The sequence below is a fragment of the Pseudomonas sp. Lb2C2 genome, assembly GCF_052112205.1.
GTDB lineage: Bacteria > Pseudomonadota > Gammaproteobacteria > Pseudomonadales > Pseudomonadaceae > Aquipseudomonas > Aquipseudomonas kilonensis.
On sequence record NZ_JAUTYW010000012.1, the window covers coordinates 57,672 to 139,925 of the forward strand.

Sequence of the window (82,254 nt, forward strand, 5' to 3'; positions counted from 1 at the left end):
ATATCGGGCCTTCTCAAATAAAGCCAAAAACAACTGTAACGATCAGTGGTTGTAAGCACGCTCGTTATGTTCAGCCAGGTCCAGCCCCATCTCCTCCACCGACTCATTGGCGCGCAAGCCGATCACCGCGTTGATCACCTTGAGAATGAGCCAACTGATGACAAAGCAGTAGACCGTCGTCAGCAACACGCCTTTGATTTGCGCCACGACCTGGGCACCCATGGTCACACCTTCGACCAATCCTCCCACCGACGGCACGCAGAACACCCCGGTCAACACCGCGCCAATCATTCCGCCAATGCCGTGCAAACCGAACACATCGAGGCTGTCATCATAACCAAAGCGACGCTTGAGCACGGTGACGCTCAAGTAGCAGAACACCCCGCACAGCAAACCGATGGCCAACGCACCACCGACGCCGACATAGGCACACGCTGGGGTGATGCCGACCAGACCGGCCAAGGCACCACTGGCGAGGCCCAGAGCGCTTGGTTTGCCAACCTTGAACCACTCGGTGAACATCCAGCCGAGAATGCCGGCGCAGGCCCCCAACTGGGTGTTGAGCATGACAATGCCAGAAGTGCCATTGAGGCCACCGCCGGAACCGATGTTGAAACCGAACCACCCCACCCAGAGCATCGCCGCACCGGCCATGGTCAGGCTCAGGTTGTGGGCTGGCATCGGCGTGTTCTGATAGCCCTTGCGCTTGCCGAGGATCAGGCACGCAGCCAAAGCGGCGACGCCGGCATTGATGTGCACGGCGGTGCCTCCGGCGAAATCGAGTACCCCCCAGTTATGCATCAACGCGCCCGCACCACCCCAGACCATATGCGCTACCGGGGCATACACCAGGGTGAACCACAACGCCATGAACCACAGCGCCGCCGAAAACTTCATGCGTTCGGCGAATGCACCGGCAATCAGCGCCGGGGTGATGATCGCGAAGGTCATCTGGAAGGTCACGAACACGCCCTCCGGAATATCTCCTACCAGGCTCTCCGGGGTCATGCCCGCCAGAAAGGCCCGGCTCAGGCCGCCGACAAAGCTGTTGAAGGTCACCTGCCCTTCGACCATGCCGGTGCTGTCGACCACCATGCTGTAGCCATAGATCACCCACAACACGCCGACCAGGCCGGCGATGCCGAAGCACTGGGTGAACAGCGAAAGCATGTTTTTTGCGCGCACCAGTCCGCCGTAGAACAAGGCGAGACCTGGTAGGCACATGAACAACACCAACACCGCGGCAGTGACCATCCAGGCAGTGCTGCCTGTGTTCAAAGTCGGCGTCTCGGCCGCCTGCGCCAGCGGCACAAGCACACCGGTAGCCAGTAAGCCAAGAAGGGATTTGCCAAGAAGACGATTGACCATGTTCAAAGCTCCTGCAAAGAAAGGTGGGTGTCGGGCAGCGAGCAGTAAAGAATGAGATACGGGCCTTCTCGGCCTCTCGAATATAAATGCCATGAACTGGACTTGTGGGAGCGAGCCTGCTCGCGATAACGGTGGGTCAGCTTGCATCGGTCTTGACTGTGCCGCCGTCATCGCGAGCAAGCTCGCTCCCACAGGTTTTGGTCAGTAACCGGAACCCGGAACCCAGTTGGTCCCCGCCAACGGCACCCGGGCCATGGCCGCCGACTCCACGGTCAGCGCTACCAGATCCTCGGGATCGAGGTTGTGCAGGTGCGATTTGCCGCAAGCCCGGGCCATGGTCTGGGCTTCCAGTACCAACACACGCAGGTAGTTGGCCAAGCGGCGGCCACCCTCCACCGGATCCAGTCGCTTGGACAGTTCCGGGTCCTGGGTGGTGATCCCGGCCGGGTCGCGACCGTTCTGCCAGTCATCGTAGAAACCGGCGGCCGAGCCGATTTTCTTCAGTTCCTCGTCCAGGCGTGGATGATTATCACCCAAGGCAATCAGCGCTGCCGTCCCGATGGCCACCGCATCCGCCCCCAGCGCCATCGCCTTGGCGACGTCGGCACCGTTGCGAATCCCGCCGGAAACGATCAGTTGCACCTTGCGATGCATGCCCATCTCCTGCAAAGCCTGTACCGCTTGCGGGATGGCCGACAGAATCGGAATCCCCACGTGTTCGATAAACACTTCCTGGGTCGCCGCCGTGCCGCCTTGCATGCCATCGAGCACAATCACATCCGCCCCGGCCTTCACGGCCAACTTGACGTCGTAGTACGGCCGACTGGCGCCGATTTTCACGTAGATCGGTTTTTCCCAATCGGTGATTTCGCGCAGCTCGGCAATCTTGATCGCCAGGTCATCCGGGCCGGTCCAGTCCGGGTGGCGGCAAGCGCTGCGCTGGTCCACGCCGATGGGCAAGGTACGCATGCCGGCCACCCGCTCGGTGACTTTCATCCCCAGCAACATACCGCCGCCACCGGGTTTGGCACCCTGCCCCAGGACGATTTCAATCGCGTCAGCCTTGCGCAAGTCGTCCGGGTTCATGCCGTAGCGCGACGGCAAGTACTGATAGACCAAATGCTGCGACTGGCCGCGCTCCTCCGGGGTCATGCCGCCGTCACCGGTGGTGGTGCTGGTGCCCGCGATGGTCGCGCCACGGCCCAGGGCTTCCTTGGCATTGGCCGACAACGCACCGAAACTCATACCGGCGATGGTCACCGGAATCTTCAGGTGGATCGGCTTCTTGGCAAAGCGGTTGCCGAGGATCACGTCGGTGCCGCATTTCTCCCGATAGCCTTCCAACGGGTAACGCGAAACGCTGGCACCGAGCAGCAGTAAATCATCGAAGTGCGGCAGTTTGCGCTTGGTGCCGCCGCCGCGAATATCGTAGATGCCGGTCTCGGCGGCACGCTGGATTTCCTGGATGGTCAGGCGGTCGAAAGTGGCTGACTCGCGCAGTACCGGAGCCGTTTTTTGGCTGATGGGGTCGCTCATATCTGTTCTCCTCGCGCGGATCAGTACGCGGACGCGTTATCGACTTTGAAGTTGTACAACTGACGGGCCGAACCGTAGCGCTTGAAGTCAGCCGCCTTGTGCACGAAACCGGCACGGTCCAACAGGTCCTGGAGCTCTTGGAGGTGCTCGGCGCGCATCTCTTTCTCGACGCAATCGGAACCCAGGGACTCCACATTGCCCTTCACGTAGATGTGGGTCTCGTACAAGGAATCACCCAGCGCATCGCCAGCATCGCCGCAGACCACCAGACGCCCGGCCTGCCCCATGAAGCAGCTCATGTGGCCGATGCTGCCGCCCACGACAATGTCGATGCCCTTCATGGAAATGCCGCAACGCGCGCCGGCATCCCCTTCAATCACCAACAGCCCGCCATGGGCCGTGGCACCGGCCGCCTGGGAGGCGCTGCCTTTGACGCGGACGTAGCCGGACATCATGTTCTCGGCGCACCCGACACCGACATTGCCGTGAACGGTGATCGAGGCCTTTTGATTCATGCCCGCGCAGTAGTAGCCGGCGTGTCCCTGAATATCGATGGACAGCACTTCGTTCACCCCGACCGCGAGGTTGTGCTTGCCGTCCGAATGAGTCACCACCCATTCGCGCTCTTCAACGCTGTTGACCTGGTCGTGCAACGCCTGATTGAGTTCACGCACGGTGGCAGTGGAAAGATCGATGGTTTTCATGTGTGCGCCCCTTAAGCTGACTCGCGTTCCCAGATGTACATAGTGGCCGGTGCCGGCTCCCAGACCTTGGCGTGCTCGATGCCCGGCAGGCTCGACAGGGCCTGATACTCGGAAGCCATGGCGACGTAATCGTCGGTCTCGGCGAGGATCGCCGGCTTGCAGGCAATCGGGTCGCGGATTACGGCAAAACCGTTGCGGGTGCCGATGGCGAAGGTGAAGAAACCGTCCAGATCCTCCAGCGAGTGATCCAGCGCTTCTTTCAATGAGTCGCCCTGCTGCAGGCGCCAGGTCAGGTAGCCGGCGGCCACTTCGGTGTCGTTGTCGGTCTCGAAGTGGATGCCTTCGCGCTTGAGTTCCTGCCGCAGGCGGAAGTGGTTGGACAGCGAGCCGTTGTGCACCAGGCACAGGTCGGCACCGGTAGAAAACGGGTGGCTGCCTTCCATGGTCACCGCGCTTTCAGTGGCCATGCGGGTGTGGCCGATGATGTGGCTGCCCTTCATGCCGGCCAGGCCGAAACGTTGGGAAATTTCCTGGGGCAAGCCCATGCCCTTGAGGATTTCGATGCTCTGGCCGGCGCTCATGATGCGCACGCTCGGCGCCAGTTCGGCGAGGGCCAGACGTACCGGCGCCTCTTGGGCATTGACTTTGAGCACGGCAGCGCTGGCGTTCTGGAACCAGTCCAGCGAACAGCCGAGGCGCCCTTCCAGTTCGCCCATCAGGGCTTTCCAATCGAAGCCTTCGGTGGTTGCCTGCAGGGTCAGCTTGACCCAGCCGTCCGCCACTTCATCGCCATAGATGGCAAACCCGGCACTGTCCGGCCCACGGTCGGTCATGGCCTGCAACATGGGTTCGAACAGCTTGCCGAGCTGGGACTCCAGCTGCGGGTTTTTCAAGTAAAGACCTACGATCCCACACATAACAAAGTCTCCTTCGAAGGCACTGAACACTCGACGCCGTGCCGGGTGCCCGAATGGTTGTCAAAACACTGAGGGTCAGAAAAATTCGGTGTAGCGCTGGATCTCCCAGTCGGAGACGTGGCGGCTGTACTCCACCCATTCCATGCGCTTGAGCTTGATGAACTCGCCCACGATCTGCGGGCCCAGCACCTCGGCGAACAGCGGGTCGGCCTCCAGGGCGTCACAGGCTTCCTTGAGCGATTGCGGCAGGGTCTTGATGCCCCGCGCGGCGATCTGTTCCAGGCTCAGGCTGTAGAGGTTTTCATTGCAGACATGGTCGATTTCCAACTGGCGATCGATGCCATCGAGGCCGGCGGCGATGATCGCGGCGCTGACCAGATAGGGATTGCAGCCAGCGTCCGGCAGGCGGAACTCCAGGCGGCCGTAAGGCACCCGCACCATGGCCGAACGGTTGTTGGCGCCGAAGGCGATAAAGGCCGGCGCCCAGGTCGCGCCGGACAACGAATTGCCGACCACCAGACGCTTGTAGGAGTTGACCGTCGGCGCGGCGAAGGCACACAGCGCCGGACCATGGGCCAGCAAGCCGGCGGCAAAGTGATAAGCCAGTTTCGACAGGCCCATGCCGCTGGGGTCGCTGGCGTCATGGAACAGGTTCTTGTTTTCGGCGCTGCTGATCGACAGGTGAAAATGCATGCCGTTGCCAGCGCGTTTCGGGTCCGGCTTGGGCATGAACGAGCAGATCATGCCCAGGTCATTGGCGATTTCGCCGGCGGCCATGCGAAAAAACGTGAAGCGATCCGCCGAGGTCATGGCGTCGCTGTAGGTGTAGTTAATTTCGAACTGGCCGTTGGCGTCCTCGTGGTCGATTTGATAGACCTCGAAATCCACGGCCTGCAAGGCTTCGGTCAAGCGTTCAAGGAAAACCCGGGAGCGCGACAGGCCTTTGTAGTCGTAGCAAGGCTTGTCCAGGTTGTCGCTGGGGTCCACCAGTTGCAGCCTGCCCTGCTCGTCACGACGCATCAGGTTGAACTCGGGCTCCAGGCCAGTGTTGAGCGTCCAACCCTTTTCTGCCAGGCGCTGAACTTGTTGCTGCAACACATAACGGCTGTCGTACGGATGCGGCTTGCCGTCGACGTGACCGATGCACACTACGCGCCCGTAACCCGGCTGCCAGGGCACCGGGGTCAGAGTGGACAGATCGCCACGGGCCATGAAGTCCGGTCCGTGGGGCTCCATGCCCATGCCGCTGATCGCGAATCCGGCAAACCCCGCGCCCTCTTCGGCGACGGTCTTGAGCCCACAGATAGGCACCGATTTGGTTTTGGCCGCCCCGTGTATATCCACAAACTGCGCAAGCACGTACTTGATTGCGTGCTTGTCGATGATGCGCTGGGTTTCTGCTGGCAACATTGCTCGTCACTCCTCGCGAAAGGGCAAAACATTGTGGATGGGCCTGGACTGACTTTTTATTCCTAAAAAGAAAGTTAGTTTCCCAATAGGAATGCAAGGCCCTTGCCAGATTCGCGAGTGAAGCGCCGACGCTCCTCAGAAAGCGTTTTTGTGCTGTATATATGGGAAAATTCTTTTCCCCGTGGGAATATCGCTCGACAGACGCGAGCGGAACGCCGCCATTTGCACTTTCTCAGTGCGAAACTAATATTACTGAACGGAAAGTGTGCAGGATTGATGACTATGTCGACCGAAACCGCCCCGCGCCTCAAGCTTGAGCAATACCTGGGATTGCAGATCAAGCGCCAGCGCCAGGCTCAGGATCTGAAACTGTCTGACGTGGCCAAGATTGCCGATATCAGCCAAGGCATGTTGAGCAAGATCGAAAACGCCCAGGTGTCCACCAGCCTCGATACCCTGAGCCGCCTGTGCGACGTGCTCGGCCTGCCACTGTCCAAGTTGTTCAGCGAATACGACCAGCAAGACGGCAGTGCGCTATTGGTCAAGGCTGACCAGGGCATGGAAGTGGTGCGCCGTGGTACCGAGAAAGGCCATACCTACCACCTGCTCAACCATACTCGCGGGCCGAAGAAGAGTTTCGAGGCCTATATGGTCAGCATGGATGACGCGAGTGAGGAGTTTCCGACCTTCTCTCACCCCGGCACCGAATTCCTTCACCTGCTGGAAGGTGAACTGATCTATCGCCACGGCAATCAGCTTTACCGCATGGAAGCGGGCGACAGCCTGACGTTCGAAGGCGAAATCCCCCACGGCCCCGAGCAACTGGTGCAGGTGCCTATCCGCCTTTTGTCGATCATGAACTACGGCAACGACAAAGAGTAACGCCCCCCTGTGGGAGCAAGCCCGCTCCCACATTTTTGACCGCGCTCGATCGACGGAAACGAGTCACCTTCCCTCGCAAAAAATTCCCCTCAGTTAAAAATCTTTCCCAAACCCCTAGACGTCCCGCCTCCACTCCCCTATAAAGCCAGCTCAGGAATATTTTATTCCTAAAAAGAAAACGCGCTCAAGGAATGAGCCTGCTGTCCTCAGACATTTTTCGCTATGCGATGAACTGCCGCCATCATCCCGAGGACGTGTCATGCAACACGAAAAAAACCATTTCATCATCAAGATCACCTGTCCCGCGGTGTCCGGCATCGTCGCAGCCGTCACCACCTATCTGGCGGACAACGGTTGCTACATCGGGGAGATGGCGCAATTCGACGACGACTTCAGCGGCCGCTTTTTCATGCGTGCGGTGTTCCGCTTCAACGACGGCCATCAGGGCAGCATTCAACAGATCAAGGACGGTTTCGCCGACGTCGCCAAGGCGTTCGAGATGACCTGGGAACTGCACGACACCCGCGAGCCGATGCGCGTGTTGCTGATGGTCAGCAAGTTCGACCACTGCCTGACCGACCTGCTCTACCGCTATCACAAGGGCGAGATGGACATGACCATCACCGCCATCGTCTCCAACCACCTCGACCTGCGGCCCATGGCCGAACGCGAAGGCATTCGCTTCATCTACCTGCCGGTGACCCAGGACACCAAGGCCCGGCAAGAAGCCGAACTGATGAAGATCGTCGACGACACCGGCACCGAGCTCGTGGTGTTGGCGCGCTACATGCAAATCCTCTCCGATGACCTGTGCAAGCAGCTCTCGGGCCGGGCGATCAACATTCACCATTCGTTCTTGCCCGGCTTCAAAGGCGCCAAGCCGTATCACCAGGCCTACCAGCGTGGCGTGAAGCTCATTGGCGCCACCGCTCACTACGTCACCAGCGACCTCGATGAAGGACCGATCATTGAGCAGCAAGTGCAGCGCGTCGATCACGTCTACCTGCCCGACGACCTGGTCGCCACCGGCCGTGACACCGAAACCGTGGCCCTGTCCAAGGCGGTCAAGTACCACCTGGAGCACCGGGTTTTCCTCAACCAGGACAGAACGGTGATCTTCCGGTGAACATGCACAAACTGATCGACGGCAAAGCCACTGCCGCCCGCGTGCTGGTACAGGTCCGCGAGGACGTGGAGCGCCTGCGCGAGCAGGCCATTGAACCGGCTCTGGCGGTGATCCTGGTGGGCAGCGACCCGGCCAGCCAGGTCTATGTGCGCAACAAGATCCTGCGCGCCGAAGAGGTGGGTATCCGCTCGCTGGAACATCGGCTGCCTGCAGACACCAGCACTGAACAGTTACTCATTCTGATCGCTCGACTGAATGCCGATCGCTCGATCCACGGCATTCTCCTGCAACTGCCGCTGCCTGCTCATATCGATGAATTACGCGCGCTGGAGGCTATCGCGCCGGACAAGGACGTCGATGGTTTCCACAGTCAGAACGTCGGCGGCCTCAGCCAGGGTCGCACGGTACTCGCGCCTTGCACCCCCAGTGGTTGTCTGTACTTGCTCGAACAAACCTGTGGCGATCTGCGTGGCAAGCACGCGGTGGTGATCGGCCGCTCGAACATCGTTGGCAAACCCATGGCCGCCTTGTTGCTCAAGGCCGACTGCTCAGTGACCGTCCTGCATTCGCGCAGCCCGGATCCCCAGGCGCTGTGCCGCCAGGCCGACATCGTCATCGCCGCCGTGGGTCGCCCGCGGTTGATCGACGCCAGTTGGCTCAAGCCTGGCGCCGTGGTGATCGACGTCGGCATCAACCGCATCGACGACGATGGCCGCAGCCGCCTGGTGGGCGACGTCGACTTCGACAGCGCCCTGGCGCACGTCGCGGCGATCACCCCGGTACCCGGTGGAGTCGGCCCGATGACCATTGCCTTCCTGATGAAAAACACCGTCACCGCAGCCCTTGCACAACACCGGGCCCTACGCAGCCAATCGGAGGCCTTATGCCATTCAATCTATTGAAATACGGGCTGAGTTCGCAGTACCCGGTGGAAGTGGATCTACCACCACCACGGGAACTCAAACCGAGCTATGACGTGGTGATCATCGGTGCCGGCGGCCACGGCCTGGCCACCGCTTATTACCTGGCCAAGTACCACGGCATCACCAACGTCGCGGTGTTGGAGAAGTCCTACCTGGGCGGCGGCAATACCGCGCGCAACACGGCGGTGATCCGCTCCAACTACCTGACCAGCGAAGGCGTGCGCTTTTATGCCGAGTCGGTGCGGCTGTTCCAGTCGCTGTCCAACGAATTCGATTTCAACATCATGTACTCCGAGCGCGGCCAACTGACCCTGGCCCACACCGATGCCACGGTGCGCTCGTTCCGCCAGCGCGCCGAGGTCAACAAGCACTTCGGCGGTCGCACCGAGATGATCGACCGCCAGCAGATCCGCGAACTGGTGCCCAGCCTCAACCTCGATCCCGGCCACTTGCCGGTGCTCGCCGGCCTGTGGCACATCGACGGCGCCACCGCGCGCCACGACGCCGTGGCCTGGGGCTACGCCAAACAGGCCGCCAAGCGTGGCGTGGAAATCCATCAGCTCACCGAAGTCCAGGACCTGATCATCGAGAACGGCGCCATCACCGCCGTCAAGACCAATCGCGGCACCATCAAGTGCGGTTGCGCGGTGCAGGCGATTGCCGGGCACAGTTCGTTGCTGATGGCCAAGGCTGGGATTCGCTCGCCGATCCAGACCTTCCCGCTGCAGGCGATGGTCACCCAGCCGTTCAAGCCGTTCCTCGACCCGCTGGTGAGCTCCTCTGCCCTGCACTGCTATGTGCAGCAAACGAGTCGTGGCGAGGTGGTGTTTGGCGGCGGCTCCGACCCCTATCCGCTGTTCAATACCCGTTCCACGCTCGATTTGAAGGAGAGCCTGCTGGCCCATGCCATCGAGATGTTCCCGTTCCTGGCCAACGCCAAGCTGATGCGCCAATGGGCCGGGATCACCGACATGACCCCGGACTACAGTCCGATCATGGGCCTGTCGCCGGTGAAGCATTACTACCTCGACGCGGGCTGGGGCACCTGGGGGTTCAAGGCCACGCCGATCTGCGGCAAGACCATGGCCGAGTTGGTCGCCAGCGGCGGCAAGGTGCCGGAGCTGATCAAACCCTTCGGCCTGGAACGTTTCTCAACCTTCCAGCAAGTCAACGAGATGGGCGCTACGGCGGCCAGTCACTGACGGAGAGCGGACGATGAAAATCATGACTTGCCCGCTCAACGGGCCACGCAATATCAGCGAGTTCACCTATGGCGGTGAATTCAAACCCATGCCCGACCCGGTGACGTGCAGCGACGGCGAATGGGCGGACTACGTGTTCAACACCGACAACCTCGCCGGCGTGGTGCGCGAATGGTGGATGCACACCCCCTCCAGCTACTGGTTTCTCGCGGAGCGGCACACCGTTACCGACGAGATCCTGCGGACCTTCGATCCCAAGGAACTCTTCAACACCCGTGTCGAATTCAACGCCGCCCCCAAGGAGATCGCAGGATGAATCGCCTACCCGCCCCCATGGGCCTGCTGATCAACCGCGATCAGCCGCTGGATTTCAGTTTCGACGGGCAGCACTACCAAGGCTTGCAAGGCGACAGCATCGCCAGCGCCCTGTTGTCCAACGGGCGTTTCCTGATCTCCCGCTCGTTCAAATACCACCGCCCGCGCGGCCCGCTGACCATGGCCGGCCAGGATGCCAATAGCCTGGTGCAACTGCCCCAGGAACCCAATGTGCTGGCCGATGCCTATGCACTGTCCGCGGGGTTGCAGGTGACGGCGCAGAACGTCAACGGCTCGCTGGATAACGACCGCGACGCCTACCTGGGCAAGTTCTCCAAATTCATGCCAGTGGGCTTCTACTACCGCTCGTTCTACAAGCCCAAGGGCATGTGGAAAGTCTGGGAACCGATCATTCGCAAGAAGGCCGGCCTCGGTGTGCTCGACCTGAAGTTCCAGCCTGAGTATTACGACAAGGCCTACCTGTTTACCGACGTCGCCGTCATCGGTGCCGGTCCCGCCGGGCTGCACGCAGCCCTGGCCGCCGCCAACGCCGGAGCCAAGGTGTTGCTCATCGAGCAACAGCCGATTCTCGGCGGGTCGCTCACCTATGCCCGCTTCGATATCGACGGCAACAAGGCTGGAAACCTGCGCCGCGAACTGCTCGCGGCGGTCGAGCAACACGCCAATATCCAGGTCCTGACCGAAGCCACGTGCAACGCCTGGTTCACCGATAACTACCTGCCGGTGATCCAGGGTAAACGCCTGTACAAGGTCCGCGCTCGCCAGTGTCTGGTGTGCAGCGGCGCCTTCGATCAGCCGGTGATCTTTCGCAACAACGACCTGCCGGGCGTGATGCTGACCAGCGCCGCGCAACGGCTGATGAAGCTGTATGCGGTCAAACCGGGTAATAGCGCCGTGGTGCTGACGGGCAACGATGACGGTTACCTCGCCGCGCTGGATCTGCATGACCAGGGCGTAGAGGTCGTCGCCGTGGTTGACCTGCGCCAAGGGCCTTCGGACGAAGCCCTGCTGCGCGCACTGGCGCAACGCAAGATCTACCACCAGGGCAACAGCACCGTCTATGAGGCCCTGCACGAGAAAGGCATGCGCCATATCAACGGCGTCAACGTGCGCCAGATCACCGCACAAGGCCAGGTCGCCGAGAGCGGACAATATCTGGCGTGCGACTTACTGTGCATGTCCGCCGGTTACATGCCGGTCTATCAACTGCTGTGCCAGGCCGGCGGCAAACTGGCCTACGACGATCAACGTGCCGAGTTCACGCTCAGCGGCCTGCCACGGAATCTGAATATCGCCGGTTCGGTCAACGGTCGTCATCAGCTGGATAACGTGATTGCCGATGGCGTGAATGCCGGTGCCGAAGCCGCCCTCGCGCTGGGCCTGACAGTCGGCACGCAACGCGCATCGTTCAGCGGTGAAGCCCGGGTCAACTTCAATTGGCCGATCTTCCCGCATCCCAAAGGCAAGGACTTCGTCGACTTCGACGAGGACCTGCAAGTGGCCGACATCGTCAACGCAACCAAGATCGGCTATCGCGACGTGCAACTGGTCAAGCGCTACTCAACCGTCGGCATGGGACCGTCTCAGGGTCGTCACTCGGCGCTGCCGACCGCGCGGTTGGTGGCGTGGGCCACGCAACGCAACATCAGCGAAACCGGTGTGACCACGGCACGGCCGCCGTTTGTGGCCGAGAAACTGGCGCATGTCGCCGGGCGCGCGTTCGATCCGTACCGGCAAACGCCGATGCATGCCCGACACCTGCAGGCCGGGGCGAAGATGATGCCTGCGGGCATCTGGCAACGCCCGGCCTACTATGGCAACGCTAAGGATCGCGAAGCCTGCATGCAGGCCGAAGCCCTGCACGTGCGCAACAAGGTCGGCATCATCGATGTCTCGACCCTCGGTGGTTTGGATGTGCGCGGGCCGGACGCCGCCGAGTTGCTCAACCGCATGTACACCTTTGCCTTCCTCAAACAGCCGGTCGGTCGCTCCCGCTATGCGCTGATGACCAACGAGCACGGGGTGGTGATCGATGACGGTGTCTGCGCGCGGTTGGCCGAGAATCACTTCTACGTCACCGCCACCACCAGTGGTGTCGACCGGATCTATCAGCAAATGCTCAAGTGGAACGCGCAATGGCGCCTCGACGTGGACGTCGCCAACGTCACCGCGGCTATTTGCGCGGTCAACGTCGCCGGGCCCGATTCGCGCAAAGTGCTGGAGCAGGTCTGCACCGACCTGGATCTGAGCGCCGAAGCGTTTCCTTATCTCGGTGTGCGACAAGGCACCGTGGCGGGCATCAAGGCCCGTTTGCTGCGCGTGGGTTTTGTCGGCGAACTGGGCTATGAAATCCACGTGCCGGCACGTCACGGGCTCATGCTCTGGGACGCGCTGATGGAGGCCGGCAAGGCCCATGACATCCGCCCCTTCGGCGTCGAAACCCAACGTTTGCTGCGCCTGGAAAAAGGCCACGTGATCATCAGTCAGGACACCGACGGCATGACCCATCCGGCGGAAATCGACATGGGCTGGGCGGTCAGCCGCAACAAACCGTTCTTCGTCGGCCGGCGCTCGGTGGACATCCTCGAAGCCCAGCCGCTGAAACGCAAACTGGTGGGATTCTCCTTGCCCAAGGGCAGCGCACAACCGCTGGAAGGCCACCTGGTACTCGACGGCCCGGACATCAGCGGCAACGTCACCTCCTGCGAATACTCCGCCACGCTGGGCCGAATCATCGGCCTGGCCTACGCCGGTATCGAGCAGAGTGCCCCGGGACAGCACATTCCGATTCGCGTCGAAGGCGGCATCATCGTCCAGGCCGAAGTGGTGCAACTGCCCTTCTTCGACCCCACCAACCAACGCCAGGAGGGTTAAGCCATGACCAGTCTGAAAGACCACGAACCAATCACGCAACCGTACCATCTGGTCGACCAGACCGACCTGCCCCGGGTCGGTTTTCGTGGCAGCCACAGTGCCGAGTACCTCACCGCGCGCGGCTTCACCCTGCCGGACGCCCCCAACCGCGCCACCGCCCAGGCCGACGGCAGCTGGGTGGCGCGCCTGTCACAGACCGAATATGTGTTGCTGGGCAGCCCCCAGGATCAGGGTCAGCGGATTGCCGATGAAGAGGCGCGCTGGGAACTCGACCACCAGGCCAACTACCTGCTGCCCCGCCAGGACAGCCACGCCTGCCTGGTGCTCAGCGGAGGTGCGATTGCCCAGGTGATGGCCAAGCTCTGCGGGGTCGACCTCAGCTTCCCGGCCTTCAAGCCAGGGGCGGTGGCGCAGACATCGGCGGCGCGGATCAATGTGATCGTGATCCATACGGGAAGTGTGGAGGCACCGGCCTTTCATATCCTGTGGGATCGCGCCTCGAAGCAATACTTCAACGACGCGCTGCTGGATGCTCTGGAGGAGTTCGAGGTCAGTCCGTATAGCCCAACCTCATTGCCTTGACCTTCTGGGGGCGTTGACGTGTCACCAGGCAGTCATGCGACAGACACGTCACCCCTATCACTATTGGGCAACGCAGCACGTCACCTGAAACGCGCCGGGTCACGGCCCCACCCGGGCCCAGAACGCTTCGGCAGATTGACTGAGTGGCGCTGTTGGACGGGTCAGATGAATTTCCAGCGGTATATCCCAGCTTTCGTCGAGCGCTCTGACTAAGCGTCCATCCAGCATTTCCTGCTCCGTGAGGCTCTTGGGCAGCCAGGCCACGCCTTTGCTTTCCAGGGCCATGGACATCAGCACCGCAGCAAGGTGGCTGCTGAAAAGTGGCTTGAGGTGCAGGTAATCTTCTTTGCCTCGCAGCCTGTGGGCGACGATACGCCCCAGTCCAGACTCATGGGTGTAAGCCAGGTATGGCAATGCCGCAGGCGAGGTGCCGAAGTTGGCAGAAGCACTCGCCAGAGGAACAAGAACGTCTTCACCCACCTTTTTGCCGATGAACTGATCTGGGGCGAGCAAAGGTGGAACATCGGGATGGCGATGGCAGAGCAGAAACTGAACCTGGCCATGTATCAGCATCTGCTCACAAACAGCCATGCTATCGGAGTGCAGTTGCACAGCCTCGATGGGGGCACCGCTCTCCGAGCTTCGAAGCCACCTGGGAAAAAATGTAAACGACAGGGAATGCGTTGCCGCAAATTGAAGCGACCTGGCAGCCATCCCAGCAACCTCTTGAGCCTCGTTGCGCATTCTGTACAAGCGCCTGGCAGCCTCCTGGGCACTTGGCAAAATTTGCCTCCCGGCTTCAGTCAGCGTCGCGCCCTGAGGCGTTCGAACGAACAATTGCACCCCCATCCAGCTCTCCAGCGAGCGCACTCTGCGACTGAATGCCGGCTGCGTAACGTGCCGCGCCTCAGCTGCCCGAACGAAGCTGCCGTACTCCGCAAGCGCTGAAAAATCCTCAAGCCAAACGAGTTCCACGGGCCATGCCTCCTGTGCATAGGGTGCGGCATTAATAGCATTGGGCGGGTGACATCGCAAAGCCTAACGTGGGGCTACAAACAACAAGAGGACCCCGTCATGCGCATCGTAGACATTCGTGAAAAAACAGTTTCCATTGCCTCCCCAATCGCTAACGCCTACATCGATTTTTCGAAAATGACCTGCTCGGTTGTCGCTGTCATCACAGATGTGATTCGCGACGGAAAGCCTGTCATCGGCTACGGTTTCAATTCCAATGGCCGCTATGGCCAGGGCGCACTGATGCGTGATCGTTTCCTGACGCGTATTACGGAAGCTGATCCAGACACGCTCATCGACCATGCCAACAACAACCTGGATCCGTTCGCCATCTGGAAAACCTTGATGACCAACGAAAAGCCAGGCGGCCATGGTGAGCGCTCGGTTGCCGTTGGCACCCTCGACATGGCCGTATGGGATGCCGTCGCCAAGATTGAAGGCAAACCGCTGTATCGCCTGCTGGCCGACCGTTACCGTAACGGCGTGGCCGATGACAAGGTCTGGGTCTATGCGGCGGGCGGCTACTACTACCCTGGCAAAGACCAGACCAAGCTCAAGGCGGAAATGCAGAGCTATCTGGATCGTGGCTACGACGTCGTCAAGATGAAGATCGGTGCGGTGCCACTGGACGAAGATATCCGTCGCATCGAAGCAGTACTTGAAGTGGTTGGCGACGGTCGTCGGCTAGCCGTCGATGCCAACGGTCGTTTCGATCTGCAGACCGGTATTGCTTACGCGCAAGCCATCAAGAAGTACAACCTCTTCTGGTACGAAGAGGTCGGCGATCCACTGGATTACGCACTCCAGGCCGAGCTCGCCAATCACTATGAACTGCCCATGGCCACCGGGGAAAACCTGTTCTCCCACCAGGACGCCCGCAACCTGCTGCGCCACGGCGGCATGCGCCCTGATCGCGACTACCTCCAGTTCGACTGCGCGCTGTCCTACGGGCTTGTGGAGTACATGCGCACCCTCAAGGTGATGGAGGAAGTGGGTTGGTCTTCCCGCCGCGTAGTTCCGCATGGTGGTCACCAAATGTCCCTGAACATCGCAGCAGGTCTGCATCTTGGCGGTAACGAATCGTACCCCGACGTGTTCCAGCCTTTTGGCGGCTTCGCTGACGGCATCCGTGTCGAAAATGGCTACGTCGGCCTGCCGGATATTCCAGGTGTCGGCTTCGAAGCCAAGTCCGCTTTGTACGCCGTAATGCGTGAGTTGGGCGAAGACTGATCACCCTCGATCTGCGGTCTCTGTCAAAGAGGCCGCAACACCCGGTGTCCCCTCTCGACGCCAAGCCACAGCCCATCACAAAAATAAAATGAGGTGCTCCCGTGGAAATCTCCAAATCCCGCTGGTACAGCCAGCTGTATGTTCAAGTGCTGATCGGCATCGTGCTCGGTGCAGCAATCGGTTACTTCGTGCCTGATATCGGCGCCAAGCTCCAACCCTTTGCCGATGGCTTCATCAAACTGATCAAAATGCTGTTGGCGCCGATTATTTTCGGTACGGTCGTTGTCGGCATCGCCAAGATGGGCAGTATCAAGGAGGTCGGACGGATTGGCGTAAAAGCGCTGATCTACTTCGAGATTCTTTCCACCATCGCCCTGGTCGTCGGCCTTATCGTGGTCAACATCATCAAGCCTGGCGTCGGTATGAACATCAACGCCAGCACGCTGGATGGCGGTGCCATCAGCAAATACAGCCAAGTTGCCAGTGAGCAAGGTGGCGCCATTGAGTTCTTTCTCAATATCATCCCGCAAACCTTCATCGGCGCCTTCTCCAATGGCGTCATGCTCCAGGTCATCCTGCTTTCGGTCTTGATGGGTGTTGCCCTGGTTCAAATGGGCGAAACCAGCAAGCCGCTGATCAACACCCTTGATCTGTTCCTGCAAGGCCTGTTCAAGATCGTTGCAATGGTCATGCGCCTGGCGCCGCTTGGTGCCGGTGCCGGCATGGCGTTCACCATCGGCAAATACGGGATTGGTACCTTGCTGTCGCTCGGCCAGTTGCTGGTCGCGCTCTATCTCACGACCTTGATTTTCATCGTCGTCGTGCTGGGTGCGGTTGCTCGATGGTCGGGCATGCCGCTCATGCAGTTTCTGCGTTATTTCAAAGATGAAATTCTCATCACCCTTGGCACCTGCTCAACCGAAGCCGTGCTGCCGCGAATGATGGTGAAGCTTGAAAAGCTTGGCTGCAAAAAATCCGTCGTGGGCATGGTGTTGCCAACCGGGTACACCTTCAATGCGGACGGCACCTGCATCTATCTCACCATGGCCGCCATCTTTATCGCCCAGGCGACCAATACGCCGCTGACATTTGTGGATCAGATGATTCTGCTGGGCGTATTCCTGCTGACCTCAAAAGGCTCGGCTGGCGTGGCGGGTGCGGGATTCGTAACGCTGGCTGCCACGCTGACAACCATTCACTCCATCCCCCTGGTTGGCCTGGTTTTGCTCTTGGGCATTGACCGGTTCCTGAACGAAGCACGGGCGGTGACCAACTTGATCGGTAACGGCATTGGCACCATCGCCATTGCCAAGTGGGACAACTCGTTCGATGTCGAGGCCTGCGAACGTGAAATCGCCGCCATGAAAAACGAAAAGGCAGCAAGAAAGGCATTGCTGGCGCAAAAGTAATCCGCAAAGCGCACCGGTCATGCAGCTTCGAATACGGCATGACCGGTCGTGATGCAGCGGCAGTAATCTTGCGCTTTCGCTTGAAAGACGATCTTGATAGCCGCTCTACTCCCCTGCGATCACTCAGTGCTGGACGGTTTCTTCTTCAGGCTTTCGGGGCTGCCAGCGCATAACCCATCCATCACCAGGTCCATCAATCTGGCAAGACGTGAGCGCCATTCGCTCTGGGAATCTACTTGCCATATTCCGGCAGTGGCTAGAAAAAAGTCGTCGTGGGTAACCCCGCTACGAATCGTTCCGGCCTTTTCATTAGCCCTCAAAAGCAACTCGGCCGCTGCCTGGACTGGCGCGTATCCCGACTTCCCTGGGAACTCGTAAGTAGAGGCTGCTTGCCGTATCGCGGCCGCAAGTCCCGACTTTGTCATTGCATATTCAACGAGGCAGTCCATCCACTCTCGGAGGGCCTCCTTAGGGGGTTTTGTCGCGAGCAGTTGTTCCGCCAACGAGGCCACTTGCTGCCTATTTGTCGCAATACCTGCTGGTGACCCACGACTCCAAACGCGCGCTGGACATCATGGCCGCCCTGCTCGCCTGCAACGCCATCACCGTAATTGTGCTGCAATACCAGATCGGCCGGTTCCTCGATCGCGAGAAGCTGCGCTACTGGATTGCCGCGGGCACCAGCCTGTTCGTGCTTGGCCTGATCGGCTTCAGCCTGGCAGACGACATGGTGAGCTGGTGCGTGGCGATGTTCATTTTCACCCTCGGTGAAATGATCATTTACCCGGCCGAGTTCCTTTTCGTCGATACCCTGGCCCCGGAAGAGCTGCGCGGCAGCTACTACGGCGCTCAAAACCTGGCAGCGCTCGGCGGCGCCCTGAGCCCGGTGATCTGCGGATACCTGCTGATGCACACCCCGGCACCGACGATGTTCTATGCGTTGAGCGCGCTGACCGCGATGGGCGGCCTGCTGTGCTTCATGAGTGGTCGCAGGATGGGTATTGTGAAAAAGTAACGTGAAGTCCCCGACCGCCATCACCCGACGCGCATTTCGGAGCAAGGCCTGCCCCGCCGAAGCCTCACAGAGCGCCTCTTTTCAGAGACGCTTCGCTTTCGCCAGGTCCGCAATCAGAAAATCCCTGAAGGCACACACCGCTGCCGGTAGATTGCGGCCAGCCATGCTTTGCAGTTCGATGCGTCGTGCCTGCATGCCTTCGTCAAGGATCGGCACGCATTGCAGGACCCCGTCCGCCACCTGCTTTTGCAAGGTCATTTCGCTGGCCAGGCTGATAACGCCTTCTTCGCGGACGAAGCTGTAGAGCGCGGCAACGTAGTTAGTGGTCAACACCGGGTCGAACAGCAGCCCCTGTACACCGCAACAGATGTCGAATAGCTGCCGTATCGTGGTGTCGGCCTTGGGTAACGCAATGGGCCAGGGCTGCAGCTCGGCGAGGCTGACCGCTTCACGCCCGGCCAAGGGATGGGAATTGGCGACCACGGCAAAAATCGCCCCGCTCAGGACATGTTCGACCTTGATCTCCTTTTGCGGCGTCAGGCTGAAGGTCATCGCCAGATCGGCTTCGCCGGAACGCACCTTCTCGGTCGCTTCGGCAGGCGCACAGACCTCCAAGGTGAAATGAATACCCTGGTACTCACGCCGGAACGCGCTGATGCTCCTGGGCATGTATTCCAGTGCAAAGCCTTCCGAGCAGGCAACATGCACATGGCCCCGCTGCAAGCCATGCAGCTCGGTAATCTCCAGCACCACCTGCTCGGCCTCAAGCTGCGACTTGCGCGCATAAGCCGCCAGTCGCGCCCCCGCCTCGCTGAGCACCATGCCTCGAGCGCGACGCTCAAACAGGCTGGCATCCAGGGCCAACTCGAGCTTGGCAATCTGTCGGCTCACCGCTGACGCGGCGACATTCAAGCGCACGGAGGCATCGCTGATCGATCCGCATCGCGCGACTTCCAGAAAATAACGCAGTGCCGTGGACTGCACACCATACAGTTGCATCGGCGCCCCCATGGATTGCCTTTTCGGCAACGCAAGTATCGAAATATTATTCTTGTGGCATTGATAGCCTTTCCCTACATTCGTGTCCAGACCAAAAAAACATGACCTGACCTTCTCTTCCTCCTTTACGCATTTGCGATTCGCTGCCCTTTGATTCAACCACTCTCGCCAACGGAGACGACGGCATGGGCATCAAAGGTTTCGCCTGCAGTTTTGCGCTGATGGGCCTCATCAGCAGTTTTCCGGCGCATGCCGGTAAAGCCAACGACACCCTGGTTTACGCTTCCGACAGCGAGCCTGAAAACATCAGCCCCTATCACAACGATCTACGCGAAGGGGTGATTCTCGGCCGGCTGATCTGGGACAACCTGATCTACCGCGACCCCACCAGCGGCGAATACAAACCCATGTTGGCCACCCGCTGGACACAGGTCGACGACACCACTCTCGACTTTGAGCTGCGCAAAGGCGTCAAATTTCACAACGGCGACGCCTTCACCGCCGACGACGTGGTGTTCACCCTCAACTACGTGGTGTCGCCCGAAGCGAAAGTCGTTACCGTGCAAAACGTCGACTGGATCAAAAGCGCTGAAAAAACCGGTGACTACAGCGTCCGCCTGCATTTGAAAAAAGCTTTTCCCGCGGCACTGGAATACCTGTCCAACGCCGTACCGATGTTCCCCAAAACGTATTTCGAGAAAGTCGGCCTGGCTGAATTCAGTCGTAAACCGATTGGCACCGGTCCCTATAAAGCTGTGTCAGTAGTGGCGGGCGAAGGCGTGACCATGGCGCTCAATAAGGACTACTTCAAGGACAGCCCACAAGGCCAACCGCATATCGGCCACCTCAAGTTCCGAGTGATCCCTGATGCGGAAACCCGTCTGGCCGAGCTGATGACCGGCGGTGTTGACTGGACCTGGCGCGTCGCACCAGACCAGGCAGTCAACCTCAAGAGCATGCCGAACCTGACCGTGACCAGCGGCGAAACCATGCGCATCGGTTTCCTGATCCTCGATGCTCGTGGCACCTCGACTGAAAACTCACCGATGAAAAACCTTAAGGTGCGTCAGGCCATCAACCATGCCATCAACCGCGATGCACTGGCCTCACAACTGGTGGGCGGCGAAGCCAAACCCTTGCAAGTCGCCTGCTATCCGGGGCAGTTCGGTTGCGACACCACGGCAGCCACGGTCTACAACTATGACCCAGCCAAGGCCAAGGCGCTGCTCGCTGAAGCCGGTTATCCGAATGGCTTTGAGACAGAAATCTTCGCTTACCGCGACCGTGATTACGTCGAAGCGATCATCGGCAACCTGCGTGCCGTGGGTATCAATGCCAAGCTGCGCTACTTGAAGTACGCCGCCCTGCGCGACCAACAACGTGGCGGCAAAGTGCCGATATCGTTCCAGGCCTGGGGTTCGTTCTCGATTCTCGACACATCGGCGTCCGCTGGGACCTGGTTCAAAGGCAACCCGGACGACAACATCAAGGATCCGCAGGTCCAGGGCTGGTTGCAGACCGCCGACAACGCCCTCGACCCGCAAGTGCGCAAGGACAACTACCGAAAGGCGTTGCAGCGCATCAGCGAGCAGGCCTATTGGGCGCCGCTGTTCAATTACTCGATGAACTACGCCTATACCTCCGACCTGGCGTTCACGCCCTACCCGGATGAGCTACCGCGTTTCGTTCTGTCCAGCTGGAAGTAATCCGCCACCGAGCGGATTGATCGAGAGGTCCCGTGGCTGCGGACTGACCCGCACCACGGACACGTCCTCACACCTGTCATCCATTGGATATGAGGAAACTTGCCATGCTTGGATTCCTTCTGCGCCGTCTGGGCATCGCCATTTGCGTTGCCATTACCGTGTCGGTGATCAGCTTTTCTCTTTTGCACCTGTCCGGCGACCTGGCCACGGCCATTGGCGGACCGGAAGCCACCAGCGAGCAGATCGAACAGATCCGCGTGCAGTACGGTTTGAACAAACCGCTACCGACCCAGTACTTCAACTGGCTGGGCGATTTGTTGCGGCTGGACCTGGGCAACTCGTTTTTCTTTCAGGAGTCGGTCTACAACCTCGTCGCCAGCCGCTTGCCGATCACCCTCGGGTTAGGCGCCATGGCGCTGGCTATCGCCTTGCTGGTGGCGATTCCACTGGGTGTGCTGGCCGCGGTCAAACGCGACACCTGGGTTGACCGACTGGCCTTGAGCATTGCCGTACTGGGTCAGGCAATGCCAAGTTTCTGGTTTGCGCTGATGCTGATCGTGGTGTTCGCGGTGACGCTCAAGTGGCTGCCGGTGTCCGGCAACTCGACCCTGCTGCACTTCGTCATGCCGGCCATTGCCCTGGGCTACTACGCGACTCCGGCAATCATGCGCCTGACCCGTGCCGGCATGCTCGATGTGCTCAGTTCCGATTACATCCGCACCGCCCGCGCCAAGGGCCTGCGCCCTGCCCGCGTGTTGTTCAAGCATGCACTGCGCAACGCCTTGATTCCGGTCGTCGCCCTGGCGGCGGTGGAGTTTGGCTTCATGCTCGGCGGTTCGGTGGTGATCGAAACCGTGTTCTCCCTGCAAGGTATCGGACAACTCGCCTGGGACGCCATCGCCCGTGATGACTTTCCGGTGGTACAGGCCGTGGTCCTGCTCATCGCAGTGATCTACATCATCCTCACCTTGCTGGCCGATGTGCTCAACGCACTGCTCGACCCACGCATTCGCGTGCGCTAGGAGGCTTACATGAGCACCCCCACTACCCTCGCGATCAATGACTACCTGCCACCCCCCAGCAGCCTGAGCCGAGTCCTTGGCAAGAGCTTTCGTCATCGTGGTTTCGCCATCGGCACGGTGTTGTTGCTGATCATCTTCACGGGGGCACTCTTCGCGCCGTGGCTGGCACCTTATGACCCTTATGCACAAGACGTGATGCTGCGTATGAAGCCGCCGGTATGGATGGCCAACGGCACCTGGGAATACGTGCTGGGAACCGACAAGCTGGGCCGTGACTACCTGTCACGACTGCTCTACGGCGCACGTATTTCATTGTTCATCGGCATTGCGGCGGCGCTTATTTCCGGCTTTATCGGCACCGTCATGGGGCTGTTGGCGGGTTACTACGGCGGCAAGGTCGATGCGTTCATCAGCTACCTGATCACCACCCGGCTGGCGATGCCGGTGGTGATGGTCGCACTGGCCTCGGCCTCGCTGATGGGCGGCTCGCTGAAAGTGGTGATTGTGCTGCTCGGCTGCCTGCTCTGGGATCGCTTCGCCGTGGTGGTCAGGGCTTCGGTGCAACAGATTCGCGATGCTGAATATGTGGCCTCGGCCCAGGCGCTGGGCTGCTCGACCCTGCGCATTCTGCTCAGCGAAATCCTGCCCAACCTGGTCGGCGCGCTGATCGTCGTCGCAACGCTGGAAATGGCCCACGCGATCCTGCTGGAGTCGGCACTGTCGTTCCTCGGGGTAGGTGTGCAGCCGCCAACGCCGTCCTGGGGCTTGATGATCGCCGAAGGCAAACCCTACATGTTCTTTTCCCCGTGGGTCATCGCCATTCCCGGCGTTGCCCTGATGATCCTGGTGCTGGGCATCAACCTGGTCGGCGATGGCCTGCGCGATCTGATCCTGCCCGACGGCCGTAACTGATAGAAGGTACCTAACATGGCACTACTCCATGTAGAAAACCTGCGCGTGGATATCCCCATGGGCAACAGCCCGACGCCGGATGACACGCTGCATGCAGTGCGCGGTCTGAACTTTGAAGTCGAGCGCGGAGAAATGCTGTGCATCGTCGGCGAATCCGGCTGCGGTAAATCCTTGACGTCGCTGGCGCTGATGGACCTGTTGCCACGCAAGGCCAAACGCACGGCGTCCCGACTGACGCTGGACGGTATCGACATGATCGGCCAGAGCGAACGGCACATGTGCGACCTGCGCGGCAATCGCCTGGCCATGATCTTCCAGGAACCGATGACCTCTCTGAACCCGGCCTACAGCATTGGCGACCAACTCAGCGAAGTGCTCACCCGGCATCGCAAGGTGTCGCGCAAGGATGCCCTGGTTCGCGCCGGGCGGATGCTGGAGAAAGTCGGCATCAGCAATGCCACCGAGCGCTTGCGGCAGTATCCGCATCAACTGTCTGGCGGTTTGCGCCAGCGGGTGATCATTGCCATGGCGTTGATGTGCGAACCGGACCTGATCATCGCCGATGAGCCCACCACCGCATTGGACGTGACCATTCAAGCGCAGATCCTGCGCTTGATTCGCGACATTCAGAAAGAACTCGGCCTGGCGGTGATCTTCATCACTCACGACCTTGGGCTGGTGGCACGGATCGCCGATCGGGTCGCGGTGATGTATGCCGGGGAAATCGTCGAAACCGCCCCTGCCCTGCAACTGTTCGAGAACCCGCAGCATCCGTACACCCGTGGTCTGCTGGCCAGCATTCCAATCCCTGGCCAGACCAAACCGGGTGAGGCGCTGGGTTCGATTCCAGGCCTGGTGCCAAGCCTGGTAGGTGAACAGCAAGGTTGTGCGTTCCGCAATCGTTGCGCTCAGGCGATACCGACCTGCGCGCAGAACATCCCCGAAGTCGAACAGGACGGACACATGGCGCGCTGCCTGTTCGCCGCACCGGCCCCGGCACCGATTCGCCTTCAGGAGCGTGCACGGTCATGAAAAAAGACATCGCTTTGGAGCTGTGTGACATCCGTCGCGAGTTTCGGATCAACCAGGGGTTTTTCAAACCCGCCGCCACCCTGAAGGCCGTAGATGGCGTTTCCCTGCGCCTGATGCGGGGCGAGACCCTCGGTCTGGTAGGTGAGTCCGGTTGCGGAAAAAGTACCCTGGCCAAGCTATTGCTCGGTCTGCTGCCGCCTACCAGCGGCGATGTGCTGGTCAACGGCAAACATCTGGCGGCGACTGATCGCAAGGCAATGTCCCGGCACATTCAGCCGATATTCCAGGACCCGTATTCCTCGCTGAACCCACGCAAGACCCTGCGCGAAATCATTACCCTGCCGCTGATCGTGCATGACATCGGCAACCCCGCCGAGCGGCGCAAGAAGACCGAAGCGATGCTTGATGTGGTCGGCCTGCCCAAGCGGGTGATCGACAGCTACCCGAGCCAGCTGTCCGGCGGACAACGCCAGCGAGTCGCGATCGCACGGGCGCTGATCATGCGCCCCGATGTGTTGATCTGCGACGAGCCCACCTCAGCACTGGATGTGTCGGTGCAGGCGCAGATTCTCAACCTGCTGCAAGACCTCAAGCGCGAATTCGGCCTGACCTATCTGCTGATCAGCCACAACCTCGCGGTCATCGAACACCTCGCCGACCGGGTAGCGGTGATGTACCTGGGGCGCATCGTCGAAGAACGTACGCGCGAATCGTTGTTTGCTGAACCCGGCCACCCTTATACCCGCGCCTTGCTGGATTCGGTGCTCACCCCCGATCCGCACCTGGGCATTCCCGATATCGGCCTGCACGGCACCTTTCCCAATCCGATGTCACCGCCGTCCGGTTGCGCTTTCCACCCGCGTTGCCCGAGCTGCTTCGCACCGTGCAAAACGGCCTACCCGGCCAATGATTCCATTATCGGGGGCAACGTGCGTTGCCACCTTCACGACAATCCTGCCCAAACACTGGAGCTTGTCCACTCATGAGTCGTTCATTGGCCATCAGCAACACCACAGAGCAATTCGACAACGGCGCCTTTTTCAATCTGCTCGAACGTAGCGTCGCCTTGCCCACCGAAAGCCAGGCAACGGACAGCCAGCCCGAGTTGTATCGCTACCTCAATGACTTCATCACCCCGCATGTCAAGGCCATGGGCTTCAGCGTCAAGATCTATGACAACCCGGTGGCGGATCGCGGCCCCTTCATGATCGCCACACGCATTGAGCATCCAGAACTGCCGACCGTACTGAGCTACGGCCACGGTGATGTGGTGCGCGGCTATGAAGCGCAATGGCGTGAAGGCCTGTCACCGTGGCAAGTCACCGTCGAAGGCGATCGCTGGTACGGCCGCGGCACGGCGGATAACAAAGGCCAGCACCTGATCAACCTGACCGCGCTGGAACAAACGCTCAAGGCTCGCGACGGCAAGCTGGGTTTTAACGTCAAACTGCTGCTGGAAATGGGCGAAGAAGAAGGCTCGCCGGGCTTGAATGCGTTCTGTGCCGCCCACAGCGAAGAGCTCGCGGCGGATGTTTTCATCGCCTCGGACGGCCCACGCCTGGCGGCATCCCGACCGACGATTTTTCTCGGCTCACGCGGGGTGTTCAACTTCGAGCTGGTGGTCAATTTGCGCGAAGGCGCCCATCACTCTGGCAACTGGGGCGGCTTGCTGGCCAACCCTGGCATCATTCTGGCCAATGCCATCGCAAGCATGATCGATGAACAGGGCCGGGTGAAGGTGGCAGGCCTGCAGCCCGAGACACTGCCGGAGCCGGTTCGCCAGGCACTGGCCGACATTGACGTGGGTGGCGGACCGGGCGATCCGGACATCGACGCCAACTGGGGTAACCCGCAGCTCTCGCTGAGCGAAAAAGTATTCGGCTGGAACACCCTCGACGTCATCGCCTTCAAGACCGGAAACCCGGATGCCCCCGTGCATGCGATCCCTGGTAAAGCCAATGCCCACTGCCATATCCGCTTCGTGGTGAACAGCGACTACACGACCTTTATCCCGGCTGTTCGTGCCCACCTGGATGCCCATGGCTTCAGCAATGTCGAGGTCAAGCAAAGCCGCATCGATGTGATGCATGCCACTCGGCTGGACCCGCAAAGCCCGTGGGTCAATTGGGCCCTCAGCTCCTTGACACAGACCACCGGCAAAAAACCTGCGCTGCTGCCAAACCTCGGGGGCTCGCTGCCCAACGACGTGTTTGCGGACGTGCTCGGCCTGCCAACATTGTGGGTGCCGCACTCGTACCCGGCCTGCTCGCAACATGCGCCGAACGAGCACCTGCTGGCACCGGTGGTCAAGGAAAGCCTGCAAATCATGGCTGGTCTGTTCTGGGACCTGGGCAACGACGCGGCACGCCTGACTCAGGAACATCAGTTGCGGGAGCAGGCGCAATGAGCGACTCGCCACAACAGGCGCTGGACTGGCTTGCCGGCCAGCGCCACGCCATGGAAGCGCTGCTGCAGCGTATCGTCGACACCGACTCCAACAGCTATGACAAGGCGGGCGTCGACGCGGTGGGCGCACTGCTCGCGGCTGAACTGGAAGCCGACGGCATCCTGCTCAAGCGCATGCCGGTCGATGATTTTGGCGACGTGATGCTCGCCGAAGTACCAGGCGCCTCTGGAAAGCCGGTGCTGCTGCTGGGCCATCGCGACACGGTGTTCCCCAAAGGCACCACCTCGACTCGCGGCTACAGCCGCGACGCCAACCTCGCCTATGGCCCCGGCGTCGCCGACATGAAAGGCGGCCTGGTGCTCAATTGCTTCGCGCTCAAGGCTCTCAAGCGCGCCGGTGAGTTGCCCTATCCGGTGCAAGTCCTGTACACCGGAGACGAAGAAATCGGCTCCGGCAGCGCCAGAACCCATATCGAAAAAGCCGCCCGTGGCGCGCGTGCCGTGCTCAATACCGAACCCGGCCGGGCCAGCGGCAACGTGGTCAGCGCACGCAAAGGTGGTGCCACGCTGATCATCGAAGTCAGCGGCCGCGCGGCGCATGCCGGGGTCAACCATGCCGACGGCGCCAGTGCCATCGAAGCCCTGGCACGCAAGATCGTCAAGCTCCATGCCTTGACCGATTACGCGGCAGGCATCACGACCAATGTTGGCCTGATAGCCGGTGGCACCTCCAGCAACACCGTCGCGCCTAGCGCCTCTGCCCGACTGGACGTGCGCTTCATCGAACTTGAGCACTGGGATCAGATTTTTACCGCGATCCTGGGCATCGTCGCGGAAGAAGAGCTGATCGGCACCCGCGCCATCCTCAAGGAAGCGACTACTTTCCTGCCGATGGAAGCCCGTCACAGCGAACGGCTGCTGCGGATCTACCAACAAAAGGCCTTGGCGCTGGGTTTCAGTGTGGAGGGCGAGTTCACCGGTGGTTGTGCTGACTCTGGATTCACTGCCAGCCTGGGCATTCCAACCCTGTGTGGGCTGGGGCCGGTGGGTGGCAAGGTTCATACCGAGCGTGAGTACCTGGAACTGGATACGCTGGTGCCTCGGGCTCTGGCGTTGGTGGCGACTATTCTGGCTGTTGGCTAGGGTAGTTGAGGCTTTTTTTGGGGGGAATCTATTCGCGTTTTTCTGGACGGGGGGTGTGTATATCCGTTTTTTTGGTAACGGCGGCTGGCGGTTCCGCTCTTACAGCGGCTCACTTTTGAAGAGCGCAAAAGTAAGCAAAACGCTTTTGCCCCACCACTTGGTGCCTCGCCTAGGCTCGGCATGCCCTCACTCCGGCATTGCTCCGTGGGCCCGCCGCGAAGGGCCATCCATGGCCCAGCGCGGCTATCCCGGCATCCATGCCGGGATGCCCACTGCGCAATGCCTGCGTTCGGCCAGCGTGGTTTAACGGGGCACCCAGATCAAGATCTAAAGCAAGAGCAAGAGCAAGAGCAAGAGCGGGGTACATTTCGGCACGGATGTGGCTGAACCACCGCTATCGCGAGCAGGCTCGCTCCCACACTGGATCTTCAGCAGACACAAAACTCATGCACACCGCAAAACCTGTGGGAGCAAGCTTGCTCGCGAAGAGGCCAGCAAACCCAACATCCATGTGACTGAACCACCGCTATCGCGAGCAAGCTCGCTCCCACATTGGATCTTTGGCAGACACAAAATCCATGTGCACCGCAAAACCTGTGGGAGCTTGCTCGCGAAGAGGCCAGCAAACCCAACATCCATGTGACTGAACCACCGCTATCGCGAGCAGGCTCGCTCCCACAATGGGCCTGCGGTGAACACAAGACTCATGGACACCCAGAATCACCTGTGGGAGCGAGCTTGCTCGCGATGAGGCCAGCACATCCAACATCACCGCAAACTGACACACCGCCTTCGCGAGCAAGCCCCACAGGAGAAACACGGTCCCATCAAGAACCAGGTCGGCTACTAGGCCGCCTCGCAGTGGACGTTGATCTCGGCGCCCCGTTAACCACGCTGGCTGAACGAAGGTATTGCGCAGTGGGCAACCCGGCATGGATGCCGGGTTAGCCGCGCTGGGCCATGGATGGCCCTTCGCGGCGGCCCACGGAGCAATGCCTTCGTTCAGGCATGCCGAGCCTAAGCGAGGCACCAAGTGGTGGGGCAAAAGCGCTTTGGTTACTTTCGACTGGGCCGGCTTCCGGGCTTTTCGAAAGTGACCCGCTGTAAAAGCGGAACCATAAGCGGCCGTTACCGCAGCAACGGATATACACCCCCCTATTGAAATCAAGCGTCCCAGGGGGCCACCGCGTCCACATCAATGGCGTACCGCTCAATGGCCTCAGCACACACACTGGCATCGAGGCGCCCCATGTGCACCAGGGCAGTCAGCGCACTCAAGACAATCTGGTGGCGGTCCACTTCGAAGAACCTGCGCAACTGGTCGCGGGTATCGCTGCGGCCAAATCCGTCGGTGCCCAGTACGGTGTAGCGGGCATCGAGATAACTGGCGATCAACTGCGGCAAGGCGCGAACATAGTCAGTACAGGCAATGATCGGCGCCGAGTCGTTGAGCGCCCCCTGGACATGACTGCGGCGCGAAGGCTGTCCAGGATGCAGTCGGTTCCAGCGTTCCACTTCACGGGCATCACTTGCCAACTCGGTAAAGCTGGTAACGCTCCAGACCTGACTGTCGATGCCCCAATCGCTGGCCAGCAACTCGGCGGCGGCAATCACTTCGCGCAGGATGGCGCCGGAACCCAACAACTGGACACTTCCACGCGCACCCTCGACTTCATGCCGGGCGAACCGATACATACCCTTGATAATCGCCTGTTCAACGCCTTCAGGAAGGTTGGGCTGCGGGTAGTTCTCGTTCATCAAGGTGACGTAATAAAACTCGTCCACCTGGCGCTCCAGCATCTGGCGCATGCCGTGATCCAGGATCACCGCGAACTCGCCGGCAAATGCCGGATCGTAGGCACGGCAGTTGGGGACCATCGCCGCCATCAGATGACTGTTGCCGTCCTGGTGCTGCAGGCCTTCGCCACCCAATGTCGTGCGGCCGGCGGTGGCCCCAAGCAGAAAGCCGCGGGCCCGTTGATCCGCCGCCGCCCAGATCAGGTCGCCGATGCGCTGGAAGCCGAACATCGAGTAATAGATGTAGAACGGCAGCATCGGCAAGCCATGCACCGAATAGCTGGTCGCCGCTGCAACCCAGGAACTGATCGCCCCGGCCTCGCTGATGCCTTCTTCGAGAATCTGGCCGTCCAGCGCTTCTCGATAGCTCAGGATCGAACCGATGTCTTCCGGCTCATATCGCTGCCCCACGCTGGAATAAATACCGATCTGCTTGAACAGGCTGGCCATGCCGAACGTACGCGCTTCATCCGCCACGATCGGCACGATGCGTGGGCCCAGTTGTTTGTCCCGCAGCAGACCACTGAGCATTCGGACGAACGCCATGGTGGTGGACATTTCCTTGCCTTCGGCAGCAATGGCAAACGCGCCATAGCTGCTGACATCAGGCACCGCCAATGATTCGGCAGTCGAAGGACGCGATGGCATGTAGCCGCCCAATGCACGGCGACGCTCATGCAGATAGCGCATTTCAGCACTGTCTTCATCGGGTTTGAAGAAGCTCAACGAGGCGGCCTGTTCATCGGTCAACGGCAGGTTGAAGCGATTGCGGAACGCGATCAGCGCCTCCCTGTCGAGCTTCTTCTGCTGGTGCACGGTCATCTTGCCCTGCCCGGCATCGCCCATGCCGAAGCCCTTCTTGGTCTGCGCCAGTATCACGGTGGGTTTCTTGCCTTCGAGCAACGCGCGTTGATAGGCGGCGAAGATCTTCACCATGTCGTGACCGCCACGTTTCAGGCGGTCGATCTGTTCATCGGTCAGGCCTTGTGCCAACTGCGCCAATGCCTCGTTCTGGCCAAAGAAATGATCACGGTTAAAGCGCCCGTCTTTTGCCGCGAACGTCTGGAACTGGCCATCGACGGTGCTCGATAGCGCCTTGACCAGCGCGCCATCCGCATCGCGCGCAAACAAGCCGTCCCAGTCGGCGCCCCAAACCAGTTTGATGACGTTCCAGCCTGCACCACCAAACAACGCCTCCAGCTCGTCGATGATGCGACCATTGCCACGCACCGGCCCGTCCAGCCGTTGCAGGTTGCAATTGACCACCCAGACCAGATTATCCAACCCTTCCCGCGCGGCCAGCGTCAGTGCCGACATGCTTTCCGGCTCATCCATTTCCCCGTCGCCAAACACGCCCCAGACGGTTCGCCCGGAGGTGTCTTGCAGGCCTCGATGCTCCAGGTAGCGCATGAAGCGCGCCTGGTAGATCGAGCTGATCGGACCGATGCCCATGGAGCCTGTTGGAAACTGCCAGAAGTCCGGCATCAACCAGGGATGCGGGTAACTCGACAGACCTCGGGCACCCTTGGCGCGCGCGCCGATTTCTTGCCGATAATGCAGCAGATCCTTTTCTTCCAGGCGTCCCTCGAGGAACGCCCGGGCATAGACCCCTGGCGCCGAGTGCGGCTGATAGAACACCAGATCGCCACCGCTCCTTTCGGTTCGCGCTTTGAAAAAATGGTTGAAGCCCACTTCGAACAAATCCGCCGCGCTGGCATAACTGGCGATATGGCCGCCCAATTCGCCATAGGCGTAGTTCGCCCTGGCAACCATGGCCAACGCATTCCAGCGCATGATCGAGGCCAGCCGTTCTTCGATAGCCAGGTCCCCTGGAAACACCGGCTGGCACTCAACACTGATGGTATTGATGTAAGGCGTGCCATGGCTGGGCCGCCAATCGATGTCCGAGGCGCTTGCCACAGCCACCAGCATGTCGAGAATCTGTTTGGCCTGTGCCGTGCCGCTATGGGCGATAACCGACAGCAAGGCGTCCCGCCATTCAGCAACTTCTTGAGCATCTTCAGTGGTCTGGCCCGGCCATTGGGCATGAATATCGGACAGGTTCATGGGCATCTCCTGCAAATGTCGGGCAACGCTTCAAGGTGGCGCGAATAGCTCAATCGGGCGAGTTTTTTGACTTGCTCTACCGCGTCAATGACGGAGCGCTCGGCCCAGCTGTCTTGCCCTATCTGGTAGATGCACGGATTGCCAATGGAAAGATTGTTCAACAGATACTCTTCAAGTTCACCGCAAACGAGAAAGCTGTAATCACACCCCGCTACGTGTACTTCAACGCACCTGTCAGCCCCTGTATCCGAAGGTTCGACCTGTACCAGCGCGATATTGTCAAAACAGCTGAACCCATGATGCATCAGGTCAATATGATCACTGTCAATTGCGGACACTATGACAACGATGCGGGTACAGCTCGAAGGTTCACGCATCCACTTCGTGGTTTTAGAACGACAGTCGGCAGATCGGCTCATGAGTGCGGCCTTTCCATTGGGGTCATAAATTCAGGCGTGTGTGGCGATGACTTTCGCTAGATGAAACAACGCTCTTGCAACCCGCTTTTCACCAGTGTCCGGGTCACCGATAAAATCTCTTCCACCTGTTTATCGATCGCTGCATGGGAGGCTGCGTCTTCCAGTTTGAGGACACGCAGTGGGTGACCGCAGACTGATCCCAGCCAGGTGAGACGGGGTATCGGGCTGACTTCGACATCCAGTAAAAAGCAGCCTTTGGATACGCCGCGCAGCAGTTGGCTGGCCCGGCAAGTGGTCGCCGGCGCCGTATCTATCGGGTTGGACCCAAACTGCAACCAGTCGAGCATGAACGCCCTGGATTGCTGGACCACCAGATAAGCAACCTGGTCCCAGTCGTCGATCTCCATATGCAACTTGTCAATCAGGTACTTGGGCAACGCGGCGCTGGTCACGATGACGACCCCGGTATCCGCCAGCGGTTCTTTCACCCAGATTGCAGACTGCGATATCGCATGCATGGTGGTACTCCCGGCGTGATTCCTGAGCCTAAAGGCTGACACAATTCCCTGTGGGAGCGAGCTTGCTCGCGATAGCGATTTGTCAGTTACCTCTGTAGGCACTGAACCAACTCAATCGCGAGCAAGCTCGCTCCCACAGGGGCTCCCACAGATGACTCCAAAAGCAGTTCTACGCTTAGCCGTTACGAAACAGGAAGCTGTAGGCGTTCAGCGCCGGCGCCCCACCCAAGTGTGCGTAAAGCACTTTGGAACCTTCGGGGAATTCGCCACGACGGACCATTTCAATCATGCCGTGCATCGATTTACCTTCGTACACCGGATCTGTCAGTACCCCTTCAAGGCTGCCGCACAGTCGGATTGCTTCCAATGTGCCTTCGTTGGGCAAGCCATATTCCGGGTACGCGAAACGCGTATCGAGCACCACGTCCTCTTCGGTAATCTCGCGCCCCAACTCCACCAGCTCAGCCGTGTGTCGGGCGATGCGCAGGATCTGTGCCTTGGTCTGTTCCGGCTTGGCCGAAGCATCGATACCAATCACATTCTTCGAACGACCGTCAGCGGCGAAACCGACAACCATGCCCGCCTGCGTACTGCCGGTCACCGAGCAGACCACGATGTAGTCAAACTTGAAGCCCAGTTCTTTTTCCTGCTGCCGCACTTCTTCGGCAAAGCCGACGAAACCGAGGCCGCCATAGGGGTGCTCGGAACAACCCGCCGGAATCGGAAACGGTTTGCCACCCTGCTCCACGACATCGCTCATGGCCTTTTCCCAACTTGGCCGAATGCCAATATCGAAGCCAGCGGCGTCAAGCCGCACGTCAGCGCCCATGATCCGCGACATCTCGATGTTACCGACGCGGTCATACACCGCGTCGGAATAGTTCACCCAGTTTTCCTGCACCAACACGCACTTCATGCCCAAGTGGGCAGCGACGGCAGCGACCTGGCGGGTCTGGTTCGACTGGATGCCGCCGATGGAGACCAGCGTATCGCAGCCTTGCTCGATCGCTTCGGGAATGAGGTATTCGAGCTTGCGCGTCTTGTTCCCACCAAAGGCCAGGCCACTGTTGCAGTCTTCACGTTTGGCATACAGCTCGACCTTGCCGCCCAGATGTTGACTGAGGCGCTTCAAGGGCGTGATGGGCGAAGGACCGAAGGTCAATGGATAACGTTCAAAACGATTCAGGTTCATGACTCTGCTCCTTGATATGGGATATCCAAGCGCCAGACCGAAAGGGAAAAGGCCGCATTCCAGGCTCTTTCCAGAGGGGCTTCGATGAGTTCAATATTAAGAAGAATTCCAAAAATATGTGTTGCAAGTTTCCATCACTTGGAAAAACATAATTTCCATGAAGGCACGTCGAACATACTTTTAATGCGTGGAATTCAATATGAGAGCAACAAACACTCACAAGAAGCCGGGCACTACGGCCCCAGTGCCACAGCCACTGGATCGAACCGACCGCGCGATTCTCAAGGCCCTGCAACGGGATGCCTCCATCTCCAACGTGGCGCTTGCAGAGAAGGTGAAACTGAGTGCCCCGGCCTGCCTCAGGCGCGTCGAGCGGCTCAAGCAGGTCGGCCTGATCAAGAACATCGTCGCCCTGTTGGACAATGAAGCGCTGGATGCGGGGATGGTGGTCTTGATCGGCGTGGTGCTGGACCGCTCCACACCGGAATCCTTCGCCGCATTCGAGGCGGCCGCACAAAAGGTGTCCGGCTGCATGGAGTGCCATGTGGTGACGGGGGAGTTCGACTACTTCATGTTGCTGCGCACCAAGGACAGCAACAGTTTCAACCGGCTCCACGCCGAGCAATTGCTTTACCTGCCGGGGGTTCGCCAGATTCGCTCGTTCATGGGCTTGCGCCAGGTCTTGTCGACAACCCACATCCCCCTTTGAGGCTCCACTCAGAGCGAGCAGGCATCGGGGGGCATGCGCAGAAAACCTGACACGACTGAATGCGTTGGCAATCCAGCTGCTAAGCTCAATTTCGCTCCAGGCCATAACCAATAACAATGTTCAAGAAAGGTAAGGCAGCATGACCACGGCACAGTCTCCGGCAACGTCCGCGAAATGGCGTTTCAAGTTAGGCATCGCCATTCTTTGTCTAATGCTCACGCTGTGGTTGTTGGTGCCACTGGCAGCGGCAGCGGATGTGCCCCGCTCCACCATCGCCGCTATCACCGGCGCCCTGTTCATCATCAACAAGGTGTTGTTGCTGCTGGTGATCGCCGTGATGGGCAAGGCGGGTTTCCAAGAGCTCAAGCAGCATGTGTTCAGCTACGTGTCGGGCCTTGTGCCCAGCGCTGAGCAGGAGGTAAGCGTCACCCGCCACCGTATTGGCCTGGTGATGTTCTGCTTGCCGTTGGTGTGCTCCTTTCTCGAACCCTATGTCGACACCCTCGCGCCCGGTCTGCGCCCCAATAGCTGGGCATTGCAACTGCTGGGCGATGCACTGTTGGTTGGCAGCTTCTTTGTACTGGGTGGCAATTTCTGGGAGAAGTTGCGCGCGCTGTTTATCCGAACCGCACGGGTCACTGCCTCCGACCCGGTCTGAGTCAACGCCCGGATCGCCTCCCCCCCGGCGCGCTGTCAGTTGTTCTTGAAGCGCCATGACTTACAGGTGCCGATATGCCCGAAACACAGAATTCTCCCGTTTCCGTCGAGCCTGAGCGCCAAACTGAACCGCCTCCTGAAAAGCCTGCGCCAGCCAATCCGCTGCGGCGCATTGCACTAGGTGTGGCGGTGTTGATCGCCGTGCTGTTTACCCTCTCCATTTTTATGGAACGACGCACGCCCTCGACGTCGCAAGCCGTGGTGCAAGCCTATGTCGTGCAAATGGCTGCCGAGGTGGGTGGTCGTGTGACAGAAATTGCGGTGCTCGACAATGCCCGGGTGAAGACTGGCCAGGTGCTGTTTCGTATCGACCCGCAACCCTACAAGCTTGTCGTCAGCGAGGCTGAAGCGCGGCTGGAAGAAACCGGCCAGGCGTTGGGTGCCAGCACCGCCTCGGTGGATGCCGCCCAGGCACAGCTGGTGTCGGCGCGCGCGCAGCGTGACAACATACGCGAGCAAGCCCGGCGGGTGAACCAATTGGTCGAGCGCGGTGTGTTCGCCCCGGCGCGCCAGGATGAAGCCAAGGCCTCGCTGAGCTCCGCCGAGGCGGCCGTGAGCAAAGCCCAAGCCGACCTGGAGCGGGCGCGTCAGCAATTAGGGCCCAAAGGCAACGACAACCCGCAATTCAAGCAAGCCCTGGCCGCACTGGAAAAAGCCCGGCTCGACCTGGTGCGTACCGAAGTCATTGCACCCGCCGATGGCGTGATCACCCATCTCCAGCTCGCCGTGGGTCAGGTCGTCAGCGCTGGCCAACCGGCACTGACCTTCATCGACAGAGGCACCGTATGGGTGTCTGCCGCCTTCAAGGAAAACAGCCTGGAGCATGTGCAGGCTGACGACCCGGCGGAACTGGTGTTCGATGTATTGCCAGGCCGCGTGTTCAAGGGCCGCGTTGAAAGCGTCGGCTGGGGTGTCGCGCAACAGGATAGCAGCAACTCCGCCCTGCCCTCGGTGCGCAACGAGAGTGGTTGGGTGCGCGACCCGCAGCGCTTTCCGGTGCGCCTGCTCGTGGAGGAACCGCACCCGATCGGCCCCCGCTACGGCTCGCAAGTGACCGTGGTGATCTACACCGATGACAACCGCGTGACTAACGCGCTGGGGGCATTCATGACACGCCTGGGCGCCTGGCTGAATTATGTCAATTGATGGGCAAGCTGCGCTGGAGCTGCTGCGGATCAAGCGCCAGGGATTGCGCGTCGCCCTGGCAGCGACCGTGGGCTTGTGCACGGGTCTGGTCCTGGGCGACATCCTGCCTTTTCTAGCGCCCTTGTTCGCCATCCAGTTCCTCTTGGCCAGCCGCCGCGCACCAGCGTTGTCTCAGGGATTGATAACGTTGCTGGTGAGTCTGCTGACCGGCGCACTGCTGGTGTGTATGACCGGCATCCTCGGTGATCGACCGTGGGTGCTCCTGCCAGTGCTGTGGCTGTTTTATTTCGCCTGTTTTACCGCGCAAGGCCAACAACGGGGCGGCGCGGGGCCGGCGCTGATGCTGGTCATTGCCATTGTGGTACCGATGCTCGATATCGTGCAGCGCGATCTGGGCGAGTCCATCGTGCTAGTGCTGGTCAAGGCGGTCAGCCTGGGGTTGCTGCTGACTTGGAGCGCCCATGCGCTGCTGCCCGACCCTGCTGGTGAACATACCGACCAGCAAATCCCACAGCCGCGCGAGCTGACCCTGGTGATTCACCAGGCCATGGCCAGCGCGGCGATTCTGCTGGCTATGGTTGCCCTGTGCCTGAGCGACCCGCGGCTGGCCACGGCGATGGTCGTCCCCATCACGGTGGCCTCGTTGCTTAGCCAGTTTTCGCTAGGCATGAGCAGCCGCACCGCCCTTGGCCTGGTGATGGTCAACTTGCTGGGCGGGGTGGTGGCTTCCCTGGCCTTTACGCTGTTCGAACTGCGGCCGACCCTGTGGCTGGTGGCGCTGATCCTGCTGCTGGTAAGCCTGCTGTTTGCCGGCAAGGCCGCCATCGGCAACACCGCTGGCAAAGTATTCGGCGGGGGGCTCATGACTTTCCTTATTCTGTTCGGGCTCGGTGTATCACCGTTGCCGACAGAAACGCCCCAGCTGTTTTCCACCCGGATCGCCTACGTGCTGTTTGCGGTTGTCTATGCCATTGGCCTGGCCGCGCTGCTGTGGCCAAGGGCGGGCGTCAGGCCGGCCGAGACGGCCAACGCCCATCGCAGCCTATCGTCCGTCGACCATTAGCCTCTGCGGTCCAGTGTTCATCGTTTACTCAACGGAGCATCAAGGGGAATATCGAGGATAAAGGTTGCGCCCTGTCCGGCCCCGTCGCTGCGCACGGTCAAGCTGCCACCCATTTCCTGCGCGGCCAGCGCACAGCTGTGCAGGCCGAAACCGTGACCGTCTTTGCGCGTCGTGAAACCATGGGAAAAGATCCGCGCCAGGTGCTCAGGCGCAATCCCATTACCGTTGTCGGCCACCGTGATACGCAATACTGCCCCGTCAGCGAGAGACGCGCCGAACGTGACGCATCGGCTGCGATCGATCACGCCGTCCAACGCCTGCTTGGCATTGTTGATCAGGTTCACCAGAATCAGCAGCATCCGGTGCCGGTCCAGGGGCAGCAGGGGCAAGTCGGCAATGTCCTTGACCACCGTCACTTCCTGGCGCGCCAGTAATCCAGCACTCATGCGCAAGGCATCGTCGATCAACTCTGCGACCGGCACTGTCTCGACAATACTGACAGCAACGGCATAGGACTGCTGGGCAGCGACAATGGTTTTGATGTGGTCAATGCCCTTGGTGAGTTGTTCGAGTTCTTCGATGATGCCCTGTTGCTCTTGCGCCACCACTTTCGCCAGCTTGAGCAGGTAATCAGGCAGCATCTTTCCCTTGTGGTCTTTGGTGAGAAAATCGCTCAGGTCATGGACGTGTTCGTTCATCATTTGCGCCACCTTGCCCAGCCCCTGGGCCTTGGAGGTGCGCATCTGGCTGCTGACCAGTTCTGCCGATACGTTCACGCTGTTGAGGACGTTGCCAACGTTGTGCAACACAGTCGTGGCGATTTCGGCCATGCCCGCCTGACGGGACTTTGCATTCAGTTCGGTTTGCACCTGGCTCATGCGTAGCGCCGCGCGTATGCGAGCCTTGAGCTCCAATGGCGAGAAGGGTTTGGCGATATAGTCATCGGCACCACTCTCCAGCCCGGAGACGCAGGCCTCGCTGCCGCCGCGGGCGGTCACCAGGATCACCGGCAAATGGGCGAAACCGGCGCTGGCCTTGATTCTGGCGGTCAGGCCAAAGCCGTCGAGCTTCGGCATCATCACATCCGAGACGACGACATCAATGGGCCGACGCTGCAGGAGTGCCCAGGCCTGCTCCCCATCAGTTGCGGTGGCTACGCTGTAGTCGTCGCGCAACAGCTCGCTCAGATAGCCAAGCATTTCCGGGCTGTCGTCTACCACCAGCACTTTGGATCGCAAGGCGTGTTCCGAGTGCTGCTCGTCCGCGTCGTCCATCGACGCCCGGTCGTTGCGACTGACATGGCGGCCATCGTCGAAACGCAGGTGGCGCTGCTCGGTTGTGCTTGCTGTGCTCGGTGACGATCGCTCATGCATATCGCTGGCTTCAGTCGGTACAGTGTCTTGCTCAGTCCCCAGCGGAAGTCGAACAAAGAAGCACGAGCCCTGTCCGGGCTCGCTGTTGACGCCGACTTCGCCCCCCATCAGTTCGACCAGATCCTTGACCAGGGCGAGACCGATGCCTGTGCCGCTGTAGTGGCGCGTGGCGGAATTGTCGATCTGGGAAAAACGCTGGAACAGCAACGGCAGTTTGTCAGGCGCAATGCCAATCCCCGAGTCTTGCACTGCAAGTTCAAATTGCTCGCCATCAAGCGCAGTCACTGCCAGGTGCACGGTGCCGCCAGCGGGCGTGAACTTGATGGCATTGCTCACCAGGTTGAGGAGAATCTTTTCGAAGTGTCGGGGGTCCAGGAACACCGTGCCAAGCGCGGGATCGATGCTGCAGGTCAAGGTGCAGCCTTTGCCCTCGGCGACCATGGCGGCATCCTCGGCCAGCACACCCACCGTATTGTTCAAGTCGACTGGCATCGGACACAACTCGAACTTGCCCGCTTCGGCCTTGGAGAAATCGAGGATGTCGTTCACCCGGTTCATCAAGCGCAGCGCGTTGCGTTGGGCGCGATCGACTTGCACATGCCAGTCCGCAGGCGGGGCGGTCGCCGCCGAGAGTTGCTCCAGGGGGGCGAGAATGAGGGTCAGGGGGGTGCGCAGTTCGTGGCTGACCGTGGCCACGAAATCGCTCTTTGCCTGGTTCGCCGTCTCGGCCTGGTTGCGCGCCTGAATGAGTTCGATGGCCTGCGCCTCCAGCACCTCGGTCTGGTGGTGCAGCGCGTCGGTCCGCTCGGCGACCATTCTCTCCAAAGAGGCCTGGACTTGCTGTCGTTCGGCTTCGGCCTCGGCCTCCAGCACCCGGATGCGCAGGGCATTCTCCTGGAACACCCGTACGGCGCGGGTCATGACTCCAATCTCGTCGCCGCGTCCGGCGCTGGCGATCTCGGCGTTCAGGTCGCCGGCCGCAAGCCGGCGCATGACCGAGGCCAGGGCCACGATGGGCTGGGCGACGAATCGCGACGTGCTCCAGGCGATGGCGCCGGCCAGCAGGATCGCGACGCTACCCGCAAGTATCGTCGCAAGCATGCCGCGATCATTGTGGACCAAGGCGTCGGCGCGCGCTTGGCCTGCGAAGCGCGCCACCAACAGACCGGCGCTCCGTGCCTCGTTGCGAACCTGGTCGCGCGCGCCGATCAAGGCGTTGCTCGCCTGATGGAACCTGGCGAATGCCGCCCGGTAGCCGGCAATCTGATCGGTGACAGTCAGGGGTGTAGCCTTGGCTTGCAGCCCCACGGACGAAGGGAGAACGCGAGAGAGACGGCTGAGTTCGTCCAGGATGCCGCCGACCGAGCCGGCGACCTCGGCCGACGGTGACAGGCGAAACGACAGGGTCTGCGCCTCCAGGGTGGCAACACGCTCGGCAAAACGCTTGGACAACGCGGCGGCATTGTGCAGCAAACCGGTTGCCGCCTGAATGTCGCTTGCGTCATGGACAACCTGCCCTTCCACTTCAGCCAACATTGCCTCGAGGCGCTCGACCACATCCCCGACGGCGGCGAGCTGCCGCAAAGCCTCGTCTCCCCGGAGCTTGGGCGCCTCGCCAAGGTGCTCGACCGCCAGGCTGACCGCAGCGACCGCCGTCGCCAACTGGTCCACGTTCTCTCGCTCCTGCGGCGCCGTCATCAACTCGCGCAATTGCTCGACCACGGGCGCGAGTGCCGCGCTGGCGTTGCGCGCCGCGGTGGCGGCCGCCCCATTACCGGTCACCAGCATCTTGGCCACATTGGCGATGATGATCCGTTCGCCGTTGCGCAGGATATCCAGAATGCGATGAGCACTTTCGATGTTGCTCACCCGCGCCTCGTGCTCAGCGGCGCGGGCATCAACCCCCTTCAGCCCATCGGCGATGCCCTGTTCGACGAGGATCGTCGCCTCTCGCATCCGGCTGTAATGGGATGTCATGTTCTCCGTTTCACCATCCATGGTCAGGGTCGCCACCCGCAAGGCAGCGATCGCCGCGGCGAGCCGCTCCAGACTGCCCTTGAGCGATTGCGCTTCTGCCACCGGAATGGCGGTGAGGCCGGCGATAGCCGTCGCCACCATGCCTTCGGCCTGGGACAGGCTTTCCTGGTCGCGGGTGGCGATGAAGTTTTCCACCCGCCCCGTGGCGCCGTTGACCGAGGCCAGAATTTCCGCGGAATGGCTGGCAGAATCTACCGCACCTACCATGCCGCGCAGGCCGTAGAGGTTCACCAGCGATACCACCAGCATCAGGAACACCAGTGCGGCGACCGCCAGGCCAATCCTGACGGCAATGGGCCTGTCCGTGGAGGGCTTGAATGTCAACATGGCGCCTCGCCTCCTCGCTCCACGCCTGCCACTACGGCTTCGTCACCTCCGGCAAAGGCGTCGGCGCCGCCGTATTGCTGATGGCTGCGTCGATCATCGCCGCAACGGAAGCCTGGCTGTAGAGAGGATTGGCAGCGCCGCCCACCGGCATCGTGGCGAGCCAGGTGTCCAGGTCTTTCGCATCGATGCGTACCAGCGGCACCTCGACGAACTTCGGCACCTGCTTGCCCGCCAGAATCTGCTGGGCCACCCAGAAACCCACCTGGGAGACGCTCGGGGAAGCGGAGACAGAGACGGTCTCGTAGCCATTGGCATCGCGCTCCTGTTTCCACAGGGCGAGTTCATCCTGACGGTTCCCCATCACGATGATTGGCAAAGGGCGTCCCGCCGCCTTGAACGCCATGGCGGCGCCATAACCGTCACCGCCCTGAGTCGCAACGGCATCAATGCTGGGCAGCGACGGCAGCGCCAGCGCCACCTCCTTGCGTGCGACAGAAGCCGTCCAGTTCCCGTATACAGTCTTGGCAAACTTCAGGCCCGGATAGTCGCCAGCGGCCTTGCGAATGCCGTCGCTGATGTTTTTATCGGTGGCATCGCCGGCAATGCCGCGAATCTCCAGCAGCGTTCCGTTCCCCTTGAGGCGCCCGGCGATATAGTCCATTTCCACGCGACCCATGGCGGACCAGTTGTAGTCCACGGTATAGACGCAGGGTTCGGTGACCAGGCTGGCCATGACGACCACCACGATGCCGGCGTTGCAGGCATCGCGGATCACCCCGTTGAGGGCCGTGTCGGACGCGGCCAGGATGACGATGGCGTTGACGCCCTTGACGATCATGTCCTGGATATGGGCCGCTTGTTCCGATGCCGAGTTATTGGCACTGACCACCGGAGCCTCGCGGATCAAGCCATCCTTTTGCGCCTGGACCGCAATCTCCTGCCAGTTGCGCACCATCACCTTGCGAAAATCGCTGCCGGCGTAGGAGTTGCTGAAGGCAATGCTATAGCTTGCGGTAGGACCGCTGGCGATGCCGCCGTCGGCAGCTTGGGCTGGATTGACAGCAACCAGCGCCAGCCCGGTCACGCAGCCGGCCAAGCGCCACAAGACTTTGTGGGTGATCGAAATACGCCGATGGACACGCGCTACCAGACTGCGCATTCGACCATTCAGATAATAGAACCGGGCATGAAGAATCAGACACATACAGACTCCTTTCCTTGGTGGGCGACAAGTGAAACCAGTACATTGCCTGCAGTGGCAATGAGCATAGTCTCAACGTGCCCGCTTCGCGCGGCCATGGAGGATTTCAGCCAACTGAGCGCCCCTGGTCGCGCGCAGGCACTGTCACCCGGGGGTGATCAACACTAGCGTGGCCTACGGAATCGACCCGGTACTGACACCACTACACGCCCCTACTTCACCTGCGCTTCCTTCAAAAGCCAATGCGCAAATGCCTGGATGGGCACGCGGCTCAGCTCAAGGGGCTCGGGTAACACGAGGCAAAAGGTCTTGGCGACATTCGTCTCCTGTGGCCAGGGCGCAACCAGCCGGCCTTGCGCCAGCTCTGCTTCCACGTACAAGCGCGGTACAAGTGCCACGCCGAGACCAGCCAGTGCGGCTTCGATCAACATCGCATGCAAATCGTAGCGCGCGCCCATCGCTGCGTTGCTCAGGACAATCCCGGTTTCCTGGGCATAGCGCTGCCAGGCATCCGGGTTCTGCCGGCGGTGCAATCGCGGCAGTGAATCCAGAGCCGTTGCCTGCTTGCCCGGGTTCAGGAGGTCAGGACGACAGACCGGAATCAACACTTCGTTCAACAGGCGGTGCGTATGCATGCCTGTCCAAGCTGGGTGCTCAAAATGGATAGCGGCATCGAAGCCGCTGCCGGCAAGCACGAACGGTTCCATACGTTCCGAGAGGTGCACGCAGATATTCGGGTGTTGCTCGCCAAAGCCGGACAACCGAGGAATTAGCCAACGCAGGGCAAAAGTTGGGCTGACGGCGATATCCAGGCTTGCGCCGTCGTTGGGCTGGCCCATCAAATACTGGCTTTCCCTGTCGAGCCGGTCGAGTAGTTCGCGCACTTGAGCAGCGTAGCGCTCACCGTTAGGCAAAAGCCGCACGCGGTTACCAACGCGCTCGAATAGCGTAACGCCCAGAAAGGCTTCCAGGCGCCCCATCTGTCGACTGATGGCGCCTTCGGTCAAGGCCAATTCGTTTGCGGCACGGGCGAAACTGCCATGACGGGCTGCTGTTTCAAAGGCTATCAAGGCGGCGTTACTAGGGAGTTTTCGACGCATGGGTTTTCCTGAGGCAAGTCTAGGCATCCACCTTGATGTTTAGTCACTGAATGGTGCAGTAAAGTCGTTTTATAAGTCATTACCGTGTCACTAGCATGATTAAACATCAACCCATGAAGTGACATTATGATTTACACAGTCGAATGCAACTACGCTGAACCCGCCAGCGAAGCCGAGTGGAATGCGTTTTACAGCCTGGAAAAACTGCCAGCGCTGATCTCGGTGAGCGGATTTAGCTCCTCACAGCGTTTCAAAGCCTTGAGCGGCAATTGCCCAGCCTACCTGGCCCTGCATTCAGTCGACACGCCAGCCGTATTGCAGAGCGACGAGTACCGCCAAAAAGGGGGTGGCAATTTTTCCCGTTGGCAGTCGCACATCACTGATTGGAGGCGCAACCTCTATGCCGGGCTGGACCGAGCCGTTGCCGTGGGCGCGGACGAACTCCTGTTGATCAGTGAACAAGGCCCTCAAATACTGATTGAATTAGGCCTTACACCTTTAGCGCTACATGCAGTTGCTTTGGACAAGAGACCTGCACACCGTTGGCTGGCCAAACTGGATTGCACTCAGGCAAAGGCCAGCGATCTGCAAGGGCTGGATGTCTATTACGCAATGACCGTGCAGTTACAGTCATGAGTAACGTGGACATAAATCACCGGAGACTCCCCAGCCAGCAAATCGGCGAGTTTTCAATCACAGCCATCAGCGATGGCTACTTGGGTGCGAGCCTGGATTTTCTCGCCAATATCGCGCCAACGGAGGCGGCCCGACTTCAGTTAGCCGCCGGGATCAGCGAGCCAGCGTCGATCCATATCAATTGTTATCTGGTACGTGGGCGTGGCCGCACGATTCTGATCGACGCCGGCGCCGGCGGTTTCAATCAATGGGGCGGCGAGTTGCTGGCCAATCTTGCATTGGCTGGCGTGCAACCCGGCGAAATAGATACGATTCTGCTGACGCACGCGCACCCCGACCACATCGGTGGCTTGTTGAACGCAGCGGGAGAAATGGCCTTCACCAATGCTGAATTGGTTGTGCACCAGCGAGAGCTAGCGTTCTGGGAGGACGACGGCCACCTTGGTCAAGCCAGTGAACGCGCGCGTGGAAACTTTCTGTTTGCACGAAGGGTGTTCGAGCGGTACCGGCAAAATCTGCGCCCGTTCACCGCCAATGACGTACTGCCTGGAATCAGCGCGATGCCGTTGCCTGGGCATACCGTCGGGCATTGCGGCTACCGCTTCGAGTCCGCGGCGAGCAGCCTGCTGGTGTGGGGCGATATCGTTCATTTTCCTCAGATTCAGATCGCGCGCCCCGATGTCACGATTGCCTTCGACCAGGACCCATTGCTATCGGCGGCCACGCGAACGAGGCTGCTGGATGTTGCCAGTTCAGACAACTTGATGGTCGCTGGCATGCACTTGGCCGCGCTCGGCTTTGCTCATATCAAGCGTTCCGGTAACAGCTACACCATTGCTTACGAGACGTAAGCCAGGTGGGCAGCAAGTCGTCTTGCGACAGTTTTTCTTCGCGCCTGAAAACCTGCTTGGGGCGCTAAAGGGGCACATTTATTTTCACTGCTGACGCTGGTCATGAGACCAGCGCCAAAAGGACCTGTGGGTATCACCATTGATGTCAGCACGGCCCGCCATTCCACCCTCTGCGGGAGCTTTTCGCCCCCGCCCGTAAAATATCCCCCCAGCGCCTCACCAGATAGTTGTGCTCATCCATCACCGAGTTCCACACAGCGATGTGCCCCATGCGCTGCTCATAGGAACCGCCATCGCGCACATCACCGATGTCAATCAGCGGCAAGCCATCACTGCCCAGCAACTCCTCTCGCGCAGGTTGACCGGCGTACCAGTAATCCCACTCGGCACTGCTCAGATGGTCGCGGCTGCGCGCCGGGTTGCCGATGTAGTAACCCTGGCGCGCCATCACCGCGCCGGGCCAGCCGGACAACCACCAATTGAGGTATGCGTAGGCCGCATCCAGCACCGGGCCCTGGGCGTGGCGCGACAATGACAAACCACCGAACCAGGCGCGGTAGCCCTCGCGAGGTACCGCCAGACGGTATTTCACCCCAGCGCGATGCAGGCGCATCAACGTCGGCGACCACAGGCTCTGGATATCGATGCTCGGGCTGAGCATCAATTGCGCGGCCTCCTCGTCATCGGACCAGAACGCCGCAAAGTGACCTTCCCTCTGTTTGCGCACCAGAATATCGGCCAGCACATCGATCTCTTCGATGCTCATATTGCCGATGTCCTTGAAGCGCGCCAGCCCCGCGCCCTGCACCGCCAGCGCGGCATCCAGGGCACCGATGGCCGCATCGCTTTGCAGCGCAGTGCGCGCACGCCACGCGGGGTCCAGCAACCACCCCCAACTTTCGTTGTCGTGACGAAAACCTTCGGGCAGGCGCTCGGGGCGGTAGGCGAAACTGTCGGCGTTATGAGTCAAGGGCAGCATGCTGATTCGCTCAGTGACGGTGCTGCCGAGGCTGCCATCGTGCTGCACGAATAAGCGCTCGCTAGGCACGCTGCCGCTGCCCAACCGGTCGTTGGCGGACAGGCGCCCGCGCTTGGGCAGGTCGTTGATCTCATGCCACAACGCAATGCGCCGCGTATCGATGGGTTGGATCGCCCGGGCCGGCCATACGAAGTCGACGTTGTGGAACCACTGGTCGTACAGGTCGTAGCTGTCGGGCTGCATCACCGCGATGCGCTGGGCCTGCTCGACATCGTGCACCTGATACACCAGGCGAATGCCCAACTCCTGTTCCGCACGAACACGCAGGCATTCGAGCAAGGTCACTGAGGTGCCGAGGACGCGGAGTGTGATCATGCGGCGAACCGCTGGGAGAACACGTCAAAGGAACGCCGCAGCAGCGCGGGATCGAGTCCACGCAGGATAAACACCAGCCGCGATTGTCGGTCAGTGCCCGGCCAGGCGGGCAAATGCACCGGGGCATGCAAACAATGCTGCACACCATGAATGACGATGGGGGCGTTACTGGTGTTCACGTTGAGCAGTCCTTTGACACGAAGAATTCGTTCGCCGTGGCATCTTAACAGCATCGACAACCAAACCCCGAAGCCGACCCAATCCAACGGCTGGTCGAAGGTCAGGCTGCACACTTGCGCGGCGCCGTGGGTGGCGCTGGTACTGCGATGCAGCTGCCAGCGACTGACTTCCACTGTCGGTTCGGCACTGCGCAAACCTTCACCGAGCAACAGTTGATCACCGCAGTGGACGTCGCAGGTATTGAGGATCGGCGTACCGGCATTGAGCGCTTGCAGGTGCGCGCGCAGTGGGGCGCAGTCCTCCACCAAATCGGTCTTGCTCAACAGCAAGCGGTCCGCGGCGGCGACCTGGGCCAGCCATTCCGGATGCAGGCGCTCTTGCAGCGCGGCATGGCTGGCGTCGACCAAGGTGACCACCAAGCCGATGTGGAAGCGTCCGCGCAATTGCACATCGTTGTTCAACGTGGCGAGGATTGGCGCCGGGTCGGCCAGGCCGGTGGTCTCCAGGATCACCCGTTTGAACGCCGGGATTTCGCCACGCTCACGGCGTTGCAACAGGCCGAGCAAGGCGTCTTTGAGTTCACCACGAATCGAGCAACACACGCAGCCACTGGGCAGCAGCACAGTATCCGGGGCGACTTCTTCCACCAGCAGATGGTCGATGCCGACGTCACCGAATTCATTGATCAGCAAAGCGGTATCGCCGAGGCTCTCGCCTTGCAGCAGGCGCTTGAGCAAGGTGGTTTTGCCGCTGCCGAGGAAACCGGTGATGACGTTGAGAGCGATGCTCATACGGCTGACTCCAAGTGATCCAACAGGCGCGGGTCCAGGGGGTCCAACGGGCGACCGAGCATGGTTTCGGCCGCTCGCCAGAGTTGATCCAGGCCACTCGCCAGTTCTTGCTTGCCGGTCGCGCCGAGCAGCAGATAAGAGGCACCCTGAAAGTCTTCGACCTTGAGCCGGAACACCGCCAGTACCTGATTGATTGCTGCGATGCGGCGCAGGCGTTCGCGGCGCCTGGGCAGCTCATCGCCCAAGGGGTCGCTCCAGTGCAGGTCTTCGCCGAGCAAACCGCAGAGTCCGCACATGGCTACACCTCGCTCATGGCATGACATCGCCGGAGTTGGGGCCGAGGGTCTGGCCAACGAACAGGTTGCCACCCGGCTCGCTGGCCAGCAGCACGGCGGTAGGCGCCACTTCATCCGCCAGGCCGAACCGGCCGAGGGGCAATTCGGCGGCCTTGGCGCGCTTCCAGTCGTCGCTGATCCCGACGACCAATGGCGTTTCAATCGGCCCGGGAGCGATGGCATTGACCAACACGTTGTCCTTGGCGACTTCCAGCGCCAGGGACTTGGTGAAGCCGATCACCCCGGCCTTGGCCGCGGCATAATGGGTGAGTTCGGCGCCGCCCTTGATGCCCAGTTGCGAGGCCACGTTGATGATCCGCCCCCAACGCTGGGCGAGCATATGCGGCAAGGCACGCTGGCTAGCGACGAACACGCTGGTGAGGTCGACGCGCAGCATCTCGTTCCACATTTCGATAGTGAGGTCGACACAGCGTGCCTGGGTGAGCATGCCGGCGTTATTGACCAAAATGTCGATGCCGCCGAAGTGCTCGACGCAGCGGTCGACACTGGCCTGGGCGCCTTCGACGGTGCCCACATCGGCGAGGCACTCCACCACTTCGGCACCGAGGTTGCGGCAGGTGATAGCGGTTTCGGCGAGGCTGACGGCGTTGCGGTCGGCCAGCAACAGGCACGCGCCTTCTGCCGCATAGGCACGGGCGATGGCGGCACCGATACCGCTGCCGGCGCCGGTGATCACGGCGCGGCGATTAGTCAGTTGGGGCATGTAAACAATCTCCCGAAAAAACACAGTTCCCACATTTTTGATCCAGTACAGTCAGTCAGTCAGGCCAGCGCACGGTCAAGCCACCGTCGATCACGATGCTCTGCCCGGTCAGGTAGCTCGATGCGTCACTGGTCAAGAACTGCACCAATGAAGCCACTTCATCCGCGCGCCCTACCCGCCCCAACGGAATCGCCCTCGCCGCTTTCGCCAAACCTTCCGGTCCGAGGGAGTTCTTCGCATCCAGTGACTGCGGCGTCTCGATCAACCCCGGTATCACCGCATTGCAACGAATGCCCTTGGCCGCCAGCTCCACGGCCAGCGAACGACACAACCCCGGCACACCTGCCTTGGCCGCTGCGTAATGGCTGTGCTCTTGCCAGCCATACACGCCACCGGCAATCGACGAAATCGCCACCAACGCACCGCCCTCGGTCATATGCCGAGTCGCCGCGCGAAAGGTGCGCATCACCCCTGTCAGGTCGACATTGAGCATCTCGTCCCAGAGCGCATCGGTCATTTCCAGCAACGGCGCACGGCGCAGCAAACCGGCGTTGGCAACGGCGTAATCCAGGCGGCCGAAGTGCTGCACGGCTTGTTCGGCCAGTGCATCCACCGACGCGGTATCGCCCACATCCAGCGACAGCATCAGGCATTCGCCACCGGCTTCTTCCACCAAGGCCACCGTGGTCTGCGGGTCATGGGGATCGGCCGGGTAATACCCGCCGACGACCGCCACACCGCTGCCCGCATAGGCCACGGCGAGGGCTTGACCGATGCCGCTGGCGGCACCGGTAATCAAGGCAACTTTACGGCTCATCAAAAACTCCTTACTGAACAGTTTCCGGGCGCACGTGGCGTGCGGCAAACATCAGGGCTCCGGACAAGAAGCACGGCAGCGCACCGAACCACAGTGCGGCGGTCTGCCAGTCGCTGCCGGCGGACAACACCTGGGTGGCGCCAAAACCCGCGACCACCGCGCCAATCGGACCCATGGCATGGATGATCGCGCCACCGGTGGCACGGATGCTGGTAGGGAAACTTTCACTGATAAAGAACAGCGCCGCCGAGTACGGCCCGATCAGAAAGAACAGGCCCAAGCTGTACAGCCCGACCACCATCGGCATGTTGCTCGGGCCGAACAGCATCCCGGCAAACGACAGGCCGCCGAGCATCCAGCCCAGGCCGATCACGTTGCGGCGGCCAATCTTGTCGCCCATCCAGCCGTGACTGAGGTAGCCGCAGTAACCCACCAGGTTCGACAGCACCAGGATGATCAGCGAGTTCTCGAACGAGATGTGGTGCACGCTGACGATTACCGAGGTGCCCAACACGCTGAACACCTGGATCGCCGCCCAGTTGAGCAACAGCGCGGCGCCGATCACCAAGGTGGCACGACGGGCCGGGCCACGGAACGCGGCTTTGAGGCCGGCCTTGCTGTGTTCGTCGTAGTCGACGCCGTAGGTCACGGCGACATTTTGCGCTTCTTTCACCGCACCACTTTTACGCAGTTCGCTGATGCGCTGGTGGATCTGGAACTGCGGGCTCTCCTTGAGCTTGCGCGCCATGATCGCAATCACCACCGCCGGAATCGCAGCGAAGATGAAGCAGCCCTGCCAACCGATGATCGGCAGCAACAGCGCGGTCAAGCCCGCCGCGATCAACGCACCGACCGGCCAGCCACCCTGCACCAGGCTGTAGATAAAGCCGCGACGTTTGGTCAGCCGCGGATCTTCCGAGGCGCCATACAACTCGGTCAAATAGGTGGCGTTGACGGTTTCTTCGGCATAGCCCAGGCCACCCAACGAACGGATCAGAATCAGCGGCGACTTGCCCCACGCCCCGCCAATCGCGGTCAGCGCCGAGCACAATGCGGATCCGGCCACCGTGAAGATAATCCCTTTGCGCCGCCCCAGTTTGTCGACGATCGGCCCGATGGCCAACGCGACAACCGCGGTACCCACTGCCACCCAGGTCGCGATTTCAGCTTGCTCCACTTCGCTCCAACCAAAGTGCCGACCGATCTCGGGCAGCAAGGTGCCGAACAGGATGAAGTCATACACCGCAAACACCCAGGCGAAGAAGGCGATCCAGGTGGCGAAGCGTACTTCCTGGGACGTCAACTGCCGGGGTTTCCAACCAGTCAGGTCAAGCTTGTTGTAGATAGACATGAATCGCGCCTCGGAGAGTGAGTGGGTGTCAGGTACGCGGTTGGCGGCGGATAAAGTCGTCGGCGATTTCGTCGAAAGTGACGAAGCGCACGCCGGCATGGCTCTGGATGTGTTCGATCAGACGCTCAAGCATCAGCAGCACTTGCGGGCGGCCGGACACATCGGGGTGGATGGTCATGGTGAACACCGCGTAGTCGTGTTCGCGGTAGACCCAGTCGAATTGGTCGCGCCACATTTCCTCGAGGTGGCGCGGGTTGACGAATCCGTGACTGTTGGGGGCCTTTTTGATGAACATCATTGGCGGCAAATCGTCGAGGTACCAGTTGGCCGGAATCTCCACCAGATCGGTTTCTTCGCCGCGCACCAAGGGTTTCATCCAGGTGTCGGGATGCTGGCTGTAGTCGATCTTGGTCCAGCTGTCGCCCTTGCGCACGTAGTAGGGGTGGAAGTCGTTGTGCATCAGGCTATGGTCGTATTTGATGCCTTTTTTCAGCAGCAGCTCGTTGGTGACTTTGCTGAATTCCCACCACGGCGCGACGTAGCCAGTGGGGCGTTTGCCGGTGACCTGGGTGATCAGCTCGATGGATTTATCCAGCACGATTTCTTCTTGCTCGGCGGTCATGGCAATCGGGTTTTCGTGGCTGTAGCCGTGCACGCCGATTTCGTGACCGGCGTCGGCCACCGCCTTCATCTGTTCGGGAAAGGTTTCCATCGAGTGCCCAGGGATAAACCAGGTGGTGCGCAGGCCGTAACGCTCGAACAGCTTGAGCAAGCGCGGGGCGCCAATTTCGCCGGCGAACAGACCGCGGGAAATATCGTCGGGCGAATCCTCACCACCATACGAGCCCAGCCAGCCGGCCACGGCGTCCACGTCGACGCCGAAGGCGCACAGAATTTCTTTAGCCATCGTTGTTCTCCTGCAGTTTTATCAGTTCAGTCGTGGGTTTCAGGGCTGGCGCAACGCGGCTTCCACTGCCAGCGCCGCGCGCAACAATCGAAAGTCTTCGCCCGCAGGCGCGCTAATCAACATGCCGGTGGGCAAACCAAGCGCATCGCGGCCGCTCGGCAGTGACACACCCGGCAGATCCAGCAAACTGCCAGGCATGGTCAGGCGCAACGTAGCGAGATTGGTGTGCACGAAAAGCTCGTCATCGGCTTCCAGTGGCGACAGAGGCGGCGCTACATGGGATACGCTTGGTGTAATCAAAAACGCCCCATCCAGCTCATCGGTCATTTGTTGCTGCAGCCGGTTGCGCGCGCTGTGGAGGTTGATCAACTGGCTGGCGGGGAATGCACGTGCGGCTTCCAGGCGGCGTCGCACGCGGGGATCGAGTCGGGTGGCGGCATCGCTGTCGAGCAGAGGCTGATGCAGGGCGAAAGCCTCAGGGGCGCCGAGCCAGCCTTGCAGCTCGATAAGCTGAAGCGTCGCTTGAAAGGCTGGCGAAGGCCGCAGGTCAATCAGCGCACCGTGATCTTTCAATACGCTCAAGCAGTGCAGTAGGTTGTCACGTACCGCAGGTTCTACACGTGCATCATCAAGGACCGCCTGGTCGACCCAAAAACGCCGCCCTGCCAAACTGTGAGGGATGAGTGATGTCGACTTGCTGCGCCCGCAGAGGATGTCATCGATAGCCAAGGCATCACGCACGCTACGTGTCAGAGGCCCGACACTGTCGAGGGTATGCGCGAGCGGGAAGACGCCTTCGCGGCTGTAGCGCCTGCAACTGCTGCGAAACCCCACCAGCCCATTGAAGGCCGCTGGAATTCGGATTGACCCAGCGGTGTCCGTGCCCATGGCAATCGGCACGATTCCCGCCGCGACCGCGACCGCTGAGCCCGAGGACGAACCGCCTGGAATGCGTGGTTGGTCGAGCCCGACTGGATTGTGCGGCGTTCCAAAATGGGGATTGAGTCCAAGTCCTGAGTAAGCGAACTCGCTGAGGTTTGTTTTCCCGACACTGACCATTCCAGCTTTCGCCAGTAGGCCTACGACATTAGCGTCAAGCAGCGCTGGCTTAATGTCGCGGCGCACGGCTGCGCCTGCGGTCGCTGGACTGCCTGCGACGTCGAACATGTCTTTCCAAGCAATGGGTACGCCGTCCAGTGCGCTTGCCGGCTGTCCGGCCTTCCAGCGTGCGGCCGATGAGTGGGCTTCGCGAAAGGCACGCGCCGAACAGAGAGAGATGAACACGTCATCGACTTCCACCACCCTGGCCAGCATTTCTTCCAACGCCTTGACCGGGTCGCTGCAGCCCGAGGCGAATGCATCTGCCATCGCCAATGCATCGGCTTCAAGCGGTAATTGAGGACTGGCGTAGAACATCTGATCCACCGAAAACGTATTTATTAATAAAATATACGTTTTACAAAGCAGATAGCGTGCCAGAATGAGTGTTGAAGGAATGTCAGGGCGGTCACCTGAGCAAGCAGCCTGCGGCTAGCCCACGGGTTAGACACCTTTCCAAGCGGGTGGATACTTCAATTTTGCGAAGCCTTCCCTGCAGGATCACCCAACAACACAAATAATGTATTAATTAGAAAATATCCGTTTTGGTGCAAATCAGTAACAACGGCCCAACGAACGCGCACAAATGACGTGGTCCACGGTGACAACAGACTTGTGCGAGAATCTTCCCCCGCCTTTCGAGAAGCGTATGAGATCGATGACCGCCGAGGATTACCGCACTGCATCGCGCTACGCCATGATCCGCCAGGTCCTGCGTGACGCCATCGTTAACGGAGAGGTGGCTCAAGGACTCGTCCTGCTCGAAGCACCTCTGGCCGAGCTGTTCGGAACCAGCCGCGTACCGGTGCGCAAAGCGTTGGACCTGTTGCACAAGGAAGGCTTGATCAGTCGTTTCGACGGCCGCGGTTATCTGGTCAACCCGAAGGGAGTTGAAGTGGAGCCACTGCGGTTGGCCGTTACCCACAAGCAACTCGGTCTTGATAGCAGCGAAGAACTGGTCGATACCCGGCCGTTGGGCGAGCGGATGTTCGACGAGATTGGCTCGGCTTTATCGACCTGTATTGCTTTCGGGCACTATCGGCTCGACGAGCAAAAGGCCGCCGAGCATTACGGCGTCAGCCGGGCGGTGATACGCGAGGCATTGATGCGTCTGCGTGACCGCGGCCTGGTGGAAAAGGAACCTTACTCCCAGTGGCTGGCCGGCCCGCTCACCGCCAGGGAGGTCACCGAAGACTACGAGTTGCGCGCCTGCCTTGAACCTGAGGCGTTACGCCAGAGCGCACCAGGGCTTAGCCGGGGGTCCCTTGAAGCGATGCTGGCTCGGGTTAAAGAGGCACAGAGCAACCCACATTGCAGCCTGGCATGCATCGAGCAGCTTGAGGAAGATCTGCATTACCACTGCCTCGCCGGAATAAACAATCGCAAGATCGCAACACTGATCCGGCAAGCCCAGAGCCCGAGGATCATCAGTCGGATTTTTTACAGTCAGTTGGGCCTCGGCCCCGACGAAGCCATGCTGGCCGAGCACCGTCTGATTTTAGAGCTGCTATTGCATGGCGCATTCGACGCCGCTGCACTGAACCTCAAGGAACACCTCCACCGCGCCCGCCAACGCATGTTGCAGCGGTTGAAAGTTCTGTCAGTGCTACCTGAGCAACAAGTGCCGGCGTATCTGACCAGACTGAGCTGAAAGCAGGTTCGGCGTGGACCGCTTCATTTCCATGGCCTTTGCCACCTGCCACACCATCGGGTAGGACTCGCTACGGCTATGAAAGGGCCAACCGCAGAATCGCAGGCAACGTAGTCAGTATCAAAATGATGGACATAGAGACGTTGAAGGCTAACGAATAGCTGGGGCGCGTTAGCACCTGGCGTAATGCAGCCCCACCCACTGCCCAGATTCCCACGCATAGCATCGACAGAGCCGCCAATAGAGCACCTGCTATGCATAGGTTCAGGACATGGTTTTCGACGGGTATATACGTTGCAGATGCGCTAATTGAAAGCGCCCACGCTTTCGGATTTATCCACTGAAATGCCGCACCCGCTAATAGCCCCATTGGAGGCCGGCTGTCTTGACCGATTTCCAGCGGGCCGCTGGTTGCAATTTTCCAGGCCAGCCAAAGGATATAGCCTGCGCCGACAACGCCTAGCGCTGTATGAAAACCTGGCGCCGCGTCAAATAGGGTACCTAGCCCCAGTCCAAGCAGCACGAACTGCAAGCTGACTCCAAGGGCGATACCACCGACCAAGGGCATCGTTCGCATCACGCCAACCTTCGCACCTGAGACCAACACCATGGCGTTATTAGGGCCCGGTGTAGCGGTCATCACGATGGCGAAAATCATGAATGGAATGAGGAGCGTGGGATCGGTCATGACAAGGATAAGCCTGGTTGAGAAGTGCGGAAATTTTATAGCTCAGCACACGCACAATGGTTGCATAATCACGAATAAATCCAGGACAAACACAACTAATGACCGAACTTGATCAAATTGACAGGAGAATATTGCGTGAGCTTTCACGGGACGCCCGCCAGACCAATTTGAAGCTGGCCGAACGAGTCGGGCTGTCTGCCTCCGCCTGCCTGAGAAGGGTTCAAGAGCTAGAGCGATCTGGGGTCATCACAGGCTATAGGGCAGTCATCGATAGATCTCGCCTGGGAGCAGGGTTTGTGGCCTACGTGACCGTAGGACTCTCCAACCACACCAAGGACACGCTTCGGGCTTTTGAAAAAGCGATCTGCGCCTGTCCGGATGTGGTTGAGTTTCACACTGTCACCGGGACGTTTGAGTATCTTCTGCGTGTCGAACTGGCGGACATGAAGGCTTACAAGACATTCCACAGTGAGGTCTTGGGTACGCAGCCGCATGTTTCTTCGATTACGAGCTACATCGTAATGGACACGCCAAAGAACGACCGTGCCTAAGCTTGGAGAACCGCGGGCGGCCATACATGGAGCTTCGGCTCAAGCCGGATTGGAAACAGCCAGTTTGAGCCCAAACGCGACAAAAACACCGCCCGTGAGCCGGTCAAGTGCCTTCAGAGCCGCTGGGCGCTTCAGGAAATTGCTCAGCGGCACCGTCGCCGCTATCAGAATGCCGAACCAGGCCAGCGTCAACAGCACGTGTAACGCCGCAAGGAAGAAGGAGTAACTGGCCACGCTCGCGCCACTCGGGACAAACTGGGGGAGGAACGTGATGTAGAAGACACCTATCTTGGGGTTCAGCAGGTTCGTTAATAAACCGCGAATAAAGGCGTCACGCGAAGAGCCAGCCATGTTCTCGATCCCCTGCCCTTGCAGCGTTGTCCTGGGTCGCAGCAGCAGTTTTACACCCAGCCAGACGAGATAAGCGGCACCCACGATTTTCAGCGCAAGGTAAGCCCACTCCGAAGCTTGCAACAAGGCACCGAGCCCCAGTGACACCGCGGCTCCCCACACCAGGCACCCGAGCACGATACCGATAGAGGCCATCGCCGCCGAACGTCGACCGCCGGTCGCTGTAGCGCGAAGCACCATGGCTGTGTCCACGCCGGGGGTAACCGTGAGCACTGACGCAGCAGCGATGAAGGCAAGCAGCAGGGATAAGTCGCTCATTTGGATTTCCATGGCAGTCGGCAGCCGTACGGCTATCCACTCTAACTAGCTACTTCGGAACATGCTTGCAAAGTGATCCCGGTTTTCAGCGCCCTGTTTAAATTCAATGGCCTACGGCGGGAGGTGATGCCAACCTGCCTGTACATTTTTTGAGCGCCCGTTAAAACGCCCTGCCTACCTGGCATCGGCGTGGTTATCCACAGACATACTCACGGATTTCTTGGATAACTAAGCGGGGGCGTAGAGCTGCTCCTGCCGTAGCGAACCTATGAATTCGAATGCCCCGACATTTTCAATGAGTCAAAGAATGGCGAATGAGCAACGAACTGGCAGTGTTCATACGGTCTACCAGAGCCGACATACCCCCATTAAGAAACTCGGTAAGCGTCTCGGCATCACATCTTGATATGCCAGATATGGACCTAACCTCAAATCAACCCTAGTGTCAGGGCTTTGAGGGTCGCAGCCGCACGGGTGGTACATTGAAGTTTACGGAACACGTTTTCCACATGGGTGCGGACTGTGCTCGGACTGATGCCTAGCTGACGCGCCACTTCCTTGTTGCTTCCTCCTGTGCTGATGCGCCGTAGAATTTCGGTTTCACGCTCGGAAAGCAGGCCACCGCTTGGCCTGCAGGCCGTCATCATCGTGTCCCCGCGCGCCGCCGCGATGACCGCCTGACAGGCTCGTCGGTCAAAGCGTCCCTGCTCCGCCTCGTCCAGCAACAAGCGGGCGGCATCGTCCTGACTGCAGGCCGAGCGCCACGGCCGCTCGCTCAGCAATGCTTGCCAAGCCAGGGCCGCGGCAAGCAAGCGATGTTCGCTTTGCAGCGCCTCACCGTTGAGACTGCGGAAGTAACCACTGCCATCCAGTCGCTCGTAGGCGTGGGCCGCAATCTGGCCCGACACTGCCAGCGCCGGTATCTGGCTACAGGCCCGCGACGTCCAGTAAGGCACCAACCGCACTTGCTCAAGATCGCCTTCCAATAACGCACCCGGGGTATTCCAGACTCGATTGGGCACCGCTGCGCGGCCAAGGCCATGGATCAGCGTCGCTTGGCCGAGATTGTCTACTGATGCCTCTGGCAGCCCCGAAAGCCTGGCGGCCTCCTGGACCAGCTCCGAAGAACGTCGCGAATACCCCGACAGCCACGGCAGCTTGAGATCGATCACATCGCCGACAAGGGTCAATGGCACTGATGGTGCGGTTTTCCGCGAAGCAGCAACATGGGCCGTACGCAGTTGAGCGAGCCAATCCTCGGCGTGTTGCAGCATTTCGGCGGCGAGCGCTGCTGGATAGCGTCGATCACTCTTGCTGGCGATCCACTGCAATGCCACCTCCAGACCGTGCCTGCGAGACAGGATCTCCAGATCACCGGCGAGCAACACTTGATAAACCACCTCCGGCACCAGCGGATGACGCAGGCCGGACGGCCTTCCCTCGCCGTCGTATTGCTCAAACACATGACGCAGCCCGTGTTCGACTTCGGGTCTCAAGCCCAATGTATGAGCGATATCACCGGACACCTCGCAATGAATCTGCGCCAGCGGCGTGGACCTGCGCATCGCTCGCTGGCCCGCCGCACTGAGTGTTTGCGTCAGCATCGCGTTGCGGCCCTCGACGTCATCGCCCAGCAGTCGGGTGAAGCCCTCCGCATTGGCAGTGCACCCTGACCAGCGCAGCAAGGCCACCTGGCGTCCGATCTCGGTGTGCTCGCCAGCGCCATTGCACACCTGCGCGAGCATCTGCACCAATCGGGCGGTGCGGCGCGACTGATCGAACGGCTGGCCCATGCTCAGGTCGCCCACCATGGACAACGCCAGGATGGCGTCTTCCAATTCGATACAGTCACCTGCTGACATGTCGTTTCCTCCGGGCAGCCGATTGAACATTGTTGATGGCCTCGGATAAATGACCGATACCTCAGCCGCCGAGTATCGCTGAAACTGCGCTCACCCCATACAGGAGATCGCATCATGTTCAAACCCAAGGCACTTGCCCTCACACTCGCCATGACCTGTTCACTGTTCGGCGGCGCGGTCCATGCCGCGGCGCAGCAACCTTCAGTCGTCATTGTCCATGGCGCTTTCGCCGACGGCTCCGACTGGGGCAAGGTCGTCCCGCTGCTGCAGGCGGAAGGCATCAAGGTCACCGTGGTACAAAATCCGTTGACCTCGCTGGCGGACGATGTCGCCGCCACGCAGCGAGTGCTGAACAACCAGGAGAACGACGTCGTATTGGTCGGCCACTCCTGGGGCGGTACCGTCATCAGCGAGGCTGGCACCGACAAGAAAGTGCGCAGCCTGGTGTACGTCGCCGCGTTCGCTCCGGATGCCGGTCAAGCCAGTAAAGACCTGGGCAAGGACTACCCTGCCCCGTCCGGCGTAAAAGACATCGCCGCCGACAAAAACGGTTTCCTGTACATGACCGCCGAGGGCATGGCCACCGGTTTTGCCCAGGATCTTTCCCCAGAGCAAACCGCGGTAATGGCGGCGACGCAAGGGCCGATCCGGGCCTCGGCCTTCGATGACAGAACCAGCGCCGCCGCCTGGAAAGGCAAGCCAACCTGGTACGTTGTGGCCAAGGAGGACCGGATGATCCAGCCTGATCTGCAACGCGCTTTTGCCAAGAAGATCGGTGCCAAGGTCACCGAAATCGAAGCCAGCCACGTGCCACAACAATCTCGCCCGGCAGATGTCGCAAAAGTCATCATCCAGGCGGTTCAGAAGAGCCAGTAACTCCAGGCCCCTTCTGCGCTGAGATCGAGGGAAGTGCTGCTGCGTCTGAATGGATTGCCACCGGTTTCAGGACAGGGTGGCCAGAAGCTCGGATGCAACGCACTTCCCTCGCAGCAGCCATCGCATCAGGCGAGCAATACCCCACCGTCCAAGGAAACCCGCTCATGCCTATGAATTCCGAGCTGAAAAAGCGCCATTTCGATTTTATCGTCTGTGGGGCGGGGACCGCCGGTTCCGTCGTGGCCGGACGGCTGGCCGAGAATCCCGAGGTCGAGGTATTGCTCATCGAGGCCGGAGGCAGCGATGACCACCCCCACGTGCTGGAGCCGGGGAACTGGCCCCTGAACCTTGGCACCGAGCGCGATTGGAATTTTTTGGGTGCCGCAAACCCTCATCTCAACGACAGGAAAATCCCGCTGAACATGGGCCGCGGATTGGGCGGCGGGTCCAGCGTCAATGTCATGTTGTGGGCCCGCGGCCATAAAAACGACTGGGAAGATTTCGCGGCGCAAAGTGGTGAGCCTGCATGGAACTACGCGTCGGTCCTGAAGATTTATCAACGCGTGGAAGACTATCAGGGCACCTGCGATTCCGTTCGTCGCGGCAAGGGCGGGCCGGTTCATGTCGCACCTGTACAAAACGCCCAACCGATTGCGAACGCCATGATCAGTGCGGCTGCCGGAATGGGTATACCTGTTTTTGACAACCCGAACGGCGCCATGATGGAAGGCCGCGGAGGTGCGGCGCTGAACGACCTCATCGTCAAGGATGGCCGGCGTAATTCCATCTACCGCGCCTACGTCGCTCCGCGCTGTGGCCAGCCCAACCTCACGGTCCTGACTGATACGCTTGTCAGTCGCATGGTATTCATGGACCAACGCGTCATCGGCGTGCAAACCATAAACAATGGGCAGACCGAGTGTTTTTACGCCAATCACGAAGTCATTCTTTCGCTGGGGGCGGTCAACACGCCCAAGGTCCTGATGCAATCGGGAGTGGGGCCGGAGGAAGAACTGCAGCGCCACGGCATTCCGGTCGTCCGGCATCTCCCCGGCGTTGGCGCCAATCATCAAGATCACGTGTCCTTTGCGGTTATTTTCGAATACGCGACCCCACAACCGGTGGGGTATGGCGGCTCGGAGGCGACGCTCTACTGGAGCAGCGAAAGTGCTTTGCATCTCCCGGACATGTTCCACTGCCAGGTCGAATTTCCAGTGCCCAGCGCAGAGACCGCGTCACTCGGCGTTCCTGCACATGGCTGGACAATGTTCGCTGGCCTTGCCCACCCGGAAAGTCGCGGACAGATCAAGCTCAGCGGCCCGAATGTGACTGATGGCCCCATCATTCAACCCAACACGCTGTCGCATCCCACCGATCGGCGCAACGCGCTGGAAAACATCCGTTTTGTCCAGGAACTGGGCGCGCAGGCCCCCTTCAAGGGCTTGGTAAAAAGTGAAAGCCTGCCTGGAAAACTGAACACCCAATCGCTCGAACACTACGCGCGCAACGCTGCCGTTACCTACTGGCACCAGTGCGGTACGGCAAAAATGGGCCAGGACGCGATGTCCGTGGTCGATGGTCAACTGCGCGTCTACGGAATCCAGGGCCTGCGCATTGCCGATGCGTCCATCATGCCGCATGTCACGAGCGGCAATACGATGGCCCCGTGCGTCGTGATCGGCGAGCGGGCCGTGGAGGCTATACGGGCCACTTACAATCTGTGAGCTTCATACAGGCGCCCGAAGTCTCTCGTTGCCAATCAGGTTGGCACGGGCCAAGTCGGTAAATGCCTTGAGCGCTGCCGAAGGGTTGCGTCGGTTCGGGTAATACAAGCACAAGTTGTCTCGCGCTGGCGTCCAATCCTCCAACACTCGCTCAAACTCTCCGTTGTCGATTTCGGCTTGAACGTCCTGTTCCATGAAAAAACCGAGGGCCACGGCTGCCCCGACTACCGCCTTGGCAAGGCCAGGCTCGTCCAGCGTGAATTGCCCGTTCACATCCAGCCTGATGACCTCCCCGTCGCGTTCCAGATGCCACGGATAAATGGCACCGTTGGGTAGGCGGATCCGTAAGCAGTGATGAGTGAGTAGATCGGCTGGAGTCCGAGGCTGGCCGTGCACCTCGAAGTACGCTGGCGAGCCCACGATGGCGTAACGTTGCGGTCGACCCAGCGGGACGACAATCATGTCGCTGGGTACCAGATTGGCAGACCGCACGCCGAGGTCGAAGCCGTCCGCAACGATATCCACCAGACGCCCTTCGGTCACCAGATCGATGTGCACCTTTGGGTAACGCCGCGAAAACTCCAGGATCAGCGGCATCAGGGTCGTACGCGCAGCGCTTGCAAACGCATTGATGCGCAAGACTCCCGAAGGTCCGACATTGTGCGAGCGCACCGCCTCGAGCGCCGCGCGAACATCCTGCAGTGCCGGCCCGACTTGCTCCATGTACATCCTGCCGGCCTCGGTGAGCGACACGCTGCGTGTGGTGCGATTGAACAGCCGCGTTTCAAGGTTCGACTCCACCTTGGCGATGGTATTGCTCAACGCAGTCGTCGAAACACTCAAGTCGATAGCGGCTTGTCGAAACGAGGCCCGCCGCGCCACCGCCGTCACCGCCTCCAACTCGTTGAGCCCTACACGAAGATCCGGCATTTGATTGTCCTGCTTATCGGGATTGGCCATTACGTTTATACCAGTTGAGCAAACTATCCCGTGGGCGGCAAGATCGCTGGGTGTCATCAATTCACCGTCAGAGATGGAGATTACGCCATGAATCTTGATTTGAAAGGCAAGCGCATTCTGGTTACCGGCGGCACCAAGGGCGTCGGCAAAGCGGTTGTTGAGCTGCTGCTCGACGAAGGCGCAAAAGTGCTGACCTCGGCTCGCCAGGCAAACATCGAGATGCCGCCAGACGTGTGCGTTCCGGCTGACTTATCGACCCGGGAAGGTTGTGAGACGTTGGTGGCCGCGACCAAGCGAATATTGGGAGACGTCGACATCATCATCCACGTACTGGGTGGCTCATCGGCACCGGGTGGCGGCTTTGCTGCACTGGACGAGGAACACTGGCAACGCGAGCTCGATCTGAACCTGTTTCCAGCCGTACGTATCGATCGTGCCTTGCTGCCGAGCATGCTCGAACGAAACGAGGGCGTCATCATTCACGTGACTTCCATTCAGAGTCGGCTGCCGCTGCCTGAAGCAACGACCGCTTACGCGGCTGCCAAGGCTGCGCTTTCGACTTACAGCAAAAGCCTGTCGAAGGAGGTCTCGCCAGAAGGCGTACGTGTTGTCCGAGTATCGCCAGGGTGGGTTGAAACCGAGGCGTCGGTCGCCTTGGCCGAGCGCCTGGCGAAAGAAGCAGGGACCGACTACGAAGGCGGCAAGCAGATGATCATGAATGCGTTAGGCGGTATTCCACTCGGCCGGCCCTCGAAACCTGCAGAAGTGGCAAACCTCATCGCCTTTCTGGCTTCGCCTCGCGCGGCATCCATCACGGGCAGCGAGTTTGTCATTGATGGCGGCACCATTCCAACGGCTTCATAAGAGGTGTGGGACGTTAACGCTCCTTGAACACTCCAGCACTGAGTTTTAGGCCGTGCTTGAGGACGTCGTAAACCGAACTTGACGCCTGACATGTTCCTGTCAGCCTCCGGTCACTCTGACGTCAGATCCTTCCCCCTAAAGTACCCCAATGACTGCCCCTACGGTGCCAGCGCTACAGGCACCAAGGACACATCGCTTTAGCTGGACCTCTTGCCATCAGCCGGAAGGAGAAACGCAATGAGCCATTCTGATGCGCACGTCAGTGCTCTTGATCCATTCACTTGGCAATCGACGCTCGACAGCAATCTGGACAGAAAAGGCCTGTTGCTCCGTCTGTTCGCCGAACAGCGATTCATGGCCGCGCAGGTGCGAGCCTGCAAGCTGGATTACAGGGACTATCTGCTTTCGCTGATTGATCCGGCATCGACGGTGAACGATGGCACTCGGCACTCATCAAGCGTCGATGGCCATCGAATGCGGAGCGTCATCACCGAAGCGGCAAAGAAAGCTCATTGGGGCAAGCCCCCAAGACATGGTCGGGCGCAAGGCATCGCTGCCCACTATGACGCGCAGACCTGCATGGCGGTCGTTCTCGATATCGAGGTGAGCGACGAAGGCCGCTTGATCATTCATGACGCGGTCGTTGTCGCGGACTTGGGCTTCTTGAAAAATCCTGGCCGCGTGCGCTCGCAGCTCGAAGGCGCTTGCCTGATAGGGATAGCGTTTGTGACATCCTGCGATTTTGATCCGACCATCGGAGATACCCGGCCTAAACCTGCCTATCGCACCCGTTGGCCACTCGTCTCATGGCTGCCAGGACAGATCGCCGTGCACCTGATCAATCCCACCGGGGCTCCCGAAGCCGGCCAGCCCAGCCAGACCAGTTACGCACCTGTCGCCCGGGCCTTGTGCAATGCGATTGCCGCACGACAGTCGCCACAGCAAGCCAGCTAAATCAAAGCTTCCAGATCAGATGAGGTTCTGCGCCATGCCTTTAAGATCCAATGTTTCTTTCAACAGCCGCGGGCAACGCGGCGCGGACCTGTTCGTAGAAGTGCTTCGCAGCGAAGTTGTACGCTACGTCTTCGGCAATCCGGGAACAACCGAACTGGCTTTGCTCGACGCCCTCTCAGGCGCCTCAGACATCCAATACATCCTCGGCCTCCAAGAGGCCTCAGTCGTAGCGATGGCCGACGGTTATGCGCAGGCATCCGGTCGCCCCGGCTTCGTCAACCTCCATACGGCCGGTGGACTCGGCAATGCAATGGGCGCCATTCTCAACGCAAAGATGGCGAATACACCGCTTGTCGTCACGGCGGGTCAACAAGACACGCGACATGGCGTGACCGACCCGCTGCTCCACGGAGACCTCGTCGCGCTCGCCAGACCGAGCGTCAAATGGGCGGAGGAAATTCATCATCCCGAACACATCCCTATGCTGCTGCGTCGTGCGTTTCAGGACTGTCGCACGGGGCCGGCCGGCCCGGTTTTCCTTTCCCTGCCGATTAACGTGATGGAGCAACACACGGATGTAACGGCCGGCCTGCCATCGCGAATCGAGCGCGGTGCCGTGACCGGGGCGATTGAGGAATTGGCCGTTGCCTTAGCGACAATTACCCCCGGTCGTCTGGCGATTATCGTTGGAGAAGAAGTGATCCAGTCGAGCGCGGAAGTTGAAGCCGTGATGCTCGCCGAAGCACTCGGCGCGCCGGTCTACGGGCCATCCTGGCCCGGGCATATTCCGTTCCCGACGGCTCATCCGCAGTGGCGGGGAACGCTGTCTGCAAAGGCTTGCGATACCAGGGAGACGTTCTCTGACTTCGACGCGGTCTTCCTGCTCGGCGGCCATTCGTTGATCAGCTATCAATATTCCCAGGGCCCTGCTATTCCGCCTCACTGTCGCCTTATCCAATTGACCGGCGATGGACACCAACTAGGCAGAGTCCACGAGACAGCGCTAGGGCTGATCGGGGATTTAAGACTCTCCTTGCAAACGCTGTTGCCGATACTGGACAAGAAATTGACCCCACACAGCGAGGCAATCGCGACGCTGCGAAACATCGCTGGCCAAGAACGCGATACACGTCGTGCCGACGTCGCCGCTCGCGTCAGTCGCGAATTCAACACGCCGGTGACAACGCCTTTCGTGGCTGCCCACGAGGCTATCCGGGCAATCGGGCCGGACGTCTGGATCGTCGACGAAGCACCTGCCACGATTCCTCATGTCCGTGCCTGCCTGGATTCCCATTCGGCCCGCCAGTATCTTTTTACCCGCAGCGCCATCCTGGGCTGGGGCATGCCGGCGGCTGTCGGTACATCGCTTGGCCTGGACCGCAGCCCGGTAGTCTGTCTGGTCGGTGATGGTTCGGCAATGTACTCACCGCAAGCACTCTGGACGGCGGCGCATGAACGGCTGCCGGTCACGTTCGTTGTCATGAACAACAGCGAATACAACATTTTGAAGAACTACGCTCGTAGCCAGGCGCACTATCTAAGTGCAAGCACTGACCAGTTCATCGGCATGGACCTTTGCGACCCGGCGATCGATTTCCTGGCCCTCGCCTCTTCCCTGGGAATCCCTTCCCGCAGGATCGAGCGCGCCGGCGATATTGCGGGAGCTGTCGAAGAAGGTATTCGCTCAGGCTGCCCGAATCTCATTGAACTACCGATCATGCCCTGAAGGAATGGGCGCACCTTGTCCCTGCCCTGCCTATACGGGACTGTAGGCTTTGACGGGGCAGCTATCTCGTCATGACAACAGCTCTTTCCCACGCTCGATCTTGGCTGGTGAATATCGCGGGTAATCTGTGACCCCTTTTCTCAACGCCACCGTACAGCTCGACAGTGTTTGATATCGTAGATAGACCGTCCACCCAGTGTGGGTAGGACGTCTGTATTGAAGATTCTCAAGATTTGCGATGACCCTATAAACCAACTTGCCCCTTACTTCCACGCGCCTCGTCGTCAGGGCCTACCGTACCTGGTACAGCACAGCAGCCCCTGGCTTGGGCTCGAAAGCCGGCACAGTGCGCTGCTCAAGTGGCATACCCTTGGCATCCCAAACCAAGGTGTCCGACGGATACTCGTCCTTGCGGGTCATGGCGTCGATCTGCTTGGCGATCACCTCCGAGCTTGCAGACACCTCGGGGTTCCATTCGAATACGCCAACTCGACCGTAGAACACAGCCGGCGCGTCGACATCGAGGCGCCGATCGGGACACATGACCAAGCCGCGGTCAAGCATGACCCGCAACGCGCCGACAGGCACCGCCTTCACCGTGGGCGTGGTGCGCTCGGTGCTGTGGCCTGGGCAGACATTGGCCGAGCGAGTAACCATGTCCTCGACCACTTGACGATCGGATTGAGCCTGCGCCGAAAAGACAACGGCAGACACGGCGAGCACTACAAGATTTGACTTCCAGGGCACGCGAAACCTCCTATGGAAAAAATACTCCAACGTTTCGGACCGCCCCCATGTAAGAACCGTCCGTTGCCAAGGGCACTCTTGAAGACTACCAGGACATTAGTTTGTTCCACTTGCTGATTGATAACCCTAGCTCTGACTACCGCCATTCATCTGCATGCACAGATAGGTTTGAGAGGAGCACGTTGTGCCGCCGATCATCGCAATGTCTTTCGGGTGAGAAGCCTCAAGGACAGGATCCTGGCATTCAGATGTGTTGCGAGCGATCTCGCTCAAAACCTGCAATGGTGGACCGAAAGAGTTGGCATAACCCAGTTCGGAACTGATTGGATTCCCACCGCCCCCTGGTGTCAAATCAGCGTATCCGGCATGCGAACGCGCTCGTCCACCAGCCGGTCAAAGGCCAGGAGCGGTCCCTATGAATGCCCCTACCGGCTCCCCCTCAGAAAATGCCTACGAAAATATCTTGCAGATAAAATAACGCCGGCTATGCTCCCAGAGCTGACTTTCAGGATACTGGCTCCGAGCCACAAGACCTCTGATCTTGCCGTCCGGGCATCACAACGCTGATTAGCAGGAAGCTACACATCTGGCGACGTAAACGCGTTCGTCATGATGTTCCCCAGGAGGGAGCCATGTCCGCACCAGGACAGTACCTGTTTGCAATAGCGGCCCATGATCGCGTGGGCTTGCTCGATATCAGTGCCCCTTACGAGCCATTCAATCGGATGGCTCGTAGAGAACCGCCGTACAACCCCACCCTCCCTTGCGCCACCCAATCGCCGGACCACCGCCCAGCCGCAGGTCGCACCTGCGACTCCTCCTGCATGGCTGCGAACAGCGCCAATGTGCTAAAGCGCAAAGATTCTTCCTGGAAAACAAGCAGCCTCACCGCAGGATCGATGCCGGTTCCCATGTAAATCAGCTGATCAAAGGACACACGGCCGCCAAGGCTGTCGCACACATTCGCGCAATGGCGCAGGGAGAACAATATGACTTCGCTTCGTATAGTCCTGGCCGGGTTGTTGGTCTGCACAACCTCCCAGGCAGTGCTTGCCGAACTCGCCGCCCAGCCGTTCCTGGCGCCGCCCAGGCTTGTTGAAAAAGGCGCGCCGGGCACGCTGAAGGCAACTGAGTCGACCCTTGCGAAAACGGATTGCAACCCGCAGGGCGACATTACCCGCGACGGACAAACCGTCGAACTCAACCTGCAAGTGCAGAAGCGCGAAAACTATATCTACAACCCGGGCAATCCCGACGGTGCCAAGGACAAGGTCAAGCTGCGTTCCTATGGCGGCTGTCTGTCGGGGCCGCTGATCGATGTGCAGCCAGGCAACACCTTGCGGGTCCACCTGGACAACCAGCTGGATAAAAACGATCCCAGCTGTCCGGGGGGAAGCGATCCGGCGAATGGCGAAGCAGGATGCTTCAACACGATCAATCTGCATTATCACGGGATGCACGTGTCGCCGTCGGGCAACAGTGACAACGTGCTGTTGAACATCGCTCCGCAAACCAAATTCGAATACGAGGTAAACATCCCCACAGATCACCCTTCGGGCACCTTCTGGTACCACGCGCACCGGCATGGTTCCACGGCGCTGCAGGTCGCCAGCGGTGCTGCGGGAGCCCTGATTGTGCGCGGTGACCGACCCTACACTGGCGGCAAGCCAGGCGACATCGACACCATTCTCAAGGATGCTTCCGGGAAACCCTTTACCGAACAAGTATTTCTGTTCCAGCAAATCCCCTATGCCTGTTTCGACGACAAGGGCAACATCATTACGCAAAAAGATGGCACCTGGACGTGTCCCAGCGGCAAGACAGGTGTGGTAGAGAACTTCGATGCGCAACTCGCCTCGCCCACTGTCTGGGATGAGAGCGGTCGGTTCACCAGCATCAACGGCGTGGTGCAACCGACCCTCCAGGGCATTGCCGCAGGAGAAATCCAACGCTGGCGTTTCATTCACGGAGGTATCCACGACACCGTGAATCTGCAGATCGTGCCCATGAACACGACCAGTCCCAAAGCCAGTCTCGCACTCAAAGGTGTGCTCAGTGGTACACCGAAGGAACAGGCTGCGCTGATCGCCGACCTGTGCCCGGTGACCGTGCCCGACGCCAGCAAACCGGTCGAGCTCGTCCCTCAATTCGAGATCGCCGCCGACGGACTCACGCGCACCGCAATTCGCCCCATCGGCGTGAATAAAAAGAGCGTCAGCGGTGGCATCGGCAGTAACTTCCTGCAACCCGGTTATCGCAGTGATGTGCTGCTGATGTTCCCCCGCGACGGCACCTACTGTGTGCTTAATCAGGCCGCCACGCCCGCAGAACGCGCCAATGCCGGCCCCGATGGCGGCCCGGGCGGCCAGGGCCCGAACGAAACCCAATTGCTGGCGACGGTGATCGTCTCTGGCGGCAAGGTCGTGACCGACGACCCGCAAAGCTATATTCAGCAAGCGCTCTATAACGCCAACAAAACGGCCCCGTCGCTGCCCGCCGAGGCCCTCGAAGGATTGCGGACCGGCGATCTGAAACCTTGGCGCGGGATGGACGACCTCAAGGATGCGGTGGTCAACAACGACATCCAGAAGGCTGACTTCTTCATTGGCAATCCGCCATTCCCGCCCTCACCGCCCGCTACCCCGCCGAAAAAACCGGGAGAACCTTGGACAGGCGCGTTCGGTTTTTACATCAACTACAAGTCCTACGATCCGGACCGCATCGATTTCACTCGCCAGGTCAACACCACCGACGACTGGGTGCTGACCTCCCAGGGTGAACCCCACATCTTTCATATACACGTCAATCCGTTCCAGGTAATGGACGTGCTCTACGCCAAGCCCGGCGAGAAGCCCAAAAGTATCTTCGGTCCCAATGGCGAGTGCCTGGTGCCGGCCGACGAACTGGGACTGCAAAACCAATACTGCGGGATGTGGCACGAGTTCAAGGACACCATCTTCGTGCAGAACGACTACCAGGTCCTGGTGCGCACGCACTACGACCGCTACATCGGTGAGTTCGTCATCCACTGCCACATCCTCGACCACGAAGACGGCGGCATGATGAACAATATCCAGATCGTTCCAGACATCAATGCCAGCGGCGGCGGCATTGGCATGGCAGGTATGAAGCACACATCGCATCAACACTCGGATTCCAAGCAACACTGATAAGGAGATGTCAGCAATGAGCAATCCCTTTGCAGGAAAATGGACTTATAGGAGCTTTCTCAACAACCCCGCGTTGACTGACGGTGACCCGAAAAAACTGGAGGCGCTGTTGTTCGCCGAAGGTGTGTGGACCGTAGAGGACACCGCCAACGATTCGTTCATCGGCGAACTCAGTTTCGGGGCAAACGCCGTCATGGATTTGAAGGGGGTCATCACCCATGGCCACGGTCGTCCAGACCATGTGCACATTGCGGGCAGCGGGCGTCCCGGAACCTCGACACAAGACTACTTCTACGATTATGACGGATCGCTGACGGAACGTTGGCCCAACGGCGTGAGCCAGGTTCCGGCCATCACCGGGTCGGTCATCCGTATGAAACCTCACAATGGCGAACCCGCTGGACTGGTCGCCTCGTTCATCTGCGTCAAAAGTACCTAGGTACTGTTTGTCGGGACACTACCGGGCCGACAGGGATCTAGAGCAAGCAATGCTGGCGACCCGGAATCCGATCCACTGCAACGTTCGTTATTGACGACAAGGAGTCGGGCATGACCACTACCTCCACCACAGCGCCTGTCGCCCAACCTACCTGGTACGGGCAGATCCGCGACATGTTCACCTCAGTAGACCGAGCGCACATGGCCAGGCAAGGCCTCGACCTGGCCAGCTACGACGCGGTGATGAAGCACGCAGGCGATATCTACCAACAAGTGGCGGGGGGCAATATGCCGCCAAATCGACCCTGGCCCGCTGACTGGGTGGGTACCTTCCTCAACTGGATGAACAACGGCTACCCGAAAGGAGTCCCCGCTGCCAGCGCCAACGCAACGGACTTCGCTGCGCGCTCACTGTTCAGCGCAGACGCGTCCACCGCCAGGGTCCGCAAGGACATCACCACGCTGTCCAGCGCCGAGCTCGATCTGCTCAAACAGGCGTTTTCAGCCATTATGGCCATGGCCCCCACCGATCCCAACAGCTACTTCACGCAAGCCGGTTATCACTGGTTTCCGGCACCCAATACCTATTGCATGCATCACGTCCCGGGCTACAACCCTTGGCACCGAGCCTATCTGGTCAGCTTCGAGGACGCCCTGAGATCGGTCCCCGGCTGTGCGAACGTCACCCTGCCCTACTGGGATATCACCACGCCCTTCCCCGACGTGCTTAAAAGCCCACCCTTCGACCAGTACACGTTGCAGCAAGCAGCCAGCTCCGATTATCCGGAAGGCTACGTCACCACACGTTTTACCTACGACACGATCGCCCAAAACCTGCTGACCTATGGGGTGACCGATGATGTGAACCGAGCCATGAGCAAAACTGACTGGGAGGACTTCCACGGCTATTGGTCCGGCGCCGCCCACAACACCATCATTGCCGCCCACGACAGTGGCCACAACTCAATTGGCCCCACCATGCAGAACCAGGAAGTGGCGGCCTTCGACCCAGTGTTCTGGTTCTTCCATTGCAATTGGGACAGGCTGTTCTGGGAATGGCAGAAAAAAATGCTGGCCACCGACCTGCATGGATTGCTCACGACCATCAACGAAGTCACCGACCCCGTCAGTTATCAGATCTTCAACGATACGGCGCTGCAAACCCTGAACCCATTCACCAGCACCCCACTAGAGCTGAACACGCTGGCGATCATCGACTCGGTCGGTCAACTCGGCATTGACTATGCGCCCGTGGCGACAGGCTCGAACGTCGATTTCCTGCCGAAGACCCAGCGTACGCTCGCTGCGTCCAAACACTTCACGGTTGAAGCCGATCGGGTCAATGTGCGAGTCAGCGGTATCAATCGCCTGAAGATCCCCGGCAGCTTCTCGGTGCACTTGCAAAAAGACGCCAAGACCATCGCCTCCAGAGCATTGTTTCAACCGGTAGAGGTTCAAAGCTGCGCCAATTGCGTGGCCAATGCCATGACCCAATTCGATTTCGAGTTACCCATGGCGGTCGTGTTGGGCGGCAAGCTGAGCGTCTGGGTAGAGCCGGTGAACAAGGACTTCATCGGCGATCGGTTCCCGCAGAAGCTGATGGGCGACCCCGTCATTGATGTGCATCTATTGCTGCAAACTCAGTAGCGCTGCTGGACCAAGGGTGCCGGACTTCAGGCGTTGAAGTCCGGCTTCAGCCGTTGACGAACGCCAGATAGACATCAGCGTCGAGAACGACGTCATGCGCCCAGGCTCTGTTCTACGTCAATTTACTTACGACCCCTGGCCGGTGCTTTTGGCAATAGCGGGACTCGGCTTGGCCTTGTCCGTCTACAACGACATCACCACCAACGGACCTGCGTTTTGCGTCACTGTGGATGGGCTATCGATCTTCACGAGTTGGCCTGCCGCCCTGCAAGCGGAGCTGGCACTCAACCCACCCCAGCGAATCCTGGCCGGTTGGGCCTTGATGCTCCTGGCCATGATGCCGCCCCTCCTGGCGACGCCACTCATACACGTCTGGCGCTCCAGCCTGCCAAGCAGGCGAATACAAGCGTCAGTCGGCTTCCTGCTCGGTTACGGTGCCATGTGGATGGCCGCCGGCCCGCTCCTGATCGCCCTGGCGCTGTTGCTACAGATGGCTGCCGCAGAAAATGCCCTGGCCGTGGCGCTGCTGATTGCGATGCTGTGGAGCGCGAGCCCGTGGCACCGTGCAGCCCTCAATCGTGGCCACCGAATGGGGCCGCTAAGCCTGTTCGGCTGGGCTGCCAACAGGGATTGCCTGATCCGAGGCCTGGCGCACGGCCTCTTTTGTATCGTTTCGTGCTGGGCCTGGATGGTCGTGCCGCTTGTCAGCGGGTCCTGGCACATTCCGATGATGTTGCTGGCGGGCGCGATCCTGCTGGCTGAACGGCTCATCGCTGCCAAAACACCGCGCTGGGGCTGACCGTTTAAAACAAGGCTTCACGTATGCAATCCGTCTGGACCTTCCCTTCCACCCTCATCGCATGCAGCCCGGGTCCGCACGCACTGTTCGGCACAAAGGATGAGCCCGCACGACACAGTTCGCCAGATACACATCCCAAACTATGTGTTCGCAGCAAAATGGCATAATACGCCAATGATCGAAAGACCTTGTTTGCCCAGAGCTGGAGCAAATTATGGCGACGCGAAACGTTGTGCTCACCCCTCACCAGGAACAGGTTATCCAGGATCTGGTTCAGTCCGGTCGTTATCAAAATGCAAGCGAAATGATGCAGGAAGGTTTGCGTCTATTGGAACAGCGCATCGCCGAAGACGCCGCCAAAATCGAGGCCCTGCGTCAGGCGACCTCGATAGGCATCATGGACCTTGAGCACGGGCGCTTCACTCAGTTGAACGAAGGGGATCTGGAGCATTTCTTTGAGGATTGAGCCAGGAGGCAACCATCCCGGCGAGGGAGACACACTGAGCATGCCGCTGTGTCGGATTTCCAACGCTGCGCGCACCGACATTGTCGGCATCCTCAGGCTCTCCCAGACGCAGGCTGACGCCTCGGCACATAAATTTCAGGCAAAAAAAGCCACTCATCTGAGTGGCTTTTTTTGAATCTTGGAGCGGGAAACGAGACTCTTATCTGGCGTCCGACTCGTTGAAATGTAAGGGGTTTCTTTTCTTGCCGGGGCAGGAAAAGACTTGATTCTGGACTTGTTTTGGAAGTGCATCAAGGCCAAGAGGAAACGATCCCGGCTACGCCATAGCGCTCTACTTATACCGAGTACCGAGAGCATCCGGCGTGCACACGGGCCATACCGTTTGGCCTGCGCCTGAAGTGCTCAAGCAGGTCACACGATGCGATACATGGGCAAAGCCCCAAAGCACGACTTCATACAGGACCTAGATTGATTTGTCGCCAAATGCTCGAGCGGCCAATCCGCCTAAGATACCTCCAGCAATAGGAGCTAACCAAAACAACCATAGCTGAGCAATATAGGCCTGCCCTGCAAAAATGGCTTGGCCGGTACTCCGTGCGGGGTTGACTGAAGTGTTAGTCACAGGAATCGCAACCAAATGAATGAGAGTCAACGTCAGCCCAATCGCTATCGGCGCCCATCCAGCAGGGGCACTCGCATGGGTAACTCGCATAATAATAAATAGAAAAAAGAACGTAGCGACAAATTCAACAATAAGGCTCGACACCAACCCATAGCGCCCTGGACTTAAATATCCATACCCATTAGCCGCAAAGCCCCCAACCTCAAACCCCGGCTTTCCGCTAGCAATGAGGTAAAGCATCCCGGCTGCGGCTATGGCACCTGACACTTGCGCAACAATATAGGGAACGATATTTCTTGTCGGGACTCTGCCTCCCACCCACAAGCCAAATGTTACCGCCGGATTGAAATGCCCACCCGATATTGAACCGACAGCACATGCCATCGCCAACACAGCAATCCCGAACGCAAGAGATACGCCCACAAAACCAATACCCAACTCTGGATACGCAGCGGACAAGATCGCACTACCACACCCACCAAACACAAGCCAGAAAGTTCCGAAAATCTCTGCAGCCATTTTCTTAACCATTTATTTTTTCCATCAGAATATTTTATTTATAGATGCGTAATCGCCAAGGCAATTAAACAGCCCGACCACAACATCACGAACTTGCCTCATAAAGAATACTTATACGGCAAGACCCAGAACTCGCCCCCCTGTTCTATCCTAGAAAAAAACCAACACAGCCGCTAACCAAGTCAAGTCCGTAGCCTCACGGCTTCAGGAATTGCCGGATAAGAACACACCCAGACGTTCTTGCTACCCACGTCTTTGAAGTAGCCAACCGCCCTCGGAATGAGTCGCCCAAGACAATAAACCAGATCATTATCACCGCCGTTACCCATGTCCCGCCCAACTGCACTTCTACTGTTCAAAATCCCTCGCTTTCGCACAATCAACGACAATTCATCCCTTAGACCAAGTTTCAGTCGGACCTTTCGATCAATGCGCCCATAAAGTGATAATAAATCTTCCGAAGCATTGGCCCCTAAAGCGTAATACTCTAATCCTGATTCAGGACTATCTTCCTCCGGCATGGGCAATAAGCTTTTCAGCAACAGGCTCATACCTATAGCCGCATTGACTTCAGCCTCTGCAGCAAGATCGGAGTAACACATCAAGGCATTTGCCGCTACTGCATATCGGTGCGCCCCCTCAAGCAATCCCTCTATCATACCTACCTCGCCTAGTGAAACAGCACCCCGACCATCCTAATACTCGCCCCCGTATCCACCGCAACTTCAAAAGACTAAAACACCCAGCGTTGTGCGGCTGGCGGTGTGTCCAGTTGCACAGCTTCCATCCGGGAATCCCTAGCGATAATACCTGTCGAATCCTTCGTCATCGTATTGTTCTTCATTGGACCGAAGTAAAGCGGCAGAGTCTTCCAGTCTATGTATGCATCCGATTGAACCGCCGCGACTCCAATCGCCAAGATCAACGCTGCCGTCCCAGCGCCTCCATTAGAAAAAATCTTTAGACGCATCTTTCCACATTCCCTTTTTTATGATTGTGAAGTTATTGTCTACTGACGAAATGACATCAGCATAACGATAGCGTGGGCGCTTCGCCGTAACTCGCCACAATTGTTCAAATTCAATCAAGCGAACTTTAGTTCGTAGGGCTATTAGCCTTGGCGCAGCCTTAAGCGGACACGGCATCTGCTACGGCAATTCGCGGAAGATTTTTGACTTGGCGTGTCTAGGCGTTGACGCCATCTTGACCTCAAGAATCCGCTCCCCCAGTCTCTTGGCAATCCGTCAGTTGCTCCTCGTCGGCTCGGCCACATCGGCGGCATAGATCACGCACGTATCCCAGGCAAAAATTAGGATATAAGCTAGATCTGCAACCAAAATCATGCCCGCCACCTATAATTATTAATCATCAGCAGATGACGCCTATGAACAGCTCCTTCGCCTCACTCAGCCTCGCCCAGCTTCGCACTCTGGATGTCATGCTGGAGCTACGCAATTTGAGCCATGCCGCGCTGCGTTTGAACACTAGCCAATCAGTCTTAAGCCGCCAGCTAGTGCAACTCCGAGATGCGTTCGGTGACCCGTTGTTAGTCCGCCAAGGGCGGGAGTTCTTGCTCACTGAGCAAGCTAAGGCGCTGTTTGTACCGCTCAAGCAAGTGATCGTCGATCTGGAAGCGCTGAGAAGCCCCGATCAGTTCCGCCCCGAAAATTGCTCGCGCACGTTCAGCCTGGCGTCTTCGGATTATGTCGCCGAGCACATGTTGCCGCTATTGATGGAACGACTGGACGAGATCGCGCCGAAAGTGGCGGTGGAGTATGTGACCTGGCAACCCAGGCGTTTCGACCTGTTGGCGGGGGGCGGGCTTGACCTCGCCACGACCATGCTGGATGACGCACCTCCTGAACTTCATGGCCGGGTATTGGGGGAGGACCGACCGGTATGTGTAATGCGTAATGCCCACCCGCTAGTGGGCAAGCCTTTGGAGACTGTCGATTATCTTGCTTGGAAGCACGTACGCATTTCCGGCGGTGGCGACAAGGACAGCTTCATCGACCAATATCTTCAGCAAGGCGGCCTTAGCCGGAACGTGCGCTTGCAGGTGCCGTTTTATGCGGCCGCCATGCGGGTAGTCAGCGATAGCGACATGCTCGTCACCTTGCCGGAACACATCGCCGTGCAGCTAGCAAATTTATATCCAGTGACATGGAGTCCCCTGCCGTTCATTGAGCATAGACACCGCTACTGGGTGATTTGGCACCAGAGAACCCAGCATGCACCAGCCCACCGTTGGTTCCGCAACCTGGTCTACGAACTCTTGCAGGAGTCCAATTTCGCCATTAATCGTTTCGCCTCCAAGGACAAGACAGAGCAGTGAACTGCCGAGGTATGCACACGCGCCATAGTTGCTATGGCGATCATGGCGTTACCGGCGCAGCAGGACACCGATAGAATCCGCAGCGACCCGTCGGTGTAAAAAACCGAGTGCAGCCGGGTGCAAGTTCAATCGCACTGAAGCGATCACCTTAGAAGTCTTAGATGATTAATTTTTACCAGATCAATCGTCTGTCAACTCCCTGCTGCTGCCATTTACACATAAACGTTAACTATCGAGCCTGCCTTGAGGGCACTTTATTTTCATGTACAACGTCCAATCGTCGCTTAGGAAAATCGTTCAGGAAGGCATTAACACCGCACTTTTGCTGGTACCGGCGAGGAACTACATCGCCACCCTTTCGCAATGGCGGTTGGCTGAATGGATCTATGACAAGTTTTCCTCCCTCGTGTCCTTTCCTTTAGATCCTCGTCTCTTGATGCTTTCAATGGCATCCCTGACACTTGGCGGGTGGTCGGCTCCTGGCGCCAGCATGGCAGGCATCCTAGCAGCTTATGTGTTCTGGAATTGGAGGCGCCTCACTGTACTGATGGTGTTTTTTTGCGCAGAACTCGACCGGATGAAACTCGTATTTAAAGGGCAATCGACCCCACCCATGCTCGCCTTTGGCGCCAATGAACCGGTGGCGTATCTGGCCCAAGAGCAGCGCAGTAGCATGCTGCGCTTTCTATCCCATGACTTACGGGCACCACAATCGGCCATCCTGGCACTCCTGGAAATGCAACAGAAGGCAAAAGAGCCCATGCCCGTCGGCGAACTTCGTCGCCATATAGAGCAGCAAGTACGTCGCACGCTGAGCCTGACCGATGGGCTCCTAGCATTGGCTGAAGCTAAATCCAAATCTTTGGTATTCGAGCCATTGTTCGTTGCCGCCATCGTTCTGGATGCAATCGATCAGGCTTGGCTGCTTGCTCAATATAAAGGTATCCGGATCAGACACCGATTCATCGATGACGAAATCTGCGTGACAAACGCCTCTCGCGAACTGCTGACCCGCGCCATCTTCAACCTGTTGGATAATGCGGTGAAATACAGCCCACAGGATACGACGATTGACATCGAGCTGGTGCTGCAGGAGACCGATATCGTGCTGACCATTCATGATGAAGGGCAAGGTATTGCCGAATCGGATCTGCCTCATCTGTTCGAAGAGTTCAGTCAATTTGGCGGCGATCATAAACCCAGAAAGGGTTACGGACTGGGCTTGGCCTTAGTCAACAGCGTGCTGCAGCGTCATGACGCGCGCGTTGAGTGCACCAGCCAAATTAATATCGGCACAACCTTCGCATTAACGTTCAAGGCCATCAATTGTGTTTGAATGGTTTGGAGGAACGTCTTGCCAAACACCGTCACAAGAGTCCAACCATATAAAGAAGTCGATCACAGGCATTGGCTTGGCAATGAGATAGCCTTGTACTTCATGGCACCCCAGCCTCCTCAAGAAATCATACGCGGAGGGGGTCTCCACGCCTTCGGCAACGAGTCGCAACTTTAAGGTCAGGCCAAGCTGAACAATGGCTTTGACGATCTCTCGTTGCTTGGCATCGTGCAATTGGGCAATGAATGAACGATCAATTTTCAACTCACTGACCGGCATTTTGGATAAATGAGAAAGCGATGAATAACCTGTGCCAAAATCGTCAATCGACAGCGTAAAACCAGCCTGGCGCAATCGCAACATTGATTCCAGACATTGTTCTGGATTACGCATCGCACTGGTTTCGGTAATTTCCATGCAAAAATCCCTGGCCTGAGCCCCGGTCTGCTTCAGTAAAGCGTCGACCTGTTCGGGAAAGCTCACAGACTCCAAATCCTGCATACTCAGGTTGATGCTGATCCGGATTTTTTGAGATTGCGCTTGAGCGCGGCTCAACAGCATGCACTCGCGCAACATCCATAGGCTAAGGGTGGTTATTTTTCGATACTTTTCAGTGGCTGGCAGGAAGTCCCCTGGGGTCAACAAACCGAAACGAGGATGCAACCAGCGAATCAGGGCTTCAGCGCCGATGACTTTATTATCGGCGAGCGCCACTTGCGGTTGTAAATAAACCTTCAATTCCCCCCTGTTGATGGCGGTATCAAATTCGTGCAAAAGCGTCATCGTCTGCAAGCACTCCTGCTCACGTTTTTCTTTGGAAAAGAAGTACTCACCAAATTTGAATTCGTGCACAGGAAGCTCGCGGGAGTCAGACGTCACAGATTTCATTTAGATTGGGCTCTGGTGGCGCTTATCGGCAGTGCAAAAAAAGCGGCGCAACCCCATTCGAACGAGTGTTGCTCGTTCAACGGTAGGTAATACGACCGCCATGATGATTGGAATGAGTTTGTTTCTTACTGTATGTCTGTGGCTCTTTTATATCAGACGTGCTCGTTCCCCAAAAATGAACAATATTGAAAACCTGTGATTTACTCTTTTCCCAAAAGTCTTGAGCTATGCGCTTTTCCCCAAGCAGGCATGAGCAAGCCGGCGACGTTCATTTTGCTTAAAACGTTGTTGAGCTCGCGCGACAATAAAGGTTGTCTGCGCGATAGCGTATCGATCCCTCGAAGAGAAAGGGGGGCGAATCCTCGCCCCCCTTCGTCTCACTGCATTCAATCTTTTCTGAAGCGTTAGACGACCGTCAATTGATTGTTAGCCAGCAAAGTAGCCAGGTCAGTTTGTACGTTCTGCAGCGTCAGCAATGGTGCGGTGAAGCTGGCGGCACCATTGGTATCAACGGAAATGAGGGTATCGCTACCACTCGTCGTGACCTGCAAATAGTTGCTCAACGATGTGGAGGCGGCATCCAGTACGTAGTTACCGGTGCTCCCATCCTTGTGCACATACGCTGTGCCGGTATACCCCTGCAGCAATCCGCTCAGGTCGATGATGTCCGCGTCGGTACTGGTACTGCTGGCGAGATTGCCGACAGTGAAGCCAGTCACCGTATCGCTGCCATTGCCACCTGTGGCGGTGTCTGAGCCGTTAATACTGTTGTAGACCAACCGATCGTTGCCACCAGAGGCCAATACAATGGTGTCGTTTCCACCGCGCCCCTCGATGAGGTTATCCGCAGAGCTGCCGGTAATAGTGTCTGCCAACGAACTGCCACGGACCCCCTCCACATTACTCAATGAGGTCAGCGTGCCCCAGCCCGAAATACTGCCGGTACTCAGGTTTACCGTCACCGCACTGGAAGCACTGCTGAAGTCCACGATATCCATGCCGCCCGTCGCACTCCACGTCGGGGTTTCGCCAGCCAGCACCGGATCACTCCAGCCGCCGCTACCGTTATAACTGGTGACACCACCCGTGACATTTGTCGCCACATAGGTGTCGTCATAACCGGTACCGGTCAACGTGATCGGCGCTGCCGCCGTCACTTCAGTGGTGGTGAGTATCTGCGCGTCAGTTGCATCACCTGTAGTCACGCTCCAAGAATACGTTTCGGACGTAGTGCCGGTACTGGCCAACAGTCTGACGGTGTAGGTTTCCGATGAGTTCAGCCCATAGAGGTTGAGTAGACCGGTGCTGTCATTGACCCATACACCAGACTGTGCGTTGAGGATCTGCGTTGCGACCAGAGTACCCGCCGAGTTATAGACCTGTACGGTATTGCCGTAATAGATATTGAAGCCTTCAGCGTTCAGAATCCGCAGGTGTAAGGCTGTGCCATCTGTTACCTGATTGGTATTGGTGATGAGCCGCGTTGCAGCAGCAGCGCTCTGCCCCACTAACAGATCGATATCGCCGTCCCAGTCATAGTCAGCGACGGTCAATGAGTTCAATACGTTGTCCACACCCGCAACGGCCGTAATCAACGTATTCGTGGTCCAACTGCCTGTCGTGATGGAACCGTTGTTGGTATAGACGTTAACCTGCCCCGTCGCGTAATCCGCTTCAATAGCGTCCATTCTCCCGTCACCATTCCAATCCACAGCGACCGATGCGTCACCTGCCAACGTATCACCGGCGATGGCAACCCCCGTAGTCGCGATAGTTCCTGAGTTGTTCAGATAGACTCTACTAGCGGTAATGGTGGCAACGTTTGTCTGATTAACATACAGATCGAGCCAACCATCACCGTTGAAGTCCGCCCATGTAATCGACATCACGTCAGTGGAATTAGTGGTAAGGATGCCGTTGCTAAACACATTAGCTACCGTTTGCCCCTGGGTCCAGTTGGCTCCTGTAGTACTGCTGCTGCCATTATTGGTCAGAATGTTCAACCCATAACCGAACGCCAAATTATTATTGAAAAGGTGTACAGCCAGGTCGACCTTGCCGTCGTTGTTAAGATCGACTCCCGACAGTTCATTTGAAAGCTGCAACTGATCAATCATTGGCGTCCCAGTCGCAGGGTCGGAGTTGCCATAAGCTGTCCAGGAGGTACCGCCATTGTTCTTCAGGAAGAATGACGCGGAACTAGCGCCTGCAAAAACCACATCAAGATAGCTATCACCGTCCATGTCGATGACTACAGGAGTGCCGTAGCTGGTGGGAGTACCTAATAACCCAACCTGGACTGCCGACGCGGTATACCCTGAAGCATTGCCTTTCCACAACTGAACATAAGTGTCTGAGGTGCTATTGGTGGCCCATATATCGGTGAAACCATCAAGGTCGTAGTCTACGAACGCATAGCTCGAAATAACCCCTGAGCCGGTGGCTGCTTGAGTCAATGTAGTGGTGGTGTAAGCACCAATGTCCGTGCTGCTGTACACCGCCTGATCGCCAACAAAGGTCCACAGACCGGCGGCGTTGAGTGTCATGCTGCCGCCGAAACCGTTGGTCGCGTTGGTACCCAATGCGCTGGCAGTTGCAGCCAAATGGTCCAAGGTATTGACCACATCCACCTGGGTCGTTGCCGTCAAATGCGTGCGGTTACCGGCTGCATCCCACAGTACGTAACCCAGATGGTATTCACCCACTGCCAACGTCGCAGACATCGTCCAGGCACCGGCGCCCGAAGCGGTGGTAGACGTCAGAATCGTATCGACACCCTCCGTGTAGACTCCGTCGTTGTTAACGTCGTTGACCAGGGCAACCGTTACCCCTGCCTCTGCGGTCCCATCGACAGTGCTACTGAAGCTTGGCGTAGCACTGGAGACGATGGTCTTGTCATTATCGGAATCCACCGTCGCGGCGTTGGAGAAGTCCGGTGATGTCAGCCCTAGAGCGGGTGCCACCAGATCGACGGTATAAGTGGTATTCACCACGCTACCGAAGGTGCTGCTGACCACGTTCTGGATACGCGTCTGAGCGGTCAGCGTGGTACTCACGGTATAGACTGCCGGGGTGTAGCTCCAGGTAGTTGCGCCATCCGTGCTCTCCACATCGATCCAGGTAGTGCCGCCGTCGAGGCTGATTTGAACCACTTCATCAGCCTGCAATGCACGACTGATGGTGCCGTTCAACACCGGTGCGCCACCGCGTGTAATCAGGTCGGTATTGACCGCATCGTCGTTAGTCGAGTAGTTGCCACTGATTGCGCCTGCGGTGTCGATTGTGAGTGCGGCCAATGTGGCTGTAGCGTTCACCGATAGCGTGAAGCTCGCCGAGGCCGCGCCTTCATTACCCGCCGCATCGGCCACCGCAGCGGTGTAGGTGTGGCTGGTGCCGATGGCGACGACCGGCAAAGCAAAAGTCCAGGTCGTGCCGGTCACCGTCGCGGCGCCCAGCAGGGTGCTGCCTTCGTAGATCCGTACCACCTCCCCTGCACTCAGGGCCGCGCTGAGGCTGCCGTTGAGCACCGGTGTGGTGTCGTCGGTGCTGCTGCCGCTGGCGAAGGTCCCTTGGAGGGTGCCCTGGTTGTCGGTGTAGCTGCTGATGCTGGTGGTGACCGTCGGCGCGGTGGTATCGACCGTCAGGGTCAAGCCCGACGAGACCGTGCCTTCGTTACCGGCGGCATCGGCCACCACGGCGGTGTAGGTGTGGCTGCTGCCGTTGACCAGGGTGGCGGTGGCGAAGGTCCAGGTGGTGCCGGCCACCGTCGCGGTGCCCAGCAGGGTGCCGCCCTCGTAGATCCGTACCACCTCCCCGGCACTCAGGGCCGCGCTGAGGCTGCCGTTGAGCACCGGTGTGGTGTCGTCGGTGCTGCTGCCGCTGGCCAAGGTCCCTTGGAGGGTGCCCTGGTTGTCGGTGTAGGTGGTGATGCTGGTGGTGACCGTCGGCGCAATAGTATCGGCATAAGCCACCACAGTATCTGCACTGGTATTGGCCGCGGCATCGCTGGCATTCGCCGTCACGTCACCGGTCGGTTGATCCACTGGCGAAGTGACGCTGTAGGAACCATCGGTACCCGCTACGACCGTAGCGGTGTTGCCATCCGGGTAAGTCACAGTAACCGTGCTGTTCGGCTCGGCACTGCCGCTGACCACCAGGCTGCCATCGGCATTGGCCGCCACGGTTACGCTCGGCGCAGTTGGCGCCGTGGCATCGGCATAAGCCACCACGGTGTCAGGGCTGACATTACCTGCTGCGTCCGACGAGTTCGCAGTGACATCACCGGTCGGTTGGTTCACCGGCGA

Annotated in this window: 66 protein-coding genes and 5 pseudogenes; 37 read left to right on the forward strand and 34 right to left on the reverse strand. The window is 59.3% G+C overall.

Going from position 1 to position 82,254, the window contains the following annotated elements; translation table 11 throughout:
• Positions 1 to 42 precede the first annotated feature (42 nt).
• The 5 genes from Q7F16_RS28765 to glnT form a co-directional block, all read right to left on the reverse strand.
• Positions 43 to 1,368 (reverse strand): ammonium transporter, encoded by a 1,326-nt coding sequence (locus Q7F16_RS28765; RefSeq protein ID WP_046062870.1) that lies wholly within the window; start codon positions 1,366 to 1,368, stop codon positions 43 to 45.
• 201 nt (positions 1,369 to 1,569) lie between these two features.
• Positions 1,570 to 2,904 carry an FMN-binding glutamate synthase family protein gene (locus tag Q7F16_RS28770; RefSeq protein ID WP_409555326.1) on the reverse strand — a complete coding sequence of 445 codons (1,335 nt, stop codon included), beginning with the start codon at positions 2,902 to 2,904 and terminating at the stop codon, positions 1,570 to 1,572.
• Between the two features lie 20 nt (positions 2,905 to 2,924).
• Positions 2,925 to 3,608 carry a protein glxC gene (locus Q7F16_RS28775; protein WP_014338950.1) on the reverse strand — a complete coding sequence of 228 codons (684 nt, stop codon included), beginning with the start codon at positions 3,606 to 3,608 and terminating at the stop codon, positions 2,925 to 2,927.
• Positions 3,609 to 3,619: 11 nt separating this feature from the next.
• Positions 3,620 to 4,525 carry a class II glutamine amidotransferase gene (locus tag Q7F16_RS28780; protein ID WP_003200573.1) on the reverse strand — a complete coding sequence of 302 codons (906 nt, stop codon included), beginning with the start codon at positions 4,523 to 4,525 and terminating at the stop codon, positions 3,620 to 3,622.
• Positions 4,526 to 4,600: 75 nt separating this feature from the next.
• Positions 4,601 to 5,935, reverse strand: a complete 1,335-nt coding sequence (gene glnT, locus Q7F16_RS28785) for a type III glutamate--ammonia ligase (protein ID WP_409555325.1) — start codon at positions 5,933 to 5,935, stop codon at positions 4,601 to 4,603.
• A gap of 282 nt (positions 5,936 to 6,217) precedes the next feature.
• Between glnT and Q7F16_RS28790 the strand changes: the two genes are divergently transcribed.
• The 7 genes from Q7F16_RS28790 to Q7F16_RS28820 all read left to right on the forward strand — a co-directional run bounded on the left by Q7F16_RS28790 (position 6,218) and on the right by Q7F16_RS28820 (position 13,860).
• Positions 6,218 to 6,817: a helix-turn-helix domain-containing protein gene (locus Q7F16_RS28790; protein ID WP_003200568.1), complete on the forward strand. Its 600-nt coding sequence runs from the start codon at positions 6,218 to 6,220 to the stop codon at positions 6,815 to 6,817.
• 259 nt (positions 6,818 to 7,076) lie between these two features.
• A complete protein-coding gene (gene purU, locus Q7F16_RS28795; RefSeq protein WP_046062872.1) occupies positions 7,077 to 7,943 on the forward strand; it encodes a formyltetrahydrofolate deformylase in 867 nt (288 codons plus the stop codon).
• The gene (folD, locus tag Q7F16_RS28800; protein ID WP_046062873.1) at positions 7,940 to 8,845 is read left to right on the forward strand and encodes a bifunctional methylenetetrahydrofolate dehydrogenase/methenyltetrahydrofolate cyclohydrolase FolD; all 906 of its coding nucleotides are present in this window, start codon (positions 7,940 to 7,942) and stop codon (positions 8,843 to 8,845) included. The genes purU and folD overlap by 4 nt, the downstream gene beginning before the upstream one ends.
• Positions 8,827 to 10,068, forward strand: a complete 1,242-nt coding sequence (locus Q7F16_RS28805) for an FAD-dependent oxidoreductase (RefSeq protein WP_409555324.1) — start codon at positions 8,827 to 8,829, stop codon at positions 10,066 to 10,068. Before folD ends, Q7F16_RS28805 begins: the two co-directional genes overlap by 19 nt.
• 13 nt (positions 10,069 to 10,081) lie before the next feature.
• Positions 10,082 to 10,384 carry a sarcosine oxidase subunit delta gene (locus Q7F16_RS28810; protein ID WP_046062875.1) on the forward strand — a complete coding sequence of 101 codons (303 nt, stop codon included), beginning with the start codon at positions 10,082 to 10,084 and terminating at the stop codon, positions 10,382 to 10,384.
• On the forward strand, positions 10,381 to 13,278 hold the full coding sequence (locus tag Q7F16_RS28815) for a 2Fe-2S iron-sulfur cluster-binding protein (protein ID WP_409555323.1): 2,898 nt from the start codon (positions 10,381 to 10,383) through the stop codon (positions 13,276 to 13,278). Before Q7F16_RS28810 ends, Q7F16_RS28815 begins: the two co-directional genes overlap by 4 nt.
• A 3-nt stretch (positions 13,279 to 13,281) precedes the next feature.
• Positions 13,282 to 13,860: a sarcosine oxidase subunit gamma gene (locus tag Q7F16_RS28820; protein WP_046062877.1), complete on the forward strand. Its 579-nt coding sequence runs from the start codon at positions 13,282 to 13,284 to the stop codon at positions 13,858 to 13,860.
• 99 nt (positions 13,861 to 13,959) lie between these two features.
• Here the strand turns inward: Q7F16_RS28820 and Q7F16_RS28825 are convergent, their stop codons facing one another.
• The gene (locus tag Q7F16_RS28825) at positions 13,960 to 14,835 is read right to left on the reverse strand and encodes a LysR family transcriptional regulator (RefSeq protein WP_003200555.1); all 876 of its coding nucleotides are present in this window, start codon (positions 14,833 to 14,835) and stop codon (positions 13,960 to 13,962) included.
• A 99-nt stretch (positions 14,836 to 14,934) separates the two neighbouring features.
• Between Q7F16_RS28825 and Q7F16_RS28830 the strand changes: the two genes are divergently transcribed.
• Together Q7F16_RS28830 and dctA are read left to right on the forward strand one after the other, a co-directional pair.
• Positions 14,935 to 16,104: a mandelate racemase/muconate lactonizing enzyme family protein gene (locus tag Q7F16_RS28830; RefSeq protein ID WP_409555322.1), complete on the forward strand. Its 1,170-nt coding sequence runs from the start codon at positions 14,935 to 14,937 to the stop codon at positions 16,102 to 16,104.
• Between the two features lie 101 nt (positions 16,105 to 16,205).
• A complete protein-coding gene (gene dctA / locus Q7F16_RS28835; protein ID WP_046062880.1) occupies positions 16,206 to 17,513 on the forward strand; it encodes a C4-dicarboxylate transporter DctA in 1,308 nt (435 codons plus the stop codon).
• Between the two features lie 119 nt (positions 17,514 to 17,632).
• Here dctA and Q7F16_RS28840 read toward each other — a convergent pair.
• A pseudogene (locus tag Q7F16_RS28840) lies at positions 17,633 to 18,031 on the reverse strand (SbtR family transcriptional regulator); the annotation flags it as partial.
• A 2-nt stretch (positions 18,032 to 18,033) separates the two neighbouring features.
• Here Q7F16_RS28840 and Q7F16_RS28845 point away from each other — a divergent pair.
• A pseudogene (locus Q7F16_RS28845) lies at positions 18,034 to 18,528 on the forward strand (MFS transporter); the annotation flags it as partial.
• Positions 18,529 to 18,609: 81 nt separating this feature from the next.
• Here the strand turns inward: Q7F16_RS28845 and Q7F16_RS28850 are convergent.
• Positions 18,610 to 19,527 carry a LysR substrate-binding domain-containing protein gene (locus Q7F16_RS28850; RefSeq protein ID WP_018605341.1) on the reverse strand — a complete coding sequence of 306 codons (918 nt, stop codon included), beginning with the start codon at positions 19,525 to 19,527 and terminating at the stop codon, positions 18,610 to 18,612.
• A 185-nt stretch (positions 19,528 to 19,712) separates the two neighbouring features.
• On the opposite strand from Q7F16_RS28850, the gene Q7F16_RS28855 reads away from it, so the two are divergent.
• From Q7F16_RS28855 to Q7F16_RS28885, 7 genes are all read left to right on the forward strand, one after another.
• Positions 19,713 to 21,233, forward strand: coding sequence for an ABC transporter substrate-binding protein (locus Q7F16_RS28855; protein ID WP_409555321.1), 1,521 nt, complete (start codon positions 19,713 to 19,715; stop codon positions 21,231 to 21,233).
• Between the two features lie 104 nt (positions 21,234 to 21,337).
• Positions 21,338 to 22,255 carry an ABC transporter permease gene (locus Q7F16_RS28860; RefSeq protein ID WP_409555320.1) on the forward strand — a complete coding sequence of 306 codons (918 nt, stop codon included), beginning with the start codon at positions 21,338 to 21,340 and terminating at the stop codon, positions 22,253 to 22,255.
• A gap of 9 nt (positions 22,256 to 22,264) precedes the next feature.
• Entirely contained in the window at positions 22,265 to 23,167 is a 903-nt protein-coding gene (locus Q7F16_RS28865) for an ABC transporter permease (RefSeq protein WP_046062893.1), read from the forward strand.
• Positions 23,168 to 23,182: 15 nt separating this feature from the next.
• Positions 23,183 to 24,199, forward strand: coding sequence for an ABC transporter ATP-binding protein (locus Q7F16_RS28870; RefSeq protein WP_079301258.1), 1,017 nt, complete (start codon positions 23,183 to 23,185; stop codon positions 24,197 to 24,199).
• On the forward strand, positions 24,196 to 25,185 hold the full coding sequence (locus tag Q7F16_RS28875) for an ABC transporter ATP-binding protein (RefSeq protein WP_046062895.1): 990 nt from the start codon (positions 24,196 to 24,198) through the stop codon (positions 25,183 to 25,185). The genes Q7F16_RS28870 and Q7F16_RS28875 overlap by 4 nt, the downstream gene beginning before the upstream one ends.
• Positions 25,182 to 26,606, forward strand: coding sequence for a M20 family metallopeptidase (locus tag Q7F16_RS28880; protein ID WP_053187323.1), 1,425 nt, complete (start codon positions 25,182 to 25,184; stop codon positions 26,604 to 26,606). Before Q7F16_RS28875 ends, Q7F16_RS28880 begins: the two co-directional genes overlap by 4 nt.
• A complete protein-coding gene (locus tag Q7F16_RS28885; protein WP_409555319.1) occupies positions 26,603 to 27,748 on the forward strand; it encodes a M20 family metallopeptidase in 1,146 nt (381 codons plus the stop codon). Before Q7F16_RS28880 ends, Q7F16_RS28885 begins: the two co-directional genes overlap by 4 nt.
• 1,164 nt (positions 27,749 to 28,912) lie before the next feature.
• Here the strand turns inward: Q7F16_RS28885 and mdeB are convergent.
• The 4 genes from mdeB to Q7F16_RS28905 all read right to left on the reverse strand — a co-directional run bounded on the left by mdeB (position 28,913) and on the right by Q7F16_RS28905 (position 33,741).
• Entirely contained in the window at positions 28,913 to 31,612 is a 2,700-nt protein-coding gene (gene mdeB / locus Q7F16_RS28890; protein WP_409555318.1) for an alpha-ketoglutarate dehydrogenase, read from the reverse strand.
• Positions 31,609 to 32,031: a hypothetical protein gene (locus tag Q7F16_RS28895; RefSeq protein WP_053178896.1), complete on the reverse strand. Its 423-nt coding sequence runs from the start codon at positions 32,029 to 32,031 to the stop codon at positions 31,609 to 31,611. Before Q7F16_RS28895 ends, mdeB begins: the two co-directional genes overlap by 4 nt.
• 56 nt (positions 32,032 to 32,087) lie before the next feature.
• Positions 32,088 to 32,549 carry a hypothetical protein gene (locus Q7F16_RS28900; RefSeq protein WP_014338922.1) on the reverse strand — a complete coding sequence of 154 codons (462 nt, stop codon included), beginning with the start codon at positions 32,547 to 32,549 and terminating at the stop codon, positions 32,088 to 32,090.
• 175 nt (positions 32,550 to 32,724) lie between these two features.
• Positions 32,725 to 33,741: a 1-aminocyclopropane-1-carboxylate deaminase gene (locus tag Q7F16_RS28905; protein WP_003200489.1), complete on the reverse strand. Its 1,017-nt coding sequence runs from the start codon at positions 33,739 to 33,741 to the stop codon at positions 32,725 to 32,727.
• A 199-nt stretch (positions 33,742 to 33,940) separates the two neighbouring features.
• Here Q7F16_RS28905 and Q7F16_RS28910 point away from each other — a divergent pair, with 199 nt between their 5' ends.
• The 4 genes from Q7F16_RS28910 to Q7F16_RS28925 all read left to right on the forward strand — a co-directional run bounded on the left by Q7F16_RS28910 (position 33,941) and on the right by Q7F16_RS28925 (position 37,376).
• Complete coding sequence (locus Q7F16_RS28910) at positions 33,941 to 34,450, forward strand: Lrp/AsnC family transcriptional regulator (protein ID WP_024616700.1); 510 nt, start codon at positions 33,941 to 33,943, stop codon at positions 34,448 to 34,450.
• Between the two features lie 139 nt (positions 34,451 to 34,589).
• The gene (locus tag Q7F16_RS28915; RefSeq protein WP_033062676.1) at positions 34,590 to 35,108 is read left to right on the forward strand and encodes a transporter suffix domain-containing protein; all 519 of its coding nucleotides are present in this window, start codon (positions 34,590 to 34,592) and stop codon (positions 35,106 to 35,108) included.
• Between the two features lie 74 nt (positions 35,109 to 35,182).
• The gene (locus Q7F16_RS28920; RefSeq protein ID WP_082097871.1) at positions 35,183 to 36,313 is read left to right on the forward strand and encodes an HlyD family secretion protein; all 1,131 of its coding nucleotides are present in this window, start codon (positions 35,183 to 35,185) and stop codon (positions 36,311 to 36,313) included.
• A complete protein-coding gene (locus tag Q7F16_RS28925) occupies positions 36,303 to 37,376 on the forward strand; it encodes a DUF2955 domain-containing protein (protein WP_409555317.1) in 1,074 nt (357 codons plus the stop codon). Before Q7F16_RS28920 ends, Q7F16_RS28925 begins: the two co-directional genes overlap by 11 nt.
• 17 nt (positions 37,377 to 37,393) lie before the next feature.
• Here the strand turns inward: Q7F16_RS28925 and Q7F16_RS28930 are convergent, their stop codons facing one another.
• The 5 genes and pseudogenes from Q7F16_RS28930 to Q7F16_RS28950 form a co-directional block, all read right to left on the reverse strand.
• Positions 37,394 to 38,254, reverse strand: coding sequence for a sensor histidine kinase (locus Q7F16_RS28930; protein ID WP_409557454.1), 861 nt, complete (start codon positions 38,252 to 38,254; stop codon positions 37,394 to 37,396).
• Positions 38,255 to 38,749: pseudogene (locus Q7F16_RS28935) on the reverse strand (response regulator transcription factor); the annotation flags it as partial.
• Between the two features lie 48 nt (positions 38,750 to 38,797).
• Positions 38,798 to 41,113, reverse strand: a pseudogene (locus Q7F16_RS28940) (sensor histidine kinase); the annotation flags it as partial.
• Positions 41,114 to 41,144: 31 nt separating this feature from the next.
• On the reverse strand, positions 41,145 to 42,317 hold the full coding sequence (locus Q7F16_RS28945) for an ABC transporter substrate-binding protein (RefSeq protein ID WP_186651952.1): 1,173 nt from the start codon (positions 42,315 to 42,317) through the stop codon (positions 41,145 to 41,147).
• A 209-nt stretch (positions 42,318 to 42,526) separates the two neighbouring features.
• Positions 42,527 to 43,414, reverse strand: coding sequence for a LysR substrate-binding domain-containing protein (locus tag Q7F16_RS28950; protein ID WP_409555316.1), 888 nt, complete (start codon positions 43,412 to 43,414; stop codon positions 42,527 to 42,529).
• Positions 43,415 to 43,540: 126 nt separating this feature from the next.
• Between Q7F16_RS28950 and Q7F16_RS28955 the strand changes: the two genes are divergently transcribed.
• Both Q7F16_RS28955 and Q7F16_RS28960 read left to right on the forward strand, forming a co-directional pair.
• On the forward strand, positions 43,541 to 44,050 hold the full coding sequence (locus tag Q7F16_RS28955; protein WP_409555315.1) for a sugar ABC transporter: 510 nt from the start codon (positions 43,541 to 43,543) through the stop codon (positions 44,048 to 44,050).
• Entirely contained in the window at positions 44,047 to 44,901 is an 855-nt protein-coding gene (locus Q7F16_RS28960; RefSeq protein ID WP_046061775.1) for an MBL fold metallo-hydrolase, read from the forward strand. The genes Q7F16_RS28955 and Q7F16_RS28960 overlap by 4 nt, the downstream gene beginning before the upstream one ends.
• Positions 44,902 to 45,046: 145 nt before the next feature.
• On the opposite strand, the gene Q7F16_RS28965 is transcribed toward Q7F16_RS28960, so the two are convergent.
• The 8 genes from Q7F16_RS28965 to Q7F16_RS29000 are packed head-to-tail and all read right to left on the reverse strand — an operon-like array spanning position 45,047 to position 52,776.
• Entirely contained in the window at positions 45,047 to 46,255 is a 1,209-nt protein-coding gene (locus Q7F16_RS28965; protein WP_046061776.1) for an ABC transporter substrate-binding protein, read from the reverse strand.
• Positions 46,252 to 47,226 (reverse strand): CobW family GTP-binding protein, encoded by a 975-nt coding sequence (locus tag Q7F16_RS28970; RefSeq protein WP_079302839.1) that lies wholly within the window; start codon positions 47,224 to 47,226, stop codon positions 46,252 to 46,254. Before Q7F16_RS28970 ends, Q7F16_RS28965 begins: the two co-directional genes overlap by 4 nt.
• Positions 47,223 to 47,522, reverse strand: coding sequence for a hypothetical protein (locus Q7F16_RS28975; protein ID WP_079302840.1), 300 nt, complete (start codon positions 47,520 to 47,522; stop codon positions 47,223 to 47,225). Before Q7F16_RS28975 ends, Q7F16_RS28970 begins: the two co-directional genes overlap by 4 nt.
• A 13-nt stretch (positions 47,523 to 47,535) precedes the next feature.
• Positions 47,536 to 48,285: an SDR family NAD(P)-dependent oxidoreductase gene (locus tag Q7F16_RS28980; protein WP_046061779.1), complete on the reverse strand. Its 750-nt coding sequence runs from the start codon at positions 48,283 to 48,285 to the stop codon at positions 47,536 to 47,538.
• Positions 48,286 to 48,340: 55 nt separating this feature from the next.
• Positions 48,341 to 49,102 (reverse strand): SDR family NAD(P)-dependent oxidoreductase, encoded by a 762-nt coding sequence (locus Q7F16_RS28985; RefSeq protein WP_046061780.1) that lies wholly within the window; start codon positions 49,100 to 49,102, stop codon positions 48,341 to 48,343.
• Between the two features lie 10 nt (positions 49,103 to 49,112).
• Positions 49,113 to 50,453 (reverse strand): MFS transporter, encoded by a 1,341-nt coding sequence (locus Q7F16_RS28990; RefSeq protein ID WP_409555314.1) that lies wholly within the window; start codon positions 50,451 to 50,453, stop codon positions 49,113 to 49,115.
• 28 nt (positions 50,454 to 50,481) lie between these two features.
• On the reverse strand, positions 50,482 to 51,360 hold the full coding sequence (locus tag Q7F16_RS28995) for a polysaccharide deacetylase family protein (protein WP_046061782.1): 879 nt from the start codon (positions 51,358 to 51,360) through the stop codon (positions 50,482 to 50,484).
• 39 nt (positions 51,361 to 51,399) lie between these two features.
• Positions 51,400 to 52,776, reverse strand: coding sequence for an amidase (locus Q7F16_RS29000; protein ID WP_409555313.1), 1,377 nt, complete (start codon positions 52,774 to 52,776; stop codon positions 51,400 to 51,402).
• A 340-nt stretch (positions 52,777 to 53,116) separates the two neighbouring features.
• Here Q7F16_RS29000 and Q7F16_RS29005 point away from each other — a divergent pair, with 340 nt between their 5' ends.
• Complete coding sequence (locus Q7F16_RS29005) at positions 53,117 to 54,109, forward strand: GntR family transcriptional regulator (protein WP_409555606.1); 993 nt, start codon at positions 53,117 to 53,119, stop codon at positions 54,107 to 54,109.
• A 76-nt stretch (positions 54,110 to 54,185) separates the two neighbouring features.
• Here the strand turns inward: Q7F16_RS29005 and Q7F16_RS29010 are convergent, their stop codons facing one another.
• Complete coding sequence (locus Q7F16_RS29010) at positions 54,186 to 54,797, reverse strand: LysE family translocator (RefSeq protein WP_409555312.1); 612 nt, start codon at positions 54,795 to 54,797, stop codon at positions 54,186 to 54,188.
• Between the two features lie 98 nt (positions 54,798 to 54,895).
• Between Q7F16_RS29010 and Q7F16_RS29015 the strand changes: the two genes are divergently transcribed.
• Positions 54,896 to 55,348: an Lrp/AsnC family transcriptional regulator gene (locus Q7F16_RS29015; RefSeq protein WP_024616693.1), complete on the forward strand. Its 453-nt coding sequence runs from the start codon at positions 54,896 to 54,898 to the stop codon at positions 55,346 to 55,348.
• A 39-nt stretch (positions 55,349 to 55,387) separates the two neighbouring features.
• On the opposite strand, the gene Q7F16_RS29020 is transcribed toward Q7F16_RS29015, so the two are convergent.
• Entirely contained in the window at positions 55,388 to 56,017 is a 630-nt protein-coding gene (locus Q7F16_RS29020; protein ID WP_014338912.1) for a LysE family translocator, read from the reverse strand.
• A 428-nt stretch (positions 56,018 to 56,445) separates the two neighbouring features.
• Positions 56,446 to 57,879, reverse strand: coding sequence for an HD domain-containing phosphohydrolase (locus tag Q7F16_RS29025; RefSeq protein WP_409555311.1), 1,434 nt, complete (start codon positions 57,877 to 57,879; stop codon positions 56,446 to 56,448).
• A 114-nt stretch (positions 57,880 to 57,993) separates the two neighbouring features.
• Here Q7F16_RS29025 and Q7F16_RS29030 point away from each other — a divergent pair, with 114 nt between their 5' ends.
• Positions 57,994 to 58,755, forward strand: coding sequence for an alpha/beta hydrolase (locus Q7F16_RS29030; protein WP_046061786.1), 762 nt, complete (start codon positions 57,994 to 57,996; stop codon positions 58,753 to 58,755).
• Between the two features lie 164 nt (positions 58,756 to 58,919).
• Positions 58,920 to 60,479 (forward strand): GMC family oxidoreductase, encoded by a 1,560-nt coding sequence (locus tag Q7F16_RS29035; protein ID WP_409555310.1) that lies wholly within the window; start codon positions 58,920 to 58,922, stop codon positions 60,477 to 60,479.
• Positions 60,480 to 60,482: 3 nt separating this feature from the next.
• Here the strand turns inward: Q7F16_RS29035 and Q7F16_RS29040 are convergent, their stop codons facing one another.
• The gene (locus Q7F16_RS29040) at positions 60,483 to 61,409 is read right to left on the reverse strand and encodes a LysR substrate-binding domain-containing protein (RefSeq protein WP_046062099.1); all 927 of its coding nucleotides are present in this window, start codon (positions 61,407 to 61,409) and stop codon (positions 60,483 to 60,485) included.
• A gap of 117 nt (positions 61,410 to 61,526) precedes the next feature.
• Here Q7F16_RS29040 and Q7F16_RS29045 point away from each other — a divergent pair, with 117 nt between their 5' ends.
• From Q7F16_RS29045 to Q7F16_RS29055, 3 genes are all read left to right on the forward strand, one after another.
• Positions 61,527 to 62,303 (forward strand): SDR family oxidoreductase, encoded by a 777-nt coding sequence (locus tag Q7F16_RS29045; RefSeq protein ID WP_409555309.1) that lies wholly within the window; start codon positions 61,527 to 61,529, stop codon positions 62,301 to 62,303.
• A gap of 237 nt (positions 62,304 to 62,540) precedes the next feature.
• A complete protein-coding gene (locus Q7F16_RS29050) occupies positions 62,541 to 63,257 on the forward strand; it encodes a hypothetical protein (RefSeq protein WP_014338908.1) in 717 nt (238 codons plus the stop codon).
• A gap of 34 nt (positions 63,258 to 63,291) precedes the next feature.
• Complete coding sequence (locus Q7F16_RS29055) at positions 63,292 to 64,983, forward strand: thiamine pyrophosphate-binding protein (protein ID WP_409555308.1); 1,692 nt, start codon at positions 63,292 to 63,294, stop codon at positions 64,981 to 64,983.
• A 291-nt stretch (positions 64,984 to 65,274) separates the two neighbouring features.
• Here the strand turns inward: Q7F16_RS29055 and Q7F16_RS29060 are convergent, their stop codons facing one another.
• Entirely contained in the window at positions 65,275 to 65,730 is a 456-nt protein-coding gene (locus tag Q7F16_RS29060) for a hypothetical protein (protein WP_409555307.1), read from the reverse strand.
• 1,046 nt (positions 65,731 to 66,776) lie between these two features.
• Between Q7F16_RS29060 and Q7F16_RS29065 the strand changes: the two genes are divergently transcribed.
• The 5 genes and pseudogenes from Q7F16_RS29065 to Q7F16_RS29085 all read left to right on the forward strand — a co-directional run bounded on the left by Q7F16_RS29065 (position 66,777) and on the right by Q7F16_RS29085 (position 72,288).
• Positions 66,777 to 68,900 carry a multicopper oxidase family protein gene (locus tag Q7F16_RS29065; RefSeq protein WP_409555306.1) on the forward strand — a complete coding sequence of 708 codons (2,124 nt, stop codon included), beginning with the start codon at positions 66,777 to 66,779 and terminating at the stop codon, positions 68,898 to 68,900.
• A gap of 16 nt (positions 68,901 to 68,916) precedes the next feature.
• Positions 68,917 to 69,339, forward strand: a complete 423-nt coding sequence (locus tag Q7F16_RS29070) for a hypothetical protein (protein ID WP_046061794.1) — start codon at positions 68,917 to 68,919, stop codon at positions 69,337 to 69,339.
• 110 nt (positions 69,340 to 69,449) lie between these two features.
• Positions 69,450 to 70,985 carry a tyrosinase family protein gene (locus tag Q7F16_RS29075; protein ID WP_046061795.1) on the forward strand — a complete coding sequence of 512 codons (1,536 nt, stop codon included), beginning with the start codon at positions 69,450 to 69,452 and terminating at the stop codon, positions 70,983 to 70,985.
• A 94-nt stretch (positions 70,986 to 71,079) separates the two neighbouring features.
• A complete protein-coding gene (locus tag Q7F16_RS29080) occupies positions 71,080 to 71,784 on the forward strand; it encodes a copper chaperone (RefSeq protein WP_409555305.1) in 705 nt (234 codons plus the stop codon).
• 214 nt (positions 71,785 to 71,998) lie between these two features.
• Positions 71,999 to 72,288: pseudogene (locus tag Q7F16_RS29085) on the forward strand (type II toxin-antitoxin system ParD family antitoxin).
• Positions 72,289 to 72,713: 425 nt separating this feature from the next.
• Here Q7F16_RS29085 and aqpZ read toward each other — a convergent pair.
• Complete coding sequence (aqpZ, locus tag Q7F16_RS29090) at positions 72,714 to 73,403, reverse strand: aquaporin Z (protein ID WP_409555304.1); 690 nt, start codon at positions 73,401 to 73,403, stop codon at positions 72,714 to 72,716.
• 170 nt (positions 73,404 to 73,573) lie between these two features.
• Positions 73,574 to 74,050 (reverse strand): hypothetical protein, encoded by a 477-nt coding sequence (locus Q7F16_RS29095; protein ID WP_409555303.1) that lies wholly within the window; start codon positions 74,048 to 74,050, stop codon positions 73,574 to 73,576.
• Between the two features lie 725 nt (positions 74,051 to 74,775).
• On the opposite strand from Q7F16_RS29095, the gene Q7F16_RS29100 reads away from it, so the two are divergent.
• Both Q7F16_RS29100 and Q7F16_RS29105 read left to right on the forward strand, forming a co-directional pair.
• Positions 74,776 to 75,726, forward strand: a complete 951-nt coding sequence (locus Q7F16_RS29100; RefSeq protein ID WP_409555302.1) for a LysR family transcriptional regulator — start codon at positions 74,776 to 74,778, stop codon at positions 75,724 to 75,726.
• Between the two features lie 262 nt (positions 75,727 to 75,988).
• Positions 75,989 to 77,062 (forward strand): sensor histidine kinase, encoded by a 1,074-nt coding sequence (locus Q7F16_RS29105; RefSeq protein ID WP_409555301.1) that lies wholly within the window; start codon positions 75,989 to 75,991, stop codon positions 77,060 to 77,062.
• On the opposite strand, the gene Q7F16_RS29110 is transcribed toward Q7F16_RS29105, so the two are convergent.
• On the reverse strand, positions 77,033 to 77,950 hold the full coding sequence (locus tag Q7F16_RS29110) for a putative bifunctional diguanylate cyclase/phosphodiesterase (RefSeq protein WP_409555300.1): 918 nt from the start codon (positions 77,948 to 77,950) through the stop codon (positions 77,033 to 77,035). The genes Q7F16_RS29105 and Q7F16_RS29110 overlap by 30 nt on opposite strands.
• Before the next feature lie 404 nt (positions 77,951 to 78,354).
• On the reverse strand, positions 78,355 to 82,176 hold the full coding sequence (locus Q7F16_RS29115) for a beta strand repeat-containing protein (RefSeq protein ID WP_413211835.1): 3,822 nt from the start codon (positions 82,174 to 82,176) through the stop codon (positions 78,355 to 78,357).
• Between the last annotated feature and the right edge of the window lie 78 nt (positions 82,177 to 82,254).

What these genes read in the sequence shown, in the direction of transcription:
- aqpZ (WP_409555304.1), bottom strand. Translation starts at nt 73,403, where the DNA reads ATGGTTAAGAAAATGGCTGCAGAGATTTTCGGAACTTTCTGGCTTGTG.
- Q7F16_RS28805 (WP_409555324.1), top strand. Translation starts at nt 8,827, where the DNA reads ATGCCATTCAATCTATTGAAATACGGGCTGAGTTCGCAGTACCCGGTG.
- Q7F16_RS29025 (WP_409555311.1), bottom strand. Translation starts at nt 57,879, where the DNA reads ATGTCAGCAGGTGACTGTATCGAATTGGAAGACGCCATCCTGGCGTTG.
- Q7F16_RS28895 (WP_053178896.1), bottom strand. Translation starts at nt 32,031, where the DNA reads ATGAGCCGATCTGCCGACTGTCGTTCTAAAACCACGAAGTGGATGCGT.
- Q7F16_RS29105 (WP_409555301.1), top strand. Translation starts at nt 75,989, where the DNA reads ATGTACAACGTCCAATCGTCGCTTAGGAAAATCGTTCAGGAAGGCATT.
- Q7F16_RS28975 (WP_079302840.1), bottom strand. Translation starts at nt 47,522, where the DNA reads ATGTGCGGACTCTGCGGTTTGCTCGGCGAAGACCTGCACTGGAGCGAC.
- Q7F16_RS29050 (WP_014338908.1), top strand. Translation starts at nt 62,541, where the DNA reads ATGAGCCATTCTGATGCGCACGTCAGTGCTCTTGATCCATTCACTTGG.
- Q7F16_RS29020 (WP_014338912.1), bottom strand. Translation starts at nt 56,017, where the DNA reads ATGAGCGACTTATCCCTGCTGCTTGCCTTCATCGCTGCTGCGTCAGTG.
- Q7F16_RS28880 (WP_053187323.1), top strand. Translation starts at nt 25,182, where the DNA reads ATGAGTCGTTCATTGGCCATCAGCAACACCACAGAGCAATTCGACAAC.
- Q7F16_RS28910 (WP_024616700.1), top strand. Translation starts at nt 33,941, where the DNA reads ATGAGAGCAACAAACACTCACAAGAAGCCGGGCACTACGGCCCCAGTG.
- Q7F16_RS28775 (WP_014338950.1), bottom strand. Translation starts at nt 3,608, where the DNA reads ATGAAAACCATCGATCTTTCCACTGCCACCGTGCGTGAACTCAATCAG.
- Q7F16_RS28905 (WP_003200489.1), bottom strand. Translation starts at nt 33,741, where the DNA reads ATGAACCTGAATCGTTTTGAACGTTATCCATTGACCTTCGGTCCTTCG.
- Q7F16_RS28990 (WP_409555314.1), bottom strand. Translation starts at nt 50,453, where the DNA reads ATGTCTATCTACAACAAGCTTGACCTGACTGGTTGGAAACCCCGGCAG.
- Q7F16_RS28945 (WP_186651952.1), bottom strand. Translation starts at nt 42,317, where the DNA reads ATGTGTCTGATTCTTCATGCCCGGTTCTATTATCTGAATGGTCGAATG.
- Q7F16_RS29015 (WP_024616693.1), top strand. Translation starts at nt 54,896, where the DNA reads ATGACCGAACTTGATCAAATTGACAGGAGAATATTGCGTGAGCTTTCA.
- Q7F16_RS28970 (WP_079302839.1), bottom strand. Translation starts at nt 47,226, where the DNA reads ATGAGCATCGCTCTCAACGTCATCACCGGTTTCCTCGGCAGCGGCAAA.
- glnT (WP_409555325.1), bottom strand. Translation starts at nt 5,935, where the DNA reads ATGTTGCCAGCAGAAACCCAGCGCATCATCGACAAGCACGCAATCAAG.
- Q7F16_RS29095 (WP_409555303.1), bottom strand. Translation starts at nt 74,050, where the DNA reads ATGATAGAGGGATTGCTTGAGGGGGCGCACCGATATGCAGTAGCGGCA.
- Q7F16_RS29005 (WP_409555606.1), top strand. Translation starts at nt 53,117, where the DNA reads ATGACCGCCGAGGATTACCGCACTGCATCGCGCTACGCCATGATCCGC.
- Q7F16_RS28925 (WP_409555317.1), top strand. Translation starts at nt 36,303, where the DNA reads ATGTCAATTGATGGGCAAGCTGCGCTGGAGCTGCTGCGGATCAAGCGC.
- Q7F16_RS28930 (WP_409557454.1), bottom strand. Translation starts at nt 38,254, where the DNA reads ATGAGCCAGGTGCAAACCGAACTGAATGCAAAGTCCCGTCAGGCGGGC.
- Q7F16_RS28875 (WP_046062895.1), top strand. Translation starts at nt 24,196, where the DNA reads ATGAAAAAAGACATCGCTTTGGAGCTGTGTGACATCCGTCGCGAGTTT.
- Q7F16_RS28980 (WP_046061779.1), bottom strand. Translation starts at nt 48,285, where the DNA reads ATGCCCCAACTGACTAATCGCCGCGCCGTGATCACCGGCGCCGGCAGC.
- Q7F16_RS28790 (WP_003200568.1), top strand. Translation starts at nt 6,218, where the DNA reads ATGTCGACCGAAACCGCCCCGCGCCTCAAGCTTGAGCAATACCTGGGA.
- Q7F16_RS28830 (WP_409555322.1), top strand. Translation starts at nt 14,935, where the DNA reads ATGCGCATCGTAGACATTCGTGAAAAAACAGTTTCCATTGCCTCCCCA.
- Q7F16_RS28915 (WP_033062676.1), top strand. Translation starts at nt 34,590, where the DNA reads ATGACCACGGCACAGTCTCCGGCAACGTCCGCGAAATGGCGTTTCAAG.
- Q7F16_RS29075 (WP_046061795.1), top strand. Translation starts at nt 69,450, where the DNA reads ATGACCACTACCTCCACCACAGCGCCTGTCGCCCAACCTACCTGGTAC.
- Q7F16_RS28950 (WP_409555316.1), bottom strand. Translation starts at nt 43,414, where the DNA reads ATGCGTCGAAAACTCCCTAGTAACGCCGCCTTGATAGCCTTTGAAACA.
- Q7F16_RS28900 (WP_014338922.1), bottom strand. Translation starts at nt 32,549, where the DNA reads ATGCATGCGATATCGCAGTCTGCAATCTGGGTGAAAGAACCGCTGGCG.
- Q7F16_RS29000 (WP_409555313.1), bottom strand. Translation starts at nt 52,776, where the DNA reads ATGTTCTACGCCAGTCCTCAATTACCGCTTGAAGCCGATGCATTGGCG.
- Q7F16_RS29110 (WP_409555300.1), bottom strand. Translation starts at nt 77,950, where the DNA reads ATGAAATCTGTGACGTCTGACTCCCGCGAGCTTCCTGTGCACGAATTC.
- Q7F16_RS28770 (WP_409555326.1), bottom strand. Translation starts at nt 2,904, where the DNA reads ATGAGCGACCCCATCAGCCAAAAAACGGCTCCGGTACTGCGCGAGTCA.
- Q7F16_RS29040 (WP_046062099.1), bottom strand. Translation starts at nt 61,409, where the DNA reads ATGCCGGATCTTCGTGTAGGGCTCAACGAGTTGGAGGCGGTGACGGCG.
- Q7F16_RS28920 (WP_082097871.1), top strand. Translation starts at nt 35,183, where the DNA reads ATGCCCGAAACACAGAATTCTCCCGTTTCCGTCGAGCCTGAGCGCCAA.
- Q7F16_RS29030 (WP_046061786.1), top strand. Translation starts at nt 57,994, where the DNA reads ATGTTCAAACCCAAGGCACTTGCCCTCACACTCGCCATGACCTGTTCA.
- Q7F16_RS28820 (WP_046062877.1), top strand. Translation starts at nt 13,282, where the DNA reads ATGACCAGTCTGAAAGACCACGAACCAATCACGCAACCGTACCATCTG.
- Q7F16_RS28765 (WP_046062870.1), bottom strand. Translation starts at nt 1,368, where the DNA reads ATGGTCAATCGTCTTCTTGGCAAATCCCTTCTTGGCTTACTGGCTACC.
- Q7F16_RS29100 (WP_409555302.1), top strand. Translation starts at nt 74,776, where the DNA reads ATGAACAGCTCCTTCGCCTCACTCAGCCTCGCCCAGCTTCGCACTCTG.
- Q7F16_RS28995 (WP_046061782.1), bottom strand. Translation starts at nt 51,360, where the DNA reads ATGGCTAAAGAAATTCTGTGCGCCTTCGGCGTCGACGTGGACGCCGTG.
- Q7F16_RS28960 (WP_046061775.1), top strand. Translation starts at nt 44,047, where the DNA reads ATGAGTAACGTGGACATAAATCACCGGAGACTCCCCAGCCAGCAAATC.
- Q7F16_RS28855 (WP_409555321.1), top strand. Translation starts at nt 19,713, where the DNA reads ATGGGCATCAAAGGTTTCGCCTGCAGTTTTGCGCTGATGGGCCTCATC.
- Q7F16_RS28865 (WP_046062893.1), top strand. Translation starts at nt 22,265, where the DNA reads ATGAGCACCCCCACTACCCTCGCGATCAATGACTACCTGCCACCCCCC.
- Q7F16_RS28955 (WP_409555315.1), top strand. Translation starts at nt 43,541, where the DNA reads ATGATTTACACAGTCGAATGCAACTACGCTGAACCCGCCAGCGAAGCC.
- Q7F16_RS28965 (WP_046061776.1), bottom strand. Translation starts at nt 46,255, where the DNA reads ATGATCACACTCCGCGTCCTCGGCACCTCAGTGACCTTGCTCGAATGC.
- Q7F16_RS29045 (WP_409555309.1), top strand. Translation starts at nt 61,527, where the DNA reads ATGAATCTTGATTTGAAAGGCAAGCGCATTCTGGTTACCGGCGGCACC.
- Q7F16_RS29080 (WP_409555305.1), top strand. Translation starts at nt 71,080, where the DNA reads ATGCGCCCAGGCTCTGTTCTACGTCAATTTACTTACGACCCCTGGCCG.
- Q7F16_RS28780 (WP_003200573.1), bottom strand. Translation starts at nt 4,525, where the DNA reads ATGTGTGGGATCGTAGGTCTTTACTTGAAAAACCCGCAGCTGGAGTCC.
- purU (WP_046062872.1), top strand. Translation starts at nt 7,077, where the DNA reads ATGCAACACGAAAAAAACCATTTCATCATCAAGATCACCTGTCCCGCG.
- Q7F16_RS28885 (WP_409555319.1), top strand. Translation starts at nt 26,603, where the DNA reads ATGAGCGACTCGCCACAACAGGCGCTGGACTGGCTTGCCGGCCAGCGC.
- Q7F16_RS28850 (WP_018605341.1), bottom strand. Translation starts at nt 19,527, where the DNA reads ATGCAACTGTATGGTGTGCAGTCCACGGCACTGCGTTATTTTCTGGAA.
- Q7F16_RS28985 (WP_046061780.1), bottom strand. Translation starts at nt 49,102, where the DNA reads ATGAGCCGTAAAGTTGCCTTGATTACCGGTGCCGCCAGCGGCATCGGT.
- Q7F16_RS28810 (WP_046062875.1), top strand. Translation starts at nt 10,082, where the DNA reads ATGAAAATCATGACTTGCCCGCTCAACGGGCCACGCAATATCAGCGAG.
- Q7F16_RS29035 (WP_409555310.1), top strand. Translation starts at nt 58,920, where the DNA reads ATGCCTATGAATTCCGAGCTGAAAAAGCGCCATTTCGATTTTATCGTC.
- mdeB (WP_409555318.1), bottom strand. Translation starts at nt 31,612, where the DNA reads ATGAACCTGTCCGATATTCATGCCCAATGGCCGGGCCAGACCACTGAA.
- Q7F16_RS28860 (WP_409555320.1), top strand. Translation starts at nt 21,338, where the DNA reads ATGCTTGGATTCCTTCTGCGCCGTCTGGGCATCGCCATTTGCGTTGCC.
- Q7F16_RS28870 (WP_079301258.1), top strand. Translation starts at nt 23,183, where the DNA reads ATGGCACTACTCCATGTAGAAAACCTGCGCGTGGATATCCCCATGGGC.
- Q7F16_RS28815 (WP_409555323.1), top strand. Translation starts at nt 10,381, where the DNA reads ATGAATCGCCTACCCGCCCCCATGGGCCTGCTGATCAACCGCGATCAG.
- Q7F16_RS29070 (WP_046061794.1), top strand. Translation starts at nt 68,917, where the DNA reads ATGAGCAATCCCTTTGCAGGAAAATGGACTTATAGGAGCTTTCTCAAC.
- Q7F16_RS29055 (WP_409555308.1), top strand. Translation starts at nt 63,292, where the DNA reads ATGCCTTTAAGATCCAATGTTTCTTTCAACAGCCGCGGGCAACGCGGC.
- Q7F16_RS29010 (WP_409555312.1), bottom strand. Translation starts at nt 54,797, where the DNA reads ATGACCGATCCCACGCTCCTCATTCCATTCATGATTTTCGCCATCGTG.